We start from the raw sequence: 105,348 nt of genomic DNA, 5'->3' as shown, positions 1-105,348 counted from the left end.
ACCAGCGGCTTCTCGCTGCCTTCGCCCACGGCCTCCACCAGCTCAGCGGGCACGCCCTTGCCGACCAGATAGGTCTTGATGGTTTGCGCCCGCTGCCTGGACACCTGCAGGTTGCCCTGACGGTCGCCGAGCTGGTCGGCGTGACCGGCGATGATGATTTTGCCGATGTTCGGCGTGCTCAGCAGCTTGCCGGCGATGGCGCTCAGCTGGCTCTGGCCCTCGGTTTTCAGGCTCTGAAAATCGGCACGGCCGAAGGCGAACAGGGTGTCCGATTCCAGGGTGATGGTCTCGATGGAGCGCAGTGACTGCGAGAGCAGGCTGTTGATGTAATTGCGCGAGCTAGAGGTCAGGAACGCGTTGTCGAGAATCCTCGGCACGTCCGGCTCGTGGATCTGGTCGCTGTAGAAATTAACCTGGCGACTGGCAAGCTCGTAGTCCGTGCCCGAGTTGGTCGCAGCGCCGGTCGCGCCGATGGTTTTGCCGGTCTGCTTGGCGATGGCCGGGTACCAATAGTCAGGAATCTTCGCCTTGAGAAAAGCCGGATCGGCTTTTTCCCGTTGTGAGCGCGAGAGCTGAACGTAGGTCTCCAGGGTGGCCTTGCCAAAGTCGGCGATCGACTGCGCGCGGTTGTCATTCGGCAGGGCGCGCGGCTCGACGCTGTCGACGCCGGTGACCGGCATCAGGTCCTTGGCGTTGCGCTGGTAGACCTTGATCGTGGTCAGCAGGTACAGCGAGCGGGTGAGGTTGTCGGCAGTCGGCTTGAGCATGACCGTTTCCAGCCGGTTGAAGTAACGCGCCCGCACCAGCGGCTCGACGTTGTAGCCCTGATAAAGGCCCAGACGCAGGCGCAGCGGCACGCCCTGATCATGGTGGCGGACGTAGTAATCGGCGGTCCGGACACGCAAGCGGTCAAGGGTTTGCCAGTCGGTGTACTGCCCCGGCGTCGCGTTATCCTGGGCTGCCGCAGCGGTCAGCTCGGAAGACAGCGTCTGGATCTCGGTCTTGTTGTTCCAGTACGACCAGCCCCACGCGCCGCACAGCAGCAGGGCAATCAGGCTGGCGCCGCCGACCCATGCGGCCTTGCGACGGCGTTCGCGAACGTTGCTGGTGTACAGCGCGACCAGATGCTGGTCGGGGATGATGACCTTGCGGAACAGGCTGTTGATGAACAGCGGCTGAGGCTGGGCCTGGCCGTGAGCGGTTGCCTGTTCGGCTTCCAGAGAGAATCGCTCGCTGACCTGACGGGTGTGGCCCCCCAGTTCCGGCGCGTCGGCATCCAGTGCGCTGGTGAAATAGAAGCCGCGCAGCAGCTCGGCGTTCTGATAGGGATTGGCGCGCAGCAGGGCGTCGACGAACAGTTGCAGGCGGGGCTTGAGCGCCGCGAGTTCCAGCGGGAAACGGTAGACCGCCGAGTCGCGACGGGTGATCTGGATGTCCTGCAACACCAGTTGCTGGCTGGCCACTTCCTTCCAGTAGTTGACCAGCTCGTCCATGGCCACGCCGAAACGCTGGGCCCAGTCGGCTTTTTCATAGTCCCTGTGGGGGAAGGTCTTGCCCATCACTTCGCCACGGCCCACCTCGTCGAGCTGGCGATAAAACGGCGCGAAACCGGGGACCAGGTCGCACTTGGTGAAGACCAGATAAATCGGCAGGCGCACTTCCAGCAGCGAGTAGGTTTCCTGAATGCGCTCACGCAGGCGCTTGGCCAGACGTTCCTGATCTTCCAGCGAGGCCTGCAGGATGTCGTGGATGCTCACCGTCACGATCAGCCCGTTGAGCGGGCGACGCTGACGGTGCTGGCGCAGCAGTTGAAGGAAGCCGCGCCATTTACCGGCTTCCTCCTGATCGGTCATGTAGCGGCCGGCGGTGTCCAGCAGCACCGCTTCGGAGCTGAAGAACCAGTCGCAATTGCGGGTGCCGCCCAAGCCGGCGACGCGCACGCCTTCACGCTCGGCGTAGGGGAAATTCAGGCCGGATTGATAGAGCATGGTGCTCTTGCCGGCGGCTGGTTGACCGACCACCAGATACCACGGCAGGGCGTACAACGCGTCCTTGGCACGGGTGCCTCGCGGGGTGTTGCTGCGCAGGCGATCGATGCTTTGCAGCAGGCGTTCGCGCAGCAGGCTGACCTCTTCGCGGTCTGCGGGGCTGGCGTTCAACACCGCCTGATCGGCGTCGTCGCGCAGCAGCCCTTCGAGGTTGTGCTGCCGCGAGGTGCTCCGGTAGAGATACAACACGTAGCCGATCGACAGCAGCAAAAACACGCCGATGCCGGTCAGCAGGCTGCCCAGGGAACTGAAGTCCAGCGCGCGGCCCAGCCCCCAGACGATGAAGATCGTCAGGAAGAAGCACACCCCCAAAATGTAGGGTTGGTAACGCAGCAGGTAATACTTGAGCTTGTTCATACAGACTTCACATCCAGCGCGTCGACAAAACGGTCGATGACGTCATAAAGAGGGCGTTCGGTGTCGGGAAACTGAGGCGGGCGGTGGTGTTCGTCGAACGCCGCGAAATCCGCCAGCACGTCGTAATGCTCCGGCCGTTCGGCCGGGTCGGTCAGGGCCGTGTACAGGCCGGTGTTGCTGCGGGACGGGAAGCACAGCAACTTGGGTCGCATGAAGTCATCGGCCAGCACGCTGACCTGGGGCGACACACGGCCGGTTTTCATCCGCGTCAGCCAGTCGACCCACAGGTCCGCCGTCGGGTTCTTCAAGCCGCGTTCTGCCGGCAGCGGCAGGCTGATGCCCGGCGCCTGTGCCTGATTCAGCGGGCGGCGCAGCGCATGCAAGCGGGTCAGCACGGCATTGGTGACGAACTCCGGCCAAGAGTGACCCAGCGCCGTGGCGATGTCCCGCAGGTTGAAGTTGCGCAGGAATTTCTCGTGCACCTGGCGGAACAGGGCGAAGTCCTGCCCCTGCAACGGGCGCAGGGCCTTGATCCGCTCGAACAGCACTGCCGATCGCTCGCCCTGGGCACCGAGGTGCAGCAGCGGCTTGATCCGCGCGCAGAACAATTCGCTCAGGGTGAACGGGTTGACCAGCGGCCCGCCATCCCCCGCCTTCACGGACTGGAAGATGAACAGCGGGTAACGGCGCTGGCTGGAATCCATCGAACTGACCAGCCCACCCAGCAACCAGTTGCCCGAGCGCGCGCGGTACGAGAAGAAGCACAGCGGCAGGCGATCGAATCGCGCCTGCCAGTCTTCCTGCGAATGAATCGCCGCCAGCGACCCCTGCAGCCAGCCATCGAACTCGCAGACGTCGTCCGCCGCGCCGTGCAGGCTGACGAAGTCCGCGCTCGATGGCAGCTTGCCGAAGCAGCCGATCATTGACGGCGCTCCCGGCCGCTCACGCCGCAGCGTGCAAAGAACAGCGCGCCGCTCATCACTTCGCCGATCCTTGCGCGACGTCCTTGGACGGCGTGTTCAGCGCGCTCAAGGATTTGACGTTAGCGAGGTCCGTCAGCTTGACCCCGCCATAGTTGCGCACCGCGAGGCTGACCTGACCGTTGGCGGTGTTCCAGCTGAAGCGTTGCTGGATGCCGTCGAGGTCATCAACCCGGGCGCTGTCGTTCATGCGCAACAGGCCCCAGCGACCGGGGTAGTCGAACACGGTGATGCGCTCGCCCGTCAGCGTCACGACGTCCAGTCGTGCGCCCGGCGCGGTGGTGGTACCCGGCCAGGAGAAGCGGCTCCAGCTGGTTTTGCCGTTGCGGTAATGCTGAACCTGACCGTCGAGGGTGAAGATGATGTCGGTGAAGAACGCCGACGGTTCCAGCATGATCTCAAAGCCGTTTTCCTTGTCCGACAGGCTGGCGATGACCTGGCCCAGGGAGCTGGCTTTGTCGATGCTGGTGACCATGTTCGGGTTGACCAGCGGCGCAGTTTTGGCGCCGCTGCTCATGCCCAGGCCTTCACCGCCGGACAGGTTGCCGATCTCGTTGCGCTTGAAGTTCGGCAGCAGGCCGGACTCGGGATCGACAAAACGCTGCAGGTCTTTGACCGACGCTTCGTTGCGACTGCCGGCCGCGATCGGGTAACGGTGCGCCATGACTTGCTCCCACGGCTTGGCAATCTGCTGCGCCCAGGCCTTGGCGATCTGCTGGCCGGCCGGGTCACGCAGGGTTTCCCAGGCGAACTGGATCGGCAGGCTGAACAGACCCTGCAACGATTCGGACAAGCCGCCCTGGCTGGTATCGACCGTGGTCTCGACGTAGTTGCGCACGTTGGTGACTTCGCTCGGCTGACCTTCGAGGGTTTCGCTGATCAGCTGTTTGCTGCTCTTGCCGACATCCTGGGAGCGCTGGATGTTGTTCATCCGCACCTTCAGTTTGCGCAGCGCCGCCAAGTAGCGATCCATGATCGTGCTGTCGGCACCTTCAGCGTTCTGCGTCGCGAAGACCCGCGACACCGGTTCGAAGCGCTGGGCCAAGCTGCCGTCATCCACTGCTGGCAGTGGGGAAAGCATGGCTGCGGTCGGCACTTGCGGGCCGCTGACCAGTCCGGTGACCTTGCTCCAGAAATCATCAGCCTTCGGCGTGCCGGGCTGTTGATTGACCTGGGGCGCAGGCACGTCCCACTGGGTGTTGTCGTTGACCCCGGACAGCAGGATTTTCACCGGCGAATTCTGCACGTCGCTCAGCAGCGACAACTGTTGCGTGGCGTTGGCCATGTCGGTGAAGTGGCGCACGCCGACGCTGCTCAGCAAGGTGTACCAGGACTGGGCGTAGTCACGCTTGTAGCGCGCCATGAACTCGCGCATGAAGTTGGCTTTCTGGATGATGCTGTCGCCGCCGTCGCCGTCGAGGACCCAATCGGACTCGTTGCGCAGGTTGCTCGACATCAGCTTGATCAGCTCGGGTTTGACGAAACCGTCCCAGCCCTGGCGGGTGAAAATCGCCGGCACCGCTTCGCTGCCGTAGAGCAACTGGCGACCGGGCAGCGGCACCAGCTCGTTGAGGCCCATGGCCGGGAATTGCCGACTGGCTTCCAGTTGCAGGCGCAGGTATTCACGGTCCACCAGCGAGCTGGAAATCATGAACGACTTGAGGCTCTTGCGGGTTTCTTCGACCAGTTGATCGTTGCGTGGCAGGGCAGGGGCCTGACCGGTTTTGAGCAACTGCACGTACATCGGCACGTTGTCGGCGATCACCTCGTCGCTGACCGGGCTGTCCGCCGACGCCGTGTTGCTCCAGGCGACGGGCAAGGCAGCGCTGACAAATTCCGGGTCCGAATGGGCGTTGGGCTGCGTCAGCATCAGGTACAGCTTGAGCGAGTTGTAGGACTCGATGATCGACGCGACTTGCTGCTCATCCAGGCGGCCGAGCATTTCTTCGGACAACGACAGCCCGCCGGTGGTGGCCGACAGTTCCGCCGCGTCACTGGCCGTGGCCGGGTTGCGCAGGTCGGCGAGGGCCGCTTCGCGGGTCTTGGTCACGTTGCTGCGCACGGCGCCTTTGAGGCGGCTGCCGACATCGCCGACGCTGCGCGGAATGCTGCTCAGGCTTGGCTTGCCGGTGTTGGCGGCAAAACTGCGCACGCCGCGATCGACCAGCTTCTGGCCCTTGTCGTTTTTACCGCCAGCCTTGCCGCTTGATTTACCAGGAGTGGCACCGAGTTCGTTCTGCGGGTCCACGGATTTGGTGAACTCGTTGAACGCGCGCATCTGCATTTGCAGCTTCAGGGCGACTGGCTCAAGGGCCTGGCTGCGCAGTTGTTGCAGATACGCCGTCTGTGCGGCGGCAAAGATTTCGTCACCGCGATACAGGCCGGCACTCAGTTGCAGCGGCACGCCTTTGGCGCGGTGCTTCTCGATTTGCGCCAGTTCATGGCGCAGCAGTTCCAGGCCTTCGCCGGCCGCCATGCGCTGGGCGCGGTCAGGCGCATCCTGCAGCTCGGTCAGCTTGTCCTGGAGGGCGGCGATCCACTCGCGGTTGTGCTGGAACGACAGCGCCTGCCAGCCGATGAAACCGAGACCGGCGAGCAGCGCGGCGGCAATGACCACCGGGGTCAGCGACCTGTCGCGGCCGTCGCGGGATTGATACGAGATCAAGTCGCGATCGGGAAAAATCACCCGGCGGAACGTGTCAGTGATGAAGTAGCTGCGGTCGCCAGTCTTCCGGCCATTGGCCTGCGCGGCATTCGCGCTGTCGCTGGCCGGCTGTAGGGCAAAGTCTTCGGCCAGATCGTCGTCGAACACCTGGCTCAGTTGCTCGGCGGTCTGCAGCGCGCTGGTGAAATACAGGCCGCGCAGCAACAGCGGGCTGCCGTGGCTGGCGGGCTGGGTGAAGTGCTCGAGGAAGGGCACCAGCACGCCTGACAGATCGGCGAAATAATTGGGGAAGTTGAGCAGCGCGCTGTTGGCGTCGGAACCGAGCCGGATCATCTGCGCGTCGACGTGACGCTGCACGCCGTGGTGCAGGTTCTTCAGTTTGCTGTCGAGGACCGTCTTCAAACCCTGGGTGCGGATTTCCGACAGCGCAAAGGTCATGCCCAACGGCTGCTGACGCTCGTTCAGGTCCAGACCGTCGAAGGCCTGGTTGAAGCCCGGCAACTGGTCGGTCTTGCTCAGCATCAGGTAGATCGGCGGATGGGCGTCGAGGCTGCGGCTGTACTCCTCGATGCGTGCGACCAGCTGGATCGCCATTTCCGCACGTTCATGGGCGGTGGCTGCCAGCAGTTCCGGCAGGCTGACCACCAGCACCAGACCATTGATCGCGGTTTTCTTGCGCTGCTTTTTCAGCAGTTGCAGGAAAGCAGTGAATTCGCTGGCGGCCGAGTCCTCGGCCAGGTAACGCCCGGCCGTGTCGATGAGCACAGCCTCAGGGCTGAAATACCAGTCGCAGTGGCGGGTGCCGCTTTCGCCGCTGCTCTGGCCACTGGCGGTGGTGGCCGAGAGTCCCGAGCGGGTGAGCAGCGAAGTCTTGCCAGCCGCCGACTGGCCTATCACCAGGTACCACGGCAGCTCGTACAACGCCGACGAGCCACCGCCGCCTGCCGAGCGATCGGCGCGGAGCATGGTGATCGCGTGCTTGAGTCGGTCGCGCAGCACTTGCTGGTCGCGGAAATCGCCGTCGGCCGGCAGTGAGCGGTCAACTTCGTGATGCACCAGTTTTTCAAGATTGCGCTCTTTCTGAATGCGTCGTATCTGACGGATAAAGCCGACGAAGATGTAGAACCCGCTCACGATCAGCAGGGTTTGCAGCAGGTATTCCCGCGACCATTGGCTGCGTGCCGCCATGACCACGCAGGCGACGAGGCTTATCAGCCACAGCGTGACGACGAGGAACCAGAAACTTTTTAGAGCGCGAAGTAGTGTTTTCATGTCTTCCTGACTCGCTTACCCGAGCAGTGCTCAGGCACTGAACAATTGGCTGATGTGTTCGGACAATAAGGCAACGTCCTTGCCCAGCAGCCAGTCCAGCGTCAGGTAAACCGCCAGACAGACCAGCGCGATCAGCGCCAGGTAAACCCACACCGGCACCTCGTGACGCAGCATCTGCGAAACCTGATCGGGCAGCGCCCAGTCCGGCGACAGCGCTTTGGGGGTCTTGCGATAGCGGGCGATGTCCTGACCGAGTGTGTTGGCCAGATAGCGCAATTGATCCTTGCCTTCACCGACGCTGAATTTGCCTTCGAAGCCCAGGGCCAGGCACAGGTGATACACCTCGAGCACGTCGAGGTTGCGCTTGACGTCGGCGCGCAGGGTTTCGATCTTGTCGAAGAAACCTTCGCCCGCCAGGTGCACGCCGAAGTGACGGAACTGCAGCGGCGACACTTCGATGTGCCGGCGCAGCTCGTTGACTTTCTCCGCCGGCGCCGCCAGTGCGGCGTTCGCCGAAGCGGGCGATTCCTCGGCTTTTGCCACGACCGGGGCCACAGGCATTTTGGCCCGCAGCACGCTTTCGTCGAGAAACGCGCACAACGCGTATTGCGTGTCCTTGACCTGCTCGACGCTGTAATTCGAGGCGCGGGCTTCTCGCTCCAGGTTGGCGAAGAAGGTGTCGACGCTCTCCTCGAACGCGCTGACCGAGGTCACTTGACGGCCACGACGCAGGATCAGCGCCATGCTGATGAAATCCTGCACCAGGTCTTTGAGGGTCGGTTTTGGCTGGTCGGCGGCCATGGCGCCTTGCATTACGGCTTCGCTCATTTGAGTACTGCCATCAGTTCAAGCTTGAGGTTGGTGAAAGCGCTGGGTGCGTAGAACGAGATCGCCTGGGCGCTCATCATGCGTTCGTAGACCCGGCCATGGGGTTCGATGGAGAAGTAGTGATTGTCCAGACGCACCGGAATGGCGTTGGGCAATCGCGTCGAATGGTTGAGCGTGGCGCCGGGCATCGCGCTGTTGACCACCACTTCGATGTCTTCCGGAGAGCCGACCTTGACCGCGCGCGGCACCAGTTCCAGCAGGCTGGAGCCGGGCATGTCGGCGTGCACGGAAATATAGAAATCGGCATCGACCAGTCGCGGATCGTGCAGCTGTCCCTGCCAGTAGGACGGCTTGGTCTGGGTCAGGTTGATGACGATGCACTGGTTCGGGATGACGTTGTCCAGCAGCGTGCGGATCATCTGGTCCAGCGTGACCAGCGACGCCGCCGGGTCGTGGTGGTTGTACTCGGGGATATCGTTGAGTTCGACGTCCAGCGAGAAGGTCAGCAAACCGCCGGCCAGTTCCGCGAGAAACAGATACAGACGCTCCGGGTGCAAACGCGGGTGGGCGAGCAAGTGCGCCAGATTCGGGTACGCGCGGTTGACCGTGTTGAACAACCAGAACAGCGTGACGTCGCTGGAGCCGAATTCGGCGATCTGGTCGGCACGCTCGCGGCGGCGGCCCGACAGCGCCTTGCTTTTCGAATGCAGGGCGCCGAGCAGACGCTTGCCCAGGCCGATCAGGGTTTCGTGGGTGCCCAGGTGCAAGGTCGGGTGCACGAAGTGGGTGTCGAGGCTGAAGCCGCCAATGTTGTTGCGCGACAGCCGCGCGATCGGGCAGTAGCTGTAGCCGTCCAGCGAGTCGCCGTCGATCAGCATGACCACGTTCAGGCGCAGGCTGGTGATCTCGTTTTCCAGATCGCCTTCGTTGAGGTCGGGCAGGGTGTCGAACTGCTTGCGGAAACGCCGCGCGCTTTTCTGTTCCTGGCCGTCCTCGACGTAATTGAGGCCGAACGACTCCGGCAGTTTCAGGGCGGCGTAGACCTTGAAGTCATTGCCCTTGAGCAACTCGCGCAGATCCCGCGCCGCCGGCAGCGGATCGTGTGACGGCGCGTCAAACAGGCTGCCGTCGGGAAACACCAGCTTCAGCCGCTTGAATTGCAGGGATCCGCCAGCCAGCGCTTCTTCGTCGATCTGCATGGCCTGCACGCCCCAATGGAAGGGCGTGCTGCGCAGCGTCGATTCGGCCAGCTGGTGCTGATGGAATTCATCCTGGTATTGGAAGTGCTGCGGCAGAAGAAACATGCCTTCGGACCACATCACGCGGCTCTGCTTACTCATGAACGCCTTCCACTAATGAATCGAACTTTGACTGCACGCCTTTCTGTGCGCTCTGTTGCGCAGAGTCCACGGCGGTGTCCTTAGCCTTTTGCACCATCGCGTCCTGCACCTGTTGGCTCAAGGGCGGATTGCCCGCATTGGCGGCGGGCTCGGCCGTGGGCATGACGTTGCTTTTGGCGAACTGCGCCTCGGTCTGCGGCTTGTTCAGCACGTCGTTGCCACGCACCGCCAGCACGTGGTTGTTGTCGACCAGCACACGCAGGCCGTCCGAGGAGAACCAGATGCCGTCCTTGCGCAGGGAGTTGGCATCGAAGGCGACTTTCCAGTGGCTCTTCTCGTCGGAGCGGAAGAACGCAGCGATGCCGACATAGCCGGTGGCCGTGTTCAGCGGCCACTGGTCGATCTGGCCCATGCCCGGCAGCAACGTGATTTCCTGGCTGTCGATGAGCGTGTTGCCGAGGGCCTGCTGCGGGTTGTCCCACAGCGAATCGGCGTCGATGGACGCAAACCGCTCCAGGGCCGTGAGCTGGTACACCCGCAGCACGACCGACAGCGGCCGGCCGCTCTCATCGGGGTTCAGCTGGTTGCCGCCGTCGGCCGTCAGGATGACTTTTTCCTTGTCGCCGAACAGCATGTCGCCGGCCCACGTGTCATCGACGCGCTTGCTGGCCCGGTCGGTGATGCCGCAGGCGGTGAGCGCCATCACGACCGTCAAAAGGGTCACACGGGTGGCCCAGCCGGCCCGGGCGCAAAGACGTTCCCTGTTTCGCATGTTCATGACTGCTACCTATGAATGCTCAATCAAATCAAGCCGGATCACGTGAGGCTGTAGGCGAAATCGCCGTCGCTGCTCAGTTCGATGTTCAGGCTCTGAATCGGTTTGTCCTGGGCCATGCGTTCCAGCACGTGCTGGGACAGTTCCGGCATGAGGGTCTTGGACAGAATGTTGTCGATGTTGCGTGCGCCGCTGTCGACCTCGGTGCAGCGCGCGGCGATGGCCTTGACCAGCGCCTCGTCGTAGCCGAGCACCGCCTGATGGTTGCGCTCGAAGCGTTTGCGAATGCGCTCCAGCTTCAGCGCAACGATGCGCTCCAGAATCTCGTCCTGAACCGGGTAGTACGGCACGATGGTCAGGCGCCCGAGGAAGGCCGGCTTGAACACCTGATTCAGCTCGTCGCGCAGGTCCTCGACAATCTCGTCCGGGGTCGGCTGCTCGGTGGTGTTCAGGCAGCGCTCCATGATGCGATCGGTGCCGGTGTTGGAAGTGAGGATGATCACCGTGTTGCGGAAGTTGATCTCGCGACCTTCGCCGTCATCCAGCACGCCCTTGTCGAACACCTGGAAGAACAGCTCAAGCACGTCCGGGTGGGCTTTTTCTACTTCGTCCAGCAGCACCACGCTGTAGGGTTTGCGCCGCACCGCTTCGGTCAGCACGCCGCCTTCGCCGTAACCGACGTAGCCGGGTGGCGAGCCCTTGAGGCTGGAAACGGTGTGGGCTTCCTGGTACTCGGACATGTTGATGGTGATGACGTTACGTTCGCCGCCGTACAGCGTGTCGGCCAGCGCCAGAGCGGTTTCGGTCTTGCCGACGCCGCTCGGTCCCAGCAGCAGGAACACGCCGATGGGCTTGTTCGGGTCTTCCATGCGCGCCCGGGAAATCTTGATGCGTTTGCCGATCTCCGCCAGGGCGTGATCCTGCCCCAGCACGCGCTCGCCCAGCAGTGCCGGCAGACGCTGCACGGTGTCGATTTCGTTGCGCAGCATCTTGCCCAGCGGGATGCCGGTCCAGCCGGAAATCACCTCGCCGATGGTGCCGCCGTCGACCAATGCGTGGACCAGCGGCTGCTCGCCCTGAACGGCTGACAGCTCGGCGCGCACGGCGGAAATCTCGCTGACATCGGGTGTCTCGACGCTGCCCAGCTCAGCCAGTTTCTTGACCAGATCCAGCTCGCGCTGCCATTGCTGCTCCAAGGTCTCGCGGGTGTTCTGGGCGCTCTGCAATTCTTCGTTCAGCGCGCCCAGACGGCGTGAGTGGTCGCTGCCTTTGGCGGCTTCCTGCTGCAGCACGGCGATCTCGGCCTGGACGTTGTCGATCTGGCGCTTGCAGTCTTCCAGCGGGCCGGGCTGCGCCGACTGCGCCAGGGCCACGCGGGCGCAGGCGGTATCGAGCACGCTGACGGCTTTGTCCGGCAACTGACGCCCGGTGATGTAGCGGTTGGACAGGCGCACGGCCTGCACCAGCGCTTCGTCCATGACCGTGACCTTGTGGTGCTCCTGCATTTTGCCGAGCAGGCCACGGAGCATGTAAATGGCTTTGTCTTCGTCCGGCTCCTCCACCTTGACCACCTGGAAGCGGCGGGCGAGGGCGGCGTCTTTCTCGAAGTACTTTTTGTATTCCGCCCAGGTAGTCGCGGCGATGGTGCGCAGCTCGCCCCGGGCCAGTGCCGGTTTCAGCAGGTTGGCGGCATCGTTCTGCCCGGCCTGACCACCGGAGCCGATCAGGGTGTGGGCTTCGTCGATAAACAGAATGATCGGGTGCAGGCTGCGTTTGGTTTCTTCGATGACCGACTTCAGGCGGTTTTCGAACTCGCCCTTGACCCCGGCGCCGGCTTGCAGCAGGCCCAGATCGAGGGTGTGAATCGCCACGTCCTTGAGCACCGACGGCACGTCGCCCTGGACGATGCGCAACGCCAGGCCTTCGACGACCGCGGTTTTACCCACGCCGGCTTCACCGGTGAGGATCGGGTTGTTCTGCCGGCGACGGGTCAGAATGTCGACCATCTGCCGCACTTCGAACTCGCGGCCCAGCACCGGATCGATGCGACCGTCGCGGGCGCTCTGGGTCAGGTTGATGGTGTATTGATCCAGGCCCGGCGTTTTGCCGTTGCCCTGAACGGTGCGGCCGTTCGCTGCTTTCGGGCTTTCCAGCGGACTGGCCAGACCCGATTCCGGGCTGCCTTCCACCAGCGCCGCGAGGTTGACCCGCAGGTCGTCGGCGTTGATTTTTTCCAGCTCTGGCGCGGAGGCCACGACCACGCGGTGCAGCTCGTCATCGTCCAGCAACGCTTGAATCAGGTAGCCAGTGCGGATCTGGCTCTGGCCGAATTCGATGGAGGCCAGGACCCAGGCCTGCTCGATCATCCGGGTGATGTGCGGCGACAGGGCCGGCGTGCGCGTGTTGCCTTTCTTGAAGGTGCCGAGGGCGGTGACCAACTGCGCCTGCAAGCGCTCGGGGACCACGTCGTAATGACGAAGGATCGCCGGCAGATCGTTGTCGTTGTTTTCCAGCAATTGCAGCAGCAAGTGCTCGACTTCAACGTCGTAATGATTTTCTGACAAGCACAGGGCGGCAGCGCCTTCTGTGGCTGTGCGACTGGTTTCGTTCAGTTTGGCGAACAGCGACTTCAGGTTCACAGTGAGACCCCATCAAAAGGAATATGGAAAAGAGCACAACGGGCCGGCTCGACATCGGCGCCCGGACGTTTCAACCAGCCCAGCCAGCCCAGCGCGACGTTGCCCTGCCGGCCGATCTTCGCCAGCGGCACCGCCTCGCGCTTGAGGGTCGGCGCGATCTGGAAATCCAGATGCGCGCCAACGTAAAAACGCACCAGCTCCACCAGCTTCTGGTAGTCCTCGGTGCCGGGCTGAAAACGCTGATAGTCGGCCAGCGTCAACGGGCCGATGTCGATGCGCACGGTGGACTGGTAATCCCAGACCCGGTTGCCGACGACGGCGCTTTGCCCGAGGGCGGCGTTCTTGCGGCCCAGCTGCGTGCACTGGCTGACGTCGAGCTTCAACCAGCGCCCGGCGAACTGACGCACCTTGAACGGCAGCGAGAAGTAAAAGCTCAGCATCACTTGCAGGTTCAGCGCGTTGCGCGGCTTCTGCGCGAACATCCCCGAGAAATAGCTGAACAGCTCCCGACGCAGCGGTGAGCCTTCAGGGCCGAACTTTTGTTTCTGCGCCTGCGGCCCAAGGCCCACCAGATGCAGCAGGTAGCGATCGAAGTCCGACGTGCCGTTGCGCTCGTACTCGATGTAAAACTTGTACTTCTGCCAGGCCTCGTAGAACAGCGTGGTCATGCGGTGCGAGAACACGTCGAGAAACGCATGGGCAGCGTCGTCGCGGTACTGAATGTGGCGTTCCAGCAACAGCTCGGTGTACGGGCGCGGCAACACGCCGGACGGCCCGACCAGACCCATGAACGTCACCTGCACTTCGGTCAGCGGCAGCCCGGCCGCCGACACCTTGCCCTCGCGCTCGAATTTCAGATCGCTGACTTCGCTCGCCGGGAAATTCAGCGACAGCAGCGAACGAAAGCGCAACGGGTCTTCATGGGGCCGCGTCTGCAGGTCCATTTGCCCGTTCCTGCTGTAATGCAGGCGGAGCAAACGCACCAACTGAAAGAATTCGAATCGGTGCGGCTCAGCCCGTGCCTGGTCGATCAGACCAGGGGTTGATCGCCGGTTCGCGGGGGCCATTGGACCACTCTCTTTTCGCGCTGCAAGGTGCGCAGGGTTAATTGGGTAAAGCTGTTGATCGAGCAGTACTGGCCGAAGAAATGGTCGAGGACCATGCCGAACAGAAACACGCCGCTGCCGGTGTACTGGCTTTCATCGAACTTGAGGGTGATGCCCACGCCGCGCACGAAGTTCGGACGCGGGTGTCCGATCCGCGCGACCACCGGCTCGCTGCTCACCGAGACGATGCCGTTGATCTGCTTACGGATCGCCGAGGTGTTGCGGTAGTTGTAAAGCGACAGCAGCTCCAGCAGCACATCGCGGCCTTTGCTGACCAGCGACATGTGGTTCAGCGACAGGTGCGAGACCAGGCGCCAGATCACCCCGTTGCCCAGTGGCACGCGCACCGAGGCAGTGGGTTTGCGCAGGCAGCGGATGTCGTCGATGACCGAGCCTGCCGGGACACTGAAATCCCCGCGAGCGCCGCCGAAGGGCAGCAGCGAAGGCAGGTCCCGGTTGCTGCAGGTCAGGCGGATGCTTAAGGTATCGCTGGCCGAGTTGATCAGCTCCAGATCCCGGTCAACCACACGAATGAACATGTCGGTGCCGTCCCGTTGCCGGCTCTGGGAGGGGCGTCGGCGGGCGATCCAGAAGCTATTGCCCGGCCCCTGATCGGCGCGCGGCTCGAAGAACGGATGACAGCTGCTGACCTGCTCCAGGCCGCCGACTTTCTTGACCCGGCGCACGCGGTCAATGGACACCACCTCGGCCGTGTTTTGCATGCGCACGTCCGGGATGATGGCGTATTCATGCTGAGCATGGGTCAGGGTGATCGGCTCGGCCTGCTGGCGGAACAGGTTAATGATCGGCGTGCAGTTGAGCTTGAAGTTGGCGCGGCCGATGTTCTGGGTCAGACGGGCCAGGCGGTCGTGCAGGTCGTAGTCGGAAAAGTAGAAATTGATCTCGACCTTGCCCAGCTTCTTGCCCGCCAGAATGCGGCGGAAACCGGACAGGTCGAAGAACATGAACTTGTCCGGGAAGGTGAAGTATTCGTGCAGCAGCCGGTAGCCGAGGAACGAGCGCTCCGAATAATCCACCAGCCCTTCATCCAGACCGTAACCAACCGCTTTCAGCGCGTCGGCCGGCAGGGCCACTTCGCGCATGCGGCCTTCGTCTTCGAAGGTCAGCGTGGCTTTGGCCAGGTTGTTGAAGAGCAACTCGTACAGCTGCAGCATCAGCGTGCTTTCGCCATCAAGGAAAAAGCGCAGCGAGTCCAGCTCCATCTGGCCGAACAGCACGTCGGAGGTCGCCGTGAGGCCGATGCGCAGACGCGCCACCAGGTCCGCGCTGTGACCGTTGAACGCCGAGCGTTCCATCTCGACGAACGAGGCCTGCTGCACGCTGATCGGCCACAGGTCGACCGGGTAGCAGGTGCGGAACTTGCACACCACGCTGTCGATGGGCGTGGCATGAATCTCGGTGTGACGGGCGACACGATAGGCGTCGGTGACTTTCTCATTCTTGCCCAGGGTGAACTCGACGATGGACATCGACGGGGTAGGGCGCAGGTAGTGCGGGTACAGCACCTCAAGGAACGACTCGACGATTTCCGGAAACTCGTCATCGAGCTTCTTGTGCACCCGTGCCGCGAGAAACGAAAACGCCTCGATCAACCGCTCGGTATGAGGGTCCTCGCAGTTATCGCCCTCGATGAGCAACCGCGAGGCGATTTTCGGGTACTGGCTCGCGAACTCCTGGCCCAGAAAGCGCAGGTGCGACAGTTCCTTTTCGTAATAGGGGAGCAGGTCGTCGAGCATCAGTTGAGGTTCTGTACTGTGTATTCCTGGGTATTGACCTGCAACACCGCGTCAAAGGAAACCTGACGGGAGATGTCTTGCAGGCGCAGTACGGCGTCAACGCGAAAGGTCAGCATGCGTTGGCCGGTTTGTTGTGCGAGCAGTTGTACCTTGACGCTGCGAAAGCGCCGGTCGCCGTCGGAAATCGCTTTCTCCAGCTGCTGCTGAATCAGATAGCGGTCCTGGGGGTCGAGCACACTTTTGCTGGTGAAATCGGGCATGCCGTAGTCGAGGATCGTCCCGGGCAGTTGCGGAAAACCGGCGAGTTCGCCAGCCACCAGGGACTGACGGGTGTTCACCAGGATTTCCAGGTCCCGCACGATGCTGGCCTTGTAATCGGCCAGCGAACACAAGCGTTGCGCCGAGGCTTCAACGGACTGGTGCGGACGGTCGTCCAGCAACCGGTCCAGCAGTGACGGCAACAGCTTGTGTTGGCTACTCATGTTGCCTCCCTGGCAGACCCGATTCGGTTAACCGCGTGTGGATTGCGGCAGTTCGGCGACCAGTCGCAGCGACGCCGTCAGTTCATCCAGCTGGTAGTGCGGACGCAGGTACGTCACGGCCTTGTACACACCCGGCTTGCCCGGCACTTCGAAGACTTCGGCGCGGGCTTCACGCAGCGGGAACTTGGCCTTGGCTTCCTGGCTGGCGGTGTCGTCGAGCAGCACGTAGCTGGACAGCCACTTGTTGAGGAACATCTCGACGTCTTTGCGCGAAGCGAAGCTGCCGACCTTGTCGCGCATGATCGCCTTCATGTAGTGAGCGATGCGCGAGGTGGCGAAGATGTATTGCAACTGCGCCGAGAGACGGGCGTTGGCGTTGGCGATGTCGGTGTTGTACTGCTTTTGCTTCTGCGTCGACTGGGTGCCGAAGAACGCCGCGTAGTCGGTGCCCTTGCAGTGCACCAGCGGAATGAAACCGAGGTCGGAAAGCTCTTTCTCGCGGCGGTCGGTAATCGCGATTTCGGTCGGGCACTTGAGGGCAATTTCGCCGTCATCGGTCTTGAACGTGTGGGTCGGTAGACCTTCCACCAGACCGCCGCCTTCCACGCCACGAATCGCCACGCACCAGCCGTAGCGGGAGAACGCGTCGGTGACGCGGGTGCCGAGGGCGTAGGCAGCGTTCATCCACAGGTATTTGTTGTGGTCGCGGCCATCGACGCTTTCGACGAAGTTGAATTCTTCCACCGGCGTGGTATCCGGGCCATAGGGCAGGCGACCCAGCACGTGGGGCAGGGTCAGGCCGACATAACGGGAATCTTCGGAATTACGGAAGGACTTCCACTTGGCGTATTCGACTGTGTCGAAGATCTTCGCCAGGTCGCGTGGGCCGGACATGTCGGTGAACGAGTCCCAGCCAAACAGCTCAGGCGATGCCGCCGAAATGAATGGCGCGTGGGCAGCGGCGGCGACATGGGAGATCTCTTCGAGCAGGTACATGTCTTCCGGGTTACGGTTGAACTCGTAATCACCCAGCAGCATGCCGAACGGAGCGCCACCAAAGGTGCCGTACTCTTCTTCGTAGATCTTCTTGAACAGCGCGCTCTGGTCGAATTCGGACGAGGCCTTCAGGTCACGGACCAGGTCTTTCTTCGAGGCGTTGAGCAAGTGAATCTTCAGCGTGGTGCTGGTCTCTGTCTGGTCGACCTGGTACTTCAGGCCACGCCAGGACGCTTCCAGTTGCTGGAATTCACGGGCGTGCATGATCTCGTTCATCTGCTCGGAGAGCATCGAATCGATCTCGGCGATGCGCGCATCGAGCACGGCGATCAGGTCTTTGCTTGGCGTCATTTCGCCTTCCAGCACCTGACCCACCAGCTCACCGATCAGATCACGGGTGCGGGTGCGTTCGGTTTCGGAGCGGGCAACACGGCTTTCGGAAATGATGCTGTCGAGCAGCGAAGACTGCGGGGCGAATTTTTCCACTTCAACCAGATCAGTGTCCGGCTGGGCCACGGTTTGTTTGTCGTTCATGGTCGTGCTCCTGCTTACTCTTTGGCGTCGGTGGCGGGAACGGCGGCTTCACGACCGAATTCCTTGCCCAGCGTTTTCAGCTTCTCGGTGTTCTGCAACACGTCCATCAACAGCTCTTCGAGCTTGTCGTTGCCGCCCATCTTGTTGCGCAGATCGGCGAGCTTGTTGCGCACTTCCAGCAGCTTGCGCAGCGGCTCGACTTGCTTGACCACGTTCTGCGGTTCGAAGTCTTCGAGGGCGTTGAAGTTGAGCTCGACGCCCAGCTGCGTGCCGTTCTTGGCCAGGGTGTTGTCGACGCGATAGGCCAGGCGCGGCTTGATGCCTTTGAGCACGCCATTGAAGTTGTCGCGGTCGATGAAGATGAATTTGCGATCCTTGAGCTTGGGCAGCGGCTCAAGGGGGTTGCCGGAAAAATCGCCCAGCACGCCGACGACAAAGGGCAGCTCTTTCTTTTCCTGAGCATCGCCGATGTCGACGTCGTAGGTGATGTGGACCCGAGGGGCGCGAACGCGGTCGAGTTTGTGCTGGGTACTTTCCTTCTTCGCCATCGTTTTCTCCTGTGCGAGCAACTCGCTGCAAGTCATTTTGCGTGTCGGCTCGACGTTGAGCCGAGTGCTTTACAGTCCTTCGATCGTCATCAGCAGGCGCTGACGAATCTCATCTTTCATTTCCATGATGCTGTCCTGGCCCACCAGTTCTTCAAAACTGGCGTTGCCGGCAATCTGCGTGCTGCTGCGAATGACCGAGTCGTCCGGCAGCGTCGAGCGCACCGGGGAGCTGATCACGCAGAACGGCAGGTCGCCAAAATCCTTCAATCGCTCAAAGCTGACCGGAAACCTCAGGCCGTCGAACAGACGCCCCAGGCCCGGTGATTTGCTCACGCAGTAAAACAGCACCAGGTAGTGAACGACGAAGCGGTACAACTCGGCGCTGCTGCGGTTCGGGTCTTTGATGACGCTGCGAAAGCGCGCCAGATCAAAGGAATTGAACCCGATCACCCAGCGCGTCGGGCTGGTGATGCGGATGGTCTGACCGCTGTCGGCCAGGACCTTGTCGTATTCCAGCGGGAACAGCTCGGGGGTGGTGCTGATCAGGTTCAGCGGCACTTCCATCTCGTTGACCAACTGGAACGGAGACGCCGAACCAATTCTGTCGTACAGCTCTTTGAGTGCTTTGAAGTGGTGCTGGGTCTCCCGGCCACTGCTGCGCTGGGCACCCTGGAGGTATTCACCGAACAGATTCTGCGGACGAATCAGCAGCGCCAGCGTGGCCAGGTAATCGGACGCCTGTGCTTTAAGCACGTCGGAAATCGCCCGGGTCTGGCTGCGCAGCTTTATGAGTGCTTCTACGTCAAACGTTTGAGTCATTGGTACATCGTCCCTGAACCCTTCTCAACAATGCGGCGAATGCGGCGAAACATAGTGAAGAGATCGCGTCGCCCGGCTGGCACACCTTCTCGAAAAGCTGATTCGGATGAACGTCATCCCGAAAACTCGCTGCGAAGATTAGGCACATGAAACGTGGCCGAACACCGATAGCTAGTAGCCAGCAGTGTCAGCTCAGGCAGTTAATTGTGTGGGAAAGTTCCTACAGACGCGAAGTTTTTCTCACATTTGATACAGCTCGCAATGATGTCTCAAGGCTACTAGGGAGCATTATGGGGTGGTCGGAATGGCTCTAGACCTTGTGGATCAAGGGCTGCAGGGTTTTATTGGATCCCTTCGGCAGATGTAAAGAAAAGCGCGGAAAGGTGAACCGGTTCACCTACTGATCTGAACTAAGCGGGCAACTAAGGAAAATGAGAGGAAACGAGTGGGGCGGAGGGGGTGGCCAGTCTCGGGATTTTTTCGCGGAAATTGGATTTTTTCGGGGGAGGGGTGATGTAGTTTGCGCAGGTTCGGCTTGAGTTGTTGGCTTGGGTCGAACGTCGTTTTTGGGGACGGTATTTATCAAGGAGAGTGGCTATGCAAATGCGAGGTTGGTTGAGGGCGGTTCTGGGGCGCGAGGGACGGGTGGAGGAGGTTGTGCCAGGGTCGAAGTCAGAGTCAGAGTCAGCTTCTGCCGACGGCAAGGAGCAAGGGCAGGAGGAGCCGTTGTCGCGGGTGCAGCAACTTCTCAGCGGGTTGCCGGTTTGTCAGGCGCCTGGTGCGTTCGCGACGCCGCCGCCCGTTTGTCCTTCGGTCTGGGAAAGAGATAAGGCATTACTCGCCAGGTATCACGCCTATGTGGACGACGCCGAGAAGATTGGCTGGCGAGCGCTGCCGGACCCTACTCGGAAAGAGGGACGTGAGCTTGCAGCGCAATGGCGGTCCAGGGCGATCGACCTTTCCAACGCCAAAGCCACCGAGCAATGTGACGGAATTTACTGGTACTTCCAGAGCGCAGCCATCGCTTCACTGTTCGCGGACGGACCGGAATCGGAAGCCTTTGCCCGCTACAGGAGGGATGCGGAATCGTATCGGGGATGGCGCAGGGTGAGCGGTTAGGTGCGGTTGTTTGATGAGTATGTGAGCGTGATTGCGTCTGGCCCATAGCTCAAGCCGGGCGCTGAGTGAAGGGCTGACTCGACCCTTTGGGCTAGACCGCTTCGCGAGCAAGGCCCGACTGGTCTCATGTGGGCCACAGATCCGGGACACACTGCAGATTCTGTTGGAGTGAGCTTGCTCACGAAGAGGCCAGTGCACTCAGCAGATATCCGTCGGCTGGAATACCATTCGCGAGCAAGCTCGCTCCCACGGCATGGTGGGCTGACCTGATATTTTGGCCAGTTTCGGAAAACTTGTGGGAGTGACCGGAGTGGCGCTTCACCGTGCTCACGAAGAGGTCTTCAGATGTCCCGCTGCTCATCGACGTACGAGGATTTATAGCGCGCCATGGCATCGGTGAGTCGGCGCTTCAGGTAATCATTGGTGTGCCCAAGCGCCGCCAGGATCTGCGCAGATTCCTCGTGATAGGAGGCGCGCTTCTCCAACGACCACGTCGATGGCGCGGATTGGAGATTGGTGATCCGGTCGCATAACTTGATCGCTGCCGCTTCCCGGGAATGCGCGGCGATCGCCTGGAAATAGCGCTCGTCCGAGAACGGCACGATCAGGTTCTTGCTCAGGCAGGCGACAGTCGATGCGACAACGGCGCCGAACACTTCAGTCAGTGCCTCTTTTGACGTTCCAGTGTCCTCGATCACGTCGTGCAGCAGCGCGGCAGGCATCGCGATGGACAGATCACCGATGTCACTTTCCCGGTCCGCGAAAATCAGCTCGTTGGCGACCATCGCAACATGGGTGGTGTACGGCAGATTCGATCCCTTCATCATCTGCCCGACGTGGGCGTGGGAGGCGAACAGCCAGGCTTTGTTGTAGAGGTGCTGCAGGTTGGTGGACGGCAATCAATTCACTCCTGAGATTGGGGAGATGGGCGGTGAAGGCTTTCCAGGGGCTGGCCGTCGGGGAGCTGGATTTTCAAGCCGCGGGCAATCTGGTCGCCAATGCTGTAGGCGGTGAACTTTGGATTCGCCGAATTGCTAGCAAGCGAAGCCTCGTTTCGAGCCTGGCTTTTGCATCAGCAACTCGTCCATCTCTCGCCGACGGCAACGGTTGACGAATTCAAGCGCAGAGGCGAGATCGTGGTGGAAGCGTTCGGACATCTGTTGGTCTATTGCGTAATATTCTTCGTACTCGATCAAGCCGTTGAATACAGGGAAAGCCACAAAGAACTGGCCTGAGGTTTCTTCGATGCCAAGACAGAACCTTTCTTCTCGGTTTACGTAAGTGTCGCTGAATGTCATCGTTCGGAGGGCTCCAGTTTGCTTGCTAAAGCAGCTTTAGCGCTGCCTCATTATGCAATATCAGGTAAAGCTCGCTGCGCAAAGCTTTACCTGGGTTGGTTGGCGGTGAGCAAGGCAGTGCGAATGAGGTCGAGTTTTTGTCTGGTCAACCGCTAGTGACCGACGATGAACGTATGTGCTTATGGGCTAGGGAACGGTAATGATTGATGCGCATAATCTCAAGAAGGTCAGTTGGACATTGCTAACATTCCTTTTATCCATGATGGCCCTAGGTCCATCAAATCTTGAATATTTCTGGCGTCTGTACCTCGTAGTGGCCCTACTAGCGATTCTGTGGACCCTCTACCTGGTTTATTTTTGTGAGAGATTTACCGTTTATATGATCTCGCTGGTCGTGGCGTTTTTAGGTGCGTTTTGTTTACCAGTCTGCTCGGTCGCGTATCTCGCAGCAGGAAGCATCTGGGGCAAAGAGGGTCTTCTGCCCTTATTGCTAGGGTGCGCGCCGGTTGGTATCACGCTGCTGACCTACTATGCACTGGCCAGAGGTAGATCATCCTTTCATCCGTTCGAATATAACGGGCTAAAAGTCCAGCCGAGGTATCAGGATAGGCAGCGATCACCTGCCCCGTATAATCCCGTGTTAGTTGCCGGAGCTACAACCTTGGCGGCAAGTATTACTATAAATTCACTCGGCCATTTAACTGCTGCAATGGTCGGTATGGTTGGACTGCAGGCGTTTTGCATCGCCGCGTTGTTTTACGCTCGGCACATCATCAGGGGGCTACGCGCGCTCCGCCTTCAAGAACAATCAATGCCTACGCCCTACACGTTCATGCAAATTGACGAAATCCGTGAAGCGCGGAGTCGTTGGTATTTGAGCAGATGGTTCACGTCGATCGCGTCTTTGAGGGCGTCGCAGGATGACTGATTGCTCGATGATTCGTCTCGACTTGGTTTGGTGGGTATCTCGCGTCGCTGTGTTGGGCGTCTTTTTTGCTGCGTTGCCCTCATGCTTTATGAACGTGATGCGATTAGCGGCCTGCGCACCCTCCGTTCTCGGGAGAAGTCCATGCCTGCTCCATTCACCTTCAAGCGAATCGACGAGATCCGTGAAGCCCGCAGCCGGTGGTGGATCAGTAGATTGCTCAAGTGGATTAGTTCCCGGCACCAGTGACCAGGTGCATGATTAAAGGTGATTCTGCGCACGCTGAATTGTTTCTTCGCGTATTCACCCAAGGGGTAAAGGAGATTTACATGATCATGGACCTCGCATCGTTTCTCGCGCCGCAGAACGTGCAGCCGATCGCGTCCAGGCTCTGCCAATCCGAAACTGCCGAGTTTCGCGCTGTCGACAGACGCAGGATCTCTAGCAAATCAAAGTCTGTGCTTGAGGGTATGGGTTGGGTTGGAATATTTATTGATCCATGGGTTGAGGCAAACCGATAAAGAATGCGTTGAAGCGTTGAAAGGGATACTGGCTGATGATTTTGGACTCCGATTATCTCAAGCACGGTGCTTGGGTCTCTTTTATCGCACTTGTCTTTTCCATGGCTATCGGGCTCTCTGCGGTTCCGATCTTCTGGCCAGCCTATATTCTGGTTTTTCTCTTGAAACTTAGCTGGTTTCTCTACCTGATCTATTTTTGTGAGAGGTTTACATTTTATTTGTGGTCAGTCTTAGCCAGTGTGCAGGGCTTCTTGATCATACTAGCAGGCAGTGTCGCTTACTCTTCCGCTGTCGACGTGTGGGGCCCGGCAAGTGCCGCGGCATTTATTGCGGGCTTGTTACCCATGGCTTTAGTATTTTTGACTTATTCTCTAATCACGAACACAAAACCGTCGTTTCACCCATTTGAATGCAGTGGAAACAAGGTAAGGGTGGTGCCGAAAGTTAGTCAGACTAAGTCAGCAAGGTATCCTGGTGCGTTGTTGGCTGGTGCGTCCACACTAGCCGCGAGTATATTCGTCCATTTTTTTGGGATTCCTGCGGCGGGAGTCATTGGTGCGGTCGTTCTAACTACCTGCGCTTTAGTGATTCTCTACCATCTGCGTCATTCAGTTAGAGCGTTGCGCACCTTAAGCATCAAAGAAAAATCCTCATCAGTGCTCTACACGTTTATGGAAATCGACGAAATTCGCCAAGCACGCAATCGCTGGTGGATCAGTAGATTGGCTAGATTGGTTCGGTCTTGGAGAAAATCACAGGATGATTGAAGACCAAGTCAGCTTGGTGTAATGGGTTGTTAGGCGTCACTGATTCAGAAGCTGGTTAAGCGACCGAGCCAGCACGATGTTGATTGACGTCATTCACTAGGAATTTGGTTCGGCAGGGCAGGGCGCGAGGCCAGTTGCGTAGCAGAAGGGGTTTATGTGATTCACCTCATCTATCGATGGGCATGGGTCAAAGGCGCCGTTTCGACTTACCGGAGCAACCTTTATATGGAGGACGGCGACACATACACAACCTACCGTGTGAGCCTTGAACAAGTCGAAACCCGACCGCCCTTGCCGAGCGGCCGTTGAGCCTATTTCAGTAAAGCAACCACTGCGCAGGCAAGCATGATCGCCAGCGCCGGCCACTGCATCGGCACGAAAAAGAAGTGGTGGCGAACGCCATTGGGGTGAAGCTCGCGATTCAACACAAAGCCCAGGACAACGTTGATGGCTGAACCAATACCCACTGCCAGCAAGAATTGCATGAGCGATAAATCACTGGATTTAGCGCTGGGGTCCATCAACAACCAGCTCAGTAACAGCACCATGGCCAGTGGTGTTAACAGAGTCATCCAGCCCGCGCCGCGATAGATCATCGTTGGATGTTCATTTCGAAGACATTGGACGCTGGCTCGCGTCCCTGCTCTTCAACCGCCAATACGACATCGAGCGTGCTGAGGAACAGGTCATGGCTCAGGATGCCTGTGGCGATGGTTGACAATACGGGCTTGCCGTTCTCATCCTTGATCACTACGTTTTCGGTCCAGGCGCTGAGGTCTACCGTGCGCAGTGACGACATCGGCACTTTGTTGCCTTGGTACTCGAAGAAGTCCCGGCTCAGAAGAATTGGCGCCGTGGTCACTTTAAGGAAGTTGCCCGTTACTCGCTTGCCCCAGACCTGCTTTGAACTGATGCAGTTGAAGGTGGTCGACTGGCCCGCCTCCAGCGCTTCGGCCAAAGCCGGCAGGCGTGCGCGGACGTGTAAGTCACGGACCAGTTCCTGAAATGCCTGGAAGCCTTTCAAGGTATCGACCACTCGATGAAAGGGCTCTGAGGCATTACGACGATAGGCTAGGTTTGTGATCAGGCCGGTCAATACAGTTTGCCCGGAGCTGAACAGGTACAGGTCCTCTATCTCGGCAAACGCCGTGTAGACGCGCTGGTCTTTAGTGATGCGCACGATGCCGTTTTCAAAAACTTCATAGTCGGTATTACGCAGCTTCTTGTGCCAAGCGGTGGTACCCAACAGGCATAGACCGATAAGGGCCAACAAGCCGGTCGTGAAACTAAATACGACATCCTGGCTGGCGAAATTCATGGTCATCCCGCGGGACGTGTGAAGCGTGACCGGGCCGTTATGGCCCATCGGCACAATCGTGCTCAGATAAAAGACGAACGCGGCGAGGCCCAAAAATACAACGGCCAATATCAGGCCGAAAATCAAAAAGGCCTTGCCTTGGCGGAACGTCGCGATCAGCTCGCCGGTGTCGGAAGAAGTGTGGGAGTTGTTTGGTTGCATGAGAGTTTGCGTCCTTGTCTTTGAATGGGTGCGCGGCCTTAGGCGCGGGGCAGGGTAGGTGGTGCTTTTTCTAGAGAGTGGAGCGGTGTAGCTGGATTCATGGCATACCCGGCGTGATTACTATCAACGCTTCCTGTGCCCGTGCCGTTTTTTTCAGCTAGCCCCAACCTTGCTGCTCGGCGGCGGATGCGACAGCGATGGGGTACAGAGACAGCTAATGTTGCATGCAGAGCTCATATAACCGGGTGCGCAATTTGGCAAACTCATTGTTCTCGTCGATCAAGGGCTGGCCGTTACAGTACAAAACGATGTCGGTCAGCGAACCCATTCCTCCATACAATTCTATTATTTGTGAGAGAGCGAGGTCATAATCGTGATTCATATCTGCTCGATACTCATCAAGGCGCTCAGCCCGCTCTTCTTTATTTCCGGCACCTAGTAACGCAGACATGCGGGTCATGATTGCGCACATCGGAATACTATTCGTCATCTCTGAGCTCCTGATCCTGTCAATTCAACTGCGTTTGAGCTTTTCGGTTCAAGCGAGATAGCGCTAAATTCAAATTCCTTGTTGTCATTGCATACCGGCTAATTCAGATATTTTTAGTGCGTACATTTAAAGAGTCAAACCGTAGCTAGAGTGGTCGTATTACGATTGCAACCATGGTCTCACTATTTTCTTTTCGGGTTGATAATGTAGCGATCCCGAACGCTCCTAGCGTAGGGCAGAAAGTAGTCGATAGCTCTACCCACGGTTCGGCCCTTACTCCTACGCTCGATCTACCGTCTTAACGACAGCACCTCGCCGCCGGTCACCCTCGATCACAAAGTTAGCTAAAACCAGATGATCTAGGCGCCGGGGGGCTCATAATTCTTATCTGCGGAATGCGGGTTGTCACTTCATCTGTTCTTGAAGCCATTTCAAAGCCGGCGTCTCTCCCCCTCTCGCCTCAATCGAGAACTCCGCGAATGCATTTTCCAAATCGCGGTACTGCTGCAGGTTTCTCTCTGTAAAGCGATAACGTCCCGGAACGTCTCGCACTTCAAGCGGGCTCGTGAGGTTGCCAGCTTTCGCTTGGATCAATAATGGTGTCAGGTCAGCATGAAGAGCCGCGGCCTCTGGATCTATCTTGGCATGTATCAGTAGTTGATATTCAAGTGCAATTGCTAGTTCTCTAATTTTTTGGATGTTCATGGTTAATTTCCAATTAAGCCTATAGGTTTGGCGGGTGACCAATCTCCGCGATTTGGAATAAGGTATTGCGTCGCACCGCCTGTTCTCATCACTGCGCCCCCAAACTCACTTGTGGGAGCGATTTCGGTTATGTAAACCTTAGCAGGCGCCAACGGGGTAATTTCCCAAACTGAATATTTTGCGCCCTCGCTAACTAGCGGTAGTCCTAATGCCTCAGCGAGTGTTGAGTCTGATTTCGCCGCTTTCATAAAATCTTCATACGTGGTGAAGTAGGGCGAAAACTTAGGTTCTCCACCACCTTCGATAACGATTTTTATCAGGGGTGTGTTGATTGTCTTGGCTACGGGCAGTGCAGTGCCTGAGGCCAGTTGGCCGCTGACCCGTTCATATATCGTCTTCGCGGGCGCAAGTGGGTCCGCTGCACGCGCCGCTTGAAGATATTCTCTGCCTTCTGAGGTAGTCAGGTATGAATCAATTTCAGCCGTTGATACCCCGTCTGGCTTGAATGTTTTAGTTTCCTTGACCAGCTTTTCCAAGGGCGAAAAGTCTGGATCTTGTTTCGCATAGTATTCCCTCATTGCCAAAAGTTCGGGGTTTTCCGCGTTCCAGGGCCCTACCTCTTTAATCTGCAAATCCGGATCGTCCAGAATGGCACGCTCGTTACGCGCCAACCAGTCCGCGAACTTCCTATTCGATATTTCTGCCTGAAGCTTCGCACTGCGCGTTGCGATGCTATCTAAAGCGCCTGTTACACCTGTCTTAAGCTGACCACGAGTGAGATAGGTCACTATCGCGGTCAGTAGCAACAATACGAGTTGTTCCTGACCTTTGGCTAACTGCCGAGCGGCTCGTTCGGTACGTTCCAAAATGGTTGCCGCAGACGCACCGGTGGGATCAAGTCCAGGTGGTTTCAGACCTTCTTCAGCATGCCAAGCTGTAGTGAGCCCATCCCACAATGTCTCGGCACATGGCTGTAAACCCTCGGCGAAATAACCTGTGATTGACCAGAGACCTAGTGTAGCCAGTATTAAATTGCCTACCTGCAAGCCGATGGTGCCACCGGCCACTGCTCCCGGCAGCGCACCCGCGCCGAAAGCAAGCGAGCCGACCGCGCCTCCAACCGCGCCCCCCACCGCAACGCTTCCCCCCAATATCATCACCACGTCCTGCACCAACTCGAGCAATACAGGCAAGATTTCCGTAATGTTGATCGACGCCCACTTGCGCGTCAGGTCACTCTGTACTATCGGGTAGGAGAGAGCCAATGCTTGCCGGAGGTGATCGATCCGTGCCCCGCCATGGTCGGCGTAGACTTGGCTCGCGCCATTGCTGAGTCGGCGGGTGAACCCGTCCCAACCGTCGTTGGCGCTCTGCAGACCCTGATCGATGCTCTGGTTGATCGCGCCGAACTTATGGTCGAGATTCCGCTCGATGTCGTCCCAGCTAGGTATGTTGGCTAAAAAGTCCATTTACACATCACAGTCCTGGAGTAGGGCGCCATGGAGCGCCTTGAGTGAGCGTGGGAGTTGCGGTTGGCCGTTACAGCTAGCACGTTGCCAGCAGGAGACCTCAAGCCCGCTATCGACCGCTAAAGTACGATTTAATTTCCAGCGACGGGCATTTTTCTCAGGTTTTTTACACTGAGCAATGATGGCAGAACACCCTCACTCAACCAACTAATGCCTACAACCCCCGGCAAGGGCCTGTGATTACGGGCATTCCGAGACATCTAGCCGACGGTTAAGAAATTTCAGATGGGATCCACCATCCTGCACAACCCTCCGCAAAATCGATTCACCGGGTTGACAGCGGGAGGCGCATAAGTGTCTCCTTTGCCGCTGTGAACCATCTGTAACGATTCTGAGACTGTGATGTCGTTCGCGATTTACTGTGCCTGGTGGCACTTTCGCATTGCGGCGCGGTCGCAGTGTCCAGCAATAGAATGCTTACCCGGAATCAGATGGCGTTGCTAACCTCTTGTGCACTCAAGCACGGACGCAACCGTCGATTTCGAGACTGTTGTTTTAAAGAAGCGTCTGTAGCTCGGGTCCTACGTGATTGTAGGAATGCCCTCACGGCCGATGGCGAACCCGCCCGGTGGCGCGTCATCAACCCGTTAGCGACGATGCAACAAGGGCTCCGGCCCCCTTGTCGGCTCGTAACCTGTTGTTGCTGAGCATGGCGGTAGCGTTCTACCCCGTGCCATCCAGGAGATTTTCATGATGATGGACCTTGCCGCGTTGCTCTCGCCCCAGAACCGGCGCCTGTTCAAGTTCAATAACCTCGCCAACCCGGAACAGCAACTGCTGCTCGAAACCTTCAAAGGTCGGGAAGCGCTGTCCCAAGCGTACAGCTTCGAGCTGCTGCTGATCTGCGAAGACTCCGGGGTCGAGCTCAAATCGATGATGGGGCAACTGGTCACCATCGAAATCGAATTGGCCGACAGCACGCCGCGCTATATCGCTGGCTACCTCACGCGCTTTGCCAGCACCGGCAGCGACGGCGGCATGGCCCGCTACACCGCGACGCTCAACCCCTGGTTCTCGATGCTGAAAAACCGCTTCGACACGCGGATCTTTCAGGGCAATACCGTCGAGGAAGTGGTGACTCAGGTGTTCGCCCTGTGCCCGGCATTCTCCCGCCATGAATTCCGCCTGACAAAGCCGCAAAAGCGCTACACCTACATCACCCAATACCGTGAAACCGACTTCAACTTCGTCCAGCGTCTGCTCGAAGAAGAAGGGATGTTTTACTACTTCGAGCACACCGCCGAAGGCCACACCATGATCATCTGCGACGACTCCAGCATGCTGCAGCCGTTGCCGGAACAACCGCAGATCCGCTTCCATACCGCGTCCGTCACCGAGACCGCAGACTCCATCACCCAGTGGAGCGGCAACCGCCAGTTGCAGGCGGGCAAGATGGCCGTGCAGACCTTCGACTACCGTCAGCCGAACAACCGGCTGCCCGTCGGGATGAACAGCCTGAACAAGCAGGGCGACGTCGAGACGTTCGAAATCTACGACTTCCCCGGCCAGTACACCCACGGCACCTACGACGAGGGCGAAACGCTGTTGCGCCTGCGCATGGAAGCGTTGGAAATCCGCGGCAAGAAGTTCGAAGGCGCGAGCAACTGCCGCGCGATGAAGCCCGGTTACACCTTCGAGCTGGTGCAGCACTACGACCACGATCAGGGCTCCGCCGACGATCGCCAGTTCCTGCTGATGGGCGTCGAAAGCGAAGGCCACAACAACTACCTCAACGGCCATCAGGCGAGCTACTACAACACTTTCTCCTGCGTGCGCAAAAAGATTCCCTTCCGCCCGCAACTGTCCACGCCACGCCCGACCATCGCCGGGCCACAGACCGCCATCATCGTCGGCCCGCCGGGCGAAGAAATCTTCACCGACGAACTCGGCCGCGTGAAAGTCCAGTTCCACTGGGACCGCAACGGCAAGTACAACGACCACAGCTCCTGCTGGGTTCGCGTCGCCCAATCCGGCGCCAGCGGCGGTTTCGGCAGCATCCAGATTCCGCGCGTGGGTGATGAAGTCGTGGTGGTTTTCCTAGACGGCAACCCCGACCGCCCGCTGATCATGGGCAGCGTCTACAACAGCAAGAACACCCCACCGTGGTCGTTGCCGGCGAACAAGACGCAAAGTGGTTTTCTGACGCGCTCGACCAAGGGCAGTGCGGCCACGGCGAACTTCTTCCGCTTTGAGGACAAGTCCGGCGCCGAGCAGATCCATATGCATGCCGAGCGCAATTTGGACACCGAGATTGAGGTGGATGAAAAGCACGAGGTGGGGAATAACAGGACCATCACCGTAGGCGGCACCCAGACCGAAACGATCAAGCAAGACACGGTTATTAACGTGCAGGATGGGGCATTCAAGTTGTTGGTGGACAACAAATACATCTACATAGAGGCCAAGCAGCAAATTGTCCTGCAATGCGGCGAAAGTAGCATCGTTATCACCCCTGATGGTATTCAGATAAAGGGCAACGTCATTGTTACTGAAAGCTCAGCTGAAACGACTATCACTGGCAAAACCGTTCAAATTAACGATTGAGTGCACTCAATATGATCCGTCGCACCAGCATGTATGATCGTATTTCTGAACAACGTCTGGCCCGAGAGGCACTTGAAAAACAGCAAGCTGAACAGGCTTTAGCCGAGGCTGAGGCGCTGGCGCTTGCGCCTGTCGTGGTACCTGTCGTGCCTATGACTGAAAGCCCCAGCAGTTTCAATTTTGGCGGGTTCAACTTTGCGTTTCCTGGCTGCTTCAGCATTCAGAACCTGACACTCACGCTTGACCAGAATGGTGAGCCTGTAGAGGTGTCGGTACGACGTCGCACTGTCAGTGAGCAACAAACGCTCGAACTATTGTTTGATGAAGCTATTGCAGCGTTGCAGCAGAGTCACCCGCAGATGCGCATTATCCGGAAAAGAGAATGCCTGCTGGCAGGTAGCCCTGCGTTAGCACTGGATTATCGTTTCAACGTCGGCCATAGCGACCACCACGGTCGTTTTGTTGCAGGGTTGGTCCCCCATGCCGGAGGGATTGCACCCCAGTGGCTGTCGATTGGCTGCAAAGTCGATCCGAACAGCGAAGCGCTCAGTCAGTGGTTGTTGCAGTTTGATCAAATGCTCGACGGCTTGGCAGGCGTCTGAACGACACATATTCAAGGAAAGTATTCCCATGGACTATCAGATTCAAGAAGGCCGTTTCGCATTGCCGGAAGGGTTTCAGGACCGTTCGGTCAATATCTTCGCGCTGAATGGCAGTGGTCCTGCCTCGCTTAGCATTACTATCTCGCGTGATGACACGCTGCCTGGTGAAGACATCAGTGCTTATCTTGAGCGTCAACTCAAGCTGATGGCTTCCAAATTGCGCGGTTATACAGTGCTGGATAAGAAATCTGCGGCATTAAACGCTGACCAGCCGCTTCATGGTTTGCAGATCAGCGCCTACCATATCGTCGAAAAGCGCCCTATTCACCAACGTCAGGCCGCTTTTATCATCGCGCCGGCGCGCGTGCTGGTGTTTTCCGCCACGAGCCAGCTGGATTTCACAACCGCGCAAAACGCTCAGTGGAACGAGCTACTGGCCAGCTTTGTGCTCAACTCCCCCACGCTTGAACAGGAATAATCCCCATGTTCGAGGCCGCCCGATTACATGATGAAATAGAACATACCAGCGCTTTGAGCGGCTTCTTAGTAGGCGCTCTAGTGGGTATTGCGGTGGTCGCTTACCTCAGTTTTACCTTCTGCACTGCAGGTGTTGGCGGTTTTCTGTTGGGTATGGCTTTCGGCGCCATGGGCAGCGGAATCGCATGGTTGGGTGAGATGGCGGGGAGTTTATTTAGCTCGCCCGCCGGTAATATCGAAACCGCATCCCCAAATGTATTTATCAATTCCCTCAATGCAGCCTACGCCATCGCCAGCGTAGGCGTATGCACCAAGCATCCGCCTACGGTGTTAGTTGCCGAAGGTTCTACCAACGTTTTCATCAATGGTAATCCTGCGGCACGCAAGGGCGACAAGCTGACGTGCGGGGCCAAAATTGCGACAGGATCCGACAATGTAAGAATCGGTGGTGGCACTCAGGCCTATCTACCGATTGACGATGAAATACCGGCACCGCTTCGATACGGCGTTGACATTCTGATGGGGGCCGCAGGCGGCGCGAAGCTGATCTGGAACATCTACAAGCTGGGTGCACAAGCCGGCCTCAAGGCCGCCGGTCCCTGCGCGGTCGGATTCATGGCTTCAGTATTTGGTGGTGATTTACTCGGTCGCTACGTCGCAGGCCCCTTGCTGGGCCGCGTACTCGGCGGCCTGCACGGCAATCCCGTCGACACCACGACCGGCCGCAAACTGTTGACAGATGAAACCGACTTCAGCTTGCCGGGGTTGATGCCGCTCGAGTGGTCGCGCTTCTACGCCAGCGATCTCAACGTCGACAGCGCCCTTGGCAAAGGTTGGGTGCTTCCGTGGGAACAAAGCCTGCGCTGCTACAACGGTTTCGTTTACCTGACCGATAACCAAGGCCGCACCGTGCCGTTTGTGGGTATCAACCCCGGTGAGCGCCTATACAACCCGCACGAGCAGATTTTTCTCGTCCGCACTGAGGGCGGCCACTACCTGCTGCAGACGCTTGATAACGTCTTTTTTTACTTTGGCGAAGTGCCCGAAAACAACACCTCAGTCCCCCTTCAACGCATCGAAAACGCCTTCGGCCATTTTCTGCACTTCACACGCACGGCCGACGGTAAGTTAACTGACATCAGCGCGACCGGGGGCCTGCGCGTGCATTTGCACTACAACCACCCACTCGGTCGCCTTACCGAGGTCAAACGCATCGTCGGTGACCAAGCGTTCGAAACCTTGGTCACTTATCGCTATGACGACAACGGCCAGTTGAGCCAGGTCAGTAATCGCAACGGCGACACGCTGCGTTATTTCAGCTACACCGATGGCGTTATGACGCGGCACAGCACCGCGCTCGGCCTCGCCTGCGAATACCGCTGGGAAACCATTGACGGCCAGCCGCGTGTGGTCGAGCACTGGACCAGCGACGGCGAACATTTCAATTTTGACTACGACTTCAAGGGGCGCACCACCCGCGTCACAGACGTACTGGGTCGCGAGGCGCGGGTTCACTACAACGCCGATCGCCGCGTCACCGCTAGCCGCGACTTCGGTGGTGAAGGGTACGCAATTACGCTCGATGACTTCGGCAACATCGTCGGCTTGACGCTGCCCGACGGCAACCAGCTGACGCTCAAATACGACGAGTACTCGCGGCTGATTGAGGAAGTCGACCCGCTGGGTCGCAGCACGCGCTATCAGTATCATCATCTGACTTCGCTGGTCAAACAGGTCAGCTATCCCGACGGGAGTACCTGGAAAGGCTATTACGACAACAAGGGCAACCTGATAGAGGAATACGACGCGCTAGGCCAGCGCACCGAGTATTTCCACGGTGATGATGGTTTGGTACACACCATCATCGATGCCAACCACAAGTCGAAATTCATCTGGTGGAACAACCACGCACAGGTTGAGAAGTTTCAGGACTGCTCTGGAAAGTGCACCACGTACCAATACAACGAGCGCCTGCAGCTGGTTTCGGTCACTGACGCACTGGGTCAGACCACCGAGCTGGAGCTTAAACCCGCGGGTGAAGTACTGCGCATCAAACATCCTGATGGCACACAAGAAGCGTTTACGTACAACGCTTTTGGACAAGTACTCACTCATACCGACGGCAAGGGCCAGATCATCAGGTTGCAACGCAACGAGCGCGGCCTGCCAAGCTCGCGGCAAGACGCCAAAGGCCAGCGCGTTCGTTACGAGTACGACAAGGCGATTCGGCTCACTGCGCTGATCAACGAAAACAATGCGACTTATGAATTTGCTTATGACGCTTCGGATCGCCTGATCGAAGAAAAACGCATCGACAACCTGACACGTCGATTCACCTACAACGTGGGTGGGCATCTGACGCGGGTTGATGAAGTCGGCTACGGCGATAGGGCAGAGCGGCCACAACGCAGCACGGAATTTGAGCGTGATGTGATTGGGCGGCTGCTGGCCAAGGTCAGTCAGGATGCGCGGCAGGATTACGGTTATGACGAAGCAGACCGATTGCTCAGCATTCACCGGCTGCCTTCAAGCATTGGCAAGAAGCTGGGCGTTGAGGAAGAGACTCTCGACTTCAGTTATGACGTGTTGGGCCGCTTGATCAAAGAAACCACGCCGCAAGGGGCGCTGGGCTACGAATACGATCCGCTCAGCAACCTGACCACGCTGACATTGCCGACTGGCCAACACCTCAATCACCTTTACTACGGCAGCGGCCACCTGCACCAACTTAACCTCGACGGTCTGCTCGTCAGTGACATGGAGCGCGATGACCTGCATCGGGAGGTCTACCGCTCTCAAGGCAAGCTGACTAGTTGCTTTGGCTATGACGCCATGGGACGCAAGAGCTGGCAGTTTGCGTCCACTATTCCGGCTGAAAAGCTGTCGCAGATCCAGAACCCAGGCATCAACACTTCGCTGCTGGTCGATCATGCGTACAACCCGATTCACCGGCGCTACGAGTACGATCCAGCGGGAGAGCTGACCCGTACGCTCGACAAACTGCGTGGCGAGATTAAGTACGAGTATGACGCGAATGGTCAGCTTCACAGTCGCGATACTGGGCGACTGGTGGATAGCGAAGAGTTTCGATACGACGCTGCGGCCAACCGCCTGAACTTCAACATCAGCCAGTTTGATCAGGTGAAAGACAACCGCATCAAACGATGGCGCGATCAGGAATATACCTACGACGCCTGGGGCAACCTGATTGAAAAGCGGGTAGGGCTGAGTAAGCTGCAGACCTTTGCTTACGACTGCGAAAATCGGCTTGTGCGTGCTGAGACGATGGTTGATAGCCAATTGCACAGCGTCGGTACGTACCGGTATGACAGCTTGGGTCGGCGGGTTGGAAAAACGTCTGAGATTGAAGGGCAAACCGAGCATAAGCATTTTCTGTGGCAAGGCCTGCGGATGCTGCGTGAGGAAACGCCTTGGCAGAGCAGCCTCTATATTTATGAGCCAGGAAGCTATGCGCCGCTTGCCCGGGTTGACCAGAGTGAAGGTGAGGCAGATCAGACGCTTTACTACTTCCATACCGACCAGATTGGCACGCCGCTTGAGATGACGGATGTCGACGGCCGGATCGTCTGGCAGGCGACTTACAAGGCTTGGGGTGAAGTCGAATCATTAGCCGTGAGTGAGGTTGAGCAGAACCTACGGTTTCAGGGTCAGTATTTCGACGATGAGACGGGCCTGCACTACAATACGTTCAGGTATTACGATCCGGAGGTTGGGCGGTTTATCACTCAGGATCCGATTGGATTGGCTGGTGGGCGGAATCTTTACCAGTATGCAAGCAATACGATCGCATGGATTGATCCGCTAGGGCTTACTCCTTGTAAGGGGAAGCCATCAGAGCGCAGCGCAGGCGGTACCGGTGCGAACTACGATAAACTCAACGGCCAAGGGCTTTATGTACTGGTTGACAATGGCAAAGTAAAATACGTTGGTCGTGGTGATGCCACGTCGCGGTTGGCTGTGCATGCGGCTACAGAAGGTAAGTCACATTTAGATCAGCGTATAATTTTCGATAATAATCTGACGAAGGCTGAGGCTAAGTTTCTCGAGCAATCTATCATGGACATTAAGGGTGGGGCTAAATCTACTAATGAAGCAACTAATCTTCTCAATGAGATCAGGTCCTACAGTCCAGCTAACCCTAACTCAGTAACGTATGACATAGCAGGGCACAGCTCCGATTGGGGGGCTAAAATACTAGCTGATGCATTGGCGAAAATGAAGGGTATTGGATTATGAGTTCTAAACAGATAGTGAGTAATGGTGATTACTTCACCGTACCGATGTCTGACGGGAGACAAGCCATATGTCAGGCTATATGGATCGGACGGAATTGTCCAGGGCAAAAATTCAAGAGAGTATTTGCGTTCTGTGTATTATCCGTAGGAGATGAAAAAGGTATTTCTGAAGAAGTAAGCTACTTGAGTTTCCAGGATTACAAAGGGTCTTTTAGAGTGATTTTTACTGCCGTGGATAATCTTCTCTCTGGAGAGTGGCCTGTGGTTGGAAATGGCCCGATAAGAGATGAAAAATTGGTGAGCCTTGAGTTCCATATGGCAGGTACTCTATATCGTTCTGGCGAGCCTGTGAGAGTCCTTGCTATCGAGGAGTATAAAAACTACTTGGAAATGGCTGTTGCTGGGTACGTCTTGGTTGATAGATATTTAAATCAACACTAGTAGTCGGAACGCGTGCAGCCTCAACATAAAATAAGGCCTATTTTTAGCAGGGTAAATGGGCAGTAATCAATGCCCGCATATCGTGGTGGCAGGCTGACCTGCGGTACCGTGATTTAATCCGGCTGGGACGATGTGTTTATTGGGTGCGGCAGGGTTCAGTGCCTTGATATTGATGATGAGAGCCCTGGCGGCTCCGCGTCGGTGCTGACGTACTGATGATCGTCGCATCGGTGGGCATAGCGGTGGCATCAGCGGCCAGGCTGGCGTGGACGCAAGGGTTGAAGGCTGCAGGGCCCTTCGCGTTACGCGTCTGCGCGACCTTCGCCACCAGCAGCGTCGCGGGCATCGAGATAATTGGGCCGACAATCGGATGAGTCTTAGTCGATATTATCGGCTATCCGGTCGACGTCACGACCGGCCGCAGCGACATGGAACGCGGTGATCTGCATCGCGAGATTTATCGGTCCAAAGGCAAGCTCACCAGCTGCTTTGGCTACGATGCTATGGATCGCAAGAGTTGGCAGTTAGCGTCGACATTGCCTGCGCAAAAGCTGTCGCATATCCAGAAACCAGGCATCAATACCTCGTTGTTGGTGGATCATGCGTACAACCCGATTCATCGGCGTTATGAATACGATCCGGCAGGTGAACTGCCCCGAATGCTAGATAAGCTACGCGGGGAAATTAAGTACGAGTATGAGGCCAACGGCCAGTTGCACAGTCGCGATACTGGGTCAACCGGCTGAACTTCAACACCAGCCAGTTCGATCAGGTAAAGGACAACCGCATCAAGCAATGGCGCAATCAGGAATATACCTACGACGCGTGGGGCAACCTGATTGAGACGCGGGTAGGGCTGAGCAAGCTGCAGACGTTTACGTATGACTGCGAAAATCGTCTCGTGCGTGCTGAAACATTGGTCAACAGCCAGATGCACAGCGTGGGCACGTATCGGTACGACAGTTTGGGTCGTCGGGTTGGCAAGACGTCCGAGATTGATGGTCAGACTGAGCACAAGCACTTTCTCTGGCAAGGCCTACGGATGCTGCGTGAGGAAACGCCTTGGCAGAGCAGCCTCTATATTTAAGAGCCAGGAAGCTACGCGCCACTTGCCCGGGTTGACCAGAGCGAAGGTGAGGCAGAGCAGGCGCTTTACTACTTCCATACCGACCAGATTGGCACGCCGCTGGAGATGACGGATGTCGATGGCCAGATCGTTTGGCAGGCGACGCATAAGGCGTGGGGCGAAATTGAATCGCTGGCCGTGAGTGAAGTTGAGCAAAATCTGCGGTTTCAGGGTCAGTATTTCGACGATGAGACGGGCCTGCACTACAACACGTTTAGGTATTACGATCCGGAGGTTGGGCGGTTTATCACCCAAGATCCGATTGGACTATCGGGAAGCAATAACCTGTATGTGTATGCTCCTAACTCTAATACTTGGATCGATCCGTTAGGATGGTGCGCGCGCGCGTTAGGGCGGGCCATGGGCGCGAGAAGTGGAGATGGGATGGGCAACCATCATCTTATCCCACAAGAACTGATGAAAGCGCCCGAGTTCAAACCGATGTTTTCGCGGCTTAACGCAATAGGCTTTAAAAACCATGGTCCCTCAAATGGAATGTTTCTTCCTGATAAGGAAGCCGTGAAGACCATAGATTTGCCCGGCCATTGGACAAACCATCCGATTTATACCTCTGCAGTTAGAGAAAAACTCCAAGGCCTTAGCGCGATCGCACCTTCACTGAGTGATCTACAATTAGGGCTTGGAATGAAGAGCATCCAGGACTGGGCGCGCGCAGGACTTCAAAATGGGGCATTCAAAGTGAATCCTGTTACAGGTGGATTAATGTGAGATGAAAAAATGAACAGTTATTATGTTGTCGATAGTAATCCCGATGGAGAGTCGATCCCGTATTTCTTTGAGTCCGAGTGGTCTCCAGAGCTGCCGAGCTTTGAGCTGCCTCGCTCTAGTCCAGTAGGCGTAATGTTCGAAAGCCGCTATACGCTCAAAGCAAAGGTTGAGAGCTTGAGCGTCGACGTTTTGTTAGGTGACTTCATTGCTAGTGTTAACTTTGTTCGGCTGTGTGAGTCCCTAGAAGCGGAGTTTATCTCAGTACCGACTGAGATAGTCACTGCACGAAATACAAAGGTCGTTAAAGACTATTACTTCTTTTGTGTGACCGGAAGAGTTTCAATGCTGGATAGAGGCGCTTCTAAGTTCGAGTTGATGGATGAGCGTTTACTTAGTCCGAGGGGGGAGCGCGGCGATTTTGATGTATTCAGTAGGATCGACAAATTTGTCATCAAAGAGGATGTCCGGCTAGACTTTTTCTATTGTGAGGAGATTAAGCGTGTCGTTTGTTCAGCTAAGTTCAAGCTAGAGTTTGAAAGTCTAGGCTTGACCGGTCTGAATTTTACCGAGATTAATGACGCTTATGTCTACGCACCATTGGAAGGCTTTTGACCCGCTCAATCGTGTTATCAGTATTTAGGATTTTGGTGTCCTTAGTGTGAGGGTAAGAATAACGGTCAATGCGGTAATGCGGGTGATATGAAGATTACCTTAGTCGTCGAATTTCATGCGATCTAGAAAATCGGTTCGGTACCGCTGCGGCGAGGGTCAGCTCACCGAAGTCATCAATCGTAAAACCGATTACATGAGCCGGTTCAGCTGTGCCGAAGGCGTAATGGTCAGCCACAACAATGCGCTGGGGCTGAGCTGTGACTGCCGCTGGGGAACCATTGACGGGCAGCCACCCGCGTCACAGACGTACTGGGTCGCGAGGCGCGGGTTCACTACAACGCCGATCGCCGCGTCACCGCTAGCCGTGACTTCGGTGGTGAAGAGTACGCAATTACGCTCGATGACTTCGGCAACATCGTCGGCTTGACGCTGCCCGACGGCAACCAACTGACGCTCAAATACGACGAGTACTCGCGCCTGATTGAGGAAGTCGACCCGCTGGGTCGCAGCACGCGCTATCAGCATCACCATCTGACCTCACTGGTCAAGCAGGTCAGCTATCCCGACGGGAGTACCTGGAAGGGCCATTACGACAACAAGGGCAACCTGATAGAGGAATACGACGCGCTAGACCAGCGCACCGAGTATTTCCACGGTGATGATGGTTTGGTACACACCATCATCGATGCCAACCACAAGTCGAAATTCATCTGGTGGAACAACCACGCACAGGTTGAGAAGTTTCAGGACTGCTCTGGAAAGTGCACCACGTACCAATACAACGAGCGCCTGCAGCTGGTTTCGGTCACTGACGCACTGGGTCAGACCACCGAGCTGGAGCTTAAACCCGCGGGTGAAGTACTGCGCATCAAACATCCTGATGGCACACAAGAAGCGTTTACGTACAACGCTTTTGGACAAGTACTCACTCATACCGACGGCAAGGGCCAGATCATCAGGTTGCAACGCAACGAGCGCGGCCTGCCAAGCTCGCGGCAAGACGCCAAAGGCCAGCGCATCCGTTACGAGTACGACAAGGCGATTCGGCTCACGGCGCTGGTCAACGAAAACAACGCCACGTACACCTTCGAATACGACGCCTCTGACCGCCTGATTGAAGAAAAACGCATCGTCAACCTGACGCGCCGGTTCAGCTACAACCTGGGTGGGCATCTGACGCGGTTGGATGAAATCGGATACGGGGACAGGGCAGAGCGGCCGCAGCGCAGCACTGAATTCGAGCGTGATGTGATTGGACGGTTGCTGGCCAAGGTCAACCTGGATGCTCGGCAGGATTACGTATATGACGATGCGGACCGGTTGCTCAGCATTCATCGGCTGCCTTCGAGCATTGGCAAAAAACTGGGTGTCGAGGAGGAAACTTTAGACTTCAGCTATGACCCGTTAGGCCGTTTGGTAAAAGAAACCACGCCGCAAGGTGCGCTGACATACGAATACGATCCGCTAAGCAACCTGACCACGCTGACCTTGCCGACTGGCCAACACCTGAATCACCTGTACTACGGCAGTGGTCACCTGCACCAACTCAACCTCGATGGAATGCTCATCAGCGACATGGAGCGCGATGATCTGCATCGCGAGGTCTATCGGTCCCAGGGCAAGCTAACCAGTTGCTTCGGTTACGACGCGATGGGCCGCAAGAGCTGGCAGTTTGCGTCGACGTTGCCGGCGGACAAGCTATCGCAGATCCAGAACCCAGGCATCAACACTTCGTTGCTGGTGGATCATGCGTACAACCCGATACATCGGCGCTACGAGTACGATCCTGCGGGAGAGCTGAGCCGCACGCTCGATAAGCTACGCGGTGAGATCAAGTACGAGTATGAAGCGAACGGCCAACTGCACAGCCGTGACACCGGCAAACTCGTCGATAGCGAAGAGTTCCGGTATGACGCTGCGGCCAACCGCCTGAACTTCAACACCAGCCAGTTTGATCAGGTGAAAGACAACCGCATCAAGCGCTGGCGCGATCAGGAATATACCTACGACGCCTGGGGCAACCTGATTGAGAAGCGGTCGGGCTTATCCAAGCTGCAGACGTTCACCTACGACTGCGAAGACCGGCTTTTGCGTGCGGAAACGTTGGTCAACAGCCAGGTGCACAGCATCGGCACGTACCGGTATGACAGTCTGGGCCGCCGCGTTGGCAAGATGTCCGAGATTGATGGCCAGACTGAGCACAAGCACTTTCTGTGGCAAGGCCTGCGGATGCTGCGTGAGGAAACGCCTTGGCAGAGCAGCCTCTATATTTACGAGCCAGGAAGCTATGCGCCCCTGGCGCGAGTGGACCAAAACGAAGGCGAAGAGGAGAAAAAGCTTTACTACTTCCACACCGATCAGATCGGCACGCCGCTTGAGATGACGAATGTCGACGGCCAGATCGTTTGGCAAGCGACATACAAGTCATGGGGCGAGGTCGAAACGCTTGCCGTGAATGAGGTTGAGCAGAACCTGCGGTTTCAGGGTCAGTATTTCGACGATGAGACGGGCCTGCACTACAACACGTTCAGGTATTACGATCCGGGTGTAGGGCGGTTCATCACACAAGATCCGATAGGGCTACTAGGGGGCATAAATCTTTATCAGTACGTACTAAGCCCGCTGGGCGAGGTAGACGTTTTGGGACTGTGTTCTACAAAGCTCGGTCAAGCGATGGGGCATAAAGTTGGTGATGATATGGCGAATCACCATCTGATCCCGGAGCAGTTAATGAAGGATAAACTCTACGCCGGTATGTTCTCCAAATTGAAAAGCATCGGTTTCAGAAACGACGGGCCGTCGAATGGCATGTTTCTACCTGACAATCCGTCGCTTGCAAAGATTCTCGATCTACCGGGCCATTGGACGAGTCATAAAGAATATACCGCAGCCATTCGCCCGGAATTAGATAAGCTAAACAAGCTGTTTGGACGGGGCGCATTAAGTGATACCCAGCTTGCGCTGGGTATTGGTAACATCCAACGAATAGCTCGGGAGGGCTTAGAGAACGGAAAATATGCGGTTGATGCAATCACAGGGGGATTAAAGTAGATGGGTCACAAATTTTACATAGTAGAATATGCAGGCGGTTCTAGTGGTTGCCCTATCTATTTGGCTGGGGAAGAGAATTGTGACTGGGAATGGGAAGCGTACGATCCGGAGCCGGACAAGTATGTGATTAAGAATAAGCATATTTTTCAGTGCACTGATTTAGATGATGTGGATTTGGATTTTGACTATATCGGATCACCGAGGCGCTTTGTTTCTCATAAGTTTATCGAGGTGTGTGATCTTCTAGGTGTTAAATATAGAGCAGTTCCTGTTGAAGTGCGTATGGCTCACGGTGGAAAGCCAAGTAAGGATTATTTCTTTTATCTGGCGGCAGAGTGGGCTGCATTGCTGGATGAGGAGAAGTCAGAGTTTTCATTAGAGAAAAATCTCACCACTGGAGAGGTTGCTGTCAATAAATTTTATCCTGGAGCACACTGTTATAACTGGATAAAAAAGTTTTCAGTTAGAAACGGTCTGGATAGGGATTTCTTCTGGTGCTCAGAATTAATGGAACATGCGTGTAGCCAAAGATTCGTTGATGAATCTATTAAAAAAGGGCTGAAGGGTCTTAACTTTATACCTATTGACGAGCATTTCATGTATGACCCTTGGAGTGAATTGGGGGGTTAGAGTCAAACTTAATATATTAACGACGCGTGTATGCATTCGTGATCAACTGCTCCGTTAGAAGGCAGCTCGTCACGAATGCGGTGAGTTGCTATTCGACTTAAACTGATCGAACTAGGCTCTTGCTGCCACTTTCCAGAATTCCAGAGCGTTGATGTTTTTTGGTTATTGGTGCAGAAGCGTCGATGAACCCTATTGAGCTTCTTGAGGCAGTACGTTATGACTGCACCGCATTGCTATACAGCTTACTTTTCATCAAGCAAGCTGCCTGATTCGGTAGTGATCGTCTAATCAGGGCCTTAGGATGTCCACCCCAAGTGACCAGAGTCGCGCAATTGCTAAACGTACTCTTCAAGTTCTCAAAGGTGAGCTAAAGGTTCAAGTCTACTACGACGACAATAGAGCATTGTCAGTTGAGTTCCTTACCACTCTTGATCCAGTGCATAAGGGTGTCAAGTCAATTGGGTCCATCGGTCTTTCTGAAATTTCGTTGCTTGATGCAGACGGCGACGAGTTTGGAACTCGTGTGGAATTAGGTGCTGCGGCACTAACCCCCGAAATCTATTGGGAGAACGCTGTCGCTTCAGCCGCTTTCTTCATTCAAAAGCGCAAAGAAGCTGTGATGCCTGGAGATGTTGTTCCAAACATATTTCAGGACTATCTGCCCGATCCTATTATGCCTCGCATCTATTTAACTGTGCCCTGCATTTGGAATGATTCTCACTTTCCAGAGTTAAGTTTTAAAAATTTAAAGATTAATTGGTTACAGTGCGTAGCGATTTATGAGGTTGAAAGAGTATTCATCGAAAAGTTTGGTGGTTATGCGTTTGATGACTTGCTTTCCGAGCAGGGGATTAATACCTTAAATACTCAAAGGCCGCTAGTAAGGTTTGATTGATCTCATGTGTTCAACTGTGTTTCTTACTAATGGGCTCTATGATGTCGTCGTTCGTTGGGATTAGATAAGATTGTGAAAATTTGCTCGTTTTGCTGAGTCTAAACGGCCAAACATCCTTATAAATAAAGTTGCTCATATCTGGTAGTAAGCGTTGGGTGCGAATTTATGCGTTCCGATGCTGTTTGTATGGGTTGAATATTTAGCTCGGCTGCTGTCGCCCGATCGTCCAGTCGGAATGTTAATGCCTTTATTCAAATATGCTGAATGTTTGATCTCTGAAGTTGGTGTAGATGTCCTTTACTTATTTTCAAGCGAGGGCGCTGGCTTAATGTTGTCATCGTTCCACTTAAGCTGACATATCGCAAAAGCGCTACACCTACATCACTCAATATCGCGAAACCGATTTCAACTTCGTCCAGCGTCTGCTGGAAGAAGAAGGGATGTTTTACTACTTAGGGCACACCGCCGAAGGCCACACCATGATCATCTGCGATGACTCCAGCATGCTGCAGCCGTTGCCGGAACAACCGCAGATCCGCTTCCACACCGCGTCCGTCACCGAGACCGCAGACTCCATCACTCAGTGGAGCGGCAACCGCCAGTTGCAGGCGGGCAAGATGGCAGTGCAGACCTTCGACTACCGTCAGTCCAACAACCGTCTGCCCGTCGGGATGAACAGCCTGAACAAACAGGGCGACGTCGAAACGTTCGAGATCTACGACTTCCCCGGCCAGTACACCCATGGCACTTACGACGAGGGCGAAACGCTGTTGCGCCTGCGCATGGAAGCCCTGGAAATACGCGGCAAGAAGTTCGAAGGCGCGAGCAACTGCCGTGCGATGAAGCCCGGTTATACCTTCGAGCTGGTGCAGCATTACGACCACGATCAGGGCTCGGCCGACGATCGCCAGTTCCTGCTGATGGGCGTCGAAAGCGAAGGCCACAACAATTACCTCAACGGCCATCAGGCGAGCTACTACAACACCTTCTCCTGCGTGCGCAAAAAGATTCCCTTCCGCCCGCAACTGTCCACGCCACGCCCGACCATCGCCGGGCCACAGACCGCTATCATCGTCGGCCCGCCGGGCGAAGAAATCTTCACCGACGAACTCGGCCGCGTAAAAGTCCAGTTCCACTGGGACCGCAACGGCAAGTACAACGACCACAGCTCCTGCTGGGTCCGCGTCGCCCAGTCCGGCGCCAGTGGCGGTTTCGGCAGCATCCAGATTCCGCGCGTGGGCGATGAAGTGGTTGTGGTTTTCCTGGACGGCAATCCCGACCGCCCGCTGATCATGGGCAGCGTCTACAACAGCAAGAACACCCCGCCATGGTCGTTGCCGGCGAACAAGACGAAGAGTGGTTTTCTGACACGTTCAATCAAGGGTAAAGGCTCGAATGCCAACTCCCTCATGTTTGAAGATAAGTCTGGCGCTGAGAAGGTCAGCCTGCACGCCGAACGGGATATGGAAACCGAGATCGAGGCGAATGAGATCTACAAAGTTGGCGGCAATCGTGAAATCAAGGTCGGGGGCACCCACACCGAAACGATCCACCTGCAGACAGCCATTAATGTTGAGGACGGGGCGTACGAACTCTCCGTCAAGAAGGGTGAAGTGAAAATCACCGCCACCACCTCTATCACGCTGCAAGTGGGCGCCAGCTCCCTGACCATGAAGTCCGACGGCACCATCACGTTGTCCGGCAACGTCGTGGACATCGAAGGCAAATCGATCATCAACCTGAACAAGTAGCAGACGGACAAGGAACGCCCCATGCGCACCAGTATGTATGACCGGATTTCAGAGAAACGCATTGCGGAAGAACAACGCCTGGAAGCTGAACGCCTGGAACAAGAGCGAATAGCCAACCTGATTCCGAAACCCCACGAGCGTTTTCAGACCAACGAATTGAGCTTCGTGCGGCCGGAGAGTTTAAAGGACAAGACCTTTCACGTATTCACCTTGACGGATCTTGGGCCGAGCCCATTCTCGCTGGTGATTGGCCGCTCGGTCGTTGCAGCTGATACCGATTTAGAAACGGTAGCGCAGCAACTGCTGGCTGAGCTGAGCTGAGTAAAACCCTCGCTCACCTGGACTGGGTCGAGCCGCTTTTCCCCACAACGGCCGCAGGCGTCGACGCTAGACAAGTTGAATTCAGATGGCGGCAGCAGGGACAGCCTGTTCACCAATTGCAGCTGATCTTCCTGCACCGTGATGAGCATGAACAACCGTTGCTGATGCAGATCACCGGGACCAGTAATAACCCAGGCGGGATGACGCCAGCCGAGCGTGAGGCATTTGCTTCCGTCGTCGAAACCCTCGGATTACGAATGCCGCCAAACCCTGGTGACGAGCGGAGTGGAGAGGCCGCTGCGGTATGAGTGCGGCCGCCCGAGTCGGAGACCCGATTGAGCACACGTCGGCCTTGGAAGGTTTGCTCCTGGGGTTAGCCGTCGGCGCTGCGGCAGTGGTGGTCGGGTTGGCAGCGGGCTTCACCATCCTTGCCACGGGTGGGTTGGCAGCGGTGGCCGCCGTTGGCGCGGTCATGGCGTTGTCGGCGGGATTTGGAGAACTGATTGGCAGTTTGTCTTGGTGCACCAACAAGGCCGGACACATATTCAAAGGATCAGGAAACGTCTTCACCAACGGAAAACCCGCAGCACGAGCTCATGTTGATACTGCAACGTGTGACAAACATGGCTCGGTGCCGCAAGTTATTGCGGAAGGTAGCCGCACGGTTCACATAAACGGTCAACCTGCCGCTTGGGTGGGGGATCGCACCGTTTGTGACGGGAAAATCAGTGCTGGCTCTGGCAACGTCAACATCGGTGGCCCGACCGAACAGCCTGACGACATTAACCCTGAGGTTGAGCCATGGCTTCACTGGTTGGTCGGCGGGATCGGGTTCGGTAGCGCTGTGGTCCTAACGTCGCCCCTCGTAGCGATCACTGCATTTATAGACGGTGCGGTACTCGGGGGTATTGGCAGTATCTTAAGTGGCCGATGGTTCGGGGAAGACTCGAATGAGCAGAAGGTCATGGCGTTCAGCGGGGCGCTTTTGGGAGGCTGGTTTGGCGCGCGGTATGAGGTGCAAACTCGGAGTATTGGATCGAATTTAGCCAATATCAAGGTCGTGCCTAGGACGCCGAAGGCTTCTTTTGGGAAGGCGACGTCAGATGATTATCGAGCTACCTTTTTCGAAGCCAATCCTGAGTCAAAGGGTAAGGTGGTTGTCCATCATGCTGTGGAGCAGCAGGTCCAAAAGCGGTACCCTGATTTAGTGAAAACCGAGGAACTCCACTTCCTTGAAAATCTTCGCGGAATACCTAAAGAAAAAAATTCAGAGCTGCATTTGAGTACAATACGAAAAGAGTGGAACAGGTTTTATAGGGAAAATGTTTCGCCTACGAAGCAGCAATTGTTAGATAAGGCAACTGAGATCGATAACATGATTGGCGCTCAATTTTATCCGCCAATACGATAAATAGGAATTAATATGTTTTATTTTGTTGAGCCTGAGGTTGCTGGTGGATTGGGTGAAGGTACTATCGTCGATACCAATTCTCATCCTCCGGTAGTTAGCAGTCTTGAATACCGCTTTGAAGGATGGCTTGGCGATAATCTGTTGGAAAGCTTCCCCTGCTTCATCATTACCGAGTCCCTTGCTAAAACACTTTTAGAGTCAAAGCTAACAGGCACTACGTTTGCGCCAGTGTCCGTAACTAAATCAGAAGAATTTGTAGAGCTGCATCCACATGTCTCTCTTCCGAAGTTTCTTTGGCTCAAAGTGGAAGGTAGTGCTGGAATCGATGATTTCGGTCTGTCGGTCGACCACCGCCTTATTGTATCGCAGGCAGCGTTGGATGTTCTAAGGACTGCTCAACTTGATAATGCAGATATTGAAAAGTATCGATGATTCCGCGGCGTGCGGTCTCAGCAAGACTTACTATTTCTTTTTCAGTAGTGAGGAGAAGTAAATTCAAGTATTGTGGCGCGACTTTAGAGTTAGTGGCTATATAGAAGTCACGAACTGTAGAGTTAGTGGCTATGTAGAAGTTGCGAACTATAGAGTTATGGTTCTGTGGATCTTGTCTCCTAGTGTAGAACCGCTGGGAAACCATCGACGGTCAGCCGCGTGTGGTCGAGCACTGGACCAGCGATGGCGAGCACTTTCATTTCCGCTACGACTTCAAGAATAGAACTTCTTGGGCGGTGGACGTCCTCGGCCGAGAGCTTGAAGTGCACTAAAACGAGGACCGCCTTGTCACCGCCAGCCGCGATTATGGCGGCGAACGCTACGCCATGGACCTGGACGATGCCGGCAACCTGACCGGCATCACGCTACCCGATGGCAATCAGCTGGCGTTCAAGTACGACGACTTCTCCCGCCTGATCGGAGAGACCGATCCGCTGGGCCGCAAGATCCGCTACAAACACCACCTCGGTACGACGCTGGTTACCGAACCAGCTTTCCCGACGGCAGTGTCTGGAAAGCCCGATACGACGATAAAGGCAACCTGATCGCTGAAGTTGATGCACTCGGGCACAAGACCGAGTACCTCAACAGCGACGACGGCTTGCCACACACCATCATCGACGCTACACACAAATCCAAATACCTGTGGTGGAACGAGCTGGCGCAGGTAGAGCGCTTTCAAGATTGCTCGGGCAAAAACACCTTCTACACCTACGACGATCGGTCTCATCTGGTTGCCGTCACCGATGCGCTGAATCAGACGACAAGACTTGAGCGCAAACCCGACGGTGAAGTGGTGCGCATTGAGCACCCGGATGGAACGTCCGAATCGTTTACCTACAACGCATTGGGTCAGGTGCTCACGCACACCGATGGCAAGGGTCAGAATACGCGTCTGCTGCGCACGGCGCGCGGACTGCCTGCCAGCCGCCAAGACGCCAAGGGCCAGCGAATTAGTTACGAGTATGACAAGGCGATTCGCCTGACTGCGCTTGTCAACGAGAACAATGCGAGTTACGAGTTTGCCTACGATGCTTCAGATCGTCTGATCGAAGCAAAGCGCATCGACAACCTTACGCGTCGGTTCAGCTACAACCATGGCGGGCATCTGACGCGGGTTGATGAAGTCGGCTACGGGGACAGGGCAGAGCTGCCGCAGCGCAGTACGGAATTTGAGCGTGATGTGATTGGCCGATTGCTGGTTAAGGCCAATCAGGATACGCGGCTAGATTACGGCTATGACGAAGGTGATCGGCTTCTATCTATTTTGCGTCTGCGTACAGCGACCGGTAAAAAGCTGAGCGTTGCGGAAGAGATCCTCTACTTCAGTTATGACCTGCTAGGTTGTTTGGTTAAGGAAACCACACCCCAAGGCGCGCTGGCCTACGAATACGATCCGCTGAGCAACCTGACCACGCTGACCTTGCCGACTGGCCAACATCTCAATCACCTGTACTACGGCAGCGGGCACCTGCACCAACTGAACCTCGACGGTTTGCTCATCAGCGACATGGAGCGAGATGATCTGCATCGCGAGGTTTACCGCACGCAATGCAAACTGACCAGTTGTTTTGGTTACGACGCGATGGGACGTAAGAGCTGGTAGTTGGCATCAACCATCCCGGCTGAAAAGCTGTCGCAGATCCAGAACTCAGGCATCAACACCTCGTTGCTAGTAGATCATGCGTACAACCTGATTCATCGGCGATATGAATACGATCCGGCAGGCGAACTGACCCGCACGCTCGATAAACTGCGCGGAGAGATCAAGTACGAATACGAAGCTAATGGTCAGCTTCATAGCCGTGACACGGGCCGCTTGGTTGATAGCGAGGAGTTTCGATACGACGCTGCGGCCACCGGCTGAACTTCAATACCAGCCAATTCGATCAGGTCAAAGACAACCGCATCAAGCAATGGCGTGATCAGGAATATACCTATGATGCCTGGGGCAACCTGATCGAGAAGCGGTCGGGCTTATCCAAGCTGCAGACGTTCACCTACGACTGCGAAAACCGGCTCGTGCGTGCGGAGACGATGGTTAATAGCCAAGTGCACAGCGTCGGTACTTACCGGTATGACAGCTTGGGTCGTCGGGTTGGCAAGACGTCCGAGATTGATGGCCAGACTGAGCACAAGCACTTTCTCTGGCAAGGCCTGCGGATGCTGCGTGAGGAAACGCCTTGGCAGAGCAGCCTCTATATCTACGAGCCAGGAAGCTATGCGCCACTTGCCCGGGTTGACCAGAGCGAAGGTGAGGCAGAGCAGACGCTTTACTACTTCCATGCCGACCAGATTGGCACGCCGCTCGAGATGACGGATGTCGACGGCCAGATCGTCTGGCAGGCGACGTACAAAGCCTGGGGTGAAGTTGAATCATTAGTCGTGAGTGAGGTTGAGCAGAAACTGCGTTTCCAAGGCCAGTACTTTGACGACGAAACGGGGCTGCACTACAACACTTTCCGATACTACGACCCGGAGGTGGGACGGTTTATTACCCAGGATCTGATTGGGTTGTTGGGTGGGGATAATCTTTATGCTTACGCTCCGAATACTAATGGGTGGGTTGGTCCTTGGGGCTGGGTATGCAATCGCCCCGGCGGATACAAGACCGGGGACGTAGACACTCATGGTAATTTGTCGCCAGGCGTCAACCGCGCAAGCGGTCACAAAAATGTATTTGATGATCAGCGAGTTCAATATCACCACTTTATTCAGGATGCCTGGGCGAAAAAGAATATAGCTGGTTACAGTACTAATAAAGCTCCGGCGATTTTGTTGAAAAGCTCATCAGGCGAGTCACATGCTACTGTATCGGCGCTCCAAGCAGTTAGGCGCAGAGCTGGTGGGTTTGGAGGGTCAATCAAAAATGAATTTGGAGTAGCATACAGGGAGCTGTTGGACGCGGGAGTAAGTCCTGATGCCGCGAATAAAGTTGCAAGCAGGTCGTATAAATATTTTGACTCATTAGGAGCCTTCGAGTGATTGCGTATACTGAAACGAATCCGCCTGCTTCAGACGATAATATTACCGTCGCTTGTGGTCAGTTGAATATTGATAAGAGTGATTGGCTCGTTGAGTTTTGGAAGGTTCACGATGGCGCAATGCTTAATGACCGTGTGCTGATATATTCAACTGCGCACATAGCAGAGCGTAACGAAACTTACCAGATAAATATGAATTTTCCTGATCATGTTCTAGTAGGAGATGACTCTGGAGGAGGTTTGATCCTGATTCCAAAAGTCGGTTTGAGTGAGTTCTATTTTATAGATTCTGGCGATCCGTTTATTGACGATGCTGAAATATATCACTCTATGGAAAGCTTGGTCGAGAATGTTATTGAAGGAGAGGATTCTGACTATGATCCGGATATAGGAGATATTGTGTCTATTTCCAAAGTCAAGGCTAAGCCATCTGAAGTTTTGGGGGTTAAGAAAGGGCTTGGCCTAGACTTTTCAATAAAGATAGTAGCTGAAAGATTGGACATCGAAAATTCTATGCTACTTCAAGGTGTTAATGTTAGTAAGTATAGAAAAGTGTTGGCCGAGTATGGTCATTTAATTAGCTTTGTAAGTTAAAGCAGGTGTGGTGTTCTTTAATAGCTTCCTTTTCTATGATGCTCGCCCTATTGCTGTCGGGCTTCCAGGTGTCCGCACTGAGGAAATTGTCTACACTAAACGTCCGCCCGCCGAAACCAGAGAATTGAGGAATGTGTTTGATCGCAAGGTGCGCCCCGATTATTTAAAATCACTGTCTGAGAATCCTGAGAATATCCAGCACCTGAAAAACGCCGGCATTCATGACTCTGGTATTTCGCGAATGCAACAGGGCAAACTGCCTAGCCGTGACTGGCAAGTCCACCATGATCTACCTCTGGATGACGGTGGGACAAATAGCTTTAATAACCTGACACTCATTAAGAACGATCCCTATCATAAAGTTATTACTAATTACCAAAACACCGTGACCCGCAGCATGAAGCCCGGTGATAGTCAAACGTTGGACTGGCCAATCATTGATCTTGATGTCTACCCTCCGCCCTTACTCTAGAGGTTTGCATGGAAAACTTGGAAGAAAAGATAGCATATGTAAAAAAGACGTATGAGGTGGACGGATTTTTCTTTAATGAAGGTGCGCGCGAGCATGAAATCAAGTCGTTTGTCAGGTCTAGCGAGATAGAGCTGGGGTTCAGCCCTCCGAGTGATTACCTTGAGATTCTAAAAAGATTTAATGGTCTAGTAGTTGAAGGGGTTTTTCTCTATTCAACAAAACCAAAAAAACTTGTCGGCGGTAATGGATACTCTCTGGCCTTCATCGAAATGAATAAGTTATCGCGAGAACTTGAATGGATGGATCAATATGTTTTGTTTGGAGACAGCGATCAGGACGCTTACGTTTTAGACCTTGCTGAGGGACGCTACCAAGTTAGAGATAAGCAAGCGTTTGATAACGTATATGAAGAATTTGATAGTTTTTCGAGCCTGCTCGAATATATGGTGGAATTGATGGTAAGTCGTGTATAAGTCGAAGTGCGCCCTAGCTGACGTCGTCATTCCAAGGGCTGCGTCCGGGCCATCCTCCAGCCACGCAAGCCCGCCGTATCCGCCCGACAATCTAGAGACCTGAATGAATCAGGAATCTGATGCATTGATCAGTAGGCTGCTAACGAAACTCGATACGTCCTCTGCAACTAAACTGACTATGCCCTTGAGAAACCTTTTGTGGGCGACCATCACGGCCGGAGAAACATATCCTTGGCGTTTCTGGGGCAGTCCTTTTACATCTTGAACACGCGATCCGAGAATTGCTACGTGGTAGGCAGAAAGGACGGGCGGGAGGCGTCGTGCTAGCCCTCTAGCGGCTTCAGCAGTAGACCGCAGGCTTGAGGTGCCGGCTTCGGCTCTTTCTCAGTGAGTGTATCGTCCGACTAATGACGCTCAAATAAGCAGTAGGGAATACCTGATGTTTGACACAGATCCACACCGTTTCATGTCCATCATCTTCAGCACTTGGCTGTTGTTCACGATGCAAGCGGTGGTTTCTGCAGGTATTTTGCCCAGCCTTTTATTTTTCCCAATGTGCGCGGCGGAGGTGTGGTTGAGTTGGTGGTGTTTCGATTGCGCTTACCGCACCGAACAATTCACACGATATGCCAATCTCAGACTTTTTCTGAATCTTGGCTTTGCACCAGGTTTTACATTTCTTCTGGTATTGATCGCCGCCTATAAGCAATTGAGATTAGGACCACTCACATCACTTTCATTGGCGTGCATTCCACTGCTCATCGCATTCGTCATTTACCTGGCGCTGGATAGGTGGAGAAGTCGAACGACCGTACTGGTTGCCCGGGGAAATCGGGTCGAGGTGACCGCGCCTCCGTTCCAGAACCAGTCCTTGCAGGGCGGAATAGGGGCTGCGCTTTCGACCGTGATCTACCCTATGGTCCATTCCTACGACTCTCCCGCTTTATTGCTTGCCTGTATCTTTTTCGCAATCTCACTGTTCATGCTCTTTTATCATCGGGTCAGTATTTCGTCTCTTCGCAGTTTGAAAGAGCAGGAAATCAAGGAGCGGGTGAGCTATACATTCATGGAGGTGGAGGGGATACGCGCACGGCGTGCTGCCTCATTCATAGGCCGCTGGTCATGATGGTTCTGTGTATCCGCATCGAAAAAAAAATCGTTAGAGTGGGTATGGGAAGATTAGGCCGCCGCGCGATGTGCGATAGGTACACACACCGGTACCACATGCAAGGAGCTAGCGTCTAAATGTCCACTATCTACGATCCCGATGCGCGAACGGTCAACTCGCTGACACGGACGCTTTTCATAGTTGCCATTGGCTTGGGTGCCGTTGGTCTCTTGCGCTCAGCCACAGACGGATGGGTGTACGGGCTGCTGTTTTTCCTGCTCTCAGGTTACACGCTGTACATGAGATATTGGTGTGAGCGTTATACGACATTCGCCCTGAGTTACTTCACTTTGATGATTTTTTTCTTGGCCCTTTCCCCCGCGTGGGTCAGTTACACCGTGGTCACGGATGACTTGGGAGGTTCTCCGACTGAGGGACGTATAACCGCCGGGTTGATATTGGGTTTCATCGCGACGCTGTATGCTGGCCTTTACCTAACGCCTCCTCGAGGGTTCGCGTTCGACGTATCCGACAACAGGGTTTCATTTTCCGTATCTTCCACATCCGCGGGAGCGGAAGGGTTGATTGCCGGTGTTGGGACCTTAGCCGCAGGTGCAGTGATTAAATCAGTCACTCCGTTCACCACGGGCATTTTGATCATTCTGATTTTCCTGTTTGCCACCGTTTGCATGCTGATCCACGCTCGCGACCGTATCAGGGGGTTACGCACACTGCGCAAGAGAGAAAAGAACAGGCTCACGCCTTACACGTTCATGCAGATTGATGAAATACGCGAAGCACGCAGCCGCTGGTGGCTGGGCAGGCTGTTCAACTGGCTTGCTTCCAGGCGCCGCTAGTCAGGCGTCAGCCTGGCCAGTCACACTCGATGCCCAATGGACGTCGGAACCCGGCGCGCCTTGCCTCGATTGGGCTCCGGCTGGCCCATCCAGCCAATTCACTCCCAGACGAGAACCATCACCCCCCAACAACCCCCTCCAACCCCTCATGCCCCTGCACAATCAACCCCCTGACCAACTCCTCAAATTCCCCCTCCGTCCCAGCCTGCCGCACCTCAAACCGCGCATTCCAGCGCACCACACACCGCTCCACCAACCCCGCAACCTCATCCACGCGAACCTGCGCCCGATACCCATCCACCGGCAACGGCGACTCCTCAAACACATAAGCCAACCGCCTAACCCCATCATCAAACTCAATCAACCGCTCCCGCAACACGCCACCGTCCGCAAGCGCCAGCCGCCTGATCGCACCCACCCGCAAATCCCCAGACTCACCCTCAAAGACGACTCTTCAAAATCGCCGGATGCCAGTCCGCAATCCCGCCAAAGTCCCGCAGCACCTTCCACGCCTTATCTGCACTGCACGGCAAACCGGCGCTGTACTCAACTAGAACCATCACGTCTTACTCCAAAAATAACCAACGCTACGACTCAAAAAGCGCTCAATACCCAGCCGCTGTAGCCCGGCACGCAAGCCCCGAAGCCAAAACCCCAAGACCTGCGTCCATAAAATTCACCGCAGTAAAAAACTACCCCTCAAACTGGTGATAAACCTTGGCAATCACCTTCCAGTCCCCATCGATCTTGATCAACGTCAGGTAGTCGTTGTAATCCGCGCCAATCGCGTCCTTCTCCATATCCACTCGCACCACGGCCGTGGTCGGTGTAATCGCCAACACATCCAGACGCGTCGTGATGTCCGCCGCTTTACCGTTGCTCTCAACAAAGTCATACAAGTTGCTGATCGGCCCACCCAGCAGTTGGCCGTTGGTAAAACCGTACATCACCGCCTCTTCATGAAAGGCCTGTTTGATCGTCGCAACGCTGCCTTCGCGCAGACCCTCAACGTAGCGGCTGGCGGTGTCGATGACGGCGTTGTAGTCGTGGGTGGGAACGGCTTTGATGTTCTTGCTCATGTTTATAACTCCAGGGTTTGAGTTAGGAAGGCGATAGCCTCAATGACCAACAGCTGCGCAATCACCAGTCCTGTCGGGTAGGTGAAATGATCAGGTCGTTGACGGTGACGTTGGCCGGCTGATTCAGCGCGTAGATCACGGCGCGGCTGATGTCTTCCGGCGCGATGGCGATTTCGTTCAGCGCTTGTGCGGCTTTGCGCCCGGCGGGGTCGGTGACTTTGTCTGCCCAGCCGGTGTTGATCACGCCGGGGCTGACGGTGTTGACGCGGATGCCGTGGTGCACGCCCAGTTCTTTGCGCATGGATTCGGTCATGGCCTGCACGAAGAATTTGGTCGCGCTGTAGACGCCGGCGCCGGGGCCGACTTGATGACCGGCCACCGAATCCATGTTGAGGATCTGCCCGGCTTTCTGTTCGAGCATGAAGGGCAGGGCGGCGGCGATGGTGTTCAGGTAGCCCTTGATGTTGACGTCGATCATGGCGTTCCAGTCCTGGGTCACGAGATCGACCCAGTGGGAGAACAGCATCAGGCCGGCGTTGTTGACGAGGATGTCGACCGAGCCGTAGGTGTCTTTGGTGAACTGCGCCAGGGCGCGGGTCTGTTCAGCGTCGGTGACGTCGGTGACAAAGCTGGACGCCTCAAAGCCCGCCGCGCGGAGTTCACTGACAAGGGCTGCGAGGCCTTTCTCATCCAGCGCAGCAGCCACAACGTTGACCCCTTGAGCGGCCAATGCTTTGGCCGTCGCGGCGCCGATCCCTGATGACGCCCCGGTGACAATGGCGGTTTTCTTGTCCAGATAATTCATCTTCATGTTTCCTCAAATTCAAGGCGTGCGGGCAGCGTCGGCTTTCCTGGGAAAGCCTTGCCGTTCAGCCGTTATTGAATGCGGTGCTTGAAAGCGGTGCGGTTGCCAGCGCTGTTAGTAAGTGCCCAGCGGCCAGTCGGTGTAGCCCTTGGCGCCGCCGCCGTAATAGGTTTCGCGCGGGGCGATGGTCAGTTCGGCGCCTTGGCGCAGACGTGCAACCAGGTCCGGGTTGGAGATGAACAGGCGGCCGAACGCGACGGCGTCGATCTTGCCCTGGGCGCGGCGCTGGGCGGCCATGTCCAGGTCGTAGTTGTTGTTGCCAATGAACGGGCCGTTGAACTGGGCGCTCAGGGCATCCATGTCGACGCCTTCCGGCACGTCGCGGGAGGTGGCGGTCGCGCCTTCGACGAAGTGCAGGTACGCCAGGTCGAAGCGGTTCAACTGCTGAATCAGGTAACCGTGCAACGCCATCACGTTGCTGTCCGGCGGCGTGTTGCCCGCATCCGGCGTGACCGGCGAGAGGCGAATACCCACGCGGTCATCGCCCCAGATATCGACGATGGCCTGGGTAACTTCCAGCGTCAGCCGGGCACGGTTTTCAATCGAGCCACCGTATCGATCGGTGCGCTGGTTGGTGGAGTCGCGCAGGAACTGGTCGAGCAGGTAGCTGTTGGCCGAGTGAACCTCAACACCGTCAAATCCTGCGCGCTTGGCGTTCTCGGCAGCGAGTTTGTACTGCTCGATAATGCCGGGGATTTCGTCGGTTTCCAGCGCCCGGGGCATCGACACCGGGACGAAGCCGTTGGCCGTGTACGTGTTGCCCTCGGCCTGAATCGCGGACGGCGCGACCGGGGCTTCGCCGTTGGGCTGCAGGTCGACGCTTGAGAACCGCCCCACATGCCAGAGCTGGCTGACGATCTTGCCGCCTGCCGCGTGCACGGCGTCGGTGACTTTGCGCCAGCCGGCGACCTGCGTTTCGCTCCAGATCCCGGGCGTCGCCGCATAGCCGCGTCCCTGGGCCGAGATGTTGGTGGCTTCGGCCACGATCAACCCGGCGGTGGCGCGCTGGGCGTAATAGGTGGCGTGCAGTTCACCGGGCACGCCGTCGTCTTCGTATCGGCTGCGGGTGACGGGGGCCATGACGATGCGGTTGGCCATTTCGATGGCGCCCATGCGGACGGGGGAAAACAAGTCGGTGCTGTTACTGACATCACTCATTGATAATTACTCGCATATTTGACCGGTCGTCTACTAATCTTTGAAAAAAAAGCGCCTGCTACCGCAGCAGGCGTTGGGTCAGGCGCATGGCCGTGTCGAAAGGGGTGGTGGACTTGTTCACCTTCACCAGAAGGGAAGCGCCCAACCACAGTTGATACAGGGTTTCGGCGAAGGCTTCGCTGCCTTCTTCGATGTGCAGGCTGCCGTCTGCCACGGCCATGTCGACGCAGGCGGTGATGCGCTTGATGATCTGCGCCGTGCCGGCCTCCAGCACCCTGCGCATGTCCTCGGACAAGTCGCAGACTTCCGGGCCCAGCTTGACCACCAGGCATTTGCCTTCTGGGTGATCGGTGCCCTGGGTCTCGATCCAGTAATCGAAGTAGGCCAGCAGCTTTTCGACGCCGGTGCCTGATCGCGTCATGACGGTGTCGACACGGCCGAGGTACTCGGAGAAGTACTCATCGAGCAACGCAGCGCCGAACTCTTCCTTCGATTTGAAGTAATAGTAAAACGAGCCCTTGGGCACGCCCGCCGCGCTCACCACTTCTGCCAGGCCCACGGCGGTGTAGCCTTTGTGGGTCATCAGCGACTTGGCGACGTCGATGATGTGTTGGCGCATTTCCACGTTGGGTTTCTTCATAATGCGCAGCACCTTAAGACAAAACCGACCGGTCGTCTACAAGGGGACAGATGCGTGCGATGAACGGCGCTTACATCAACCGCATCCCCATCTCAAACGCCCGCGTCTCGAAGCCGAGCTCTTCATACAGCCGCCGCGCGTGGGTGTTGAAGCCCCACACCGTCAGCCGAATATCCTGGGCACCGCGTTCCAGCGCCCATGCTTTCACGTGCTCAATCAACCCACGGCCCAAGCCTTTTCCCCAAAAAATCTGGGCCACGCACACCGAGCCAATCCGCGCGAATTCCATCGGCTGCATCAACGGCCCACCCGCTGAAAACATCCCCGCGCTGACAAATCCCGCCGGCTGATCCCCGACGAATGCGAGGAAAATCACCTGCTCCGGGTTGTTCAGAAAGCTCATCCAGTGAGGGGCATCGCGGGTGTAATCCAGGGTTTCATCCTTGTAAATATCGGGACGCTCAGCGTGGTGAATGGCGTTGAGCAACTGCCCTAGTTCGCAGATCGCCGCCACATCCTCGGCCGTTGCTTTTCGATAACTGATCACTTCATCCATTGCGCGTCGCTCCTTGTACAACCGTTGCGGAAGATCGGCTCTTGTACCCGTCGCCCATCAACTCCACAACCCAGTCGATGAACACCCGCAGCTTGATGCTGATGTGCCGGTTGGGCGGGAAGGCCACGTACATCGGCATCGACTCCAGCTGCCAGTCCTCGAACAGCGCCACCAACTCACCGCTGTGCACGGACGGCTGGGCCATGTACTGCGGCAGCCAGAGGGCGCCCATGCCGGCGAGACCTGCCGCAAGGTAGGCGTTGCCGTCGTCCACCGAGAGCAAGTAGCGGCTCTGCACCTGAACCCTCTCGCCGTCCCGCTGCAGCACCATCGGGAACAGCTGCCCGGTGCGCGCCCAGCGGTAGCCGACGATGCGGTGCTGCGGGTCTTCGAGGTCACGGGGATGAGTCGGCGTGCCCGCGCGCTGCAGATAGGCAGGCGACGCGTAGACGCCCAGCTTCAGGTCGGTGATGTGCCGCGCCATCAGCGATTGGTCGGTGAGTTCGCCGCCGCGCACCACGCAGTCGACGTTCTCGCCGATGAGGTCGATCATCCGGTCGCTCACGCCCAGGTCGATCTGGATGTCGGGATAGCGGGCGTTGAAGTCTGGCAGCGCCGGGATCAGCACCATGCGTGCGAACGGGCTGGGCACGTCGACACGCAAACGCCCTCGGGGCGCGGAGGAGGCAGCGGAGAGACCGGTTTCAGCGTCGTCCAGGTCCGCCAGCACGCGCAGCGCACGTTCGTAGAACACCGCGCCGTCGGCCGTGACGTTGACCTTGCGCGTAGTGCGGTTGAGCAGCTTGACCCGCAACCGCGCTTCGAGCTGTTGCACCAGTTGCGTCACCGTGGTCTTGCTCATGTGCAACGTGCCAGCGGCCTTGGTGAAACTGCCAGTTTCCACCACTCGAACGAACGCCTGCATCGCGTCGAAACGGTCCATCGCGCCACCTGATTGTTTGGTCAATCCAAACAGTCTTGATCAAGGCTGCTGGTTTATCCAGCGAATCCGTCGCCCTACAGTCTGCCCATCGAAACCACGGAGCATCCCGCTCCGCTGAAGGAGAAGACCCATGACTGTTCGTGACGTTGTATTCCCGCCCGGCCGCCACGCATTGTACGAGCGCAATCGCTACTCGCCGGCGATCAAATCCGCCGGCTTGCTGTTTGTCTCGGGCCAAGTGGGCAGCCGCGAAGATGGCTCGCCCGAACCCGATCTGCGCGCCCAGGTCCGCTTGGCGTTCACCAATCTCAACGCCATTCTCAATGCCGCCGGCTGCACCTTCGATGACGTGATTGACGTCACCGTGTTCATGGTCGATCCGCAGTCGACCTTCGAAAAGGCCTGGGAAGTGGTGCCGGAGTTCTGGGGCGAAGCGCCGCACCCGACCATCACCGCCGTCGGCGTGACCTGGCTGTATGGCTTTGATTTCGAGATCAAGGTCATCGCCAAGCTGCCTTAGCACCCGATGCTCAAACCGGCGGCCACAACTCAACGCAGTTGAAATCCGCGCCACAGCCCGACAGACTCACGGCCCGTTTCGGCAGGTCGTGCCGGGCGGTGGCGAGATAAGGGGCGGCAACGTTGAACGAACACACATTGTCCAGGCGCCTGGAGCGGGTGGCGGCGCTGGTGCCGGCCGACGCGCGACTGGCCGACATCGGTTCCGATCACGCGTACCTGCCGGTGGCGTTGATGCGCCGAGGGCTCATTGCGATGGCCGTGGCGGGGGAGGTGGCGACGACGCCGTTCAGGGCGGCCGAACGCACGGTGCGCGAGAACGGTTTCGAGGAGCAGATCCGCGTGCGTCTGGCCGATGGCCTGGCGGCGATTGAAGCGGAGGACGGCATTACCGCGATCAGCCTCTGCGGCATGGGTGGCGAGACGATTCGCGACATCTTTGAGGCTGGCAAAGCGCGGCTCAATGGAAGGGAACAACTGATTCTGCAGCCCAACGGCGGCGAGCCTGAACTGCGCCGGTGGTTGATGGACAACGGTTATCGCATCGTCCATGAGGACGTGCTGCGGGAGAACCGCTTCGACTACGAAATCATCGTCGCCGAACGCAGCGGGCCGGTGGTGTACAGCCCTGAAGCGCTGTACTTCGGCCCGCTGTTGATGGCGGCGCGCAGTCCGGCGTTTCTCGACAAGTGGCGGCGCCTGCTGCGTTACAGGCAGCGCACGTTGGCCAACTTGCAACGTGCGCGGCAGGCGGTGCCGGAAGACAAGCTTCGCGACACCGCGCAGCAAGTGCGCTGGATCACCGAATTGCTTGGCTGAACGTGCGCGGTCTCAGCCCTCCTGTTTCAGGTCACGGACCCAAGGCCCGGAACCTGAAACTTCGTCTCACAGCTCCTTCTTCATGTGCTTCTCGATCTGCTCCAGGGACTTGCCCTTGGTTTCCGGCAGGCACAGGAACACGAAGATCAGCGAGCCGATGTTGATGGCCGCAAACACGAAGAAGGTCGGGTTGCCGATCGTGTCCACCGCGATCGGGAACAGGAACGCGACGGTCGCGTTGAACAGCCACTGCATCGACACCGCGGTGCCGGTCAGCAAACCACGGACCTGCATCGGGAACAGCTCGGACATCAGCAGCCAGTACACCGGCGAGATGCACATCTGCATGAACAGCAGGAACACCAGAATGCACGCCAGCGCGGCATAGCTCTGGGTCAGGTTCTGCGGCATGAACATCAGCACGCAACCCAGCGCCGCCTGCATCATGATCACGATGACCAGACCGGTCATCAGCAAGTGCCGACGCCCGTAACGGCCGATGGCCCAGATCCCCAGCAATGTCGCGATGACCGAGACGATGCCGTTGCCGATGGTCGCGGTCAGTGCAGCGTTGGTGCCCATGCCGGTGTGTTTGAGGATGATGGGCGTGTAGTACATGAACGCGTTGACGCCGGTGAACTGCGCGGTAAAGCCCAGCCCGACACCGATCAGCAACAGCTTCAACACCCACGGCTGACGCAGCAACTCGCGAGCGGCGACGCGCTTGTGGGCTTCTTTCTCCTGGGTTTTCATTTCCTCGACTTCGCGCTTGGCGGTGTCTTTGGTGTCACGCAGTTGTTCGAGCACCTGCTGCGCTTCATCAAAACGACCTTTGGAGGCCAGCCAGCGCGGCGACGGCGGCACGAAGAACGTACCGATCAGCAGCAAAACGCCCGGGACCATGGCGATGGCCAGCATGTAGCGCCAGATGCCGGGGGTGTGCAGCAGCGCGGCGAGCACGGCGCTCAGCACGTAGGCCAGCAACTGGCCGCTGACGATCATCAGCTCGTTGCGGCTGACCAGTCGCGCGCGGCGCGAGGGCCCGGCGATTTCGGCGATGAACACCGGCACTGTGGCCGAACCACCGCCAACGGCGATGCCCAGCAGAAAGCGCGCGGCGACCATGAACGGCACCGACGGCGCAGTGGCTGTACCGAGGGCGCCGACGATGAACAACAGCGACAGCATGCGCAGGGTCACGCGTCGGCCAAAACGGTCGGACAGGTAACCGCTGGCCAGCGAGCCGAAGGCAGCGCCGACGATCAGCGATGCAGTGATCAGCCCTTCGCTGACGGGGTTCAGGCCAAGACCGCCCTGATCGAGCGGCAAGGTCATGAAGGGCAGAGCGCCCGCGATGATGCCCGTGTCGTAACCGAAAGCGAGTGCGCCCATGGTGGCGACAAGGACCGAGATGAAGATCAGACGACGCGGCGAAGTGCGCTGCTCGTCTGGTTGGCCTATGGCGGCGGATGGGATGCTGGAAGACATGGAAACCTAAACCTCTCGTGGAACTGGCGTTGTGCCGGTTCGCTGACGTCGTGCTTAGGGGCATGCCGGGCCTGTGAGTTCCGTGAGAGGGCGAAAAAACCTGACCGATCAGTCGTGAGCGAGAGCGCCAGCCTGGAGCATCTCGCCGACCTTCTGCGCGAAGACGTTCATGCCAAAGGGCTTGAGCAATACGGCCATACCGGTTTCCAGTTGATCGCCGCCCACCGCCGAGTTTTGCGCGTAACCGGTGACGAACAGCACATCCAGTGAGGGCAGCAGGGCGCGGGCGGCGTCGGCGACCTGTCGGCCATTCATCCCGCCGGGCAGGCCGACGTCGGTCACCAGCAGATCAATCGATGCCATCGAGCTGAGCATTTGCAACCCCGACGGCCCGTCCGTGGCTTCGCTGACCTGATAACCGCGTTCGCGCAGGGCGTCGCACATCAGCATGCGCACGTGGGGCTCGTCGTCGATGACCAGCACGCTTTCGCCACGGCTGTGGGGCTGCGACGGGCAGCGGGCAGTTGCCTGTTCGCGGTCACCCAGGTAACGCGGCAGGTACAGCGAGATCGTCGTGCCTGCGCCGTGGGTGGAGCGCGCCTGAATCGTGCCGCCGGACTGGTGCACGAAGCCGTGAATCATCGACAACCCCAGGCCTGTGCCCTGGCCGATGGGTTTGGTGGTGAAGAACGGGTCGAAGATCCTGTCGAGGATCTCCGGTGCGATGCCGGTACCGCTGTCGCTCACGCTGAGTTCAACGAAGTCGCCTGGGGGCAGCTGCGCCGCGATCCCCGCGACGTGGTCAGCGGAGACGTTGCGGGTCTGCACGGTGAGTACGCCGCCGTTGGGCATGGCGTCGCGGGCATTGAGCGTCAGATTGACCAGCGCGCTTTCCAGCTGCGGCGCGTCGATCTTGCTGAGCCACAGGTCGCCGCTGGCAATGGTGCTGATGCTGATGGACGGGCCGATGGTGGACGCGATGAGCTGACCCATGCCCGCCACCAGCCGATTGACGTCGGTGGGCTTGGGGTCGAGGGTCTGGCGACGGGAGAACGCCAGCAGCCGCTGGGTGAGGGTGGCGGCGCGATTGGCCGAATCGTGGGCGGCATTGACGTAGCGATCCAGGCCGTCGACCCGGCCGTTGGCGATGCGCCGCTCGATCATTTCCAGGCTGCCGATGATGCCGGCGAGCAGGTTGTTGAAGTCGTGGGCGATGCCGCCGGTGAGCTGCCCGATGGCTTCCATCTTGTGCGCCTGGCGCAGGGCCGAATGGGCTTCGGACAATTCCTGGGAACGAGCCTGCACCCGCTGTTCAAGGGTTTCGTTGGCGCTCTGCACCTGCTGGAACAGCGTCGCGTTGTCGATCGCAATGGCGGCCTGAGCGGCCAGGGCCGACATCAGGTTTTCGTGGCGCGGGGTAAATTGAGCGGGCTCGGTGTGGCCGTAGAACAGCCCGCCCAGCACGTCACCCGAGCGCGACACCACCGAGACTGCCAGGTAGCTGCGCACCGGCGCATGGCCGGCCGGCAAGCCAAAATGCGGCGTGATGCCGCCATAGCGTGGGTCCGGCAGGATGTCGTCAGAGCGCATCACGCCCTCGGTGAGGAACGCCGGTGCGAACACCGGACAGGCCCGGGGCCCTGGCAAGTGCGCCAGTTCGGACGACTGAGCGCCCGACAGCGTGAAGAGGTCAAAATGACCGCTGGTGGCATTGTGGAAATACCCGCCAATCTCCGCGCCCGTCATCTCGCGGCCGGCATCGGTCACGGTCTGCACCAGGCGTTTGAGGTCCAGCTCCAGGGCCAGCTCGGTATTGACCCGGTTCAGCGTTTCCAGGGTCCGGGTTTCCTCGCGCAACGCCGCTTCGCTGGCCTCCAGCGCGGCTCGGGAGATATGCGCCTCGGTCACGTCGTAGCCTTCACAAAAGATACCGGTGACCTGACCGGTCTCATCGAGCAGCGGTTCGTAGATGAAATCCAGATAACGCACTTCGCACGGGGCGTCGGGATGACTGAGCTGGATCGGGGTGCGTTGCTGCACCAGCCGCTCGCCGGTGCTGTAGACCGCATCCAGCCACTCGTAAAACCCTTGGCCGACCAGCTCCGGGAACGCTTCGTAAATGGTCTTGCCCACGTAGTCGCGCTCGCCGAACAGCCGGGTGTAGGACTGGTTGACGAATTCAAAGCGGTGCTCGGGGCCGTTGAGCACGGTGATGAAGCCGGGCGCCTGCTCGAACATCTTGCGCTGGCGAACGAGTTCTTGCGCCCGGCGACGCTCGGCCAGAATACGGTCAGTCACCTCGTGGCCCTGATTGAGGATGCCCGCGATACGGCCGTTTTCGCCGCGAATGGGCGTGAGGCTGTAGTTCCACCAGCTTTCCTGCGCCCGCCCGCCGCGTTCCATCATCAACAGTTGGTCGAACGTCGAAAAACCTTGGGCGTCCCGGTAGGCCGCCTCGAACTGCGGGCCGACGACGTCCCAGATGGCCGACCAGACTTCCCGCGCCGGGCGCCCCAGCACGGCCGGATGGCGATCCGCCGGAATCGGCGCCCAGGCGTCGTTGTACAGCAGGCAGAAATCCTCGCCCCAATAGATAGCTGTCGGGAAACTCGAATGCAGGCAGATGCTGATGGCCGAGCGCAGGGACTGCGGCCAGCCCGCCGGCTCGCCCAACGATGTCGACGCCCAGTCGAAGTCCCGGATCAGCTGCCCCATTTCGCCGCCGCCCAGGAGAAAATCCAGGGGGGCAATTTGTACGGTGTCCGACTTCATGGGTGACGTCTCGACGCAGTGGTTCAGAGAAAGGATGGACTGGGGACGCAGGAAGAGATTTCCGCTTCTGGATGAACGGCAATCAGGCGCCACGCCGTGACCCGTGCTGCACTAATATGGCACTGAGCTATCAGGGTCTGGGCGGGCGCCAGTGTGACATCAATGCGTTCGCCTGTCTGGCCTATCGCGTGTCCGGCGGGCGATGGTGGCATATCCGCCATTGCCGGGTGGGCTGGCAGCGGGCATCATCCCCGTCCATTCGACACATGGAGGCGTCCCGTGCCCGACACCGCGCTGCACAACCGCCCGCAAGGCCGCCTGCTCGTCGGGCTTGGCGCGTCAGCGGGCGGCCTGGAAGTGTTGCAGCGCTTCCTGCGATTGATGCCAAGCGACTCCGGGATCAGCTTTCTGGTCATCCAGCATCTTGCGCCGACCACGCCCAGCCTGCTCACCGAAATCCTCGCCCGTTCGACCTCCATGACAGTCGTCGAGGCCACCCATGGCGCGACCCTCGACGCCGACACCCTGTACGTGATCCCGCCGCAGTACGCCCTGAGCGTCACGGCCGACGCATTGGTCCTGACCCGCTACGAAGGGGTGCGCGGCCACCATCTGCCCATCGACGCCTGCTTCGCGTCGATGGCCGAGCATCACGGGGCGAGGGCAGTCGGCGTGATTCTGTCCGGGACCGGGTCAGACGGCACTGCCGGCTGCCGGGCAATCCTCGACCATGGCGGCCGAACCCTGGTGCAATGGCCGGAAGAGGCGACCTACAGCGGCATGCCCAACAGCGCGATCCAGGCGGGCAACGCCAGTCATGTCCTGAGCGTCGAGCAAATGCCTGGGGTACTCACCGGCGCCAGGGACCCGGACGGTCCTGCATCGTCGATCAGGCAGGGGGACGCCATGCAGCAGATTCTTCTGCACCTGCGCAGCATGACCGGCCATGATTTCACGCAGTATAAAAAAAGCACCATCGCCCGGCGGATCGAGCGGCGCCTGCAGATCATGCACCTCGCTGGTGAGGATGATTACCTGCGGCTGCTGAAGGACTCGGCAGAGGAGTGCAAGTCGCTGTTCAACGAGTTGCTGATCAACGTCACTCAGTTCTTTCGTGACCCTGCTGCGTTCACGGTCATGCAACGGCAGATCCTCCAGCCGATGATCGACGCCAAGGCTCCCAATGAGCCGCTGCGAGTGTGGATCGCCGGTTGCGCCAGCGGCGAGGAGGCTTACTCGGTGGCCATTGTTCTGCATGAACTGCTGCACGCGCAGGGGCAGGCCGCCGGTGTGGTGCCGGGCATTCAGGTGTTCGCCACCGACCTGGACGCCGACGCCATCAGTACCGCCCGCGCCGGTTTTTATCCGCAGACCATCGCCAGTGACGTCAGCGCCGAACGCCTGGAGCGTTATTTCAGCCCCGTTGAAGGCGGCTACCGGGTGAAGAAGGAAATCCGCGAGATGATCGTCTTCGCGGTGCAGAACGTGATCAAGGATCCGCCCTTCACCCGCATCGATCTGCTGTGCTGCCGCAACCTGATGATCTACCTGGGGCATGCGCTGCAGAACCGCCTGATTCCGACCTTTCACTACGCGCTCAAGCCTGACGGCGTGCTGTTTCTGTCACCCTCCGAGAGCATCGGCGGGCATGCCACACTGTTCACGCCGTTGCAGCGCAAATGGAAATTCTACCGGGCCGTGAAGACCCGAACCCCCAAATCCATGCCGATGGACAGCACGCTGTCGTGGCTGCCCAAACCCATCAGCCGACCTGCGGACCGCCCTGCGACCATGACCAAGGAAACCAACATTGCCGAACTGACCCGCCGGGCGCTGCTGCAGGACTTCGGCCCTGCCTCGGTGGTCACCGATCTGACCGGCAACATTCTGTATGTCCACGGCGACACGGGACGCTACTTGCGTCCGGCGCCGGGGCAGGCCAGCCTCAACGTGGTCGAAATGGCCCGCGAAGGCCTGCAGCTGGACCTGCGCGGTGCGGTGCAGCGTGCCGCCCTCAGCGCCGAACCGACCTCGACCCAGCCGTTGCAGGTCAGCAGCGATGGCGTGACGCGCTGGGTCAGCCTCAGCGTGCGTCGGATGGGCAACACGGCTCAGGGCGAGCAATTGCTGCTGATCACGTTCCAGGAACCGGCCAGCGGCGTAGATATCCCGCCGGACGCATTGCCCGCCACGGCCGCACATCTGGCGCCCGAACGGGTCAGGCTGCTGGAGCACGACCTGGCTTACACGCGGGAGAATCTGCAGGCGACCATCGATGAATTGCAGCACCTGAACGAGGAGCTGGGCGCGGCCAACGAAGAGATGCAATCGACCAATGAAGAGCTGCAGTCATCCAACGAAGAACTGGAAACCTCCCGTGAGGAGCTGCAATCGGTCAATGAGGAACTGGTCACCGTGAACGCAGAGCTGCAAGCGAAAATCGAGCAGCTCGGCGACATGCAAAATGACATGAAGAACCTCCTCGACAGCATCAATATCGGGACTATATTTCTTGACACAAAGCTGATTATTCGCCGCTTCACGCGCGATGCCGTGAAGATCTACCGCCTGATTCCCAAGGATGTGGGGCGGCCACTGGCCGATATCTCTTCGTACATTCACTCCCTGGACCTGCTGGTCCCCGCACAGGAGGTGCTCGACATGCTGATCCCGCAAGAGATCGAGCTGTGCACTGTCTCGGGCAACTGGTTCCTGGCGCGGCTGGCACCGTACCGCACGCTGGACAACGTCATCGACGGCGTGGTGATGACCTTTCACGACATCAACAGCCGCATCGCTAACCAGAAGGCCGTGCAGGCTGCGCGGGAACTGGCGGAGGCCATCGTCGACACGGTGATCGAGCCGTTGCTGGTGCTGGATGAAAACCTCTGCGTCGTGTCCGCCAGTCGTTCCTATTACCGGACCTTCCCGACGACCGAGCCGTTGACCACCGGCCGCAAGCTCTTCGAACTCAACAACCGACAGTGGGATATCCCGGCGCTGCGGCAAAAGCTCGGCACGATTCTGGAAAGTGACACCAGCTTCGACGGTTTCGTCGTGGAGCATGAGCTGACCGGCTCAGGGCCGCGGGCGATCACCCTGAATGCCCGTCGGGTGGTAGGGGACGGCACGCGTCCGCACCTGATTCTGCTGGCGATGCAGCCTGAACGTTCGCAGACCTGAGGCGCGGGAGGACCATGAAGACGCCGCCCTCTGCGCCCCATATCGCCCAACCCGCCGACCCGCTCGACGACCTGGATGACAACGCCCGGCTGCTGCTTGACCTGCAATTGCATCAGGTTGAATTGCAGACTCAGAACGAGGAACTGCGCGCTGCGCAATCCGCATTGGAAGCCTCGCGCGATCTCTATCTGGATTTGTATGAGAACGCGCCGGTGGGCTACCTGACGCTGACCCCGCAAGGGGTCATTGAAGCCGTCAACCGCACCGGCGAGACACTGTTGACCTACCCACGTCATCGCCTGCTGCAGCGCCGTTTTGCCGGCCGTGTCGTCAGCCGGGACCGCGACCATTGGCAGCAGGTATTCGCCCGGGTCTGTCGCACCGGCCAGGCGCAAGAGTGCGATCTGAGCCTGGAGCGCACCGACGGTACGCACTGGCAGGCGCGGCTGAACTGCGCGCGCCCCGGCGGCGAGTCAAGTGGCATTCGGGTGACCCTCACCGACCTCACCGCGCGCCGCCAGATCGAGCAGCGACTCAACCTCGCCGCCAGCGTGTTCACCCACGCGCGGGAAGGCATCATGATCACCGACCCGGCCGGTGCGATCATCGAAGTCAACGACGCTTTCACTACCATCACCGGCTATGGACGCGAGGAGTCGATGGGCGAGAACCCGCGCTTCCTCGCCTCCGGCAGGACCCCGCGTGCGCAGTACGTCAGCCTCTGGCACAGCCTGCTCTCGGAGCGTTACTGGCAGGGCGACTTGTGGAACCGTCGACGTGACGGATCGGAGTACGCCGCGCGGCAGACCATTACCGCCATCGTCGATGCCCGTGGCGTCACTCAGCATTATGTGTCGCTGTTCACCGACGTCACCGAACTGCACAGCTATCAGCGTCAGCTGGAATACGTGGCCCATTACGACCCGCTGACCCATTTGCCGAACCGCGTCCTGCTGGCCTCGCGCATGCAGCAGGCGATGGCCGATGCTTTGAGCAACGGCACCCGGCTGGCGCTGGGCTACCTGGACCTTGACGGCTTCAAAGCGATCAACGATCTGCACGGGCATGACGTGGGTGATCGGGTGCTGTCCAGCGTGTCGCGACGTATGCAGCAAGCGCTAAGCGATGCCTGCACGCTGGCACGCCTGGGCGGAGATGAGTTTGTGGCGCTGGTTGTCGATCTCGATCAAGTCTGCGACAGCGCTCCGATGCTTGAGCGACTGCTGGCGGCCGCCAGCGAAATGGTGCAGGTGGGCGCGCTGAACCTGACGCTCTCGGCGAGCATCGGCGTCAGTTACTACCCGCAGGACAACGAGATCAGCGCCGATCAGTTGCTGCGCCAGGCCGATCAGGCGATGTATCAGGCGAAACTCGAGGGCAAGAATCGCTTCCGCGTGTTCGATGCGCAGCATGACCAGGAGATGCGTGGGCACAACGCGCGACTGGACCGTATCGATCAGGCCATTCGCGAGGAGGAACTGCGCCTGTATTTTCAGCCCAAGGTCAACCTGCGCACGGGCGCGGTCGTCGGTGCGGAAGCCTTGCTGCGTTGGGAGCATCCGGAGCGTGGACTGCTGTTGCCGGGCAGTTTTCTGCCGCTGATCGAAAGCAGCTCACTGGCGGAAGTGGTCGGGGAGTGGGTGCTCGAAAGTGCCTTGAGCCAGATCGAGTGCTGGCAGCGGGAGGGGCTGCGTCTGGCCGTGAGCATCAACGTTGGGGCACGGCAACTTCAACACCCTGATTTCGTGGCCAACCTGACCGAACGGCTCGCGGCTCACCCTGATGTCGGGCCGGAAATGCTGATGATCGAGATTCTCGAAACCAGCGCGCTGGAAGACGTCGAAGGGGTCTCGCGCACGCTGCGTGCCTGCGAACAACTGGGCGTGAGATTTGCCCTGGACGATTTCGGTACAGGGTATTCATCCCTTAGCTACTTGAAGCGCTTGCCGGTGGCGCAACTGAAGATCGATCAGACGTTCATTCACGGCATGCTCGACGCCCCCGGTGATATCTCGATCCTGCAGGCGATACTGGGCCTGGCCAGTGCGTTCGGTCGCGAAGTCTTCGCCGAGGGCGTCAACAGCCCCGCCCAGGCCTCACGCCTGTTGCAGCTTGGTTGTGAGGTCGTCCAGGGGTTCGGGATCGCCGAGCCAATGCCCGCGACGCTGATGCGCGGCTGGATCGACGCCTGGCTGGCTGACGCGCTCATGCCACACTTACAGATCAGTGACCTGATTGGGGCCGGGCACCGACCGCCTCCGTAGCGCGGGCCTGACCTCGTCGACGGGCGCAGGGGCGAGCTGTCGCCAGCCATAGAAGGCAAGGGCGGTGAGCAGCGCACCGATCCACACAATCACCCCGGCCCAAAACGTGTGCGACATGAAATGCCAGCCCTGCAGGACGCGCGTCGTACCGTAAATGGCACCCAGAACCATCGATGCGTAGAGGATCGCCCGGGCGTGGCGCCCCTGATGACGCCGCGCGACGAAGTACAGCGCGACCATGGTGAAGCCGCCGGAGGCATGCCCACCCGGCCAGCAGCGACCGGCGCCAGCTTCATGGAACAGGCTGAAATTCTCGAACCACTCCCTTTTCTCCATGGTCCCGCCGTACAGCGTGGTTTCCACGGGGCAGTAGATGCTGGTGTGGCTTTTAAAGAAATGGATCATGCCGGTGATGATTGCAAACGACACGACGATGTACAGGAAGTCCCGCCGGTGGCGAGCCGTGAAGCGCAGCACCGGGGCGATGCGCAATGTCTCCAGCGACCTGATCAGCCGGTCGTGCCGCCCGGGTTTGAACAGTGGCCAGATAAACGACAGGATTGAACCAATGATCGCGGCTTCCCCGGTGAGGTCGGGAATGATCCGCGGCCAGCGGTGGGTCAGGTTTTCGAACAGGCGGTTGTGGCCGTAGGGAAACTCGTGATTGGGGTAGTACAGCCAGTTGCTGATCATCTCGTCCAGGGACGTGAGGTCGAAGACCACGAATATCGCCAGCGCAATGGCGATCGGTAAACCCAGGTTCCAGGCATAAAATCGTGATCGTTCGCTTCGCACGTTGAAATGTCCCGATAAGCGTGATTATTAACTTCGTCCGGCCATTGCCGGCCGCTGGTGGAACATAGACACATGCAGGTCAAGCGGCAGTGAAGGGAATGTGAAAACTCTATTCAGATTTGAGGAATGTGTAATTCGTTAGTTGAAGCGCGCGTGTAAGCGTGAAGATTTAACTATCTGCCCGGAATGAATGACTTCTTAATGCCACTGTTTTTTTCACCTGCCGTTAACCAAACGATCATGCATCGCTGTTTACGCTTGCTCCCATTCAAGGACACAGACTTCCATCTGCCGATGGGCTCATAGTCGGAGTAACACGATGCGCGATCATTCCAATGTCCTGCTTGCACTCAGGGCGGGCAAGTTACCTCGAAACCGTCACACAGTTAGAGTGCTGCTGAGCGCTGCGGCCATCGGCGTGTCGCTCCTGCTTTTGACGGGTTACACCTATTGGCCGCGTTCGCCGATTGCCCTCGCCAGCGGTGAGAACATGAACAGGGCAGGGCTTTACGCAAGCTGGAAGAAAGGCGAGGTGGTTGTGCTGGTGCGCCACGGCGAGCGCTGCGACCGCTCTGACAAGCAATGCCTCGGGCCAGAAGACGGGATCACCCGCAACGGCAACCAGGTGTCTGCCGAGGTGGGACGATCATTAAGCCAACTGGGGCTGGACCAGACCGATGTTATCGCCAGCCCGTCCACGCGCACGGAGCAAACCGCCGCAGCCTTGTTCGGTCATCCGGTTGCGTCCCAGGACTGGCTGTTTGACTGCGAGAAGATGAACCTCGGCCGGGTCATGGCGCACAAGGCAAACGACCGTAATCTGGTGGTGGTGACCCACAGCGGTTGCATCGGCCAGATAGAAAAAGAGCAGGGCTATCCCCACGCTGATAACAGCGAATATGACAGTGCAGTATTTATATCGCTGGATAAGCGCAGTCGGCCGGTTATCCGAGGGGTGCTTAATTCCGAGGACTGGAAGCAGTTGGCGATAAAGGGCGGTTAGTAAGCCGACGTGTGCCGCTATTTACAAAGTTGATAGCCGACCCCATACACCGTATGGACCAGCGGGAAGGCAAAACCGTCGTCGACTACTTTTCTGATTTGATGCACGCGAGTGCCGAGGCCGGTGCTCTTGTGAGTGCCTTGTTCGCCCCAGAGCATTTTGGCGATCTCTTCCTTGCTGACAATGGCGGGACTTTTCAGCATCAGCAGCGCCAGTATGTCGATGTTGGTCGGGTTGAGTTTCAGGTATTTGTCCGCGCGGAACGCCCGGTACTTCCCGGTATCCAGCACCAGATCTTCAACAACCAGCATATAAATGATCCCACCCTCGCGACAGTGGCGGGATAGTAGGGCCGCGATTGTCAAAAATTGGTTTGAGGGGTGTGAAGAACTCGTGGGACTGACGCCGGGCCCTTGTTGTGGGACCGGCTTCAGCCGGGAAGGCGTCGACCGCTACACCATCGCTCCACCCGCGACGTTTTTGTATGGCAGCCACTGCTTCTGCGGGATGGGCAATTCACAGGAGTCCCCGCGCCCGATCGGGTAGTAGTGAAATCCGCTGCGCGCCAGCCGCTCGGTGTCGTACAGGTTGCGGCCGTCGAAGATCACCGGTGCGGCGAGGCGTTGCTGGATCAGCTCGAAATCCGGAGCTTTGAACTGTTGCCATTCGGTGCAGATGATCAGCGCGTCGGCATCGTTCAGCGTTGACTCCGGCGTGCCCATCAGAATCAAATCCTTGCGGTTGCCGTAGAGGCGCTGCGTCTCTTGCATGGCCTCGGGGTCAAATGCCCGCACCGTGGCGCCGGCATCCCACAGCGCTTCCATCAGCACCCGGCTCGGCGCGTCGCGCATGTCGTCGGTGTTCGGCTTGAACGCCAGGCCCCACAGGGCAAAGGTCTTGCCGCGCAGATCCCCTTCGTAAAAGGCTTTCACCCGCTCGAACAGTTTGTTCTTCTGCCGCTCGTTGATGGCCTCGACCACCGCCAGCAGGTCGTTGGAACAGTGGGCTTCTCGGGCGCTGTGGATCAGGGCGCGGATGTCCTTGCCGAAGCACGATCCACCGTAACCGCAGCCGGGGTAGATGAAGTCGTAGCCGATCCGTGAATCCGCGCCGATGCCCAGCCGCACCGATTCAACGTCCGCCCCCAGGTGTTCGGCCAGTTCGGCGATCTGGTTGATGAAGCTGATCTTGGTCGCCAGCATGCAGTTGGCCGCGTACTTGGTCAGCTCGGCGCTGCGCAGGTCCATGAACATGATCCGGTCATGGTTGCGGTTGAACGGCGCGTATAACTCGCGCATCACCTTGCGCACGGCATCGCTGTCGCAGCCGATGACGATCCGGTCCGGGCGCCGGCAATCGTTGACCGCTGAACCCTCTTTGAGAAACTCGGGATTGGAGACGATATCGAACTGCAGCAAGCGCCCGGCCTGGCGCAGGGCTTTGTCGATGTGTGCACGCAGGGCATCGCCACTGCCCACTGGCACGGTGGACTTTTCAACGATGATCAGCGGTTCGGAGCGGTAAGTGGCGATGGCCTCGCCAACCGCGAAAAAGCCCCTCAGGTCCGCGGAACCATCGTCCCGGGACGGGGTGCCGACGGCGATGAACAGCACCTCGGCGTGCTCGACCGCCAGCCGGGTGTCGGTGGTGAACTGCAGGCGTTTGTTTTCCAGATTCTCCCGCACCAGGCTGGCCAGCCCCGGTTCGAAAATATGCACCTGACCTTGCCGCAACTGCTCGACCTTGGCCTGATCGATGTCCATGCAGACCACGTCGTGGCCGACTTCAGCAAGGACGGTGGCTTGCACCAGCCCGACATACCCGCTACCGAAAACGCTGATTTTCATGAAGAAAAGCCCTGTGGAGGAGTGCTGGAAATGCGCCGAAGGTTGATGGTCAGCACGCCCATCACGATCAGCATGACGCCCAAAGTTTTCGATCCCGTGAACGTCTCGTTGAAAAATGGCAGAACCGCGGCGAGCGCATACACCAGCCCGTAACTGACGCTGAGCAGGGAATAGGCACGACTCAGCGGAAGGTCGCGCAGGGCCAGCAGCCAGGCGAGCATCGACAGGGCGTAAGCGATGATCGCGGCGCCGATCACCAGCACGGCTGCGGGCTCGAATCGCGCCAGACTCTCCGGCTCAAACCACAGCGCAGGCGAAACCAGACGACTCATGCCCCAGCGCATACCCAACTGCGCCGAACTCACCAGCAGCACGCTGCCCATTGCCCAGACGGTCGCACTCGGCCGGCTCATGCCTGGCGCCCGAGCAGCACAACGCCGGCCAGAATCAGCGCGACACCCAGCCAGTGCACGGCGTCGATGGATTCCTTGAACACAAAGCGGCTGGCCAAAGTGATGAGCACCACGTTGAGCCCGAGCATGGGGTAGGCGATGCCGACCTCCAGGCGCTGCAACACCAGCAGCCAGCCCAGCAAACCCAGGCCCAGACACGCCACTGCCAGCCACAGCCAGAACGAGCGCAACGCGGCGAGCACCCCCGGAAATGTGCCGTGCCAACGCTCCACCGCGCACTTCTGGGCGACCTGGCCCAGACACGTCAGCCCGCAGGTCCCCAACAGCAGCAGCCAGGTCATGGCCCTGTCTTCCCGTAAATGAGGATGATCAGATTGCCTTCGTCGAAGCGCTCGGCGTCCTTGGGCAGCAGTTCGAGTTCGCGCAACTCCTCGTCGCTTCTGCCGCGCATGACCACGCCGACCTGGCCCTCGCGCCGGGCCTGGGTCATCCACTCATCAACCCCTTTAAGAGTGACTTCGCGACCCTTCACGTCGGGATAACCCAAGCCGTATTCCAGCTCGTTCCAGGTGTTGAAAAACGACACGTCGGTTCTGTTCAGGCGCCAGGCCAGTGCCGAGGCAGCGCCCAGGTCATTGCTCAACAGGTGGGTGCTGGCCGCCAATTGCGCCTGATGGGCAAGCACCAACTGGTCAGGCGTCTTGTTGTGCACGACGTCATAGGGAAGTGCTACCGGCAACAGCGCCACCAGCAGCCAACCGCCCAATGCCGGCGCCGTCCAATACTTCAGCGGGCGCAGGCCTTGCAGGGCGTTGCTCGCACACCAGCCGGTCAGGACGATGAGCGCCAGGAACAGGTGCAGCGGTTCGTGGTCGTACAGCGGCTGTTTGATTTGCAGGTACAGCAGCGCCCCGAATCCGAGCAGACCAACGGCGGCGTTGAGCCATCCGTTGACGCGCAACGCGGTGAGCTGACCTTGCTTGAGGCGCTCGATCAGCGCATCGGCCATCAACAGTGCCACCGGCATAAGGCACGGCAGAATGTAGGTCGGCAGCTTGCCGTTGCTGACGCTGAGAAACGCCAGCGGCACCAGCAGCCACAGCAGCAGAAAGCCGATGTCGGGTCGACGCCGGTGCTGCAAGGCCTGGCGGAACGTGACCGGCAACAACCCGGCCCATGGCAGGCAGGACACCACCAGCAGCGGCAGGTAAAACCACCAGGGTTCGGCGTGCTGGGCATCGGCCCCGGCGAATCGCCGCACGTGCTCGTGCCAGAAGAAGAACCGCCAGAAATCGGGTTCCTGCACATGCACCGCGAGCACCCACGGCAGGCTCACGACGATGGCAATCAACACCGCCAGCGGCCCGTAGCGAAGCAGCTCGCCGAGGCGTCGCTGCCAGAGCATGTAGGGCAGGGCGATCATCACCGGCAGCGCCCAGGCAAGAAACCCTTTGGTCATGAAGCCGATGCCGCAGGCCAGACCGACCACGGCCCAGGCGCCCAGTCGCGCACGCCCGCTGCTGTGAACGGCGCACCAGAATCCCACCAGCGTCAGGTTGGCCCACAGGGTGAACTGAGGATCGAGGTTGGCGTAACCGGCTTGCCCGGCAATGAACGCAAAGCTCATGAACAGCAGCGCACTGGCGAAACTCTTGCGCGGGTCGTTCCACATCCGCGCGGCGAGCCAGTACGCGAGCGCCACGCTCAGACCACTGCTCAACGCCGACACGATGCGCACGCCGAACAGGTTTTCACCAAAAATGGCCTGGCCCACAGCAATCAGCCAATAGCCCGCAGCGGGTTTCTCGAAGTAACGCACACCCATGAAGTGCGGCACCGCCCAGTGCCCGCTGTGCAGCATCTCCTGACTGATCTGGGCGTAGCGGGTTTCATCGGGAATCCACAAACCGTGGAACCCCATCGGCAGCAGGTAGAACGCGGCGAAGGCCAGTACCAGCAGGGCGATGTTGCGCTGTTCGGCTTTGATCATCGCTGCACCCCCAGCCAGCCTTCGCGCCCGCGCAAAGCGCCACGCACCAAGTGGCCTGAAGGCAGGTGATCCAGTGAATTCGGCAGCAGCGCACCGAGGGGCTGAAAGTCGATCCCACGGGTTTTCGCCTCACTCAACAGCGCGCGAAAAGCCGGGGCCATGACGATGCCTTCGACCTCGGCATGAACGGTGTAGACGTTCAGCTTCGAGGCTGCGAAGCGCCCGAGGATGTCGTCGTTGAACGCCCGCGCGTCCAGCTGGGGCGAAACCAGTTCGTCGTAGGTCGGCAGGTCCACCGGAATCTGCGGCGTGCCCAAGGTCCCGTCGCCCAGCACCGGCCTGAATATCGACGTGCCCCGGCAGTCGCTGTTGTAGCGAAAACCGAAGGCCTCTTTCGCCTGCACCACACGCTCATCGGCGCGCCAGCCGGCGGCGGCGGAGCAGCTCACCGGGTGGCCGAGAATATCGCTGAGAACGTCAACGCCGCGCTGGATCTGATCACTCAGTTGAGCCTCGCTCCAGCGACCGGCATTGGCCTGCCAGGCATGGTGATCCCAGGCGTGCAAGCCCACTTCATGACCGGCGTCCCGGGCGCGGCGCATCAGCGGCCCGAGGTCGCGGCCAATCGGTTTACCCGGCCACGCGGTACCGGCCAGCAGAATGTCCCAGCCGTACAGACTGGCCGCCCGGGAGCGCAGCATTTTCCAGAGGAATTGCGGACGCGCCAGGCGCCACAGATGGCGGCCCATGTTGTCCGGGCCGACGCTGAAGAAAAACGTCGCCTTGACCTGCGCTTCGTCGAGCAGGTCCAGCAGTCGCGGCACACCGTCGCGAGTGCCGCGCCAAGTGTCGACGTCGATGCGCAGGCCGGCCTTCATCAGCCGCACGCGCCGGTGGTGACGGTCAGTTCGGCCTTTTCGGCCATGGCTTCCCGCAGAAAGAAGTCCAGGGTCTTGCCGATGGTTTCGCTCAGTTCGATGGTCGGCGTCCAGCCGATCAGCCGCTGGGCGTTGGCGATGCTCGGTTTGCGGTGGCTGACGTCCTGGTAGCCCTTGCCGTAGAACGACTGGCTTTCAACCTCACGGAACCCGGCGAAGGGCGGGAAGTTGTGGCGCAGCGGGTGGGCTTCGAACTGGCGCAGCAGCTCGGTTCCCAATTGGCGAATGCTGGCCTCGTTGTCGGGGTTGCCGATGTTGATGATCTGGCCGTTGCAGTGGCCGCCCTTGTTTTCGATGATCCGCGCCAGGGCTTCGATGCCGTCGACAACGTCGGTGAAGCAGCGTTTCTGCGCGCCGCCGTCCACCAGCCGGATCGGCGTGCCTTCCACCAGGTGCAGAATCAGCTGAGTGATGGCCCGCGAACTGCCGATGCGCGCGGAGTCCAGGCGGTCCAGCCGCGGCCCCATCCAGTTGAACGGGCGGAACAGGGTGAACTGCAAACCCTTCTGCCCGTAGGCCCAGATCACCCGGTCGAGCAACTGCTTGGACACCGAGTAGATCCAGCGCTGCTTGTTGATCGGGCCGACCACCAGGTTCGAGGTGTCCTCGTCAAAGCTGGCGTCCTGGCACATGCCGTACACCTCGGACGTCGAGGGGAAGATCACGCGCTTGTTGTACTTGACGCAGTAACGGACGATTTTCAGGTTTTCTTCGAAGTCCAGCTCGAACACCCGCAGCGGGTTGCGCGTGTATTCGATGGGCGTGGCGATGGCCACCAGCGGCAGCACCACGTCGCACTTTTTGATGTGGTACTCGATCCACTCGGAGTGGATGCTGATGTCGCCTTCGATGAAGTGGAAATTCGGCCTGGCGCGCAGGCGTTCGATGGCGTCCGAACCGATGTCCATGCCATAGATTTCGTAACGGTCGTCCTGCAGCAAACGCTCGGACAGGTGATTGCCGATGAAGCCGTTGACCCCGAGGATCAGCACGCGGGTGCGCCGGACCGGGCGGCGCGGGTCAATGCCCTGCAAGCGCGAACCCTCCACCAGACCGAACTCCCGGGCCAGTTGCGCGCCACTCAGGTACAGGCCGTCGTCGCCGCGCTGACCGGCACTGATCACCAGCGAGCCTTCGCCGCACGCAATGCGCAACGGCTCGCAACCGAGCACGGTGCCGGGCGCTTCGCCGGTGTAGCCGGTCTCTGGGCGCGCGGCCCAGACAATCAGTTTGTGCTCACCCACCGGGCAGAAAGCGCCGGGGTAGGGCTGGGTCACCGCCCGCACCAGATTGCCCAGCCGCGTCGCCGGCAGCGACCAGTCGATCAAGCCGTCGGCAGCGGTGCGCCGGCCGTAACAGGTGGCGGCGGATTCATCCTGGGGTGTCCCCGACAACTGACCCCGGGCAAGCAATGGCAGGGTTTCCGAGAGCAGGTCCGCCGCGGCTTCACGCAACTTGCCGTGCAGGGTCAGCGCCGTTTCTGTCGGGCTGATGGCGATGCGTTGCTGGGCGAAGATGGGCCCTGCGTCGGCGCGCTTGACCATCTGATGCAAGGTCACGCCGGTTTCGCTTTCGCCGTTCACCAGCACCCAATTGGCCGGCGCCCGGCCCCGATACCTGGGCAGCAGCGAACCGTGCAGGTTGAACGCACCGTCTTTTGCGCAGGCCAGCAGCGGTTCGCTGAGCAACTGGCGGTAGTAGAAGGAGAAGATGAAATCGGGTTCAAGCCGGGCGATGCGCTGAAGCCACAGCGGGTGGTTGGGGTCTTCCGGGGCGTGCACGGCAATCTCGTGTCGAGCGCACAGCTGGGCCACCGAGCCGAAGAAGGTTTTTTCCTTGGGGTCGTCGGCGTGGGTGAACACCGCAGCGATCTCATACCCGGCGTCGAGCAGGGCCTGCAGGCCAACGCAGCCAATATCGTGGTAAGCGAAAACGACAGCTTTCTTGTTCATGGCGCAACCTTGTGGGCGTAAGCGGGGGCAGAAGCGGGGGCGTCAAGCGCAATCACCGGGGACCCGCGCACGACTTTTTCAATGAAGAAACGCGGCCGTGCGCGCACGTCGCTGTACATGCGGCCGAGGTATTCGCCGAGCAGGCCCATGCCGATGAACTGCCCGCCGGTGAACACGAACAGCACCGCAAACAGGACGAAGGTGCCGTGCCCGGCCCACGGTGCGCCGAAGATGAGTCGCAGGGCGACCAGCGCCAAAGCGAACAGCACGCCGAGCAAGGCCATGCCAAAACCGACGATGCTCAGCAGGCGTAGGGGCGTGGTGGTCATGCAGGTGATCAGGTCGAACATCAGGTTGATCAGGCGCATGGGGCTGTATTTGGAATCGCCGTACTCGCGTTCGGCGTGCTCGACCAGGATTTCCGTGGTGTGCCGGGCGAAGCTGTTGGCCAGAATCGGGATGAAAGTGCTGCGCTCCCGGCAGGCGAGCATGGCGTCGACGATGTTGCGTCGGTAGGCGCGGAGCATGCAGCCGTAGTCATTCATCGCCACGCCGGTGGAGCGCTGCACGGCCAGGTTGATCAGTTTCGACGGCCAGCGCCGCCAGGCGGAATCCTGCCGCTGGTTGCGCACAGTGCCGACCACGTCGTAGCCCTGTTCGGCGAGTCGCACCAGACGGGGAATCTCTTCGGGCGGGTTCTGCAGGTCGGCGTCCAGGGTGATCACCACGTCGCCCTTGCACTGCTCGAACCCCGCCATGATTGCCGCGTGCTGGCCGTAATTGCGATTGAGAATGACCGCCACCACGTGGCTGCCTTGTCGCTCGGCGGCCTCTTGAAGCAGCTCGGCCGAGGCGTCGCGGCTGCCATCGTCGACCAGGACGATTTCGTAGGCGCAGTTCAACAGGGCGCAAGCGGCCTCGGTGCGGCGCAGCAACTCGGGCAGGCTCTGTTCCTCGTTGTAGACCGGGATCACAACGGACACACAGCGGACGGGATAGGCTTTCAAGGGCGCGCTCCGACGATGGATTCAATGGCACCGACCACGCGCTCGACATCGTCGCCGGTCATGTCCGGGAACAGCGGGATCGAACACAGCCGCGACGAATTCCATTCGGTGTTCGGCAGGTGCACGTCCGGGAAACGCTGGCGGTAATAGCGGTGCAGATGGGTGGCGATGAAGTGAATGCCGGTGCCAATGCCGCGCTCTTGCAGGGCTTTCATAAACCCGTCGCGGTCCAGACCGCAGCGCTCGGGGTCGATGCGCAGGATGAACAGGTGCCAGGCGTGTTGTTGCGGGTAAACGGGCTGAGAGAGCGGCATGACCCGGCTGTTTCCCAGTCGCTGCAGATAGTGCTCGGCGAGCCGGCGGCGTTGCGCGTTCATGTGATCGAGCCGGTGCAGTTGCACGAGGGCCAGGCTGGCGTTGATGTCCGCCAGGTTGTATTTGAAGCCGGGCTCGATGACTTCGGCCTGGGGTTTGCGGCCCAGGGTCAGGCGGTCGTAGGCATCGACGCCGAGGCCGTGGAATTTCAGCTGACGCACCCGATCTGCCAATACGGCCAGATCGGTGACCAACATCGCGCCTTCTGCGCAGGTCATGTTCTTGATCGCATGAAAGGAAAAAATCGCCGTGCCACAGCTGCCCACCGGCCGGCCGTTGTAGGCCGTGCCCGCCGCGTGGGCGGCGTCTTCGATGACGGCGATGCCGTGGCGCTCCGCGAGGGCATAAATCGGGTCGAGATCACAGGCCGCGCCGGCGTAATGCACCGGGACAATGGCTTTGGTGCGTGGGGTGATGGCCTGTTCGATCAGCGCCGCGTCGGTCATCAGCGTGTCGCGGTCGACATCGACAAACACCGGGGTGGCGCCCAGCAGGCAGATCATGTTGGCGGTCGAGACCCAGGTTTGCGAGGGCGTGATCACTTCATCACCGGGTCCGACGCCCAGGGCGAGCAAGGCGATGTGCATGGCGCCTGTCGCCGATGAAACCGCGACGGCATGCCGGGCACCGACCCGTTCGGCGAACTGCGCTTCAAGCTGCTGGCATTCGGCGCCCGTAGTGATCCAGCCGGAGCGCAGCACGCGGGTCACCGCCGCCACTTCTTCATCGCCGATACTGGGGCGGGAAAAAGGAAGAAAAGCCTCATTCATAAAGAGGACGCCCCACTGAAGTTCAAGTTTTGAACACACTCGTCCGCTGGCGCCACTGTGCACCGGCTGGAAAGTCATTTAAATCGCGTGCAGGTATTCATCACAGTGCCGTAATGGGCACCGCGTCATCTATGTGACTTATTCATCAGATGACCAGATCTCATCAAGTAGTTCGGGTATTGCGTTATCCGGAGGTTAATCTCGCCAATATGAAAATAACGTGGGCGCTGCGTCAGTTTTCCGTGTGTGTTCTTCAGTACGCCATAGCCAGTCGCTACGGGGCTATCAGCTGAATGTGACGGTTGTTCGAGTATTGTTTTTGTTTCGGGTGGCGTATTAAAAAACGGGCTGTTATTTAATGTTCAGACAGCTTGGGTTCAGCATTTCGATAGTTGTCGACAGAGGGCTATAAACAGCCGAATTGGCCAATGTTTTTTAACCGCTCCATTCAAGTTATTTGGCACTTGCGGATGCCCGTTCCGCTAAGTTAGCGCCCGGATACTTAATCGGAGCTGAACATGAAGCATGCTCGGGCGAGGCTGCAGGTCACCGCACTGGATGCATGCAGTGCTTTTTAGTGGGACCGGCTTCAGCCGGGAAGAGGCCCGTGCACTCACCCACAATTTTGCAGCGCGCCACCTGACGCTTTCCCGGCTAAAGCCGGTCCCACAATTCGCGGCGCACGCGATACTTCTGAATGCACGCAATGCTTTTTAGTGGGACCGGCTTCAGCCGGGAAGAGGCCCGTGCATTCACCCTCAATTTCGCAGCGCGCCACCTGACGCTTTCCCGGCTAAAGCCGGTCCCACAATTCGCGGCGCACGCGATCCTTCGATTGCTCAGCGCATCAACCGACCTGAGTCCAGTGGGTTTTCGGCGGTTCTGACCCCGGAACGTGTCCGGGCAGGCGCACGAAAATACTGTAGCGGGTCTTGTTTTCGATGGCCTCGAAGGCCGCCAGTTTGTCGATCAGCGCGGCGTTGACCACCTTGCCCGCGTTCAGCAGCAGCATGCCGTTGTCGGCGTTCAGGTTGCGCACCAGGATCATGCCCGGCACCAGCTCGCGGGTGGTGACGGCCTTGACGGTCGGGTCGTTGAGCACCGCATCGTCCAGGTACGCTGCGCAGGCCTTGGCGAAATCCTCGATCAGGCCGGGGTCGTAGAGCTTGCCGGCGTAGCGGCGGATGAACAGCAAGGCCTCGCCGCTGCTCAGGTGTCTTTCCAGAATCAGCCCGCGCTGCAGTTCGATGAAGTCCACGGCCAGCTTGAGCAGCCGTGCGCCGTAGGGAATCGCTTCACCCTTGAGGTGCGCCGGAAAGCCGCTGCCGTCCCAGCGCTCCTGATGATGCAGAATCAGACTGGCAGCGTCCTGGATGGGTTCGAGGGTCATCAGCAACGATTCGCTCTGCCGCGGGTAACTGCGCCAGGTGTCGCGGTCGGCGTGGCTGACCATGTCCGACGGCGTGTTGATCAGCGCGTCGCTCCAGCCGAGCTTGCCGATGTTGTACAGCGCGGCGGCCATGCACAGGTCGCGGCGGGTGGACTCGTCCAGATTGAGTTGGCTGCTGCACGCGTTGATCAGGTCGATGACGTCGCGATTGGTCTGCTTGTCCACGGGCAGTCGCTGATTGACCAGCATCGAAAACACCTCGGTGCCGGTGGCGTAACTGTGCTTGAGCTCCTCGTAGGCCAGATCGAGCATGTCGGCGGTCTGCTGCAATTCGGCGGTGCGCGCCAGCACGCGTTTTTCCAGGGTGGCATTGAGGCTTTTCAGCTCATCGTTCTGCCGTTGGGTGAGCTGTTCAAGGCGCTGTCTTTCGCGTTCGGAAAACTGGAATGCCAGGGACTGACGCAGGGTCAGCACCAGCTCTTCGTCGGTCCAGGGCTTGGCGATGTACCGATGCACATGGCCCTGGTTGATGGCTTTGACGATGGTTTCGAGGTCGGCGTAGCCGGTCAGCAGGATGCGTGTGGTGTCCGGGTACAGGCTGTAGACCCGCGCCAGCAGCGCCGCGCCGTCCATGCCTGGCATGCGCGCGTCGCTGACGATCAGATCAACCGGCTTTTCGGCCATGATCGCCAGGGCCTGTTCGCCGCTGGTGGCCAGCAGCAGGTCATAGGGTTGCTCGCGAAGCAGGCGGCGCAGGCTGTTCAGAATCGATTCTTCATCGTCCACCAGCAGGACGGTGGGGCGGTGCTGCAACGAAACACTGGTTGAGGCTTCCATGATTGACCCCGTTCGTACCGACATCGTGCCCGTGCCCTGGCTGCCATCCTGACTGACATCATCACCGGCAAGGACAGCTGGATGCCGCAAGATTAGTTGAGATATCGCGACTCTTCGCGGCTTTTGCGCAATATAAATCGCCCCCTCAACTTCACCTTCGGCAGGCCGACACAAGGGCATGAGTCCACGGATTGAGGCGCTTGGTCGATCATGTTGCTCCTGCAGATATTCTCGATCATTTCCGTCTGCCTGCTGGTGCTGCTGGGTCGCTGGCTGCTGCACAGTTATCAGGTGATCAATCGGGTCAACGAGGACCTGCGGGCGGCCAACGAAGGATTGGAGCAGCGCGTCGAGGAGCGCACCCGGGAATTCAGACAGGCCAGTCATGCGTTGCAGGTCGAGATCGACGAGCGCAAGCAGCTGGAGAGCCAGTTGATCGGCGCTGAAAAGCTCGCCTCACTGGGGCAGATGGCCGCCGGCATCGCTCACGAGATCAACAACCCCATCGGTTTCATCTCGTCGAACCTCGGCACCCTGGCGGTCTATTTCGGCAAAATCCAGGAAGTGCTTGAGGCCTACAAAGCGGCCGAGGATCAGCTCGGAGTGGCTGGGGTGCTTGAATCCCTCAATGCCCTGAAAACGCGCCTGGACCTGGCCTTTGTCGAGGCGGAAATCCCGTTGTTGATTCAGGATTCCCGGGAGGGGGTGGCCCGCGCCGCGCAGATCATCAAGGACCTCAAGGACTTTTCCCGGGCCGACACCCACCCGCAATGGCAGTGGGCGAGCCTGCAGCGGGGTATCGATTCGACGCTGAACATCGCCGCCTATGCGGTCAGGTGCAAGGCGGACATCGTCAAACACTATGTGCCGTTGCCGGACATCGAATGCCTGCCGGCGCAGCTCAATCAAGTGATCATGAATCTGGTGGTGAACGCGGCCCAGGCGATTGGCCCGGAGCGCGGCACCATTACCTTGCGCAACGGCGTGCAGGGGGACAGCGTGTGGCTTGAGATCAGCGACACCGGGAGCGGCATTGCGCCGGACGTGCTGCCGAAGATTTTCGACCCGTTCTTCACCACCAAACCGGTGGGCCAGGGCACCGGGCTGGGGCTGTCGCTGTCGTACGGGATTGTGCAAAAGCATCGCGGAACGATCAGCGTGCGCAGCGTGGAAGGGGTCGGCACGACGTTCCGTATCGAGCTGCCGATTCAGCAGCCGCGCCCTGAAGAGGGCGCAGTGAACTGAACGTCAGACGTGCGCCATTCCGGGCACGTCCATGTTGATCCGGCGCCAGGCGGCTTCGGCAAAGCTGTACACCGAAAATGCGATCAGCCCCAACGCCATGACCATCAGCACCACGCCCCCGGCGGGCAGGTTTTGCAGGGCGTTGAGCGCGTCTTTCAGACCGGGCGGGTGCATCGCCTGATAGCTCGAACCGCTGATGGCCAGCAGCACGCCCATTTCGACAAACGCCACGCCGCGCGCGATCAGGCCGAAGCGGGACACCGGGGTCACGTATTTCATGACCTCTTCGTCGGCCTCGAAATACTTCTCGAACGAGGCTTTCCAGCCCTTGAAGAAATGCGCGATGCCGACGCCAAGGGGCACCAGCGCAACGAGGTAGACCACCAGGTTGGAGTGTTTCCACGACAGCAGGGTGGCGAGCAGGTCTTGGGTCTGACCGCCGCCGCCACCGCCGGAACTGCGCAGGCCGTCGATCAGCAGGCCCAGGGCAAAGAACGCCAGCGCACCGTTGACCAGCCCACCCGCGAGCAGCCCGCCACGGATCACCAGGCCCTTGAATTCGTTGCCGTGATGGTCCACGTCCCGCGTCGCCTGCAACACGCGCCAGGCGGCAAACGCGAGCAGGCCCGCCACCACCAGCCCCACCAGAATGTGACCAAACGGTTGGCTGAACAGGGCTTCGAGGCTGCTGTGGCTGTCTTTGGGGCGTGACGAATCGCGGGCAGCCAGCAAGGCGAAAATGCCGATGATCAGGTACAGAACGCCGCGGGCGGCGTAGCCCGATCGGGCAAGCAGGACAAGGGTGTGATGCGGGGACATCGAAGGTTCTCCGGTTAAGCAATAGATGAGCAGACCCGGGAGCGCGCAAGGGGTTCGATCAGGTTGCTTTTTGCAGGACCGGCATCCAGCGGGATCCCGATGGCTGCACGCGATGCTAAAACCAAAGCGATCAACTCGCCGCAGATTGAATGCGCTGACGAATCCAGGCGCGGCTGTGCTCCAGCACGCGGTCGGCCATCATGGTCGGGAAATGGATGAAACCGTGGGGCGCGTCGGGCAACAGGTGCACTTCGACGCCGGCGGTTTTCGCCCAGCGGTCCGCCATTTGCAGGGTGTCATCGCGCAGCGGGTCCAGTTCGCCGACCCACATCAATGCGGGCGGGAAACCGGATAAGTCCCCATACAACGGCGACAGCGGCGGCGCCTGACGCTGGGCATCGGTGGTGTCTGGCGTCAGCAGGCGCAGGGCGGCAACCATGCCCGGTCCGTCCAGCACCAGCGTGTCCTTGCCTGCCGCTCGCACGCTCGGCGTGCCGGTCAGGTCATAAACCCCGTAATAGAGCAGGGCGCCGCACACCCGCTTGAACAGCTCGGGCCAGGCCTTGAGCTGCAGCAGGGTCGCCGCCGCCAGATGCCCGCCCGCCGATTCGCCGACAACGATCACCGGCAACCCGGCGAACTCCGGGCAACCGTCACCCAGCAGCCACCGCGCCGCGACCAGGCAGTCTTCCATCAGCCCTTCGACCGGCGTTGACACCGCCAGCCGATAATCGACCGAAACAACGGCCACATCGCACGCCCGCACCATGGCCATGTTCAGGTCGTCGTTCATCTGCGCGTTGCCGATCACCCAGCCGCCGCCATGAATGTCCAGCACCACGCCTTTGGCCTTGCCCTTGGGCCGGATGATCCGGACCGGCACGCGATGACCGTCGATAAACGCCGTGGTGCGTTCGGCGTGCAGGCCATGGCGGGCCAGCTTCGCCGCGCCATTGAGCTGGCCGACGCGCAACAGCGACTGAATCAAAAGCGGGGTGAAGCGGTTGCGGATACGAAAGCGCGGCAGCCAGGCCAGCTTCTGGTTGAAGCGCCGCGCCTGCGCCAGTTCGTCGTCGGGAAAATGCAGACCGTCGTTGCTGTCCAATTGCGTGCTCTCTCTCGGGCTCACACCCGCCAGTGTTGGGTACTGACTTGGGCTTCGTCCGAGGCTGAGAGTTTCACGTGCGTGACCACAACAGTTGACGCCTGCCGCAGCGTATATGCCGGGGCGATCGTGCATGGCCACGATGTATCTGCTCGTGCCCACGCTCTGCGTGGGCATGCCTCCCGAGACGCGCCGCGTCATCCCGCCCCCAGACCTTAAACAGCCGCCAACGAACGGACGCGGAGCGTCCGGGGCGGCATTCCCACGCGGAGCGTGGGAACGATCAACAAACTACCGGCTACCCATCGGCGGCGTCGGCTTGATCAGCTGCAGCTGCTGACGATAGTCATCGGTCACTTGCCGCGCCTGGCTGTTGCTGGTGATGACCCGTGGGGTGATCAGCACGACCAGTTCGGTGCGCTTCTTGCTCTTGCTGGTGTTGCCGAACAGCCAGCGCAGGCCCGGGATGCTGCCCAGATACGGCACGGCGGACACGGTGTCGGCGTTGTCCTGTTTGATCAGGCCGCCGAGCAACACGGTCTGACCGCTCTGCACCGCCACCTGGGTCGACACCGAGCGGGTCGAGATCCGCGGGTTACCGTTGGCGTCAGTCGACGTGTCATTGGCGTCGCTGACCTGCTGCTGGATGTCCATGTACACCAGGCCGCCCGGATTGATGCGCGGCACGACGTCGAGGATGACCCCGGTCTGCACGTATTCGACGCTGCTCAGGGTAGCGGTGGTGGCCGAGGTGTTGACCGTGGTCTGGCTGATCGGGATGTTGTCACCGACCTGAATCTGCGCCTGCTGGTTGTTCATCACCACCAGCGACGGCGCCGACAGCACTTGCGTGCGGCCGCTCTGTTCCAGCGCGTGAAGGGCGATCTGCAGGTTATTGCTGACGAACGAATAAAACAGCGAATCGGTGGCGCCGAGCCCAGCACCGCCGCCGCCCAATGCGCCCTGACTGCCAGCGGTGTTCGCCACGGTGGTGCTGGTGGAATTGCCGGCCAGACGGCCGAGGTACCACTGCACGCCAAGGTCCAGCTCGCCGGTCAGGTTGACTTCAAGAATCCGCGTCTCGATCTGTACCTGCATCGGCGCGTTGTCCAGGCGCTTGATGGCGGATTCGATCTCCGCCCACTGGGCCGGACGCGTGCGGATCAGCAACTGGTTGCTGCTCTGCTGGGCGGTGATGCGGGTGCTGTCGTCCAGACGCTTGCTGGCGACAGAACCGCTGGCCGCGGCGTCCGAGCTGTCGCCCTGACCGCTGCTGTCGGCGCTGTCTTCGGACGTCTCGCCGTCCTGCTCTTCATCGCCTTGCTGAGTGCCGGTTTGCAAACCACCATTGGCGCCACCCATTCCTGAACCCATGCCGCCACCGATCCCGGAGGAGCTGCTGTTCAGGCCCTGACCGCTGCCGCTCAGGCCGCCGCTGCTGCCGGTGCCACTGCCGTTCAGCGAGGACAGCGAACGGGTGCGCAGACCCGGTGCGACCTTGGCCGCGCTGTCGTCCTTGATCTGGCCGTTGCCGTAGATCTGCCGCAGGTATTTGGCCAGGTCCGAGGCCTTCATGTTGCGCACGTCGTAGACGTACATCTGCGGCTCGTTGCCGCCGCCTTCGTCGATGGTGTGAATCCAGTCGCCGACTTCGCTCAGGTAGCGCGGCTGGGAAGAAATCGCCACCACCGAGTTGGTCCGCTCGATCGGCAGAAACTTGACCATGCCCGCCAACGGCATACCGCTGTCCGGGCCGAACATCTTCTGCAGTTCGGGCATCAGCTCGCCGACGCTCGCGCGTTGCAGGCCGTAGACGGCGATGGACATGCCCTTGAGCCAGTCGACGTCGAAGGTGTCGATGGTGTCCTGATAATTGGCCAGTTCATCCGGCGTACCGGCGAGGCTCAACACGTTGCGCGCCGGATCGACCAGCAGGAACGCGTTGTCCCGGGCGAAGGGCTTGAGCAGCTTCTGCATCTCGGTGGCCGAGATGAAACGCAGCGGGAACAGCCGCGCCGACAGCCCGGTGGACGGTCGCGCCACCGGCATCTCTGGGACCAGCTTGCCGGCAACGGCCTGATTGGCCGGCAGGATCACGTAACGGTCGCCCTGGCGGATCATCGCGTTGTCGGTCCACGACAGCAGCGTTTCCAGAATCGACAGCGCCTGCTGCTTGTTCACCGGCTGCGAGGTCGAGAAGCTGACGTCGCCTTTTACGCCCTGATTGATGCTGTAGTTCTCGTGCAGCAAATCGCCGAGCACGGTGTTGATCACCGCTTCGATGGGCTGATTGGCGAAGTTGAAGGTGATGTCACCGGCCGGCGCCGACGCGCCTTTTCCACCCGCGCCGGTCTGGGCCGGGCCCGCACCGCGTACGAAGGTCTGGTTGCCACGAATGATCTGCTGGCGCGCGGGCGCAGGCTTGGCGCCGGGGTTGTTCGGGCTCGGCGCTTCAACCGGATCGCTGACCGGGCCTCGCTGCGAGCCGGTGCCATTGAGTGCTTCCTGCATCAGGGCCGGATCGTTTTCAAAACGTTCCGGGGTGGACGCGCATCCAGCCAGGGCCACAGCGGTGGCCAGGCACAACAACGGGCTGCGCAGACGGGAAAACTCAGGGGTGCGATTGTTCATGGTGTGGGTACGTTTGGAAGAGTAATAGGGGGGACTTTCGACGGCGGCGGAAGGCGCAGCATGGGCAGACGCAGTTCGCGGGTCTGGCCCTGATGGCTGAAAGTGGCGTGTTGCGGCGTGACCGAATCCAGGGTCCAGCCGTTGTCCAGGGTGCTGCCGACGGCCAGCTTCAGGCGGCGCTTCTGCGGCAACTGCAGCAGCACCCACTGTGAGGCGCCGTCGATGATCACGCCGCTCAGGCTGATGCCGTCCAGGGACGAGGCCTGGGATTTGCCGGTGACCAGATCAGGCTTGCGATCCGGGCTGAACATAGACTGCTGCCACGTCAGCGCAAGGGCCTGGGCCGGCAGCGCAGGCAATGCCGCAGGCCCGGCCGATGGTGTGGCTTCGCGCGCTTCGCCGGCCGGCAACCAGTCGATGTCCTGACCGGCGCCCATGCTCAGGCTGACGGCGACGGCGGCGAGGGCAACCGTGGCCGCGCCGAGCGCGAGGGTAAGGGAGTCGAACTTCATGCGTCAGGCTCCTCGGACGGTGTCGGTGGTTCAGGTTGTTCATCCAGATCGGCTTGCTCGGCGGGATCAGGCTGCTGCCGGGATTCGGTCGCTGGCTCGGCGGCGGGGGCTTTGGACGGCAGCGCCTTATGCGGCGCGGCCTGCTGCAGATAACCGCGCAACAACAGATGCACCTGCAAGCGTCCGGCGCCGCCAGTGGCGGGGGCGGTTGTGGCGCGGCGAATGCTCAGGTTGTCGATGAACAGGAACGGCTGGCCGTATTCCAGTTCGTGCAGCAAGCCCACCAGCGGCTCCATGGCGCAGTCCAGGGTCAGGCTGACTTTGACTTGACGATAGGGCTCGGCACTGTCGCGCTCGGGGGTGATCGGCATGCGCTGGGTGACCTGGCAACCGGGGCCCTGATCGGCGTGGGCCTTGACCAGATCGAGGCTGCGCTGCATCAAATCGGCCGCCACGGCGCTCGGGTCTTCGCCGGGCAACAGGCTGCTGCGGCTTGACGGGTCGCGGCGGGCCGCCTGCAATTGCTGCTCAAGGCTGTCGCGCTGGGCGAGGGCGCCGGCGTAGCGTTGTTCCTGTTGGCGCAGAGTGTCGGCCTGGTCCTGCAGGTCGCTCAACGGATCGAGAAACCAGCTTTGCACCAACAGCCACCACGCCGCCCAAAGGACCAGGGCCAGCGCGATGAGCGCGGCGCCGCGACGTTCACGGGGGGTCAGTTCACGGCGCATCGGCGGACTCCTTGCGCAACTGGGCGCGCAGGGAAAAGCGCTCTTTGCCGGTCTGCGCGTCGGGCTGAATGATCCCCTGGAACTGCGCGTCGGTGAGGGTGCGGCAGTCTTTCATGCGGCTAATGAGGGCGCTGGCCTTGGCGCTCTGGCCGGTGATCGACACGCTGCCGCCGTCAGAGATTTCCAGCTGCTCGACCCAAGTGTCAGCGCCCAGGCAACCGGTGAGGTCGGCGAGCACGTTGGAGGTGGTCGGCTGCGCGGCCTTTTGCTGGGCCAGATAGCGCGCGGCGCCCTGGGTGTTGATCAGTTCGCGGCGCAGGTTCTGCACTGCTTGCACTTGGCTGCGTTGCTCGTCGACGTGCTGTTGCATCGCTTCGACCTGGGCCGTGCGTGCATTCAGCCAGAGCACCATGCAGGTCAGCAGCAAGGCGCCACAGACCACGGCGAGGAAACGCGGCAGGCGCGCGGAACCTGCAGATGCCGGCTTCAGCTCGGCCGGCAGCAGATCAACGTTGAGCCGTTCGCCTTTGCCGTTGCGCGCATCCACGGCATACAGCGGCAGGCCGCGTGCCTTGCAGGTGTCGATGACCGGCTGCAAACGCTCGCGCAGCACCGCCACCAGCAGCACCTGCGCCAGGGTTTTGCCCTTGGCGGTGACGCGCGCGACGTACTGCATCTGCTCGCGGGGGTAGGGCGTGTATTTGTCCAGCTCGAAACCGACCACGCTGTGCAGGTCCCGCAGCGCCGCCAGCGGCAGTTGCAGCGGCTGCGCCAGGACCATGCCGGCGGGGAGCATCAGGATCAGCCGCTCGCCGGTTTCGTGGGCAATGTGCTCGGGCAAGGGCCAGTCAATCAGCCGCTCGCGCACCTGGGGCATCAGCCGGGCGCGGACGCTTGCGGGCAGCAGCGCCTGCAACTCCTCGAGCCAGGCCTGCCACACGTGCTGCGCCGGGCTGTCACGCCACTGACTGCGCACCCGGGCCTGCAAGGGCGCCAGCTGCTGTAAAAGTGATTGCTTCATTCTTGCCAACGCAGAACGCGATACGGTCGCGCTCCCTCCTTCGATGGGTTCAATAACAACGTGACGTTGAGCGTCGTGGTGTAACCGCCGGGCAATGTCGCCTGGCTTCGAATACTGACGACCGGGCCGGCGTCTTCGGTTGCGGGGCCCGCTTGCGGCAGCCCCAGCGCTTGCCGCAGCCAGGGCGATGCCATGCGCGGATCGGGCGCGGTCAGGCCGCTCCATAACGTGACGTGCGGGCTGGCGCACTGGTACAGCGGCTGGCCGATGCCCGGCAGTTCGCGCACTTCCTCGACCATCCGCAGCGGCGCCCGGCCGCCGCCGCGACGCTGCTCCAGGCCCTGGGCCACTTGCCGGGCCAGGTCCGGACTCGCCCCGCACGCCACCAGCAGGCGGGCGAAGGATTCCGCCGGTGCCGCGTTGAGGTCCAGCTTGCCGGTCTCGCTGCCGAGACTTACTGCCATCGCGGCCTCATCGAAACGCAATCCATGGGGCTGGTTGTCGGCTTTCCAGTGCCGTTGCGGGTCGCGGTCCAGTTGCGCCAGCACCGCCATGCCGATACCGGCTTCTGCGGCGAGTACCGCCTGGGTGTGCTGGCGTTGCCACAGGGCCTGACGGTTCTGCAGGTGCACCCAGCCCAGCAAACCGGCGAGCAGGGTACTGAGCAGCGCCAGCACCCACAACACCAGGAGCAGCGCGACGCCCTTTTGCCGACGGCCTGTCATAACGTGTGCGCCTCGCCGGACAAATCCAGGCGCAGATTGATGCTTTGCAGCGGCCACGGCACGGGACCGGCCAGTTGCGCGTCGATGCGCACGCTGACGGGCAGGCGTCCCGGCCATGGCCAGTGATCCAGCCACGCGGTTGATTCGCCGGTGGGCGACACACCGCGGTAACTCAGTTGCAGCGCGCGCACTTCATGCAACAACACCTGGGGTTCTTCGGCCGGCAGCAAGGCCTGACCGCGCAAGCGCTCCAGGCTGATCTGCAAACGCTGACCGGCCGCCAGCGTCACGCTGTGCCGGTACAAACCTCCGCCTAATGTGGCGGGCAGCGGCGCATAAAAGCTCATGGCCTGGGCGTCGCCCTCGAACACCGGCGCCTGACCGGGCTCGGCCCCGCCGGCCGCGAGGGGTAGGGCCTGACCGATGGCGCTGCGCAGGAAATTCTGTGTCGAACGTATTTCGTCCAGCCGCGTGCTGTAACGCTCGGCCTTGGCCATGGCGCGGTTGGCCCCGGTGATCGCCGCTCCGACCATGGTCAGCAGCACCCCGAGCAGGCTCAGCACCACCAGCACTTCGAGCAGCGTAAAACCCTGGCTTCGACGCGTCATTGCCCTGCACCCGAGTCAGCACTGCGCACTTGCAGGCTGCTGTAATGGGCGCGGCGCGCTCCGTCGTTCACTTCGAGATCCAGCCGCCATGCCGTCGCCGGGCTGTTGCCGCGGGGCAGCGCGCTGACGTCCATCTGCCAGTTCACGCCGCTCCACTTGCCCTCGGTCCGGCCCGGCTGCAAGTGACCGGCGCTGGCTTCATCAATCAGCGAACGCGCGGCCAGGCTTAACCGGTCACTGCGTTGCGCCTGCTGCAGGGCCCGTGCGCTCTGCCCGAAGGCGACCACCAGCACGCTGCTGCACACCGCCAGCACGGCGAGGGCAGCGAGCATTTCCAGTAATGTGAAACCGCGCTGACGCCTCAATTGAGCGTGCGCAACTGAACGTTGCCGGTCAGCCAGTTGATGTCGACGCGCCAATGTTTGTCGCCCCGGGCCAGTAACAGATGGCCGCCGCTGGAACCGCCGTCCGGGTAGAACTCGAACGCCGGGCCCAGGCCGTCAGCGGTCTGCAGTTGCACCCGCATGTCGGTGGGCAGTTGCACCGGCTTCAGTTGCGGGCCTTGAAGCCGACCGTTGCGCAGATCAAAGCGCGTCTGCGCCGGTTGCCCGGTGACGATCGCCTGCACCCGCGCCGCGCGCAGTGACTGCACCACCTCGCTCAACGCCCGGCGCTCACTGGCCGCGTGCAAACCCCGACCCACGCCAAAGCTCACCAGCCCGACGCTGATGCCGATCAGAACGATCACCACCAGCAATTCGAACAGGGTGAAGCCGCGGGCGCGGGGCAGGGCGTGCATGTTATTCCCAGTTACCGATGTCGGCCTTGTAGCCGTCACCGCCAGGCTGGCCGTCCTGACCGTAGAAGATCAGGTCAAAGCTGCCGTGCTCGCCCGGGTAGCGATAGCCGAATGCGTGGCCGAACGGGTCTTTCAGGTCCGAAGGCTTGGCGTACGGACCGGCCCAACCGGTGGCATTGGCCGGCTTGGTCACCAGCTGCTGCAGATTGGCCGGCGGCGTACCGACGTCCAGGCCGTAGCTTTCGACTTTCATGCCGAGGCTGGCGAGTTGCGCCTTGCCTGCGCCGTATTTGCCCTTGTCGACGTTGCCGCCGACCTGACGCACGACGATGGTGGCGACGATGCCCAGCAGCACGATCACGGCGAGCATTTCCAGCAGGGTGAAACCGCCCTGGCGACGGCCTTGGGCAGCGTTGAATCGGGACATGTCTATTTCCTCAAATGTTACTGGTAAGGCTCATCAGCGGCAGCATGATGGCGAGCATGATCACCGCCACCATCACCGCCATGACAACAGTCAGGCTCGGCACCAGCGCCGCGAGCAGGCGGTCGATGCCGCGCTTGGCCTCGACGTCGAACACGTCGGCGACCTTGAGCAGCATGCCGTCCAGGTTGCCGGCCTGTTCGCCGACTTCGATCATCTGCAGGGCCAGCTCCGGCAGCAGCGGTTGCTCGCCGAACGCCTGGGCAAGCGTGCCGCCACCCTTGACCCACTCGGTGGCCTGCTCGACCTGGGCGCGCAGGGCGTAATTGCCGCAGACCTGACGGACGATGGTCATCGCCTGCAACAGCGCAACGCCGTTGCTCAGCAGGGTGCCGAGGGTTCGGGCCAGACGCGCGGCTTCGATCCGCTGCAACAGCGGCCCGATGACTTTAATGAACAGCAGGCGCCGGTCGTGACGCTGACGTCGCTGGGGATCTCGGCGCAGCACGGCGACGGTCCAGATCAGCCCGACGATCGCACCGAGCAGCAGCAATCCATAGGCGCTGAGAAATTCACCCAGCCACAAAATGGCTTGGGTGATGAAGGGAATCGGTACGCCCAGATCGCGAAAGATCGGCACGAACTGCGGCACCACGTAGGCCAGCAGCAGGGCCAGCGAACCCAGCACGCCGACCACCAGAAAGATCGGGTAGATCAGCGCATTGATGACTTCGCCGCGCAGCATCTGGCTGCGTTCAAGGTAATCGCTGAGCTGGCGCAGGGTGTTTTCCAGGGACCCGCCGGCTTCGCCCGCGCGCACCATGCTGATGTACAGGCTAGAAAACTGGCCGTGCTCTTCTTCCAGCGCCTGGCTCAAGGGTTTACCGGCCTTGACCTGTTCGCGAATGCGTTCGAGCAGTGCCTGGCGCTTGGGTTCGTGGGTCTGCTTGAGGAGGATGGTCAGGGCGCGTTCCAGCGGCTGGCCGGCACCGAGCAGGGTCGCCAGTTGCTGGGTGAAACTCACCAGCGCCGCGCCGTTCATCGCACCCCGGCGCATGGCCGCGCGCAGGCCGCTGTTGGCACTGGCTTCGAGGCTGAGCAGCAACAGGCCGCGCTTGTGCAGAATCGCGGTGGCTGCGTTTTGATCAGCCGCTTCGAGGGTGCCGTGTTGGGCGACGCCGTCGGCATCCAGTGCGCGGTATTTGAAATGGGCCATGGTCAGTCGCCACGCGTAACGCGCAGCACCTCTTCAAGGGAGGTCACGCCGGCCACTGCCTGACGCAGGCCTTCCTCATATAAGGTGCGCAGGCCCCCGCGACGGGCGGCTTGCTCCAGCGTCGAGGCATCGGCCTGGCGCATCAGCAGGCCGCGCAACTCTTCATTCATCACCAGCAATTCGGTGATGGCGCTACGGCCGTGATAACCGCCGCCGGGCAATTCGCTGGCGGGACGATAAAGAGTAATCGGGCGCTGATCGGTGAAGCGATCCAGCCCGTGCTCGGCGACCAGTTCCTGCGGTGCTTCAAAGGCGATGCGCGTGAGCGGATCCAGCCTGCGCACCAGCCGCTGGGCCAGAATGCCTTTAACGGTGGACGCGATCAGGTAGCTTTCGACGCCCATGTCCAGCAATCGCGTGATACTCGCGGCGGCACTGTTGGTGTGCAGGGTCGAGAGCACCAGGTGACCGGTCAGCGACGATTGGATGGCGATGCGGCAGGTTTCCAGGTCGCGCATCTCGCCGATCATGATCACGTCCGGGTCCTGGCGGACAATGGAGCGCAGGGCGCCGGCGAAGTCCAGGCCGATGGCTGGCTTCACTTGAATCTGATTGATGCCCTCAAGCTGATACTCGACCGGGTCTTCAACGGTGATGATCTTGCGCTCGGCGGTGTTGAGCCGTGACAGCGCAGTGTAGAGCGTGGTGGTTTTGCCGGAACCGGTGGGGCCCGTCACCAACAGAATGCCGTGGGGGTTTTCCAGCACGTCGAGGAAGTTCTGCAGGCGCTCGCCGTCCATGCCCAGGCTGGGGAAGTCAAAGCTGACGGTCTGCCGATCCAGCAGACGCATCACCACCGACTCGCCGAAACTGGTGGGCACCGTGCTCACCCGCAGGTCCAGCTCTTTGCCCTGGATGCGCAGCATGATGCGGCCGTCCTGGGGCAGGCGACGCTCGGCGATGTCCAGCCGCGCCATGATCTTCAGTCGCGAAATGATCGCCGCTGATGAACTGGACGGTGGAGCCTCGGCTTCGTGGAGCACGCCGTCGATGCGATAGCGCACTTTCAGCTGGCTTTCGAACGGCTCTATATGAATGTCCGAGGCGCGTTGCTCGACGGCTCGCTGCAGGATCAGGTTGACCAGTCGAATGACCGGCGCCTCGGACGCCAGGTCCTTGAGGTGTTCGATGTCTTCTTCGGCGCCGCCGTGTTCGTCGAGGGTTTCGATCAGCGAGCCCATGGCCGAACGGCCCTGGCCGTAATAACGCTCGATCAGCCCGTCGACCTCACTGCCAGTACCCACCGACACATACACCGGCGCCTGGCAGGCGTAGGCCACGGCGTCCAGCCCGTAGGCATTGCCCGGGTTGGCTGCCAGCAAATGCACGCCATCGGCATGGGCGCCAATGGGCAGCAGGCGATAGTGGCGCAGAAAGCGCTCGCTCAATTCCGGCAGCGGTTCACCCGACAGCGTCACGTTTTCCGCCAGCAGCAAGGGCGCTTGCAGCGTCGAGGCCCACGCCCTGGCCAGGTCCAGTTCCGAGACCAGCCCCAGGCGGGTCAGCAATTCGGTGAGCGAGCTGCCTTCGGATTCCTGGGCCAGCCGCTGTGCCCGTTCCAGATCACCTGTCTTCAGCCCGGCATTGGCCAACAGCCACGCACACAGCGCTTCGGCCGTGTGCGCGGTCAGTTGTTGGCTATTGATAGGGGACAGTTTTATGGACACAACGGGGATTCAAATAAGTGAGGCCTCTGACGAGACCTCGGGGTGATGTATAAACAGCCGTAATAAAACAGTAACTAACGGAGTGCGTTAGTTTGTCGCAGACGACGTATTAGCGGTCGGACGGCCACGCTTGTTTTCATCAGCCTGATTCTGTTTGGTGGCTTTCACGGTGGTGGCATCTTTTTGTGTTTGCGTCATGACAGTGGAATCTGCTGCGCCGGAAACAGTTTCCTGAGTATCGGAGTCAGCGGCCATTGTTGCAGTTGCAAACGACAGGGTCAGTGCAGCGATGGCGCCCAGTACTGGCAGTTTCATGTGATGTTTCTCCAATGTTTGTCATGTGTTTGAAATGATCGCAACGCTGGCTTCAGCGTGGGCCCACCGCTCGTTTCAGGGGTGAAACCCAGTGTTTACGGGGTTTCAGGCATTGAGCGGTGAAAATTGCTAAACCTACAGACCTGTAGGTTTAGCAAGAGTTCAGATGATGTATCAAAAAATGTCGAGTTTGTTGAAGATTGATTTTTTTGTTTGACATCAATTGAAAACAATTGCCTTAATTTAAACGTCTCGGGCAACGCTCGTGCAGTTCGGTGGCTCATCGCCATTAACGTTAGTTACAGAAGATCAAATTGCCCACACTCATCGTCACGTTGTAACGCCACTTTCCCGTTCACCGATGTTCTTTCGAGAACTTCGGTATAGGCCGAGTCATGCCTGAATTAAAGGCTTGTGGCGTGTCAACTGCGACAAATGAGCGCGGGTGATACTTGGAGAGCGTCCCCTATGCGAAACCGTAAAACTTTCGGTGCCCACTCGGCACTGGCTTTGTTGAGCCTGGCTATCTGCCACGCCAACGCAGCCGACACCACGACCCAAGAGCAACTGGCGGCCAAGGAACTGCGCGCTGACAAAGCGGCAGAAAAAACCCTGGCGAAGATGACTCAGGAAGAAAAGCTGGCCTACATCGGCGGCATCGGTGGTTGGGACGTCAAGCCGCTGACCCAGTACGGCGTGCCACAGATCCACGGCGCCGACGGTGGCGCGGGCATCCGTTACACCAGCGAAGGCAACGATCCGGGCGTGGTCTATCCCTCCGGCCCGAACCTGGCGGCCACCTTCAACCCGCGTCGCGCCATTGATTTCGGCCGCGCCCTGGGCTACGACACTGCCAGCGGCGGCTACCAGTTCGTCACCGGTCCAGGCATGAACCTGTACCGCATGCCGTGGAGCGGCCGTGCCTTCGAATACCTCTCCGGTGAAGACCCGTTCCTCGGCGCAAGCCTGGGCCCTGCGGTCATCAACGGTATCCAGCAGCGTCGCGTCTGGGCGGAAGCCAAGCACTACGCCGGTAACGACCAGGAAACCAACCGCTTCATCCTCAACCAGGTCATGCCTGAGCGCGTTCTGCGCGAGATGACCCTGCCGCCGTTCGAATCCGCCACCAAGAACAGCACCGTGGCGATGATGATGTGCTCGTTCCAGAAAGTGAACGGCGAGTACGCCTGCGAGAACAAGCACCTGATCGCCGACATCCTGAAGAAGGAATGGGGCTTCAAGGGCCTGGTGCAGAGTGACTACAACGCCGTCGTCCACGGTCTGCCAGCGGCACAAGCCGGCACCGACCTGGACATGATGGGCGGCCAGATGAACAGTTCGGTACTTAAGCCGTACCTGGACAGCGGCGAGCTGGACATGGCGACCATCGACGACAAGGTCCGCCGCATCCTGAAGAACATCTACCTGTATCAGTTCGACAAGTTTGCACCGCTGACCACGCACAACATGAACAGCGCCACCAGCAACAAGGTCGCTCTGAACATCGCTCGCGAAGGCATCGTGCTGCTGAAAAACCAGGGCGACGTGCTGCCACTGGACAAGAACAAGGTCAAGCGCATCGCTGTCGTTGGCGACCTGGCCAAGTACGCGCCGCCGACCGGTTTCGGCAGTGCTCACGTTGACGCCACCCGTTACATCAGCGAGCTGAGCGGTCTGCGTCAGATCGCCCCGGGCGCCCAGGTCGAGTTCCTCGACACGCTGTCCCTTGATCCGACTGCCATGCACTGGACCACCACCGACAGCAAAGGCAACAGCGTCGCTGGCATGAAGACCGAGTACTTCAACAACGCCACCTGGTCCGGCGACCCGTCGGCCACCCAGATCGACACCTACGTCAATCTGGACTGGTCCACCGACAGCGTGCCGAGCAACGGCGACACCGCCAATACCTCCATTCGCTGGAGCGGTCAGGTCACCCCGACCATCAGCGGCGACCAGGTCTTCAAAGTCCGTGCCGACGGCGCCGTGCGTCTGTGGGTCAACGGCGAGAAGATCATCGACAACGGCGACGGTGAGAACATCACCAACAAGAGCATTCCGCCGACCATCCCTGTTTCCGGCAAGATCAAGCTGGAAGCTGGCAAGGCTTACGACGTGAAGCTTGAGTACTCGCGCCGTGACGGTTACCTGTCGACCATGGGCGGCCTGGTGGGCGTGCAGATGTCGACCGCTTCGCTGACCGCACCTTCCGACCTGTCGCAATACGACGCGGTCGTGGTTGCCGTGGGTAACAGCGCCGAATACGAAGGTGAAGGTTTCGACCACAGCTTCGATCTGCCTGAGTACCAGAACGAGCTGATCCAGAACATCGCCAAGGCCAACCCGAACACCGTGGTGACTATGCACGGCGGTACCGCGCTGAAAATGAGCGACTGGATCGACCAGGTGCCGGCTGCGCTGCACGCGTTCTACCCGGGTCAGAACGGCGGTCAGGCCCTGGCCGAGATTCTGTTCGGCAAGGTCAACCCGTCGGGCAAGCTGCCGATCAGTATCGAGCGCAACATCGAAGACAATCCGCTGTACAAGGATTTCCCTGCCTTCGATAACACACGCACCAAGGTCAAGGAAATCACCTACGCCCACGACCTGACCATGCTCGGCTACCGTGGCTACGACAAGACCAACACCAAACCGCTGTTCGCCTTCGGTCACGGCCTGTCGTACACCCAGTTCACTTACAACAACATCTCGGTCACCCCGGGCGTTGCAGTGGGCAACACGCCGATCAAGGTCTCGTTCGACCTGACCAACAGCGGCAAGCGTGCCGGTTCCGAAGTCGCCGAGCTGTACGTCGGCCAGCAGAACCCGAAAGTCGAGCGCGCCGTCAAGGAGCTGAAAGGCTACAAGAAGGTCTTCCTGCAGCCGGGCGAAACCCGTCACGTCACCATCGAACTGAACGATCGTTCGCTGGCGTACTTCGACGAGGCAAGCAAGCAGTGGGTGATCGATGCCGACACCTTCAACATCAGCCTGGGCGCGGCTTCGGACGACATCCGTCTGAATGCCAAGCTGGTCAACCCGTTCCGTCAGGAACTGTCGACCACCACCAGCAACCCGCTGCCACGTTCGGCGCTGAACTCGGTCAAAGTGACCCTGCCAGCGGTGAAGACCGGCGGTGTGCTTGATCAGACCGAAGACACCGACGCAGCCAATGGCAACACGGACTACGACGGCAACACCGAGTACTGATTGATCGCAACGGGAAAGGGCTGAGCAACAGGTCGGCGCCGGGGACTTGATCCCGGCGCTGGCTGAGGCCTGAACCCGAGTGACAACCTGAGCTTGAGAAACAGAGAATGAGGCGATCCGGCCAGCCCGGATCGCCTCATTTTTTATGCGCGGATATCGCGCTCGACCTGTGCCATGTAACTGTCGAAACGCTGCACCAGATCCACCGTCTCGGGGAAGCGCAGCCATTGCAGCTGCAGCCCGTCCATCATCGCCAGTATCTGGTGAACGATCGCGTCCAGATCCACATCCCCACGCACTTCGCCGGTGGCCACCAGATGGTCGAGCCGGGCGCGCATGCGTCCGTGAATCGTCACATAGCGGGACTGAAACCATTCCCACCCCGGATGGCTGTCCACCAGGCTTTCGGCGTTCAGCATGCTGAACGCGCGAATCACGCCGGGCGCCGTCGCGTTGGAACGGTTGATCTGCCGGAGGCCGCTGACGAAGCCCTGCAGCGTCGGCTCGCTGTGCAGGTTGCTGATCACTTTGTGGTTGACCTCGTCTCGACGGGCGAGCACGCCCATCAGCAGAGCGACCTTGTTCGGGAAGTGATGCAGCACGCCCGCCACCGAGATGCCGACAATGTCGGCGATGCGGGCAATGGAGGCGCCGGTGTAGCCCTCCAGCGAAAACAATTGCAGCGCAGCGTCGAGCAGCTCTTCGCGGCGTTTCTCACCCTTGGGGGCGCGACGGGTGCGGGGGAGTGTGTCTGACGTATTTCCTGTCATCGGGTTTACCTGGCGTCTCCATGATTTGCAGGTGTCTGGGCGTTTCGGCAGGCCTGTCCCGACGCCGGGTTGCGAGGAAGCAACGGACGGCAAGGCGCGGCAAGTCGTCGCGGGTGCTGAAACGGCACGCTCTGTTTAAGGGTGCGACCGGGTTTTGGCAAGCGAAAACTGATATTCAGGACTGCCGGCAGGCGGGTGCCACCGTTCGGGTGAGCCCTGTCCAGAAAGTGGGAACTCCCGCCGCGCGTGCCTCTCCTTTGAAGTAACTGACATACAAGGAGGATTCACTGTGAACGAACAAGCCAATCCGGGAATTGCCTATCTGATCGAATGCGCCGAGGAGACGACGATTGATTCGCGGCTGTTTGCCATTTACGAAGCCCTGGCCGAAGCGGGCGGGCTGATCCCGCAGGAATACTTGATCAAGGTGGCGCGCGAGACCACCGCAGGCCCCAAACAGCAGTTACTGATCAGGCTGATCGGCAGAGCCAGTCGCGCCCAGGTCCACTGATCAGGCGCGGCCCCCCGTATTGGCCCGCTGACGCCGATTGAACCCTTTCACGACCCGGAGCGCTTGCCCCGTCGGCAACGCTCCGAGCAGTAACGCACCTCGTCCCAGCAGCGCGCCCATTTCTTCCGCCAGGTGAACGGCAGCCCGCACACCACGCAGGTCTTTACCGGCAGCTCGCTCTTCTTCAAATCGCCTCTCCGGCGTCGAGCTTGCCCAGCAGGGACTCGCCCCTTTGCCACAGCGCGTCCTGCTTTGCTTCAGTCATCCGGTCGAGGTTCTTGTAAACCATGCCCATCCGTTGATTGGCGCGCAGCAGGTTGCTGTGGCGCATCACGAAATGCCAGTACAGCGAATTGAACGGGCAGGCGTCCTCCGTCGTGCTTTCCTTGACCTTGTACGCGCAGCTGCCGCAGTAATCGGACATCCGCTTGATGTACTGGCCGCTGGCGCAATAGGGCTTGGAACCCAGATAACCGCCGTCGGCGTGCATGACCATGCCGAGGGTGTTGGGCAGCTCGACCCAGTCGAAGGCGTCCATGTAAATCGCCAGGTACCACTCGCAGATCTCTTTGGGCGCGATGCCGGCCAGCAGGGCGAAGTTGCCGGTGACCATCAGCCGCTGAATGTGATGAGCGTAGGCGTGTTCAAGGCTCTGGCCGATGGCCTGGCTCATGCAGTTCATCTTGGTCTGCCCGGTCCAGTAGAACTCCGGCAGCGCCCGGGTATTGCCGAATGAGTTGCCGTCGGCGTAATCCGGCATCTTCAGCCAGTAAACGCCGCGCACGTATTCCCGCCAGCCGATCAGTTGGCGGATGAAGCCTTCAGCGGCGTTTAGCGCGACGCCGCCCGACCAGTAGGCCGACTCGACGTCGCTGCACAGCTGGCGCAGATCCAGCAAACCGATGTTCAGCGCCGCACTGATGCGCGCGTGGAAGAGGAAGGGCTCGTCCATCGCCATGGCGTCCTGATAGTCGCCGAAGGCCGCCAGCCCATAATCGAGAAAGTACTGCCACAGCGCCTGGGCGTCGGCGTGGGTCACCGGGTAGTCAAAATTGTCCAGAGAGCCGTAGTGACTGGCGAATCGCTCACGCACCAGTTCCAGCACGTCGCGGGTGATGGCGTCCGGTGCGAAGCGCGCCGGGTAGGGCGCCGAGACCCGCTTCGGCAGCGCCTTGCGGTTTTCCGCGTCGAAGTTCCAGGCACCGCCTACGGGCGTGCCGTCGCTGTTGAGCAGCAGGCGCTGCTTGCGGCGCATCTCGCGGTAGAAGAATTCCATGCGCAGCTGGACCTTGCCGCTGGCCCATTTGGCAAACTCTTCGCGGGAGCACAGAAAGCGTGTGTCGCTGTGCCAGACCAGCGGCAGGCTGCATTCCCTTATGGACTGCTCCAGACGCCAGTCGCCGCATTCGGTGGCGTGGACTTCTTCGGCCTGCAAGGACGCATGCCAGCGCTGCAATTCAGTCGGCACCGAGCCGGTGTTCAGCGGGTCGTCCAGCGTCACGTACTGAACGATGATGCCGCGCTCCTGCAGCGCCTGGGCGAAATGGCGCATGGCGCTGAAGATCAGGGCGATCTTTTGCGGGTGATGGGCGACGTGGGTGGCTTCTTCCATGACCTCGACCATCAGCACGGCGTCGCGCTCGGCGTCGAGTTCGGCGAGGCAGGCCAGGTCGAAGGACAGCTGATCGCCGAGAACCAGGCACAGGCGGCGGACAGGCATCATCGATTGTTACCGCGTGACGCGTCGGCACTGCGGGCTGTTGGCATGAATCGACGGAGGACAGATGAGAGAAGGTTGGGCACAGGATTCCTGAAGAGCAGGGAGTAATGGCGCCGAGCATAGCGGTTTGCCCGGCGCGCGGTCATGGGGCTAGCCGGATACGTGGCGCCGGACACACTGCATCAGGCCCTGCAACGGACCGGATTCCACCGGAGCGGGAACGCAGACCGTGCGCTCCCGGTCGCCTTCGCTGATGGTCAGCGTGTAATGCTGCATCCCGCGCAGCGCACGGGCGGGGTGTCGACCTTCCGGCAATGCGAAGAATTTGGACGCGTCGACCAGTTGTCGCAACTCCTTCTGGTCGCCCTCCGGCAGGGCGTCCACTTCAATGGTATTGGGCTTGTTCAAGCCCGGAAAATAGGCGACCCCGCCGCTTTCGCTGAATGAGATACGCATGTGGGTGGCTCCTTCTTTTGCCAGATGGCCATGGCGGATCATTGCGCATTGATGCCCACGGCCGCCCAACCTTCTTTTACCGCGATTTGGGCTTCTTCGCCTACACCGTACAGCCGGCCGGCCACATCGTGGGTGATCCGCGCAAAGCGCACGAAGCCGGCATTGGGTCGCAAACGTGAATCGCGCAACGCGTCGTACCAGATGCGCCCGGCCTTTTCCCAGGCATGGCCGCCAATGCGCGTCGCCACTTGATAAAACGCATGGTTGGGGATGCCCGAGTTGATGTGCACGCCGCCGTTGTCGTCGTAGGTGTGGACGAAGTCGTCCATGTGACCCGGTTGCGGGTCCTTGCCCAGCACCTTGTCATCGAACGCAGTGCCGGGGGCTTTCATCGAGCGCAGGGCGCTGCCGGTGATCTTGTCGGTGAACAGGCCTTCACCGATCAGCCAGCTGGCCTGCTCGGCGGTTTGTTTCAGGGCGTACTGCTTGATCAGCGAGCCGAACACGTCGGACATCGATTCGTTCAGCGCGCCGGCCTGGTTGAAGTAGACGAGCCCGGCTTCGTCTTCGGTGACGCCGTGGGCCAGTTCGTGGCCGATCACGTCGAGGGCGATGGTGAAGCGGTTGAACAGTGACTGGTCGCCGTCGCCGAAGACCATCTGCGCGGAGTTCCAGAAGGCGTTGTTGTAGCCCTTGCCGAAGTGCACGGTGGCGTCGAGGGCCATGCCGGCGTCGTCGATGGAGTTGCGGTCGAAGACGTCGAAGAAGAAGTCGAAGGTGGCGCCGAGGCCGTCGTAGGCTTCGTCGACGGCGATGTCGCCGCTGACGGGCTGGCCTTCGCCGCGGACGAGGGTGCCGGGCAGGGTTTCGCCGCCGTCGGCGGTGTAGATGGAGCGTCGTTTGCCGGTGGGGGCTACGGCGGCGAGGTGAACGAGGCGTCGATCGGGTTGTGCGCTGAGGCGCAGGGAGCGGAAGGTGTTGTCTTTGGCGCGCGTGCGCAGGGCCGCTTCGCGCTGGGCTTTGTTGCCGTTGCGGGCGATCTGGTCGAGCAGGTACGGGGGGATGAGGCAGAGGATGGGGTTACGGGTGTGGTTCCTGCACATGGGCAATGCTCCTGGGCTACATCGTTCGATTAAGCGACGCGTCGCGGTCTTGCTTTAATCGACAAGCCAGGGGGATCTCGCGTTCCCCAAGGTCAAAAGCGTCTGCCTGGGGGCAGACTGTTTCGCCTTCGGCGAGTTACTTGGAAAAGCACCCCAAGTAACCAAGGGTGCTTGCTCCTGGTTGGGCCCGACTTCGTCGGGTTCCTTCACTCCGGTCCCGGGGGGGGGGGGGGCCCCCCGCCCCCCCCCCCCCCGGGG

Annotated in this window: 82 protein-coding genes and 9 pseudogenes; 31 read left to right on the top strand and 60 right to left on the bottom strand. The window is 59.5% G+C overall.

Going from position 1 to position 105,348, the window contains the following annotated elements:
- From tssM to QMX88_RS08375, 13 genes are all read right to left on the bottom strand, one after another.
- Positions 1 to 2,405, bottom strand: a 2,405-nt coding sequence (gene tssM, locus QMX88_RS08435; protein ID WP_282368184.1) for a type VI secretion system membrane subunit TssM, incomplete at its 3' end; no start/stop codon positions are given.
- Positions 2,402 to 3,328, bottom strand: coding sequence for a type VI secretion system-associated protein TagF (gene tagF, locus QMX88_RS08430; protein WP_282368181.1), 927 nt, complete (start codon positions 3,326 to 3,328; stop codon positions 2,402 to 2,404). The genes tagF and tssM, both read right to left, overlap by 4 nt.
- 55 nt (positions 3,329 to 3,383) lie before the next feature.
- Positions 3,384 to 7,322 carry a type VI secretion protein IcmF/TssM N-terminal domain-containing protein gene (locus tag QMX88_RS08425; RefSeq protein ID WP_282368179.1) on the bottom strand — a complete coding sequence of 1,313 codons (3,939 nt, stop codon included), beginning with the start codon at positions 7,320 to 7,322 and terminating at the stop codon, positions 3,384 to 3,386.
- Between the two features lie 30 nt (positions 7,323 to 7,352).
- Entirely contained in the window at positions 7,353 to 8,150 is a 798-nt protein-coding gene (gene icmH / locus QMX88_RS08420; RefSeq protein ID WP_192173527.1) for a type IVB secretion system protein IcmH/DotU, read from the bottom strand.
- On the bottom strand, positions 8,147 to 9,490 hold the full coding sequence (tssK, locus tag QMX88_RS08415; RefSeq protein WP_282368176.1) for a type VI secretion system baseplate subunit TssK: 1,344 nt from the start codon (positions 9,488 to 9,490) through the stop codon (positions 8,147 to 8,149). The genes icmH and tssK overlap by 4 nt, the downstream gene beginning before the upstream one ends.
- Positions 9,483 to 10,268 carry a type VI secretion system lipoprotein TssJ gene (tssJ, locus tag QMX88_RS08410; RefSeq protein ID WP_282368175.1) on the bottom strand — a complete coding sequence of 262 codons (786 nt, stop codon included), beginning with the start codon at positions 10,266 to 10,268 and terminating at the stop codon, positions 9,483 to 9,485. The genes tssK and tssJ overlap by 8 nt, the downstream gene beginning before the upstream one ends.
- 38 nt (positions 10,269 to 10,306) lie before the next feature.
- Entirely contained in the window at positions 10,307 to 12,904 is a 2,598-nt protein-coding gene (tssH, locus tag QMX88_RS08405) for a type VI secretion system ATPase TssH (protein WP_282368173.1), read from the bottom strand.
- Positions 12,901 to 13,971 carry a type VI secretion system baseplate subunit TssG gene (gene tssG, locus QMX88_RS08400; protein WP_282368171.1) on the bottom strand — a complete coding sequence of 357 codons (1,071 nt, stop codon included), beginning with the start codon at positions 13,969 to 13,971 and terminating at the stop codon, positions 12,901 to 12,903. Before tssG ends, tssH begins: the two co-directional genes overlap by 4 nt.
- On the bottom strand, positions 13,935 to 15,767 hold the full coding sequence (gene tssF / locus QMX88_RS08395) for a type VI secretion system baseplate subunit TssF (RefSeq protein ID WP_282368169.1): 1,833 nt from the start codon (positions 15,765 to 15,767) through the stop codon (positions 13,935 to 13,937). Before tssF ends, tssG begins: the two co-directional genes overlap by 37 nt.
- Positions 15,767 to 16,249, bottom strand: coding sequence for a type VI secretion system baseplate subunit TssE (gene tssE / locus QMX88_RS08390; protein ID WP_065988945.1), 483 nt, complete (start codon positions 16,247 to 16,249; stop codon positions 15,767 to 15,769). Before tssE ends, tssF begins: the two co-directional genes overlap by 1 nt.
- Before the next feature lie 27 nt (positions 16,250 to 16,276).
- Positions 16,277 to 17,779: a type VI secretion system contractile sheath large subunit gene (gene tssC / locus QMX88_RS08385; RefSeq protein ID WP_282368163.1), complete on the bottom strand. Its 1,503-nt coding sequence runs from the start codon at positions 17,777 to 17,779 to the stop codon at positions 16,277 to 16,279.
- A gap of 14 nt (positions 17,780 to 17,793) precedes the next feature.
- Positions 17,794 to 18,327, bottom strand: coding sequence for a type VI secretion system contractile sheath small subunit (gene tssB, locus QMX88_RS08380; protein WP_062387737.1), 534 nt, complete (start codon positions 18,325 to 18,327; stop codon positions 17,794 to 17,796).
- A 69-nt stretch (positions 18,328 to 18,396) separates the two neighbouring features.
- A complete protein-coding gene (locus tag QMX88_RS08375; RefSeq protein ID WP_282368143.1) occupies positions 18,397 to 19,146 on the bottom strand; it encodes a hypothetical protein in 750 nt (249 codons plus the stop codon).
- A gap of 597 nt (positions 19,147 to 19,743) precedes the next feature.
- Between QMX88_RS08375 and QMX88_RS08370 the strand changes: the two genes are divergently transcribed.
- A complete protein-coding gene (locus QMX88_RS08370) occupies positions 19,744 to 20,265 on the top strand; it encodes a hypothetical protein (protein ID WP_282368141.1) in 522 nt (173 codons plus the stop codon).
- A 341-nt stretch (positions 20,266 to 20,606) separates the two neighbouring features.
- On the opposite strand, the gene QMX88_RS08365 is transcribed toward QMX88_RS08370, so the two are convergent.
- Together QMX88_RS08365 and QMX88_RS08360 are read right to left on the bottom strand one after the other, a co-directional pair.
- Positions 20,607 to 21,164 carry an HD domain-containing protein gene (locus QMX88_RS08365; protein ID WP_282368139.1) on the bottom strand — a complete coding sequence of 186 codons (558 nt, stop codon included), beginning with the start codon at positions 21,162 to 21,164 and terminating at the stop codon, positions 20,607 to 20,609.
- 135 nt (positions 21,165 to 21,299) lie between these two features.
- Complete coding sequence (locus QMX88_RS08360; protein WP_192173536.1) at positions 21,300 to 21,563, bottom strand: hypothetical protein; 264 nt, start codon at positions 21,561 to 21,563, stop codon at positions 21,300 to 21,302.
- A gap of 199 nt (positions 21,564 to 21,762) precedes the next feature.
- Here QMX88_RS08360 and QMX88_RS08355 point away from each other — a divergent pair, with 199 nt between their 5' ends.
- Together QMX88_RS08355 and QMX88_RS08350 are read left to right on the top strand one after the other, a co-directional pair.
- On the top strand, positions 21,763 to 22,491 hold the full coding sequence (locus QMX88_RS08355) for a hypothetical protein (protein ID WP_282368136.1): 729 nt from the start codon (positions 21,763 to 21,765) through the stop codon (positions 22,489 to 22,491).
- A 553-nt stretch (positions 22,492 to 23,044) separates the two neighbouring features.
- Positions 23,045 to 23,776 (top strand): hypothetical protein, encoded by a 732-nt coding sequence (locus QMX88_RS08350; RefSeq protein WP_282368134.1) that lies wholly within the window; start codon positions 23,045 to 23,047, stop codon positions 23,774 to 23,776.
- Positions 23,777 to 24,087: 311 nt separating this feature from the next.
- On the opposite strand, the gene QMX88_RS08345 is transcribed toward QMX88_RS08350, so the two are convergent.
- From QMX88_RS08345 to QMX88_RS08325, 5 genes are all read right to left on the bottom strand, one after another.
- Positions 24,088 to 24,372, bottom strand: coding sequence for a hypothetical protein (locus QMX88_RS08345; protein WP_282368132.1), 285 nt, complete (start codon positions 24,370 to 24,372; stop codon positions 24,088 to 24,090).
- Positions 24,369 to 25,295, bottom strand: coding sequence for a hypothetical protein (locus QMX88_RS08340; protein ID WP_282368130.1), 927 nt, complete (start codon positions 25,293 to 25,295; stop codon positions 24,369 to 24,371). The genes QMX88_RS08345 and QMX88_RS08340 overlap by 4 nt, the downstream gene beginning before the upstream one ends.
- 214 nt (positions 25,296 to 25,509) lie before the next feature.
- Positions 25,510 to 25,785 carry a DUF6966 domain-containing protein gene (locus tag QMX88_RS08335; RefSeq protein ID WP_282368128.1) on the bottom strand — a complete coding sequence of 92 codons (276 nt, stop codon included), beginning with the start codon at positions 25,783 to 25,785 and terminating at the stop codon, positions 25,510 to 25,512.
- 405 nt (positions 25,786 to 26,190) lie between these two features.
- Positions 26,191 to 26,490, bottom strand: coding sequence for a hypothetical protein (locus QMX88_RS08330; protein ID WP_282368125.1), 300 nt, complete (start codon positions 26,488 to 26,490; stop codon positions 26,191 to 26,193).
- A 2-nt stretch (positions 26,491 to 26,492) separates the two neighbouring features.
- Positions 26,493 to 27,959: a DUF6861 domain-containing protein gene (locus tag QMX88_RS08325; RefSeq protein ID WP_282368123.1), complete on the bottom strand. Its 1,467-nt coding sequence runs from the start codon at positions 27,957 to 27,959 to the stop codon at positions 26,493 to 26,495.
- 750 nt (positions 27,960 to 28,709) lie between these two features.
- On the opposite strand from QMX88_RS08325, the gene QMX88_RS08320 reads away from it, so the two are divergent.
- From QMX88_RS08320 to QMX88_RS08220, 20 genes and pseudogenes are all read left to right on the top strand, one after another.
- Entirely contained in the window at positions 28,710 to 30,563 is a 1,854-nt protein-coding gene (locus QMX88_RS08320; RefSeq protein WP_282368121.1) for a type VI secretion system Vgr family protein, read from the top strand.
- 11 nt (positions 30,564 to 30,574) lie between these two features.
- The gene (locus QMX88_RS08315; protein WP_282368119.1) at positions 30,575 to 31,165 is read left to right on the top strand and encodes a hypothetical protein; all 591 of its coding nucleotides are present in this window, start codon (positions 30,575 to 30,577) and stop codon (positions 31,163 to 31,165) included.
- Positions 31,166 to 31,193: 28 nt separating this feature from the next.
- On the top strand, positions 31,194 to 31,643 hold the full coding sequence (locus QMX88_RS08310) for a DcrB-related protein (RefSeq protein ID WP_282368117.1): 450 nt from the start codon (positions 31,194 to 31,196) through the stop codon (positions 31,641 to 31,643).
- A gap of 5 nt (positions 31,644 to 31,648) precedes the next feature.
- Positions 31,649 to 35,899 (top strand): RHS repeat-associated core domain-containing protein, encoded by a 4,251-nt coding sequence (locus QMX88_RS08305; protein ID WP_282368115.1) that lies wholly within the window; start codon positions 31,649 to 31,651, stop codon positions 35,897 to 35,899.
- Positions 35,896 to 36,339, top strand: a complete 444-nt coding sequence (locus tag QMX88_RS08300) for an Imm26 family immunity protein (protein ID WP_282368114.1) — start codon at positions 35,896 to 35,898, stop codon at positions 36,337 to 36,339. Before QMX88_RS08305 ends, QMX88_RS08300 begins: the two co-directional genes overlap by 4 nt.
- 422 nt (positions 36,340 to 36,761) lie before the next feature.
- Positions 36,762 to 38,194: pseudogene (locus tag QMX88_RS08295) on the top strand (RHS repeat-associated core domain-containing protein); the annotation flags it as partial.
- A 9-nt stretch (positions 38,195 to 38,203) separates the two neighbouring features.
- Positions 38,204 to 38,806: an imm11 family protein gene (locus QMX88_RS08285; RefSeq protein WP_282368112.1), complete on the top strand. Its 603-nt coding sequence runs from the start codon at positions 38,204 to 38,206 to the stop codon at positions 38,804 to 38,806.
- Positions 38,807 to 38,942: 136 nt separating this feature from the next.
- Positions 38,943 to 41,857, top strand: a pseudogene (locus QMX88_RS08280) (RHS repeat-associated core domain-containing protein); the annotation flags it as partial.
- Entirely contained in the window at positions 41,858 to 42,487 is a 630-nt protein-coding gene (locus QMX88_RS08275; RefSeq protein WP_282368110.1) for a hypothetical protein, read from the top strand. It abuts the pseudogene before it with no gap.
- 301 nt (positions 42,488 to 42,788) lie between these two features.
- Positions 42,789 to 43,382 carry a suppressor of fused domain protein gene (locus QMX88_RS08270; RefSeq protein ID WP_282368109.1) on the top strand — a complete coding sequence of 198 codons (594 nt, stop codon included), beginning with the start codon at positions 42,789 to 42,791 and terminating at the stop codon, positions 43,380 to 43,382.
- 365 nt (positions 43,383 to 43,747) lie between these two features.
- Positions 43,748 to 45,133 (top strand): annotated as a pseudogene (tssI, locus tag QMX88_RS08265) (type VI secretion system tip protein TssI/VgrG); the annotation flags it as partial.
- A gap of 21 nt (positions 45,134 to 45,154) precedes the next feature.
- Positions 45,155 to 45,762, top strand: a pseudogene (locus tag QMX88_RS08260) (DcrB-related protein).
- Complete coding sequence (locus QMX88_RS08255) at positions 45,759 to 46,865, top strand: PAAR domain-containing protein (protein ID WP_282368107.1); 1,107 nt, start codon at positions 45,759 to 45,761, stop codon at positions 46,863 to 46,865. The pseudogene QMX88_RS08260 and the gene QMX88_RS08255 overlap by 4 nt, the downstream one beginning before the upstream one ends.
- A gap of 12 nt (positions 46,866 to 46,877) precedes the next feature.
- Positions 46,878 to 47,297, top strand: a complete 420-nt coding sequence (locus tag QMX88_RS08250) for a hypothetical protein (RefSeq protein WP_282368105.1) — start codon at positions 46,878 to 46,880, stop codon at positions 47,295 to 47,297.
- A gap of 386 nt (positions 47,298 to 47,683) precedes the next feature.
- Positions 47,684 to 50,342, top strand: a pseudogene (locus tag QMX88_RS08245) (RHS repeat-associated core domain-containing protein).
- The gene (locus tag QMX88_RS08240; protein WP_282368103.1) at positions 50,339 to 50,935 is read left to right on the top strand and encodes an SMI1/KNR4 family protein; all 597 of its coding nucleotides are present in this window, start codon (positions 50,339 to 50,341) and stop codon (positions 50,933 to 50,935) included. Before QMX88_RS08245 ends, QMX88_RS08240 begins: the two are co-directional and overlap by 4 nt.
- Before the next feature lie 10 nt (positions 50,936 to 50,945).
- Positions 50,946 to 51,407 carry an HNH endonuclease signature motif containing protein gene (locus QMX88_RS08235; RefSeq protein ID WP_282368101.1) on the top strand — a complete coding sequence of 154 codons (462 nt, stop codon included), beginning with the start codon at positions 50,946 to 50,948 and terminating at the stop codon, positions 51,405 to 51,407.
- Between the two features lie 8 nt (positions 51,408 to 51,415).
- The gene (locus QMX88_RS08230) at positions 51,416 to 51,880 is read left to right on the top strand and encodes a YrhA family protein (protein WP_282368099.1); all 465 of its coding nucleotides are present in this window, start codon (positions 51,416 to 51,418) and stop codon (positions 51,878 to 51,880) included.
- 439 nt (positions 51,881 to 52,319) lie between these two features.
- Positions 52,320 to 53,006 carry a hypothetical protein gene (locus QMX88_RS08225; protein ID WP_282368097.1) on the top strand — a complete coding sequence of 229 codons (687 nt, stop codon included), beginning with the start codon at positions 52,320 to 52,322 and terminating at the stop codon, positions 53,004 to 53,006.
- Positions 53,007 to 53,125: 119 nt separating this feature from the next.
- Complete coding sequence (locus tag QMX88_RS08220) at positions 53,126 to 53,845, top strand: hypothetical protein (RefSeq protein ID WP_282368095.1); 720 nt, start codon at positions 53,126 to 53,128, stop codon at positions 53,843 to 53,845.
- A 118-nt stretch (positions 53,846 to 53,963) separates the two neighbouring features.
- Here QMX88_RS08220 and QMX88_RS29600 read toward each other — a convergent pair.
- From QMX88_RS29600 to QMX88_RS08190, 8 genes and pseudogenes are all read right to left on the bottom strand, one after another.
- Positions 53,964 to 54,272 (bottom strand): annotated as a pseudogene (locus tag QMX88_RS29600) (SRPBCC family protein); the annotation flags it as partial.
- Positions 54,273 to 54,285: 13 nt separating this feature from the next.
- Positions 54,286 to 54,405, bottom strand: a complete 120-nt coding sequence (locus QMX88_RS29595) for an SRPBCC family protein (protein ID WP_442969440.1) — start codon at positions 54,403 to 54,405, stop codon at positions 54,286 to 54,288.
- 132 nt (positions 54,406 to 54,537) lie between these two features.
- A complete protein-coding gene (locus QMX88_RS08215; RefSeq protein WP_282368093.1) occupies positions 54,538 to 54,924 on the bottom strand; it encodes a nuclear transport factor 2 family protein in 387 nt (128 codons plus the stop codon).
- A 61-nt stretch (positions 54,925 to 54,985) separates the two neighbouring features.
- Entirely contained in the window at positions 54,986 to 55,729 is a 744-nt protein-coding gene (locus QMX88_RS08210) for an SDR family oxidoreductase (protein ID WP_282368091.1), read from the bottom strand.
- A gap of 114 nt (positions 55,730 to 55,843) precedes the next feature.
- On the bottom strand, positions 55,844 to 56,947 hold the full coding sequence (locus QMX88_RS08205) for an alkene reductase (RefSeq protein ID WP_282368089.1): 1,104 nt from the start codon (positions 56,945 to 56,947) through the stop codon (positions 55,844 to 55,846).
- A 58-nt stretch (positions 56,948 to 57,005) separates the two neighbouring features.
- Positions 57,006 to 57,587, bottom strand: coding sequence for a TetR/AcrR family transcriptional regulator (locus QMX88_RS08200; protein WP_282368087.1), 582 nt, complete (start codon positions 57,585 to 57,587; stop codon positions 57,006 to 57,008).
- Positions 57,588 to 57,657: 70 nt separating this feature from the next.
- Complete coding sequence (locus QMX88_RS08195; protein ID WP_282368085.1) at positions 57,658 to 58,143, bottom strand: GNAT family N-acetyltransferase; 486 nt, start codon at positions 58,141 to 58,143, stop codon at positions 57,658 to 57,660.
- Positions 58,136 to 59,086 carry a LysR family transcriptional regulator gene (locus QMX88_RS08190; RefSeq protein ID WP_282368083.1) on the bottom strand — a complete coding sequence of 317 codons (951 nt, stop codon included), beginning with the start codon at positions 59,084 to 59,086 and terminating at the stop codon, positions 58,136 to 58,138. The genes QMX88_RS08195 and QMX88_RS08190 overlap by 8 nt, the downstream gene beginning before the upstream one ends.
- 130 nt (positions 59,087 to 59,216) lie before the next feature.
- Between QMX88_RS08190 and QMX88_RS08185 the strand changes: the two genes are divergently transcribed.
- Together QMX88_RS08185 and QMX88_RS08180 are read left to right on the top strand one after the other, a co-directional pair.
- On the top strand, positions 59,217 to 59,606 hold the full coding sequence (locus QMX88_RS08185; protein ID WP_108119461.1) for a RidA family protein: 390 nt from the start codon (positions 59,217 to 59,219) through the stop codon (positions 59,604 to 59,606).
- Positions 59,607 to 59,728: 122 nt separating this feature from the next.
- Complete coding sequence (locus QMX88_RS08180) at positions 59,729 to 60,424, top strand: tRNA (adenine(22)-N(1))-methyltransferase (protein WP_282368065.1); 696 nt, start codon at positions 59,729 to 59,731, stop codon at positions 60,422 to 60,424.
- A 66-nt stretch (positions 60,425 to 60,490) separates the two neighbouring features.
- Here QMX88_RS08180 and QMX88_RS08175 read toward each other — a convergent pair whose 3' ends face one another.
- Entirely contained in the window at positions 60,491 to 61,912 is a 1,422-nt protein-coding gene (locus QMX88_RS08175) for a sugar porter family MFS transporter (RefSeq protein WP_282368063.1), read from the bottom strand.
- A 108-nt stretch (positions 61,913 to 62,020) separates the two neighbouring features.
- On the bottom strand, positions 62,021 to 64,684 hold the full coding sequence (locus QMX88_RS08170) for an ATP-binding protein (RefSeq protein ID WP_282368061.1): 2,664 nt from the start codon (positions 64,682 to 64,684) through the stop codon (positions 62,021 to 62,023).
- Positions 64,685 to 64,963: 279 nt separating this feature from the next.
- Here QMX88_RS08170 and QMX88_RS08165 point away from each other — a divergent pair, with 279 nt between their 5' ends.
- Both QMX88_RS08165 and QMX88_RS08160 read left to right on the top strand, forming a co-directional pair.
- Positions 64,964 to 67,867, top strand: a complete 2,904-nt coding sequence (locus QMX88_RS08165; protein WP_282368057.1) for a chemotaxis protein CheB — start codon at positions 64,964 to 64,966, stop codon at positions 67,865 to 67,867.
- 14 nt (positions 67,868 to 67,881) lie between these two features.
- Positions 67,882 to 70,131 (top strand): putative bifunctional diguanylate cyclase/phosphodiesterase, encoded by a 2,250-nt coding sequence (locus tag QMX88_RS08160; RefSeq protein WP_282368055.1) that lies wholly within the window; start codon positions 67,882 to 67,884, stop codon positions 70,129 to 70,131.
- On the opposite strand, the gene QMX88_RS08155 is transcribed toward QMX88_RS08160, so the two are convergent.
- Complete coding sequence (locus tag QMX88_RS08155; RefSeq protein ID WP_282368053.1) at positions 70,084 to 70,926, bottom strand: phosphatase PAP2 family protein; 843 nt, start codon at positions 70,924 to 70,926, stop codon at positions 70,084 to 70,086. The genes QMX88_RS08160 and QMX88_RS08155 overlap by 48 nt on opposite strands.
- A gap of 418 nt (positions 70,927 to 71,344) precedes the next feature.
- Here QMX88_RS08155 and QMX88_RS08150 point away from each other — a divergent pair, with 418 nt between their 5' ends.
- Complete coding sequence (locus QMX88_RS08150; RefSeq protein WP_282368051.1) at positions 71,345 to 71,929, top strand: histidine phosphatase family protein; 585 nt, start codon at positions 71,345 to 71,347, stop codon at positions 71,927 to 71,929.
- A gap of 17 nt (positions 71,930 to 71,946) precedes the next feature.
- Here QMX88_RS08150 and QMX88_RS08145 read toward each other — a convergent pair whose 3' ends face one another.
- The 10 genes and pseudogenes from QMX88_RS08145 to QMX88_RS08100 form a co-directional block, all read right to left on the bottom strand.
- Entirely contained in the window at positions 71,947 to 72,240 is a 294-nt protein-coding gene (locus QMX88_RS08145; protein WP_282368048.1) for a winged helix-turn-helix domain-containing protein, read from the bottom strand.
- A gap of 141 nt (positions 72,241 to 72,381) precedes the next feature.
- A complete protein-coding gene (locus tag QMX88_RS08140) occupies positions 72,382 to 73,776 on the bottom strand; it encodes a UDP-glucose dehydrogenase family protein (RefSeq protein WP_282368047.1) in 1,395 nt (464 codons plus the stop codon).
- Positions 73,754 to 74,159, bottom strand: a pseudogene (arnF, locus tag QMX88_RS08135) (4-amino-4-deoxy-L-arabinose-phosphoundecaprenol flippase subunit ArnF). The gene QMX88_RS08140 and the pseudogene arnF overlap by 23 nt, the downstream one beginning before the upstream one ends.
- A 26-nt stretch (positions 74,160 to 74,185) precedes the next feature.
- Positions 74,186 to 74,530, bottom strand: a complete 345-nt coding sequence (locus QMX88_RS08130) for an EamA family transporter (protein ID WP_282368045.1) — start codon at positions 74,528 to 74,530, stop codon at positions 74,186 to 74,188.
- Complete coding sequence (gene arnT / locus QMX88_RS08125) at positions 74,527 to 76,179, bottom strand: lipid IV(A) 4-amino-4-deoxy-L-arabinosyltransferase (protein ID WP_282368044.1); 1,653 nt, start codon at positions 76,177 to 76,179, stop codon at positions 74,527 to 74,529. The genes QMX88_RS08130 and arnT overlap by 4 nt, the downstream gene beginning before the upstream one ends.
- Positions 76,176 to 77,057, bottom strand: a complete 882-nt coding sequence (gene arnD, locus QMX88_RS08120) for a 4-deoxy-4-formamido-L-arabinose-phosphoundecaprenol deformylase (RefSeq protein ID WP_282368042.1) — start codon at positions 77,055 to 77,057, stop codon at positions 76,176 to 76,178. Before arnD ends, arnT begins: the two co-directional genes overlap by 4 nt.
- On the bottom strand, positions 77,057 to 79,069 hold the full coding sequence (gene arnA, locus QMX88_RS08115; protein WP_282368040.1) for a bifunctional UDP-4-amino-4-deoxy-L-arabinose formyltransferase/UDP-glucuronic acid oxidase ArnA: 2,013 nt from the start codon (positions 79,067 to 79,069) through the stop codon (positions 77,057 to 77,059). The genes arnD and arnA overlap by 1 nt, the downstream gene beginning before the upstream one ends.
- The gene (gene arnC / locus QMX88_RS08110; protein WP_282368038.1) at positions 79,066 to 80,076 is read right to left on the bottom strand and encodes an undecaprenyl-phosphate 4-deoxy-4-formamido-L-arabinose transferase; all 1,011 of its coding nucleotides are present in this window, start codon (positions 80,074 to 80,076) and stop codon (positions 79,066 to 79,068) included. The genes arnA and arnC overlap by 4 nt, the downstream gene beginning before the upstream one ends.
- Positions 80,073 to 81,221 carry a UDP-4-amino-4-deoxy-L-arabinose aminotransferase gene (gene arnB, locus QMX88_RS08105; RefSeq protein WP_282368036.1) on the bottom strand — a complete coding sequence of 383 codons (1,149 nt, stop codon included), beginning with the start codon at positions 81,219 to 81,221 and terminating at the stop codon, positions 80,073 to 80,075. Before arnB ends, arnC begins: the two co-directional genes overlap by 4 nt.
- Positions 81,222 to 82,068: 847 nt before the next feature.
- Positions 82,069 to 83,448 carry an HD domain-containing phosphohydrolase gene (locus QMX88_RS08100; RefSeq protein WP_282368034.1) on the bottom strand — a complete coding sequence of 460 codons (1,380 nt, stop codon included), beginning with the start codon at positions 83,446 to 83,448 and terminating at the stop codon, positions 82,069 to 82,071.
- Positions 83,449 to 83,784: 336 nt separating this feature from the next.
- Between QMX88_RS08100 and QMX88_RS08095 the strand changes: the two are divergent.
- Positions 83,785 to 84,693 (top strand): annotated as a pseudogene (locus QMX88_RS08095) (ATP-binding protein); the annotation flags it as partial.
- Positions 84,694 to 84,696: 3 nt separating this feature from the next.
- On the opposite strand, the gene QMX88_RS08090 reads toward QMX88_RS08095, so the two are convergent.
- The 14 genes and pseudogenes from QMX88_RS08090 to QMX88_RS08025 all read right to left on the bottom strand — a co-directional run bounded on the left by QMX88_RS08090 (position 84,697) and on the right by QMX88_RS08025 (position 97,320).
- Complete coding sequence (locus QMX88_RS08090) at positions 84,697 to 85,512, bottom strand: DUF1206 domain-containing protein (protein ID WP_282368032.1); 816 nt, start codon at positions 85,510 to 85,512, stop codon at positions 84,697 to 84,699.
- A gap of 130 nt (positions 85,513 to 85,642) precedes the next feature.
- Positions 85,643 to 86,617 (bottom strand): alpha/beta hydrolase, encoded by a 975-nt coding sequence (locus QMX88_RS08085; protein ID WP_282368030.1) that lies wholly within the window; start codon positions 86,615 to 86,617, stop codon positions 85,643 to 85,645.
- A 291-nt stretch (positions 86,618 to 86,908) separates the two neighbouring features.
- Complete coding sequence (gene gspD, locus QMX88_RS08080; RefSeq protein ID WP_282368028.1) at positions 86,909 to 89,248, bottom strand: type II secretion system secretin GspD; 2,340 nt, start codon at positions 89,246 to 89,248, stop codon at positions 86,909 to 86,911.
- Positions 89,245 to 89,760, bottom strand: coding sequence for a general secretion pathway protein GspN (locus tag QMX88_RS08075; RefSeq protein ID WP_282368026.1), 516 nt, complete (start codon positions 89,758 to 89,760; stop codon positions 89,245 to 89,247). Before QMX88_RS08075 ends, gspD begins: the two co-directional genes overlap by 4 nt.
- Positions 89,761 to 89,894: 134 nt before the next feature.
- A pseudogene (gene gspM, locus QMX88_RS08070) lies at positions 89,895 to 90,485 on the bottom strand (type II secretion system protein GspM); the annotation flags it as partial.
- On the bottom strand, positions 90,475 to 91,506 hold the full coding sequence (locus QMX88_RS08065; RefSeq protein ID WP_282368024.1) for a PilN domain-containing protein: 1,032 nt from the start codon (positions 91,504 to 91,506) through the stop codon (positions 90,475 to 90,477). The pseudogene gspM and the gene QMX88_RS08065, both read right to left, overlap by 11 nt.
- The gene (locus QMX88_RS08060; RefSeq protein WP_282368022.1) at positions 91,503 to 92,231 is read right to left on the bottom strand and encodes a type II secretion system protein GspK; all 729 of its coding nucleotides are present in this window, start codon (positions 92,229 to 92,231) and stop codon (positions 91,503 to 91,505) included. Before QMX88_RS08060 ends, QMX88_RS08065 begins: the two co-directional genes overlap by 4 nt.
- Entirely contained in the window at positions 92,228 to 92,839 is a 612-nt protein-coding gene (locus tag QMX88_RS08055) for a prepilin-type N-terminal cleavage/methylation domain-containing protein (RefSeq protein WP_192173596.1), read from the bottom strand. Before QMX88_RS08055 ends, QMX88_RS08060 begins: the two co-directional genes overlap by 4 nt.
- A complete protein-coding gene (locus QMX88_RS08050; protein WP_282368018.1) occupies positions 92,836 to 93,204 on the bottom strand; it encodes a type II secretion system protein in 369 nt (122 codons plus the stop codon). Before QMX88_RS08050 ends, QMX88_RS08055 begins: the two co-directional genes overlap by 4 nt.
- Positions 93,201 to 93,638: a GspH/FimT family pseudopilin gene (locus QMX88_RS08045; RefSeq protein WP_192173598.1), complete on the bottom strand. Its 438-nt coding sequence runs from the start codon at positions 93,636 to 93,638 to the stop codon at positions 93,201 to 93,203. The genes QMX88_RS08050 and QMX88_RS08045 overlap by 4 nt, the downstream gene beginning before the upstream one ends.
- Before the next feature lies 1 nt (position 93,639).
- Positions 93,640 to 94,065, bottom strand: a complete 426-nt coding sequence (gene gspG, locus QMX88_RS08040; RefSeq protein WP_192173599.1) for a type II secretion system major pseudopilin GspG — start codon at positions 94,063 to 94,065, stop codon at positions 93,640 to 93,642.
- Between the two features lie 10 nt (positions 94,066 to 94,075).
- Complete coding sequence (gspF, locus tag QMX88_RS08035) at positions 94,076 to 95,278, bottom strand: type II secretion system inner membrane protein GspF (protein ID WP_282368013.1); 1,203 nt, start codon at positions 95,276 to 95,278, stop codon at positions 94,076 to 94,078.
- Between the two features lie 2 nt (positions 95,279 to 95,280).
- Positions 95,281 to 96,999 carry a type II secretion system ATPase GspE gene (gene gspE, locus QMX88_RS08030; protein WP_282368186.1) on the bottom strand — a complete coding sequence of 573 codons (1,719 nt, stop codon included), beginning with the start codon at positions 96,997 to 96,999 and terminating at the stop codon, positions 95,281 to 95,283.
- A 93-nt stretch (positions 97,000 to 97,092) separates the two neighbouring features.
- The gene (locus QMX88_RS08025) at positions 97,093 to 97,320 is read right to left on the bottom strand and encodes a hypothetical protein (RefSeq protein WP_282368011.1); all 228 of its coding nucleotides are present in this window, start codon (positions 97,318 to 97,320) and stop codon (positions 97,093 to 97,095) included.
- A 468-nt stretch (positions 97,321 to 97,788) separates the two neighbouring features.
- On the opposite strand from QMX88_RS08025, the gene QMX88_RS08020 reads away from it, so the two are divergent.
- Positions 97,789 to 100,530 carry a beta-glucosidase gene (locus QMX88_RS08020; protein ID WP_282368009.1) on the top strand — a complete coding sequence of 914 codons (2,742 nt, stop codon included), beginning with the start codon at positions 97,789 to 97,791 and terminating at the stop codon, positions 100,528 to 100,530.
- A 143-nt stretch (positions 100,531 to 100,673) separates the two neighbouring features.
- On the opposite strand, the gene QMX88_RS08015 is transcribed toward QMX88_RS08020, so the two are convergent.
- Complete coding sequence (locus QMX88_RS08015) at positions 100,674 to 101,300, bottom strand: TetR/AcrR family transcriptional regulator (RefSeq protein ID WP_282368006.1); 627 nt, start codon at positions 101,298 to 101,300, stop codon at positions 100,674 to 100,676.
- A 289-nt stretch (positions 101,301 to 101,589) separates the two neighbouring features.
- On the opposite strand from QMX88_RS08015, the gene QMX88_RS08010 reads away from it, so the two are divergent.
- Positions 101,590 to 101,811: a hypothetical protein gene (locus QMX88_RS08010; RefSeq protein WP_192173604.1), complete on the top strand. Its 222-nt coding sequence runs from the start codon at positions 101,590 to 101,592 to the stop codon at positions 101,809 to 101,811.
- Between the two features lie 47 nt (positions 101,812 to 101,858).
- Here QMX88_RS08010 and QMX88_RS08005 read toward each other — a convergent pair whose 3' ends face one another.
- The 4 genes from QMX88_RS08005 to QMX88_RS07990 form a co-directional block, all read right to left on the bottom strand.
- Positions 101,859 to 101,999, bottom strand: coding sequence for a DUF2256 domain-containing protein (locus QMX88_RS08005; RefSeq protein ID WP_192173605.1), 141 nt, complete (start codon positions 101,997 to 101,999; stop codon positions 101,859 to 101,861).
- Positions 101,996 to 103,534 carry a cryptochrome/photolyase family protein gene (locus tag QMX88_RS08000; protein ID WP_282368003.1) on the bottom strand — a complete coding sequence of 513 codons (1,539 nt, stop codon included), beginning with the start codon at positions 103,532 to 103,534 and terminating at the stop codon, positions 101,996 to 101,998. Before QMX88_RS08000 ends, QMX88_RS08005 begins: the two co-directional genes overlap by 4 nt.
- A 147-nt stretch (positions 103,535 to 103,681) precedes the next feature.
- A complete protein-coding gene (locus tag QMX88_RS07995) occupies positions 103,682 to 103,987 on the bottom strand; it encodes a protealysin inhibitor emfourin (RefSeq protein WP_192173607.1) in 306 nt (101 codons plus the stop codon).
- 38 nt (positions 103,988 to 104,025) lie between these two features.
- Positions 104,026 to 105,090 carry a M4 family metallopeptidase gene (locus QMX88_RS07990; RefSeq protein ID WP_192173608.1) on the bottom strand — a complete coding sequence of 355 codons (1,065 nt, stop codon included), beginning with the start codon at positions 105,088 to 105,090 and terminating at the stop codon, positions 104,026 to 104,028.
- Positions 105,091 to 105,348: the final 258 nt, after the last annotated feature.

Origin of the sequence: Pseudomonas sp. PS02290 (assembly GCF_029960075.1) — a bacterium.
In the GTDB taxonomy this organism is placed as follows: Bacteria; Pseudomonadota; Gammaproteobacteria; order Pseudomonadales; family Pseudomonadaceae; genus Aquipseudomonas.
This window is presented reverse-complemented; position numbering and strand designations above follow the sequence as displayed.

What these genes read in the sequence shown, in the direction of transcription:
- QMX88_RS08175 (WP_282368063.1), bottom strand. Translation starts at nt 61,912, where the DNA reads ATGTCTTCCAGCATCCCATCCGCCGCCATAGGCCAACCAGACGAGCAG.
- QMX88_RS08255 (WP_282368107.1), top strand. Translation starts at nt 45,759, where the DNA reads ATGAGTGCGGCCGCCCGAGTCGGAGACCCGATTGAGCACACGTCGGCC.
- QMX88_RS08055 (WP_192173596.1), bottom strand. Translation starts at nt 92,839, where the DNA reads ATGACGCGTCGAAGCCAGGGTTTTACGCTGCTCGAAGTGCTGGTGGTG.
- QMX88_RS08170 (WP_282368061.1), bottom strand. Translation starts at nt 64,684, where the DNA reads ATGAAGTCGGACACCGTACAAATTGCCCCCCTGGATTTTCTCCTGGGC.
- gspG (WP_192173599.1), bottom strand. Translation starts at nt 94,065, where the DNA reads ATGTCCCGATTCAACGCTGCCCAAGGCCGTCGCCAGGGCGGTTTCACC.
- QMX88_RS08130 (WP_282368045.1), bottom strand. Translation starts at nt 74,530, where the DNA reads ATGACCTGGCTGCTGCTGTTGGGGACCTGCGGGCTGACGTGTCTGGGC.
- QMX88_RS08060 (WP_282368022.1), bottom strand. Translation starts at nt 92,231, where the DNA reads ATGACAGGCCGTCGGCAAAAGGGCGTCGCGCTGCTCCTGGTGTTGTGG.
- QMX88_RS08145 (WP_282368048.1), bottom strand. Translation starts at nt 72,240, where the DNA reads ATGCTGGTTGTTGAAGATCTGGTGCTGGATACCGGGAAGTACCGGGCG.
- icmH (WP_192173527.1), bottom strand. Translation starts at nt 8,150, where the DNA reads ATGAGCGAAGCCGTAATGCAAGGCGCCATGGCCGCCGACCAGCCAAAA.
- arnT (WP_282368044.1), bottom strand. Translation starts at nt 76,179, where the DNA reads ATGATCAAAGCCGAACAGCGCAACATCGCCCTGCTGGTACTGGCCTTC.
- QMX88_RS08275 (WP_282368110.1), top strand. Translation starts at nt 41,858, where the DNA reads ATGGGTCACAAATTTTACATAGTAGAATATGCAGGCGGTTCTAGTGGT.
- tagF (WP_282368181.1), bottom strand. Translation starts at nt 3,328, where the DNA reads ATGATCGGCTGCTTCGGCAAGCTGCCATCGAGCGCGGACTTCGTCAGC.
- QMX88_RS08250 (WP_282368105.1), top strand. Translation starts at nt 46,878, where the DNA reads ATGTTTTATTTTGTTGAGCCTGAGGTTGCTGGTGGATTGGGTGAAGGT.
- arnD (WP_282368042.1), bottom strand. Translation starts at nt 77,057, where the DNA reads ATGAAGGCCGGCCTGCGCATCGACGTCGACACTTGGCGCGGCACTCGC.
- tssB (WP_062387737.1), bottom strand. Translation starts at nt 18,327, where the DNA reads ATGGCGAAGAAGGAAAGTACCCAGCACAAACTCGACCGCGTTCGCGCC.
- QMX88_RS08310 (WP_282368117.1), top strand. Translation starts at nt 31,194, where the DNA reads ATGGACTATCAGATTCAAGAAGGCCGTTTCGCATTGCCGGAAGGGTTT.
- QMX88_RS08315 (WP_282368119.1), top strand. Translation starts at nt 30,575, where the DNA reads ATGATCCGTCGCACCAGCATGTATGATCGTATTTCTGAACAACGTCTG.
- QMX88_RS08360 (WP_192173536.1), bottom strand. Translation starts at nt 21,563, where the DNA reads ATGACATTCAGCGACACTTACGTAAACCGAGAAGAAAGGTTCTGTCTT.
- QMX88_RS08305 (WP_282368115.1), top strand. Translation starts at nt 31,649, where the DNA reads ATGTTCGAGGCCGCCCGATTACATGATGAAATAGAACATACCAGCGCT.
- arnA (WP_282368040.1), bottom strand. Translation starts at nt 79,069, where the DNA reads ATGAACAAGAAAGCTGTCGTTTTCGCTTACCACGATATTGGCTGCGTT.
- QMX88_RS07995 (WP_192173607.1), bottom strand. Translation starts at nt 103,987, where the DNA reads ATGCGTATCTCATTCAGCGAAAGCGGCGGGGTCGCCTATTTTCCGGGC.
- QMX88_RS08195 (WP_282368085.1), bottom strand. Translation starts at nt 58,143, where the DNA reads ATGGATGAAGTGATCAGTTATCGAAAAGCAACGGCCGAGGATGTGGCG.
- QMX88_RS08200 (WP_282368087.1), bottom strand. Translation starts at nt 57,587, where the DNA reads ATGAAGAAACCCAACGTGGAAATGCGCCAACACATCATCGACGTCGCC.
- QMX88_RS07990 (WP_192173608.1), bottom strand. Translation starts at nt 105,090, where the DNA reads ATGTGCAGGAACCACACCCGTAACCCCATCCTCTGCCTCATCCCCCCG.
- QMX88_RS08320 (WP_282368121.1), top strand. Translation starts at nt 28,710, where the DNA reads ATGATGATGGACCTTGCCGCGTTGCTCTCGCCCCAGAACCGGCGCCTG.
- QMX88_RS08285 (WP_282368112.1), top strand. Translation starts at nt 38,204, where the DNA reads ATGAACAGTTATTATGTTGTCGATAGTAATCCCGATGGAGAGTCGATC.
- QMX88_RS29595 (WP_442969440.1), bottom strand. Translation starts at nt 54,405, where the DNA reads ATGGTTCTAGTTGAGTACAGCGCCGGTTTGCCGTGCAGTGCAGATAAG.
- QMX88_RS08090 (WP_282368032.1), bottom strand. Translation starts at nt 85,512, where the DNA reads ATGTCCCCGCATCACACCCTTGTCCTGCTTGCCCGATCGGGCTACGCC.
- QMX88_RS08335 (WP_282368128.1), bottom strand. Translation starts at nt 25,785, where the DNA reads ATGACGAATAGTATTCCGATGTGCGCAATCATGACCCGCATGTCTGCG.
- QMX88_RS08300 (WP_282368114.1), top strand. Translation starts at nt 35,896, where the DNA reads ATGAGTTCTAAACAGATAGTGAGTAATGGTGATTACTTCACCGTACCG.
- QMX88_RS08075 (WP_282368026.1), bottom strand. Translation starts at nt 89,760, where the DNA reads ATGAAGTTCGACTCCCTTACCCTCGCGCTCGGCGCGGCCACGGTTGCC.
- QMX88_RS08215 (WP_282368093.1), bottom strand. Translation starts at nt 54,924, where the DNA reads ATGAGCAAGAACATCAAAGCCGTTCCCACCCACGACTACAACGCCGTC.
- QMX88_RS08345 (WP_282368132.1), bottom strand. Translation starts at nt 24,372, where the DNA reads ATGATCTATCGCGGCGCGGGCTGGATGACTCTGTTAACACCACTGGCC.
- QMX88_RS08340 (WP_282368130.1), bottom strand. Translation starts at nt 25,295, where the DNA reads ATGCAACCAAACAACTCCCACACTTCTTCCGACACCGGCGAGCTGATC.
- tssE (WP_065988945.1), bottom strand. Translation starts at nt 16,249, where the DNA reads ATGAGTAGCCAACACAAGCTGTTGCCGTCACTGCTGGACCGGTTGCTG.
- tssC (WP_282368163.1), bottom strand. Translation starts at nt 17,779, where the DNA reads ATGAACGACAAACAAACCGTGGCCCAGCCGGACACTGATCTGGTTGAA.
- QMX88_RS08020 (WP_282368009.1), top strand. Translation starts at nt 97,789, where the DNA reads ATGCGAAACCGTAAAACTTTCGGTGCCCACTCGGCACTGGCTTTGTTG.
- QMX88_RS08015 (WP_282368006.1), bottom strand. Translation starts at nt 101,300, where the DNA reads ATGACAGGAAATACGTCAGACACACTCCCCCGCACCCGTCGCGCCCCC.
- QMX88_RS08140 (WP_282368047.1), bottom strand. Translation starts at nt 73,776, where the DNA reads ATGAAAATCAGCGTTTTCGGTAGCGGGTATGTCGGGCTGGTGCAAGCC.
- QMX88_RS08190 (WP_282368083.1), bottom strand. Translation starts at nt 59,086, where the DNA reads ATGGACCGTTTCGACGCGATGCAGGCGTTCGTTCGAGTGGTGGAAACT.
- QMX88_RS08330 (WP_282368125.1), bottom strand. Translation starts at nt 26,490, where the DNA reads ATGAACATCCAAAAAATTAGAGAACTAGCAATTGCACTTGAATATCAA.
- QMX88_RS08270 (WP_282368109.1), top strand. Translation starts at nt 42,789, where the DNA reads ATGTCCACCCCAAGTGACCAGAGTCGCGCAATTGCTAAACGTACTCTT.
- QMX88_RS08355 (WP_282368136.1), top strand. Translation starts at nt 21,763, where the DNA reads ATGATTGATGCGCATAATCTCAAGAAGGTCAGTTGGACATTGCTAACA.
- QMX88_RS08425 (WP_282368179.1), bottom strand. Translation starts at nt 7,322, where the DNA reads ATGAAAACACTACTTCGCGCTCTAAAAAGTTTCTGGTTCCTCGTCGTC.
- QMX88_RS08160 (WP_282368055.1), top strand. Translation starts at nt 67,882, where the DNA reads ATGAAGACGCCGCCCTCTGCGCCCCATATCGCCCAACCCGCCGACCCG.
- gspD (WP_282368028.1), bottom strand. Translation starts at nt 89,248, where the DNA reads ATGAACAATCGCACCCCTGAGTTTTCCCGTCTGCGCAGCCCGTTGTTG.
- tssF (WP_282368169.1), bottom strand. Translation starts at nt 15,767, where the DNA reads ATGCTCGACGACCTGCTCCCCTATTACGAAAAGGAACTGTCGCACCTG.
- QMX88_RS08220 (WP_282368095.1), top strand. Translation starts at nt 53,126, where the DNA reads ATGTCCACTATCTACGATCCCGATGCGCGAACGGTCAACTCGCTGACA.
- QMX88_RS08025 (WP_282368011.1), bottom strand. Translation starts at nt 97,320, where the DNA reads ATGAAACTGCCAGTACTGGGCGCCATCGCTGCACTGACCCTGTCGTTT.
- arnB (WP_282368036.1), bottom strand. Translation starts at nt 81,221, where the DNA reads ATGAATGAGGCTTTTCTTCCTTTTTCCCGCCCCAGTATCGGCGATGAA.
- gspF (WP_282368013.1), bottom strand. Translation starts at nt 95,278, where the DNA reads ATGGCCCATTTCAAATACCGCGCACTGGATGCCGACGGCGTCGCCCAA.
- QMX88_RS08185 (WP_108119461.1), top strand. Translation starts at nt 59,217, where the DNA reads ATGACTGTTCGTGACGTTGTATTCCCGCCCGGCCGCCACGCATTGTAC.
- tssK (WP_282368176.1), bottom strand. Translation starts at nt 9,490, where the DNA reads ATGAGTAAGCAGAGCCGCGTGATGTGGTCCGAAGGCATGTTTCTTCTG.
- QMX88_RS08205 (WP_282368089.1), bottom strand. Translation starts at nt 56,947, where the DNA reads ATGAGTGATGTCAGTAACAGCACCGACTTGTTTTCCCCCGTCCGCATG.
- QMX88_RS08210 (WP_282368091.1), bottom strand. Translation starts at nt 55,729, where the DNA reads ATGAATTATCTGGACAAGAAAACCGCCATTGTCACCGGGGCGTCATCA.
- QMX88_RS08100 (WP_282368034.1), bottom strand. Translation starts at nt 83,448, where the DNA reads ATGGAAGCCTCAACCAGTGTTTCGTTGCAGCACCGCCCCACCGTCCTG.
- QMX88_RS08000 (WP_282368003.1), bottom strand. Translation starts at nt 103,534, where the DNA reads ATGATGCCTGTCCGCCGCCTGTGCCTGGTTCTCGGCGATCAGCTGTCC.
- tssG (WP_282368171.1), bottom strand. Translation starts at nt 13,971, where the DNA reads ATGGCCCCCGCGAACCGGCGATCAACCCCTGGTCTGATCGACCAGGCA.
- QMX88_RS08325 (WP_282368123.1), bottom strand. Translation starts at nt 27,959, where the DNA reads ATGGACTTTTTAGCCAACATACCTAGCTGGGACGACATCGAGCGGAAT.
- QMX88_RS08225 (WP_282368097.1), top strand. Translation starts at nt 52,320, where the DNA reads ATGTTTGACACAGATCCACACCGTTTCATGTCCATCATCTTCAGCACT.
- QMX88_RS08045 (WP_192173598.1), bottom strand. Translation starts at nt 93,638, where the DNA reads ATGCACGCCCTGCCCCGCGCCCGCGGCTTCACCCTGTTCGAATTGCTG.
- tssJ (WP_282368175.1), bottom strand. Translation starts at nt 10,268, where the DNA reads ATGAACATGCGAAACAGGGAACGTCTTTGCGCCCGGGCCGGCTGGGCC.
- QMX88_RS08350 (WP_282368134.1), top strand. Translation starts at nt 23,045, where the DNA reads ATGATTTTGGACTCCGATTATCTCAAGCACGGTGCTTGGGTCTCTTTT.
- QMX88_RS08375 (WP_282368143.1), bottom strand. Translation starts at nt 19,146, where the DNA reads ATGACTCAAACGTTTGACGTAGAAGCACTCATAAAGCTGCGCAGCCAG.
- QMX88_RS08065 (WP_282368024.1), bottom strand. Translation starts at nt 91,506, where the DNA reads ATGAAGCAATCACTTTTACAGCAGCTGGCGCCCTTGCAGGCCCGGGTG.
- QMX88_RS08370 (WP_282368141.1), top strand. Translation starts at nt 19,744, where the DNA reads ATGCAAATGCGAGGTTGGTTGAGGGCGGTTCTGGGGCGCGAGGGACGG.
- QMX88_RS08230 (WP_282368099.1), top strand. Translation starts at nt 51,416, where the DNA reads ATGGAAAACTTGGAAGAAAAGATAGCATATGTAAAAAAGACGTATGAG.